This is a genomic window from Cytophagaceae bacterium (assembly GCA_016722655.1).
GTDB lineage: Bacteria > Bacteroidota > Bacteroidia > Cytophagales > Spirosomataceae > Leadbetterella.
The window spans coordinates 461,372-576,714 of sequence record JADKIR010000005.1 but is presented as its reverse complement, the minus strand read 5'-3'; the positions used below and the strand labels follow the sequence as shown (position 1 = coordinate 576,714).

At 35.8% G+C, this 115,343-nt stretch carries 100 protein-coding genes and 6 pseudogenes (2 of these 106 running past the window's edge); 46 read left to right on the top strand and 60 right to left on the bottom strand.

Features of this window, described 5'->3' with window-relative positions; translation table 11 throughout:
- From IPP61_18395 to IPP61_18380, 4 genes and pseudogenes are all read left to right on the top strand, one after another.
- A pseudogene (locus IPP61_18395) lies at positions 1-409 on the top strand (RsmB/NOP family class I SAM-dependent RNA methyltransferase); it begins 815 nt to the left of the window's first position.
- A 12-nt stretch (positions 410-421) separates the two neighbouring features.
- Positions 422-1,357, top strand: coding sequence for a phosphoglycerate dehydrogenase (locus IPP61_18390; GenBank protein ID MBL0327102.1), 936 nt, complete (start codon positions 422-424; stop codon positions 1,355-1,357).
- A 388-nt stretch (positions 1,358-1,745) separates the two neighbouring features.
- Positions 1,746-2,090 (top strand): type II toxin-antitoxin system RelE/ParE family toxin, encoded by a 345-nt coding sequence (locus IPP61_18385; protein MBL0327101.1) that lies wholly within the window; start codon positions 1,746-1,748, stop codon positions 2,088-2,090.
- The gene (locus tag IPP61_18380) at positions 2,087-2,398 is read left to right on the top strand and encodes a helix-turn-helix transcriptional regulator (GenBank protein ID MBL0327100.1); all 312 of its coding nucleotides are present in this window, start codon (positions 2,087-2,089) and stop codon (positions 2,396-2,398) included. Before IPP61_18385 ends, IPP61_18380 begins: the two co-directional genes overlap by 4 nt.
- A gap of 4 nt (positions 2,399-2,402) precedes the next feature.
- Here the strand turns inward: IPP61_18380 and IPP61_18375 are convergent, their stop codons facing one another.
- From IPP61_18375 to IPP61_18315, 13 genes and pseudogenes are all read right to left on the bottom strand, one after another.
- A complete protein-coding gene (locus tag IPP61_18375) occupies positions 2,403-2,897 on the bottom strand; it encodes a GNAT family N-acetyltransferase (GenBank protein ID MBL0327099.1) in 495 nt (164 codons plus the stop codon).
- 59 nt (positions 2,898-2,956) lie between these two features.
- On the bottom strand, positions 2,957-5,704 hold the full coding sequence (locus tag IPP61_18370; protein MBL0327098.1) for a pyruvate, phosphate dikinase: 2,748 nt from the start codon (positions 5,702-5,704) through the stop codon (positions 2,957-2,959).
- A 171-nt stretch (positions 5,705-5,875) separates the two neighbouring features.
- A pseudogene (locus IPP61_18365) lies at positions 5,876-6,750 on the bottom strand (IS982 family transposase).
- A gap of 106 nt (positions 6,751-6,856) precedes the next feature.
- A complete protein-coding gene (locus IPP61_18360) occupies positions 6,857-7,270 on the bottom strand; it encodes a PIN domain-containing protein (GenBank protein MBL0327097.1) in 414 nt (137 codons plus the stop codon).
- Complete coding sequence (locus IPP61_18355; protein ID MBL0327096.1) at positions 7,267-7,509, bottom strand: hypothetical protein; 243 nt, start codon at positions 7,507-7,509, stop codon at positions 7,267-7,269. The genes IPP61_18360 and IPP61_18355 overlap by 4 nt, the downstream gene beginning before the upstream one ends.
- A 69-nt stretch (positions 7,510-7,578) precedes the next feature.
- On the bottom strand, positions 7,579-8,058 hold the full coding sequence (locus tag IPP61_18350) for a nucleoside deaminase (GenBank protein ID MBL0327095.1): 480 nt from the start codon (positions 8,056-8,058) through the stop codon (positions 7,579-7,581).
- Positions 8,055-8,534 (bottom strand): cytidine deaminase, encoded by a 480-nt coding sequence (gene cdd / locus IPP61_18345; GenBank protein ID MBL0327094.1) that lies wholly within the window; start codon positions 8,532-8,534, stop codon positions 8,055-8,057. Before cdd ends, IPP61_18350 begins: the two co-directional genes overlap by 4 nt.
- A gap of 20 nt (positions 8,535-8,554) precedes the next feature.
- Positions 8,555-9,256 carry a purine-nucleoside phosphorylase gene (deoD, locus tag IPP61_18340; GenBank protein ID MBL0327093.1) on the bottom strand — a complete coding sequence of 234 codons (702 nt, stop codon included), beginning with the start codon at positions 9,254-9,256 and terminating at the stop codon, positions 8,555-8,557.
- A 70-nt stretch (positions 9,257-9,326) separates the two neighbouring features.
- Positions 9,327-11,705 (bottom strand): aldehyde dehydrogenase family protein, encoded by a 2,379-nt coding sequence (locus IPP61_18335; protein MBL0327092.1) that lies wholly within the window; start codon positions 11,703-11,705, stop codon positions 9,327-9,329.
- Positions 11,706-11,784: 79 nt separating this feature from the next.
- Positions 11,785-12,762 carry a deoxyribose-phosphate aldolase gene (gene deoC / locus IPP61_18330; protein ID MBL0327091.1) on the bottom strand — a complete coding sequence of 326 codons (978 nt, stop codon included), beginning with the start codon at positions 12,760-12,762 and terminating at the stop codon, positions 11,785-11,787.
- Positions 12,763-12,772: 10 nt separating this feature from the next.
- Positions 12,773-13,657 (bottom strand): nucleoside phosphorylase, encoded by an 885-nt coding sequence (locus tag IPP61_18325; protein ID MBL0327090.1) that lies wholly within the window; start codon positions 13,655-13,657, stop codon positions 12,773-12,775.
- 4 nt (positions 13,658-13,661) lie between these two features.
- Positions 13,662-14,831, bottom strand: a complete 1,170-nt coding sequence (locus IPP61_18320; protein MBL0327089.1) for a phosphopentomutase — start codon at positions 14,829-14,831, stop codon at positions 13,662-13,664.
- Positions 14,832-14,926: 95 nt separating this feature from the next.
- Positions 14,927-15,508: a 7-carboxy-7-deazaguanine synthase QueE gene (locus tag IPP61_18315; protein ID MBL0327088.1), complete on the bottom strand. Its 582-nt coding sequence runs from the start codon at positions 15,506-15,508 to the stop codon at positions 14,927-14,929.
- Positions 15,509-15,732: 224 nt separating this feature from the next.
- Between IPP61_18315 and IPP61_18310 the strand changes: the two genes are divergently transcribed.
- The 7 genes from IPP61_18310 to IPP61_18280 all read left to right on the top strand — a co-directional run bounded on the left by IPP61_18310 (position 15,733) and on the right by IPP61_18280 (position 20,235).
- On the top strand, positions 15,733-15,951 hold the full coding sequence (locus IPP61_18310; protein MBL0327087.1) for a hypothetical protein: 219 nt from the start codon (positions 15,733-15,735) through the stop codon (positions 15,949-15,951).
- Between the two features lie 2 nt (positions 15,952-15,953).
- The gene (locus IPP61_18305; protein ID MBL0327086.1) at positions 15,954-16,235 is read left to right on the top strand and encodes a type II toxin-antitoxin system RelE/ParE family toxin; all 282 of its coding nucleotides are present in this window, start codon (positions 15,954-15,956) and stop codon (positions 16,233-16,235) included.
- Positions 16,236-16,338: 103 nt separating this feature from the next.
- Positions 16,339-18,276 (top strand): (E)-4-hydroxy-3-methylbut-2-enyl-diphosphate synthase, encoded by a 1,938-nt coding sequence (ispG, locus tag IPP61_18300; protein ID MBL0327085.1) that lies wholly within the window; start codon positions 16,339-16,341, stop codon positions 18,274-18,276.
- Positions 18,277-18,278: 2 nt separating this feature from the next.
- Positions 18,279-18,470, top strand: coding sequence for a hypothetical protein (locus tag IPP61_18295; GenBank protein MBL0327084.1), 192 nt, complete (start codon positions 18,279-18,281; stop codon positions 18,468-18,470).
- Entirely contained in the window at positions 18,467-18,823 is a 357-nt protein-coding gene (locus IPP61_18290) for an MmcQ/YjbR family DNA-binding protein (protein MBL0327083.1), read from the top strand. Before IPP61_18295 ends, IPP61_18290 begins: the two co-directional genes overlap by 4 nt.
- A gap of 9 nt (positions 18,824-18,832) precedes the next feature.
- Positions 18,833-19,246 carry a gamma-glutamylcyclotransferase gene (locus IPP61_18285; protein MBL0327082.1) on the top strand — a complete coding sequence of 138 codons (414 nt, stop codon included), beginning with the start codon at positions 18,833-18,835 and terminating at the stop codon, positions 19,244-19,246.
- 77 nt (positions 19,247-19,323) lie between these two features.
- Positions 19,324-20,235 carry an OmpA family protein gene (locus IPP61_18280; GenBank protein MBL0327081.1) on the top strand — a complete coding sequence of 304 codons (912 nt, stop codon included), beginning with the start codon at positions 19,324-19,326 and terminating at the stop codon, positions 20,233-20,235.
- Between the two features lie 47 nt (positions 20,236-20,282).
- Here the strand turns inward: IPP61_18280 and IPP61_18275 are convergent, their stop codons facing one another.
- On the bottom strand, positions 20,283-21,038 hold the full coding sequence (locus IPP61_18275) for a hypothetical protein (protein ID MBL0327080.1): 756 nt from the start codon (positions 21,036-21,038) through the stop codon (positions 20,283-20,285).
- 165 nt (positions 21,039-21,203) lie between these two features.
- Between IPP61_18275 and trxA the strand changes: the two genes are divergently transcribed.
- Positions 21,204-21,524, top strand: coding sequence for a thioredoxin (gene trxA / locus IPP61_18270; GenBank protein ID MBL0327079.1), 321 nt, complete (start codon positions 21,204-21,206; stop codon positions 21,522-21,524).
- Between the two features lie 50 nt (positions 21,525-21,574).
- Here trxA and IPP61_18265 read toward each other — a convergent pair whose 3' ends face one another.
- Genes IPP61_18265 through IPP61_18240 form a run of 6 tightly spaced genes read right to left on the bottom strand, consistent with a single transcriptional unit; the run spans position 21,575 to position 27,667 of the window.
- Complete coding sequence (locus tag IPP61_18265; GenBank protein ID MBL0327078.1) at positions 21,575-22,765, bottom strand: aspartate aminotransferase family protein; 1,191 nt, start codon at positions 22,763-22,765, stop codon at positions 21,575-21,577.
- Positions 22,766-22,771: 6 nt separating this feature from the next.
- Positions 22,772-23,971, bottom strand: a complete 1,200-nt coding sequence (locus tag IPP61_18260; protein ID MBL0327077.1) for a hypothetical protein — start codon at positions 23,969-23,971, stop codon at positions 22,772-22,774.
- Positions 23,972-24,805 carry a GMP synthase gene (locus IPP61_18255; GenBank protein ID MBL0327076.1) on the bottom strand — a complete coding sequence of 278 codons (834 nt, stop codon included), beginning with the start codon at positions 24,803-24,805 and terminating at the stop codon, positions 23,972-23,974.
- 36 nt (positions 24,806-24,841) lie between these two features.
- Complete coding sequence (locus tag IPP61_18250; GenBank protein MBL0327075.1) at positions 24,842-25,939, bottom strand: carboxylate-amine ligase; 1,098 nt, start codon at positions 25,937-25,939, stop codon at positions 24,842-24,844.
- A 3-nt stretch (positions 25,940-25,942) separates the two neighbouring features.
- The gene (locus IPP61_18245; GenBank protein MBL0327074.1) at positions 25,943-26,932 is read right to left on the bottom strand and encodes a hypothetical protein; all 990 of its coding nucleotides are present in this window, start codon (positions 26,930-26,932) and stop codon (positions 25,943-25,945) included.
- Between the two features lie 24 nt (positions 26,933-26,956).
- The gene (locus tag IPP61_18240; GenBank protein ID MBL0327073.1) at positions 26,957-27,667 is read right to left on the bottom strand and encodes an esterase; all 711 of its coding nucleotides are present in this window, start codon (positions 27,665-27,667) and stop codon (positions 26,957-26,959) included.
- A gap of 101 nt (positions 27,668-27,768) precedes the next feature.
- Here IPP61_18240 and IPP61_18235 point away from each other — a divergent pair, with 101 nt between their 5' ends.
- Positions 27,769-28,572, top strand: coding sequence for an esterase family protein (locus tag IPP61_18235; protein ID MBL0327072.1), 804 nt, complete (start codon positions 27,769-27,771; stop codon positions 28,570-28,572).
- Here the strand turns inward: IPP61_18235 and IPP61_18230 are convergent.
- The gene (locus IPP61_18230) at positions 28,569-29,594 is read right to left on the bottom strand and encodes an acyl-CoA reductase (protein MBL0327071.1); all 1,026 of its coding nucleotides are present in this window, start codon (positions 29,592-29,594) and stop codon (positions 28,569-28,571) included. The two genes, IPP61_18235 and IPP61_18230, sit on opposite strands and share 4 nt — an antisense overlap.
- 103 nt (positions 29,595-29,697) lie before the next feature.
- Here IPP61_18230 and IPP61_18225 point away from each other — a divergent pair, with 103 nt between their 5' ends.
- From IPP61_18225 to IPP61_18215, 3 genes are all read left to right on the top strand, one after another.
- On the top strand, positions 29,698-30,045 hold the full coding sequence (locus tag IPP61_18225) for a 4Fe-4S dicluster domain-containing protein (protein ID MBL0327070.1): 348 nt from the start codon (positions 29,698-29,700) through the stop codon (positions 30,043-30,045).
- A gap of 424 nt (positions 30,046-30,469) precedes the next feature.
- Positions 30,470-31,630, top strand: coding sequence for a porin (locus tag IPP61_18220; protein MBL0327069.1), 1,161 nt, complete (start codon positions 30,470-30,472; stop codon positions 31,628-31,630).
- Positions 31,631-31,668: 38 nt separating this feature from the next.
- Positions 31,669-33,000, top strand: coding sequence for an ammonium transporter (locus IPP61_18215; protein ID MBL0327068.1), 1,332 nt, complete (start codon positions 31,669-31,671; stop codon positions 32,998-33,000).
- A gap of 107 nt (positions 33,001-33,107) precedes the next feature.
- Here IPP61_18215 and mtaB read toward each other — a convergent pair whose 3' ends face one another.
- The 3 genes from mtaB to IPP61_18200 all read right to left on the bottom strand — a co-directional run bounded on the left by mtaB (position 33,108) and on the right by IPP61_18200 (position 37,817).
- Positions 33,108-34,448: a tRNA (N(6)-L-threonylcarbamoyladenosine(37)-C(2))-methylthiotransferase MtaB gene (gene mtaB, locus IPP61_18210; GenBank protein ID MBL0327067.1), complete on the bottom strand. Its 1,341-nt coding sequence runs from the start codon at positions 34,446-34,448 to the stop codon at positions 33,108-33,110.
- An 86-nt stretch (positions 34,449-34,534) separates the two neighbouring features.
- Positions 34,535-35,548: a glutamine synthetase beta-grasp domain-containing protein gene (locus tag IPP61_18205; GenBank protein MBL0327066.1), complete on the bottom strand. Its 1,014-nt coding sequence runs from the start codon at positions 35,546-35,548 to the stop codon at positions 34,535-34,537.
- Positions 35,549-35,978: 430 nt separating this feature from the next.
- On the bottom strand, positions 35,979-37,817 hold the full coding sequence (locus IPP61_18200; GenBank protein MBL0327065.1) for a sulfatase-like hydrolase/transferase: 1,839 nt from the start codon (positions 37,815-37,817) through the stop codon (positions 35,979-35,981).
- Between the two features lie 84 nt (positions 37,818-37,901).
- On the opposite strand from IPP61_18200, the gene IPP61_18195 reads away from it, so the two are divergent.
- The 4 genes from IPP61_18195 to IPP61_18180 are packed head-to-tail and all read left to right on the top strand — an operon-like array spanning position 37,902 to position 42,018.
- Positions 37,902-40,094 carry a glutamine synthetase III gene (locus IPP61_18195; protein ID MBL0327064.1) on the top strand — a complete coding sequence of 731 codons (2,193 nt, stop codon included), beginning with the start codon at positions 37,902-37,904 and terminating at the stop codon, positions 40,092-40,094.
- Complete coding sequence (locus IPP61_18190) at positions 40,094-40,627, top strand: hypothetical protein (protein MBL0327063.1); 534 nt, start codon at positions 40,094-40,096, stop codon at positions 40,625-40,627. Before IPP61_18195 ends, IPP61_18190 begins: the two co-directional genes overlap by 1 nt.
- Positions 40,611-41,318: a 16S rRNA (uracil(1498)-N(3))-methyltransferase gene (locus tag IPP61_18185; protein ID MBL0327062.1), complete on the top strand. Its 708-nt coding sequence runs from the start codon at positions 40,611-40,613 to the stop codon at positions 41,316-41,318. Before IPP61_18190 ends, IPP61_18185 begins: the two co-directional genes overlap by 17 nt.
- Before the next feature lie 40 nt (positions 41,319-41,358).
- The gene (locus tag IPP61_18180) at positions 41,359-42,018 is read left to right on the top strand and encodes a DUF4159 domain-containing protein (GenBank protein ID MBL0327061.1); all 660 of its coding nucleotides are present in this window, start codon (positions 41,359-41,361) and stop codon (positions 42,016-42,018) included.
- On the opposite strand, the gene IPP61_18175 is transcribed toward IPP61_18180, so the two are convergent.
- From IPP61_18175 to IPP61_18160, 4 genes and pseudogenes are all read right to left on the bottom strand, one after another.
- A complete protein-coding gene (locus IPP61_18175) occupies positions 41,994-43,007 on the bottom strand; it encodes a hypothetical protein (protein MBL0327060.1) in 1,014 nt (337 codons plus the stop codon). The genes IPP61_18180 and IPP61_18175 overlap by 25 nt on opposite strands.
- Positions 43,008-43,010: 3 nt before the next feature.
- A complete protein-coding gene (locus IPP61_18170) occupies positions 43,011-44,447 on the bottom strand; it encodes an MBOAT family protein (GenBank protein ID MBL0327059.1) in 1,437 nt (478 codons plus the stop codon).
- Between the two features lie 6 nt (positions 44,448-44,453).
- Complete coding sequence (locus IPP61_18165; GenBank protein MBL0327058.1) at positions 44,454-45,716, bottom strand: 2-oxo acid dehydrogenase subunit E2; 1,263 nt, start codon at positions 45,714-45,716, stop codon at positions 44,454-44,456.
- Positions 45,717-45,723: 7 nt separating this feature from the next.
- Positions 45,724-46,981: pseudogene (locus tag IPP61_18160) on the bottom strand (competence/damage-inducible protein A).
- Between the two features lie 108 nt (positions 46,982-47,089).
- Here IPP61_18160 and IPP61_18155 point away from each other — a divergent pair.
- Together IPP61_18155 and gldC are read left to right on the top strand one after the other, a co-directional pair.
- Positions 47,090-47,809, top strand: a complete 720-nt coding sequence (locus IPP61_18155) for a DUF4197 domain-containing protein (GenBank protein ID MBL0327057.1) — start codon at positions 47,090-47,092, stop codon at positions 47,807-47,809.
- Between the two features lie 35 nt (positions 47,810-47,844).
- On the top strand, positions 47,845-48,186 hold the full coding sequence (gene gldC, locus IPP61_18150) for a gliding motility protein GldC (GenBank protein ID MBL0327056.1): 342 nt from the start codon (positions 47,845-47,847) through the stop codon (positions 48,184-48,186).
- Between the two features lie 50 nt (positions 48,187-48,236).
- Here gldC and IPP61_18145 read toward each other — a convergent pair whose 3' ends face one another.
- A complete protein-coding gene (locus tag IPP61_18145) occupies positions 48,237-49,856 on the bottom strand; it encodes a S8 family peptidase (GenBank protein ID MBL0327055.1) in 1,620 nt (539 codons plus the stop codon).
- A 337-nt stretch (positions 49,857-50,193) separates the two neighbouring features.
- On the opposite strand from IPP61_18145, the gene IPP61_18140 reads away from it, so the two are divergent.
- Both IPP61_18140 and hisD read left to right on the top strand, forming a co-directional pair.
- Positions 50,194-51,054: an ATP phosphoribosyltransferase gene (locus IPP61_18140; protein ID MBL0327054.1), complete on the top strand. Its 861-nt coding sequence runs from the start codon at positions 50,194-50,196 to the stop codon at positions 51,052-51,054.
- Positions 51,055-51,086: 32 nt separating this feature from the next.
- Entirely contained in the window at positions 51,087-52,358 is a 1,272-nt protein-coding gene (gene hisD / locus IPP61_18135; GenBank protein ID MBL0327053.1) for a histidinol dehydrogenase, read from the top strand.
- On the opposite strand, the gene IPP61_18130 is transcribed toward hisD, so the two are convergent.
- The 3 genes from IPP61_18130 to IPP61_18120 form a co-directional block, all read right to left on the bottom strand.
- Positions 52,342-53,520, bottom strand: a complete 1,179-nt coding sequence (locus tag IPP61_18130) for an acetyl-CoA C-acyltransferase (GenBank protein ID MBL0327052.1) — start codon at positions 53,518-53,520, stop codon at positions 52,342-52,344. The two genes, hisD and IPP61_18130, sit on opposite strands and share 17 nt — an antisense overlap.
- 362 nt (positions 53,521-53,882) lie before the next feature.
- Complete coding sequence (locus IPP61_18125) at positions 53,883-54,308, bottom strand: thioredoxin family protein (protein ID MBL0327051.1); 426 nt, start codon at positions 54,306-54,308, stop codon at positions 53,883-53,885.
- An 86-nt stretch (positions 54,309-54,394) separates the two neighbouring features.
- Positions 54,395-54,748, bottom strand: coding sequence for a hypothetical protein (locus tag IPP61_18120; GenBank protein ID MBL0327050.1), 354 nt, complete (start codon positions 54,746-54,748; stop codon positions 54,395-54,397).
- 215 nt (positions 54,749-54,963) lie between these two features.
- Between IPP61_18120 and IPP61_18115 the strand changes: the two genes are divergently transcribed.
- On the top strand, positions 54,964-55,584 hold the full coding sequence (locus IPP61_18115) for an inorganic pyrophosphatase (GenBank protein ID MBL0327049.1): 621 nt from the start codon (positions 54,964-54,966) through the stop codon (positions 55,582-55,584).
- Between the two features lie 79 nt (positions 55,585-55,663).
- Here IPP61_18115 and IPP61_18110 read toward each other — a convergent pair whose 3' ends face one another.
- A complete protein-coding gene (locus tag IPP61_18110; GenBank protein ID MBL0327048.1) occupies positions 55,664-56,647 on the bottom strand; it encodes a pyruvate dehydrogenase complex E1 component subunit beta in 984 nt (327 codons plus the stop codon).
- A gap of 178 nt (positions 56,648-56,825) precedes the next feature.
- On the opposite strand from IPP61_18110, the gene IPP61_18105 reads away from it, so the two are divergent.
- Entirely contained in the window at positions 56,826-57,638 is an 813-nt protein-coding gene (locus tag IPP61_18105; GenBank protein ID MBL0327047.1) for an MOSC domain-containing protein, read from the top strand.
- Positions 57,639-57,842: 204 nt separating this feature from the next.
- Here IPP61_18105 and IPP61_18100 read toward each other — a convergent pair whose 3' ends face one another.
- The gene (locus tag IPP61_18100; protein ID MBL0327046.1) at positions 57,843-59,168 is read right to left on the bottom strand and encodes a T9SS C-terminal target domain-containing protein; all 1,326 of its coding nucleotides are present in this window, start codon (positions 59,166-59,168) and stop codon (positions 57,843-57,845) included.
- Between the two features lie 35 nt (positions 59,169-59,203).
- A complete protein-coding gene (locus IPP61_18095; GenBank protein ID MBL0327045.1) occupies positions 59,204-61,960 on the bottom strand; it encodes a carboxypeptidase-like regulatory domain-containing protein in 2,757 nt (918 codons plus the stop codon).
- A gap of 638 nt (positions 61,961-62,598) precedes the next feature.
- Here IPP61_18095 and IPP61_18090 point away from each other — a divergent pair.
- The gene (locus IPP61_18090) at positions 62,599-63,195 is read left to right on the top strand and encodes a LysE family transporter (GenBank protein MBL0327044.1); all 597 of its coding nucleotides are present in this window, start codon (positions 62,599-62,601) and stop codon (positions 63,193-63,195) included.
- Here the strand turns inward: IPP61_18090 and IPP61_18085 are convergent.
- Positions 63,172-64,731, bottom strand: a complete 1,560-nt coding sequence (locus IPP61_18085; GenBank protein MBL0327043.1) for a GH3 auxin-responsive promoter family protein — start codon at positions 64,729-64,731, stop codon at positions 63,172-63,174. The genes IPP61_18090 and IPP61_18085 overlap by 24 nt on opposite strands.
- Before the next feature lie 190 nt (positions 64,732-64,921).
- Here IPP61_18085 and IPP61_18080 point away from each other — a divergent pair, with 190 nt between their 5' ends.
- Together IPP61_18080 and IPP61_18075 are read left to right on the top strand one after the other, a co-directional pair.
- Entirely contained in the window at positions 64,922-65,704 is a 783-nt protein-coding gene (locus IPP61_18080; protein ID MBL0327042.1) for a UDP-2,3-diacylglucosamine diphosphatase, read from the top strand.
- 1 nt (position 65,705) lies between these two features.
- Complete coding sequence (locus IPP61_18075) at positions 65,706-66,803, top strand: glycosyl transferase (protein ID MBL0327041.1); 1,098 nt, start codon at positions 65,706-65,708, stop codon at positions 66,801-66,803.
- 285 nt (positions 66,804-67,088) lie between these two features.
- Here IPP61_18075 and IPP61_18070 read toward each other — a convergent pair whose 3' ends face one another.
- Together IPP61_18070 and IPP61_18065 are read right to left on the bottom strand one after the other, a co-directional pair.
- Complete coding sequence (locus IPP61_18070; GenBank protein MBL0327040.1) at positions 67,089-68,183, bottom strand: phosphoglyceromutase; 1,095 nt, start codon at positions 68,181-68,183, stop codon at positions 67,089-67,091.
- Positions 68,184-68,235: 52 nt separating this feature from the next.
- The gene (locus tag IPP61_18065; GenBank protein MBL0327039.1) at positions 68,236-69,150 is read right to left on the bottom strand and encodes a metallophosphoesterase; all 915 of its coding nucleotides are present in this window, start codon (positions 69,148-69,150) and stop codon (positions 68,236-68,238) included.
- Positions 69,151-69,308: 158 nt separating this feature from the next.
- Here IPP61_18065 and IPP61_18060 point away from each other — a divergent pair, with 158 nt between their 5' ends.
- Positions 69,309-70,022: an HAD hydrolase-like protein gene (locus IPP61_18060; GenBank protein ID MBL0327038.1), complete on the top strand. Its 714-nt coding sequence runs from the start codon at positions 69,309-69,311 to the stop codon at positions 70,020-70,022.
- 1 nt (position 70,023) lies between these two features.
- Positions 70,024-71,172: a TIGR03364 family FAD-dependent oxidoreductase gene (locus tag IPP61_18055; protein MBL0327037.1), complete on the top strand. Its 1,149-nt coding sequence runs from the start codon at positions 70,024-70,026 to the stop codon at positions 71,170-71,172.
- On the opposite strand, the gene IPP61_18050 is transcribed toward IPP61_18055, so the two are convergent.
- The 4 genes from IPP61_18050 to IPP61_18035 form a co-directional block, all read right to left on the bottom strand.
- Entirely contained in the window at positions 71,150-72,451 is a 1,302-nt protein-coding gene (locus IPP61_18050) for a hypothetical protein (GenBank protein MBL0327036.1), read from the bottom strand. The two genes, IPP61_18055 and IPP61_18050, sit on opposite strands and share 23 nt — an antisense overlap.
- A gap of 129 nt (positions 72,452-72,580) precedes the next feature.
- Complete coding sequence (locus IPP61_18045; protein MBL0327035.1) at positions 72,581-73,141, bottom strand: phosphohydrolase; 561 nt, start codon at positions 73,139-73,141, stop codon at positions 72,581-72,583.
- 82 nt (positions 73,142-73,223) lie between these two features.
- Entirely contained in the window at positions 73,224-74,807 is a 1,584-nt protein-coding gene (locus IPP61_18040) for a SusD/RagB family nutrient-binding outer membrane lipoprotein (protein ID MBL0327034.1), read from the bottom strand.
- Between the two features lie 31 nt (positions 74,808-74,838).
- A complete protein-coding gene (locus tag IPP61_18035) occupies positions 74,839-78,042 on the bottom strand; it encodes a SusC/RagA family TonB-linked outer membrane protein (GenBank protein ID MBL0327033.1) in 3,204 nt (1,067 codons plus the stop codon).
- A gap of 201 nt (positions 78,043-78,243) precedes the next feature.
- Here IPP61_18035 and IPP61_18030 point away from each other — a divergent pair, with 201 nt between their 5' ends.
- Positions 78,244-78,657 (top strand): rhodanese-like domain-containing protein, encoded by a 414-nt coding sequence (locus tag IPP61_18030; GenBank protein ID MBL0327032.1) that lies wholly within the window; start codon positions 78,244-78,246, stop codon positions 78,655-78,657.
- Here IPP61_18030 and IPP61_18025 read toward each other — a convergent pair.
- Both IPP61_18025 and IPP61_18020 read right to left on the bottom strand, forming a co-directional pair.
- A complete protein-coding gene (locus IPP61_18025; GenBank protein MBL0327031.1) occupies positions 78,641-79,492 on the bottom strand; it encodes a hypothetical protein in 852 nt (283 codons plus the stop codon). The two genes, IPP61_18030 and IPP61_18025, sit on opposite strands and share 17 nt — an antisense overlap.
- Before the next feature lie 84 nt (positions 79,493-79,576).
- Entirely contained in the window at positions 79,577-79,843 is a 267-nt protein-coding gene (locus tag IPP61_18020) for a hypothetical protein (GenBank protein ID MBL0327030.1), read from the bottom strand.
- A gap of 14 nt (positions 79,844-79,857) precedes the next feature.
- Between IPP61_18020 and IPP61_18015 the strand changes: the two genes are divergently transcribed.
- The 13 genes from IPP61_18015 (at position 79,858) to IPP61_17955 (ending at position 95,174) form a co-directional block, all read left to right on the top strand.
- Complete coding sequence (locus IPP61_18015; GenBank protein MBL0327029.1) at positions 79,858-81,438, top strand: glycosyltransferase family 39 protein; 1,581 nt, start codon at positions 79,858-79,860, stop codon at positions 81,436-81,438.
- Between the two features lie 259 nt (positions 81,439-81,697).
- A complete protein-coding gene (locus IPP61_18010; protein MBL0327028.1) occupies positions 81,698-82,789 on the top strand; it encodes a glycosyltransferase family 4 protein in 1,092 nt (363 codons plus the stop codon).
- The gene (locus tag IPP61_18005) at positions 82,786-83,769 is read left to right on the top strand and encodes a flippase-like domain-containing protein (GenBank protein ID MBL0327027.1); all 984 of its coding nucleotides are present in this window, start codon (positions 82,786-82,788) and stop codon (positions 83,767-83,769) included. Before IPP61_18010 ends, IPP61_18005 begins: the two co-directional genes overlap by 4 nt.
- Positions 83,770-84,533: 764 nt before the next feature.
- Entirely contained in the window at positions 84,534-85,856 is a 1,323-nt protein-coding gene (locus IPP61_18000; protein MBL0327026.1) for a hypothetical protein, read from the top strand.
- A 192-nt stretch (positions 85,857-86,048) separates the two neighbouring features.
- Positions 86,049-86,921 (top strand): hypothetical protein, encoded by an 873-nt coding sequence (locus IPP61_17995; protein MBL0327025.1) that lies wholly within the window; start codon positions 86,049-86,051, stop codon positions 86,919-86,921.
- 62 nt (positions 86,922-86,983) lie between these two features.
- A complete protein-coding gene (locus IPP61_17990) occupies positions 86,984-87,808 on the top strand; it encodes an N-6 DNA methylase (GenBank protein ID MBL0327024.1) in 825 nt (274 codons plus the stop codon).
- The gene (locus IPP61_17985; GenBank protein MBL0327023.1) at positions 87,745-88,224 is read left to right on the top strand and encodes a hypothetical protein; all 480 of its coding nucleotides are present in this window, start codon (positions 87,745-87,747) and stop codon (positions 88,222-88,224) included. Before IPP61_17990 ends, IPP61_17985 begins: the two co-directional genes overlap by 64 nt.
- A gap of 41 nt (positions 88,225-88,265) precedes the next feature.
- Positions 88,266-89,072 (top strand): three-Cys-motif partner protein TcmP, encoded by an 807-nt coding sequence (gene tcmP / locus IPP61_17980; protein ID MBL0327022.1) that lies wholly within the window; start codon positions 88,266-88,268, stop codon positions 89,070-89,072.
- Positions 89,073-89,196: 124 nt separating this feature from the next.
- A complete protein-coding gene (locus IPP61_17975; protein MBL0327021.1) occupies positions 89,197-89,382 on the top strand; it encodes a hypothetical protein in 186 nt (61 codons plus the stop codon).
- Between the two features lie 5 nt (positions 89,383-89,387).
- Positions 89,388-90,101: a phage Gp37/Gp68 family protein gene (locus IPP61_17970; protein ID MBL0327020.1), complete on the top strand. Its 714-nt coding sequence runs from the start codon at positions 89,388-89,390 to the stop codon at positions 90,099-90,101.
- Between the two features lie 124 nt (positions 90,102-90,225).
- The gene (locus tag IPP61_17965; GenBank protein MBL0327019.1) at positions 90,226-90,972 is read left to right on the top strand and encodes a hypothetical protein; all 747 of its coding nucleotides are present in this window, start codon (positions 90,226-90,228) and stop codon (positions 90,970-90,972) included.
- A 442-nt stretch (positions 90,973-91,414) separates the two neighbouring features.
- Positions 91,415-93,112 (top strand): DEAD/DEAH box helicase, encoded by a 1,698-nt coding sequence (locus IPP61_17960; protein MBL0327018.1) that lies wholly within the window; start codon positions 91,415-91,417, stop codon positions 93,110-93,112.
- Complete coding sequence (locus IPP61_17955; protein MBL0327017.1) at positions 93,102-95,174, top strand: hypothetical protein; 2,073 nt, start codon at positions 93,102-93,104, stop codon at positions 95,172-95,174. Before IPP61_17960 ends, IPP61_17955 begins: the two co-directional genes overlap by 11 nt.
- 203 nt (positions 95,175-95,377) lie before the next feature.
- On the opposite strand, the gene IPP61_17950 is transcribed toward IPP61_17955, so the two are convergent.
- Entirely contained in the window at positions 95,378-95,788 is a 411-nt protein-coding gene (locus IPP61_17950; GenBank protein ID MBL0327016.1) for a thermonuclease family protein, read from the bottom strand.
- Positions 95,789-95,878: 90 nt separating this feature from the next.
- Here IPP61_17950 and IPP61_17945 point away from each other — a divergent pair.
- Positions 95,879-96,684: pseudogene (locus IPP61_17945) on the top strand (hypothetical protein).
- A gap of 593 nt (positions 96,685-97,277) precedes the next feature.
- On the opposite strand, the gene IPP61_17940 reads toward IPP61_17945, so the two are convergent.
- The 15 genes and pseudogenes from IPP61_17940 to IPP61_17870 form a co-directional block, all read right to left on the bottom strand.
- Positions 97,278-97,700: a hypothetical protein gene (locus IPP61_17940; protein ID MBL0327015.1), complete on the bottom strand. Its 423-nt coding sequence runs from the start codon at positions 97,698-97,700 to the stop codon at positions 97,278-97,280.
- 705 nt (positions 97,701-98,405) lie between these two features.
- Positions 98,406-98,618 carry a hypothetical protein gene (locus IPP61_17935; protein MBL0327014.1) on the bottom strand — a complete coding sequence of 71 codons (213 nt, stop codon included), beginning with the start codon at positions 98,616-98,618 and terminating at the stop codon, positions 98,406-98,408.
- 104 nt (positions 98,619-98,722) lie between these two features.
- Positions 98,723-99,253: a hypothetical protein gene (locus tag IPP61_17930; GenBank protein ID MBL0327013.1), complete on the bottom strand. Its 531-nt coding sequence runs from the start codon at positions 99,251-99,253 to the stop codon at positions 98,723-98,725.
- A gap of 2 nt (positions 99,254-99,255) precedes the next feature.
- Complete coding sequence (locus IPP61_17925; GenBank protein ID MBL0327012.1) at positions 99,256-99,633, bottom strand: hypothetical protein; 378 nt, start codon at positions 99,631-99,633, stop codon at positions 99,256-99,258.
- The gene (locus tag IPP61_17920; protein MBL0327011.1) at positions 99,620-100,912 is read right to left on the bottom strand and encodes a hypothetical protein; all 1,293 of its coding nucleotides are present in this window, start codon (positions 100,910-100,912) and stop codon (positions 99,620-99,622) included. Before IPP61_17920 ends, IPP61_17925 begins: the two co-directional genes overlap by 14 nt.
- A 248-nt stretch (positions 100,913-101,160) precedes the next feature.
- Positions 101,161-104,060, bottom strand: a pseudogene (locus IPP61_17915) (DEAD/DEAH box helicase family protein).
- Between the two features lie 4 nt (positions 104,061-104,064).
- Complete coding sequence (locus IPP61_17910; protein MBL0327010.1) at positions 104,065-104,961, bottom strand: KilA-N domain-containing protein; 897 nt, start codon at positions 104,959-104,961, stop codon at positions 104,065-104,067.
- A gap of 34 nt (positions 104,962-104,995) precedes the next feature.
- Positions 104,996-106,243 carry a hypothetical protein gene (locus IPP61_17905; GenBank protein ID MBL0327009.1) on the bottom strand — a complete coding sequence of 416 codons (1,248 nt, stop codon included), beginning with the start codon at positions 106,241-106,243 and terminating at the stop codon, positions 104,996-104,998.
- A 30-nt stretch (positions 106,244-106,273) separates the two neighbouring features.
- A pseudogene (locus tag IPP61_17900) lies at positions 106,274-106,968 on the bottom strand (site-specific DNA-methyltransferase).
- Positions 106,969-106,980: 12 nt separating this feature from the next.
- Positions 106,981-109,863, bottom strand: a complete 2,883-nt coding sequence (locus tag IPP61_17895) for a DEAD/DEAH box helicase (protein ID MBL0327008.1) — start codon at positions 109,861-109,863, stop codon at positions 106,981-106,983.
- Positions 109,860-110,144, bottom strand: coding sequence for a helix-turn-helix transcriptional regulator (locus IPP61_17890; protein MBL0327007.1), 285 nt, complete (start codon positions 110,142-110,144; stop codon positions 109,860-109,862). The genes IPP61_17895 and IPP61_17890 overlap by 4 nt, the downstream gene beginning before the upstream one ends.
- 144 nt (positions 110,145-110,288) lie before the next feature.
- Positions 110,289-112,343: an AAA family ATPase gene (locus IPP61_17885; GenBank protein MBL0327006.1), complete on the bottom strand. Its 2,055-nt coding sequence runs from the start codon at positions 112,341-112,343 to the stop codon at positions 110,289-110,291.
- Between the two features lie 25 nt (positions 112,344-112,368).
- The gene (locus tag IPP61_17880; GenBank protein MBL0327005.1) at positions 112,369-112,653 is read right to left on the bottom strand and encodes a helix-turn-helix domain-containing protein; all 285 of its coding nucleotides are present in this window, start codon (positions 112,651-112,653) and stop codon (positions 112,369-112,371) included.
- Between the two features lie 200 nt (positions 112,654-112,853).
- Entirely contained in the window at positions 112,854-114,752 is a 1,899-nt protein-coding gene (locus IPP61_17875) for a hypothetical protein (protein MBL0327004.1), read from the bottom strand.
- 23 nt (positions 114,753-114,775) lie between these two features.
- On the bottom strand, positions 114,776-115,343 hold the 3' end of the coding sequence (locus tag IPP61_17870; protein ID MBL0327003.1) for a site-specific integrase. 650 nt of this gene lie beyond the right edge of the window; 568 of the gene's 1,218 nt are visible here — the last part of the coding sequence; its start codon lies beyond the right edge, outside the window; the stop codon is at positions 114,776-114,778.

Genomic DNA, 115,343 nt, shown 5'->3' with positions numbered 1-115,343 from the left:
AAGAGCCAAAAGGAATGGGATTTCGAACATTGAAACCCGGTTGATTGAAGGCAAAACCATCAAAAGACAAAAAGAATCGGCAGATAAGTTGCTGCTTGATGTGCCATGTACCGGTTTAGGAGTGATTCGCCGGAATCCTGATGCAAAGTGGAAGTTAAAGCCGGAGTTTATGGAAGAAGTGAAGCTTACGCAGCAAAAGATATTGCAGGAATATTCCAAAATGCTGAAAATTGGAGGCAAAATGGTTTATGCCACCTGCTCGATTCTACCCTCAGAAAATGAAAAGCAAGTAGAAAAATTTCTGGCCGAAAACAAAGATTTCGAATTATTGAAAGATCAGCACATCTGGCCTTCAGAATACGGTTTTGATGGTTTTTATATGGCACTTTTTGAAAGAAAAAATTCATAATATTTTCGGGAGATGAAAGTACTGATTGTTGACGAAATGCATGAGTCGATTGTTCAGATGCCCTCAGAGTTGGGCCTGGAGGTTGATTATTTTCCAAACATTTCGATAGAAGAAGTAAAAAGCAGGGTGGCTGATTATGAGGGATTAATCATAAGAAGTAAGTTTTTTATTGATGAAAGTTTTCTCGAAAATGCCCCTAATTTGCGATTTATTGGCAGAGCAGGTGCAGGCCTTGATCTGATAGACGTGGAAGCATGTAAACGTAGAAATATCGAGATTTTTGCTGCCAATGAAGGAAACAGGGTGGCTGTTGCCGAGCATTTGATTGGAATGATTTTGAGTTTATTTAATAAAATCGGAAAATCATACGAAGAAGTAAAAATTGGCCAATGGTTGAGAGAGGAAAACCGTGGCGAAGAATTGTTTGGCAAAACTGTAGGTTTGATTGGCTATGGTAACAATGGAGAAGCCACAGCTACCAGGCTGACGGCTTTTGGTTGTAAGGTACTTGCTTATGATAAATATCGGTATGGTTTTGGAAATCAATATGTTGTAGAGTCAACTTTGGGCCAGATATTTAGAGAAGCTGATATTTTAAGTCTTCATATTCCCCTGACCATCGAGACCCAGTCCTGGGTTGATGCAGCGTTTTTTGAGAAGTTTTCCAAACCGATTTATTTCTGCAATATTGCCAGAGGCGAAATAGTTGTATTAAAAGACCTTGTGGATGCTTTGAAATCAGGAAAAGTAAAAGGTGCTTGTCTGGATGTGTTGGAAAACGAAAAATTGAGTAAGCTTTCCGAGGCTCAGAGGCAGGATTTTGAATATCTGATTAATCATAAAGGTGTGATTATCACCCCACATATCGCTGGCTGGACTTTTGAATCTTATAAACGCATCAATCAGGTCTTGAAAGATAAAATTGCCAGGTTTTTGAATATTGGGTAGATAAATTATTACTGTCAAACGGTTAAATATTTTTAAACCAAAAACTGGCTTATATTCTACTATTAAATGGTATTTTGTTTTAAAATAGAATAACACCCAATACCATTCTTTGTGTCGGCTGCCGCCTGGGCCTTCATTTTTTTTCGAAAAAAAACGAAGCAAAAACTGCACCCTGAAACTCACACACTCAAAATTCTCAATATAATTTATTTATTAAATTTAACTTTCTCCTTTTGAGAATTTTGATTGTGTTCAAACAGTGCAGGCTGTTATAAGGTCACATTTGATTTAATTTGTCCTTTTGATTGTAATTAATTATTAAAAAAAAACTAAAAAAAGTTTCGTTATGATGAAACTTTTAATTAGTTTTGAAAAAATCTCGCAATAAATGCCAAAACAATTTGAAATTGTCTTTCTTGAAGAGGCTTATGATTATTTAAAAAGTATTGAAAGGAAACATTATGAAAAAATACTTTTTAATTTACGTAAAGCTCAGGAAGGCATTGATTCAGAGCTGTTTAAGAAATTAAGTAATGATATTTGGGAATTTAGAACATTATTTCAGGGAATTCAACACAGAATTTTGGCATTTTGGGAAAAGAAAAATGGATTGGAAACTTTGGTTATTTGCACTCACGGTTTTGTAAAAAAAAGAAGTAAAGTTCCTGAAAATGAGATTTTAAAGGCTGAAAAAATCAGAAAAAAATATTTAGAAAATAAAAACTTAAGATGAAAGTATTTACACTGGAAGAAGTGCAGGATGAACTGGTTGGGCACGCTGGGACACCATCGAGAGATTTATTTGAATATGAACTTCAAATGGAAATTATAGGTCAGGCTATTAAAAATTCAAGATTAGAAAGAAATCTTACTCAGGAGGAACTAGGGAAACTAATTGGAGTTCAAAAGGCTCAGATTTCAAGACTGGAAAATAATCCTAACAACGTTACTATAGATACTTTAATTCGGGTTTTTACGGCATTAAAAGCTAAAGTAAAATTTCAAATCGAACTTTCTGGCATTAAATTAAATGTTGGATAGAATATTATATTTTTTTTTCCATTATATAATCATCCATTAAAAAGCCATTTCCAATATCAATTACCTTCTCCCTGGCTTTTATGAAACCAATTTTTTCATAAAAATTCAAAGAAGGATTTTTCTTGTTTACATTCAGAATCAATGATTTCTGATTTTCGGTATTTATTTCTGATATAGCTTTATCAATCAATTTTTTACCAAATCCTTTTCCCTGGCATTCCGGCAAAACATATAGCTTATGGATTTTTGTAGAATCAGAGCCATCATAGTTTTTTTCAAAAGCTACAAATCCCATATCCTTTCCATCTTCTTTCAGGACAATAAAAATATGACCGGCCAGGAATTGCACCTCTAAAGGTTGGCTGTCGTACATCATTTTGAGCATATAGGAAATTTGCTCAGGAGTAATCACATTTTTATAAGCTTCAGGCCAGGTTTGATAAGCTATTTCTCTGATTCGTCCCAGACTAGCTTTTTCGATAATTTCAAATTCAATCATAAAAAAATACCCCGAAAAAATTAATTTCCGGGGCAAAGATAGGTTATTTTCGGGGTTTTTTAATTTCCTCTTGGGAATTCCAAAGCTGCCTGAGCTGCGGCCAATCTTGCAATAGGCACGCGGAATGGAGAGCAACTTACGTAGTTCATTCCAACCTGATGGCAGAATTTCACACTTTCAGGATCTCCACCATGCTCACCACAAATACCCACTTTCAGATTTGGTTTGGTTTTCCGGCCTCTTTCAGTACCGAATTTGATCAACTCACCAATACCTTCCTGATCGATAGTTACGAATGGATCATCGTTCAACAGTTTGAGATCAAGATATTTAGGCAAGAAACCACCGATATCATCACGGCTAAAACCGAAGCCCATTTGAGTCAAGTCATTGGTACCAAAGCTAAAGAAGTCAGCCTCTGTAGCCATTTTCTCAGCCAAAAGTGCTGCTCTTGGTATTTCGATCATGGTTCCGTACAGGTAAGGTATTTCTCTCATTGACAAACGGGTACAAACTTCATCATAAACTTTCTCAACGATAGCTTTTTGATGGGTAAGCTCATTTACGGTACAAGTTACCGGAATCATAATTTCCGGCATTACTTTTTTACCTTCGTTGGTAAGCTCGGCTGCTGATTCCAAAATGGCTTTTATTTGCATTTCGGTGATTTCGGGATAACTAACACCCAAACGAACTCCACGGTGACCCAACATTGGGTTGTTTTCATGAAGAGCCAAAACTCTGCGGTTCAAAACACTAATTCTGATACCCAGGTCTTTTCCTAATTGCTGTAGTTTCTCTCTATCATGAGGAACGAATTCATGAAGTGGTGGATCAAGCAAACGGAAGGTAACCGGATACCCTTTCATCACATCAAGGGTTGCTTTTACGTCTTTTTTAACATAAATAAACAACTCATCCAAAGCTTCTCTTCTTTCCTCTTCAGTTGTACTCAAGATCATTTTACGAAGCAAGAACAATGGTTGCTCACTTCCTTCACCATAGAACATGTGCTCTGTACGGAATAAACCTATACCTTCTGCACCAAATTTGAATCCTGCTGTAGCATCATTTGGAGTTTCAGCATTGGCTCTTACACCAATAACTTTATATTTATCAACCAGCTCCATTAAGTCGCGATATGACTCATTTTTGTCAATATCAATATCTACCAATGGCATGCTTCCTTCGTACACATTTCCTTTAGTACCATTAAGACTGATCCAATCACCTTCTTTGATAGTCTCACCATTTTTTGATTTGAAAAATTTGGAATGGCTATGAATCTCTATATCAGCACAACCTACAATACAACATTTACCCCAACCACGTGCTACCAATGCAGCATGAGAAGTCATACCACCTTTAGTAGTAAGGATGGCCTGTGCTTTGTGCATACCGTCCACATCTTCCGGAGAAGTTTCTTCTCTTACCAGGATTACCTGTTCGCCTTTTGATGCCCAGGCAACTGCATCTTCTGATGAAAATACAACTCTACCTTTGGCACCACCAGGACCTGCAGGTAAACCTTTGGCAATTGTAGGAGTTACTTTTTCGATATTAGGATCAAGCATTGGTAGTAACAATTCAACCAATTGATTAGGTCCAACACGCATAATTGCAGTTTTTCCGTCAATTTGTCCTGATTTGTACATTTCAGTTGCCATTCTTACGGCAGCTACACCATTTCTTTTACCCACACGACATTGCAACATATACAATTTACCTCTTTCGATGGTAAACTCGATGTCCTGCATATCGTGGTAGTGGCCTTCAAGACGACTTTGGATTTCGTAAAGCTCAGCATATTGAACAGGCATAAGTTTTTCCAAAGATTCGAATTGCTCACTTTGGCTGTTTTTTGAGTATTCGTTCACCGGAGCCGGAGTACGGATACCTGCTACTACGTCTTCACCCTGAGCATTCACCAGGAACTCACCGTAGAATTTGTTTTCACCAGAACCCGGATTACGTGTAAAGGCAACACCAGTACAAGAATCATTTCCAAGGTTACCAAAAACCATGGCCTGCACGTTTACAGCAGTACCCCATTCTTCAGGTATTCTTTCAATTTTACGGTATTCGATGGCTCTTTTACCCATCCAGCTACTGAATACGGCACCAACACCACCCCAAAGTTGTTCTTCGGCATTATCCGGAAATTCAACACCCAATATTTTTTTGACTGTTTTTTTGTAATCAGCCACCAGGCCTTTCAATTCATCTACTGTAAGTTCGGTATCCGAAGTATATCCCTGAGTTTCTTTGATATGTTCCAGTTTTTCATCCAATACTTTTCTGATACCTTTTCCACTTTTCACTTCAATACCGCCAGCTTTTTCCATTACTACGTCGGCGTACATCATGATAAGCCTGCGATAAGCATCATAAGCAAAACGTTCGTCGCCACTCTGGGCAATCAATCCTTTAATTGTTTTTTCGGTAAGACCTACGTTCAAAACGGTCTCCATCATACCTGGCATACTTTTACGAGCACCCGAACGTACCGAAACCAGAAGTGGGTTTTTGTCGTCACCGAATGTTTTGCCGGTGATTTGCTCCATTTGAGCAATTGCATCGGCAACCTGAGATTTTAATGTTGTAGGATATTGTTTTCCGTTGGCATAAAAATACGTACATACTTCGGTAGTGACTGTGAAGCCCGGAGGCACTGGCAATTTTAGGTTAGGGTGACCCGCCATTTCGGCAAGGTTAGCTCCTTTACCTCCCAGCAGGTTCTTCATTGATTCGTTTCCGTCGGCTTTTCCGCCACCGAAGGAATACACATACTTTTTTGAATCTGACATAATACTGTGATTTTTAATCTTTTGGTTTAAATCTCCCTAAAGGAATATTCATTATTAAATTATATCACAAGATTACGGCTGTTTCGAGGAGGTTGCCAAAACCTTCATCACAAGAAAAACTGATTTTGGTCAGGTAGAATATTGAAAAGGTTATATTAACCCGTAGTGCATTTAGGAGATAGAGATTTTGATTTTATTAATATTTCTTCCATTTAAGTGGTTTATAAATTGAATAACGGTTAAAGATGTTAATTTCGTCAACAGTCTTGTTTTGAAACCTTGGAATGTTTTTGCGTAATTTCTTCTTATCATGAACTGGTCACAAAGTTGCGATAAAAGGGTTTCAATTCTCTTTCTTGATTTTTTAAAATATAACTTTGGGGCTTATAATTTTCTTGGTTTTGCCTCATTGGTACCTCCAATGTAATATTTCTTGTTTCAAACAAATCCAATTGATAATCAGCACTTAAGTATCCTTTATCACCTATTATTGTACAATTTTCAAACTCTTGTTTTATGTTTTTCATATAATGTATATCATGCACTGAGGCTTTAGTAATTTCGAAGCTTTTCAAGACTCCCTTAAGTGTAGAAACGGCATGTAATTTATATCCATAAAAATGCATTTTTTGAGAAGCACAATAACCTTTATCCGGTGCCGATTCGTAATTTTCCGTACAAATCTTAGATCTGGTAGCCCTACTCAGTTTGCAAACTTCCAATGGCATCGAATCTACAATCATATAATTTTCAAAAGGAACAAGTTCATTGGCAATGCTATTTCTTATCCTATCAATTATTCCAAACAAATTTCTTTTTCTTCTGGTAAAAACAGACCTCTCAATTTTTATAAAAATATCATCTGGCAACATTCTAAATAATTGATATTCAGAATCTATACTCAAATATTCAGCTGTTAAAACCAACGCAATAAGCTCAATATCAGATAGTTTTGGCCTCCTAATTTGATTTAAAAAATTATCTTGAACTTCAAATTTTCTTAAAACTGTTAAAATTACTTCGTAACTTTGCTTAAGGTTATTCATTTATATTTAATCGATTGGTAGTCAGTTAAATATACGACTTTTTTGTCAAAATGAATAGCCTTTTTTTATTTTTCCTCTAAATGCACTACAGGTTATATTAATATTTTTAAATGAATTCAATTGCTTGTTCCGGAGGTAGTGCTGTTATTTCCGAATCTTTAAAATCTTTTATATTTCTGGTAACTATAAAACTTATGTCTTTAATATTATTTGCACAATATATCTGAATTGAATCTTCAAAATCTTTGTACTTTGAATTTAGCCCACTTCTTAAAATCTCTAAATCAACTGGTACTATATTAACTAAATCTATTAAGTCATTGAGAATTTCACGTAATTTTTTTTCATCGATATATTTTTTCAGAATATAGTGTGTTGTTGCAATAGAATGGGAAGAAGTGTATAAAACTATTGATTGTTCTTCTGCTTTTTTGAAAATTTGAATAGCGTATTTACTAAAAGGTACTCTTTCAATTAATAAATCAATTATAATGTTGGTATCAAGATAGATTTTTTTCATAAATGTTTTTTCTCAAAATAATCCCTCAAATCCTGGTCTAAATTAGCATCTTTCGGAATTTTAACCGAACCAACTAATCTTTTTAATTTTGGAGACAAATTTTCTTCTTTTGTTTCTGCTGTAATATTTTCAAAATAATTTTCAACTATTTCAGACAAACTTCTACCAGTGTCTTTTGCGTAAGACTTAGCTTTCTCAATAATTGATTTTTCTAATGATAATGTTAACTTTGTAAGCATTGTACGTATTGTTTTTTCAAATATACGTATTCGTTATTTTTTTTCAAAATATTTCTAATTTTTTCGAATTCAATACTCCACCTTATCTCCTTTATTTTCCCAAAGTTTGAAAAGTTCCTGAGCTTCGGTGATATCGATTTGAGAAGTAGAAATTCTGCGGTTTTCGAAGGGAAGGTTTATTTCCTGATAAATAAAATCGTCGTCAAAACCGATTTTGGCAGCATCTTTTTTGGTTGAAGCAAAAACCAATCTTTGGGGTCGGGCCCAATAAATGGCTCCCAGACACATAGGGCAGGGTTCACAGGTGGAATAAATGGTGCAATCGGTCAACTGAAAACTTTTCAGTTTTTCACATGCATTTCTAATGGCCGTGATTTCGGCATGTGCGGTAGGGTCATTGGATGAGCTTACACAATTACATCCTGAAGAGATTATTTCTCCGTTTTTTACAACGATTGCCCCAAATGGCCCCCCTTTATTTTCCTTTACATTTTGGATGGCCAGATTTGCAGCAATTTTTAGAAAATGTTTGTCTTCCTCAGCGTTCATTTCTTTAATTTATCTTCAAAAGCTAAGGGCAATAATTGGCTGGCGGTTGAGAATTCAATGGTGCTGCCACCCGGTTTGTGTAATAAAACCCTATAGTCGGTTTGCTGTTCGCGTTCCATTTCTACCATCACCTGCCTGCAAACCCCACATGGCGTTACGGGGCCTACAGAATGGCTATTTGTAGCGGTAATAGCCATTGTAACTATATTTTTATCAGGGAAATTGGCATGAATAAAGTTAAGCACGGTTCTTTCTGCACAAGTTCCTGCCGGGAATGAGATATTTTCCTGATTGTTACCAATGAAAATTTCACCGCTATCCAACAGAACCGCTGCCCCAACCGGGAAATTGGAATACGGAGCATAGGCAGTTTTGCAGGCATCCAGGGCTTTCTGAATAAGGATTTGGTCCGAATTTTCCAATTCTTTTAAATCCTCAAAATACTTGTAGCCTATTTCTATTTTTTTATTTTGCATCAATTTTTTTTTGAAAATGATTAAACCACCTCCAGAGCGATTTTCATCATGTTGTTATAAGTTTGTTCTCTTTCCAGCTGACTGGCGGTTTCGCCTGTAATGATATTATCAGAAACTGTCAAAAGTGCCAGGGCTTTTGCACCAAATCGTTTTGCAATGGTGAAAAGTATCTGAGATTCCATGTCTATTCCCAATATTCCGTGTCTTTGCCATACTTCCCAGCGGTTGGGTTCTTCATCATAAAAAGTATTGGTACTAAAAACCTGGCCGGGATTAATAGAAATATTGTTTTGGTGGGCAAATTCCACCGCCTTACTCAATAAACCATAATCAGCAGTGGCAGCATAGTGCATTCCTTTGAAAATGTGATAATTGGCATCGCTATCGCCGGAGGCACTCATGGCAGCAATCACATCTCCCAAACCCAAACATGGTTGGATAGCACCACATGTACCTACTCTAATGATGTTTTTTACGCCGTAATGGTTGATAAGTTCGTGGGTGTAAATACCACAACTCCCCATTCCCATGCCGGAGCCCTGGATAGAGACCCTTTTACCTTTATAAGTGCCGGTGTAGCCATACATTCCACGGGTCTGAGAATAGCATACGGCATTTTCTAAAAAGTTTTCGGCCACAAATTTGGCTCTGAGAGGATCGCCGGGTAATAATACCGATTCAGCTATTTCGCCTTTTTTGGCTCCAATATGTAAACTTGTCATAATTTCTAAAATAGTATCTTGTTTAAAAAAGTCCACTCTTAAATCAATGCCAGAGTGATATATTTAAATTTTAGGCACCGTATGGTATCCAGATATTTTTGATTTGAGTGGCGTTTCTCAGAAATTGATCACCAAAACCTTGTCGGGAATCCAACCAGATACGATGTTTTCCGTAGTTGACCCAGGTGCGTTTCATACTTTCAGTAGCCAATGCTTCCACTTTTTCACTGCCTTCTTTGGTGCCAAAATACCAAAGTCCGTCTATATTGAAATGTTTGGCCATTTCAGAGGCGAGTTCATCTTTTCTACCCGTGATAATATTTACTGTTCCGGCGGGTACATCTGAGGTTTCGAGAATTTGGTAAAAATCTGTTGCAGAAAAAGGATGTTTTTCGGATGGAACAATTACCACATTGTTTCCCATTGCCAACGCAGGCAACAATAATGATAAAAAGCCCAAAAGTGGGTTTTCATCTGAACATACAATGCCTAAAACGCCCAATGCTTCCGGCATGGCCAGGGTAACGTTTTTTGAGGTGGTGCTATGCACCTGACCATCGTATTTGTCGGCATAAGCTGCGTAGGCAAAAATCCTTTGGATCGAGACTTCAACTTCCTTTTCAGCGTCATTTAAAGTTTGACCCGTCATAAGTGAAATCTTTTCAGCAAATTCTTTGGCTCTGGAAGATAGGTTTTCAGCAATAAAATATAAAACCTGAGCACGGGCGTGACCCGTCATACTTCCCCATGATGTGCTTCCGGCAGCCGCTTCAACTGCATTCCGGATATCTTTTCTGGTTCCTTCGGGCATTTCACCAATGTAATCACCCCAGGGATTGGTGATGTTTATAGAATATCCACTATCGGGTCTCACTTGTTTACCCCCAATATAATGTTTGGCGGTTTTGTCAATTCCTGATGGGTTAAAGTCTATTTTGGTTTTTGAAATTTTTACTTTGGGTGCATTTTCCGGGAATTCCTTTTCAACTTTCGGTTTTACATATTCAAAAAGTCCTTCCTTGCCACCTTCTCTGCCAAATCCTGATTCCCGATAACCACCAAAACCTGATGCCGCATCAAAAACATTGGAGGAGTTAATCCAAATAGTTCCGGCTTTGATTTGAGGTGCAATATCCAGAGCAAGATTGATATTCTCCGTCCAAATACTTGCCGCCAATCCATAACGGGTATTGTTGGCCAGAATTACAGCCTCTTTATGGTGACGGAAAGTCATGGCCACTAAAACTGGTCCAAATATTTCTTCCTGAGCTATAATTGAAGCTGCTGGTACATCAGTAAATAGGGTGGGAAGGTAGAATTGCCCTCCTTTTGGACATTCCCAGGTGGGCTGCCAAATTTGGTTTCCTTCTTCAATACCTTTTTTTACATAACCGTCTATGGTATTCCATTGGGTTTGGTCCACCACAGCCCCAATATCGATACATTTATCAAGAGAATTGCCCATTCTGAGCTTTTCCATGCGTTTTTTGATCTTTGAATATAATTTTTCTGCTACACTTTCCTGTACCAAAAGCCGGGAACCCGCACAACAAACCTGCCCCTGATTAAACCAGATGGCATCCACTATTCCTTCTACAACTGAGTCGAGGTCAGCATCTTCAAAGACGATGAAAGGGGATTTTCCACCTAATTCCAATGAAAGTTTTTTGCCTGAACCGGCAATAGCCTTTCTAATAATTTTTCCAACTTCGGTTGAGCCTGTGAACGCAATTTTATCAACTCCGGGATGATTTACTATTTCTGCACCAGTTTTTCCGTCACCGGTTAAAATATTGACCACTCCTATTGGCAATCCAACATTTTTACATATTTCAGCAAAAAGTAAGGCTGTCAGAGAGGTAAATTCAGCCGGTTTTAAGACGACTGTATTTCCCATGGCCAGAGCAGGTGCGATTTTCCATGATAACATCAGCATCGGAAAATTCCACGGGATTATTTGCCCAATTACTCCTACCTCCTGATAATCAGGCAATTCTGTTTCCATTAATGAAGCCCAGCCTGCATGATGGTAAAAATGTCGTGCGACCAAAGGAATATCAATGTCGCGGGTTTCCCTTACAGGTTTACCGTTGTCAAGGGATTCCAAAACCGCAAAAAGCCTGGAATGCTTCTGAACCTGACGGGCGATGGCATAAAGATATTTAGCTCTGCCATGGCCACCTAATGCTACCCATGGTTTTAATGCATTTTTGGCAGCTTTTACCGCATCATCCACATCTTTTGGATTGCCCGATGATATTTCTGCCAACTCTGAATTGTCAGAAGGATTAAACGTTTTTATAAATACCCCTGAATCGGACTTTTGCCATTCGCCATTGATAAATAACGGAAACTTCTTTTCAAATTTATCCAAAAACTTGAAAGCCTCAGAAGCGTTTTCGGGTGCCGGTCCGTAAGTCATATTTTCGAAAATTTCACTTATTTTCATATTATTTTAATTTACCTCACCCCCTGCCCCCTCCCCAAATGAGAGGGGAAATTTGAAGGTGGAAATATTTTATTCTAAATTATTGCATTGGATGGCGGAAACTAGCTGAATAAGCACCGGTTACATGGTGCTCGAGCTGTCGCTCAATATCGCCTAAAAGGCTACTGGCTCCAATTCTGAACATATTGCCATTGAGCCATTCGTCTCCCAATTCTTCTTTTATTAAAATCAACCAATCAGTGGCTTGTTTGGCCTTCTGAATGCCACCGGCAGGCTTAAAGCCTACTTTTGTGCCAGTCATTTCGAAATAATCTCTGATTGCACGGCACATTACCAGGCTCACTGCAAGGGTAGCATTTACACTTTCTTTCCCTGTGCTGGTTTTGATAAAATCGCTGCCAGCCATCATGGCCACTATGCTGGCTTTATACACTTTGGTGTAAGTTGGAATTTCTCCCGTTGCCAAAATGGATTTCATGTGAGCATCACCACAGGCTTTTTTAAATTCGGAAATTTCGTGATATAATTCTTCCCATTTATTTTCCAAAACCAAATCACGGCTGATTACGATGTCAATTTCTTTTGCACCTGCAGCCACTGAGTGTTTTATTTCACTTATTTTATCTTCAAATGAATTATTTCCGGCAGGAAAACCAGTCGAAACCGCAACGATTGGCAAATTTGATCCTTGCAGAGCTTCTTTTGCAAATGGAATCAAATTGTGATAAACACAAACTCCACCGACAGTAATTCCGGCATTTTCCATTCCCAATGCTTCCAGAATGTCCTTTCTGATAGGATTTTTTGCTTTGGCACAGAGACGCGTTACATTTCCTTTAGTATCGTCACCCGCTAGTGTAGTCAAATCAATGCAAGTTACCGCTTTGAGTAACCATGCTGCCTGCCAGTTTTTTTTGACTGTACGGCGAGCAGGTAATGTTGCGGCTCTTCTTTCAACAGCACTTTTGTTGATATTTATATGATCAAAAACCGAAGCATCATACGGTATTCCGTGATTAAGATGATCGGTTTCTATAGCTTGTTTTGCAACTGTCATATTTTTAATTTCAAATTTTAGGTAAAAATTCGAATAACATTTTCTCTATTAGCTTATTTATACTGGCATGAGAATCTTTACTAAATTCTCCCGAAAAACGATTGGCTACGATTACATTGACGGTCAATGCCCGGTGATTCATCAATCGTGATAAGCCGTAAATGGCCGAAGTTTCCATTTCAAAATTAGTGATTTTTAAATCATTATATCTGAAATCGGAAAGCCTTTCATTAAGATGTTTCTGACTTATTCCAAGCCTTAAAACACGGCCTTGCGGGCCAAAGAAACCTGTGGCAGTGGTAGTTACTCCTGCGAAAATTCCCAATCCTTTGGCTAACGATACCATATTTTCATCGGCTTTTACCAGATAGGGTTTGGGTAATTCGGGTAACCACCCGGTGTGCTTAATAAATTCACCGACAAATCCTTCATCATTGAGTTCTTTGCCATTTTCATAATAATAAATCAAGCCATCCAGACCTAAACCATACTCTCCGGCCACAAAACTATCTACCGGAATTTCTTTCTGCAAAGCTCCTGATGTGCCCATTCTGATAAATGTAACTTGCTTATGCTCAGGTTTAATAGTTTTGTTTTTTAGGTCAATATTGGCTACTGCATCAAGTTCGCTGAGAACAATATCGATGTTATCTGTTCCCATTCCGGTTGAAACCACAGAAACTCTCCGGCCTTTAACCGTGCCGGTATGGGTCACGATTTCACGTTTTTGGGTTTTAAATTCAATATTATCAAAATATGAACTTACCACCGGCACTCTGTCAGGGTCACCTACCAAAAAAACAATATCTGCAAGGTTTTCCGCATGAAGATTACAATGATAAACACTGCTGTCGGAATTAAGCACTAGTTCTGAAGACGCTAATAAATCAGCCATAATCTTAATTTAATATTTGAGGTAAATAGCTCACTCCATTGGTAGAAAAATCTATGCCAAAAGCATCGGCTATGGTGGCGGCTATATCTGCAAACGTACTCCTTGTACCAATATTTTCACCTTTTTTTACTTTTTCACCTACATTAAGTATCGGAATATACTCCCGAGTGTGGTCTGTGCCATGATGCGTCGGGTCATTTCCGTGGTCCGCCGTGATAATCAACAAATCGTCGGGCTGTAGAGCTGCCATGAGTTTTGGCAGAAATATATCAAATTCTTCGATGGCTTTGGCATATCCTTCCACGTCTCTTCGGTGGCCAAAATGCATATCAAAATCAACCAGATTCGTAAATATCAATCCACTTTCCATTTGTTCGAGTGCCGCCAGGGTTTGTTGCATGCCTTCAGCGTTATTGGCTGTTTTAATATGGGAAGAAATCCCTTTTTCTGCAAAAATATCCCAAATTTTACCTACTGCATGCACCTCAATACCGTTTTCTGTCAAACCATCTAGTATAGTATGTGGCGGCAAAGTGGCGCAGTCTTTTCTTCGTGATGTTCTTTTGAAATTACCCGGAGTGCCTTCAAATGGTCTGGCAATTACCCGACCCACTTCCAGGTCGTCCACCAGCATTTCCCGGGCTATTTTACATATTTCATATTGTCTTTCTATAGGAATAATCCCTTCATGTATAGCAATCTGGAATACACTGTCGGCGGAAGTATAAACAATCGGAAAGCCGGTTTTTATGTGTTCTTCCCCCAGATTATCAATAATTTCTGTGCCTGATGCTGAAATATTTCCGATGGTTTTGGTGCCAATTTTTTCTTCGAATTTTTTGATAAAATTCTCAGGGAAACCTGTTTCAGTAAAAGTCGGAAAAGGTTTTTCTAGTGTAACGCCTGCAATTTCCCAATGTCCTGTGGTAGTGTCTTTACCGGCGGAAACCTCTGCGGCTTTTCCAAAAGCACTTAAAGGATTGTTGGTTTTTGGGATAATGTTTTCAGGAACAATATTTCCAAGTCCTAAAGCAATAAGATTAGGTGTTTTGATTTGTGGATATTTTTCAAAAATATGACCTAAAGTATTTGCTCCCAGATCATTGTAAAGGTTGGCGTCGGGTAATTCTCCAATACCCACACTGTCAAGCACGATTAAAATAACTCTGTTCATTTAATATAGTTTGTCGAAAAAGGGCAGCTAAGTTAGATATTTTTTTGTTTTTAGCTAAAAATATTGCAAAAAATGACATCTGCTTGATTTCCAAATCAGGGGATATCAAGGTATTTATGTGTTTGCAGACTCATGCTCCATTTTGGATTTGCTTTAATATAATCAATTATCAAAGGTGTTATTTTTTCTCTTTTATCCCACTCTGGTTGCAGGAATAGGTTACATTCCGGGTTTACCAGGGTTGCATATTTTTCTGCAAATTCAAAATCAGATTTATTGAAAATGATGATTTTTAGTTCATTGGCTTTGGTGTAGATTTCCGGAAGTGGTTCTTTGAATTTTTTGGGAGAAAAGCATACCCAATCCCAGTTTCCGGTAAATGGATGAGCACCTGAAGTCTCAATATTGGTTCTGAAACCTGCACTTTTTAAGGCCTGAGTGAGTTCATCCAAATTGTACATAAGTGGTTCACCTCCAGTGATTACAGCAATACTTTTGGGGAACTCTGAAGCTTGATTTACAATTTTTTCAACAGAATATTTCGGATGGACCTCGGCATCCCATGACTCTTTTACATCACACCATACACACCCCACATCACAACCACCCAACCTGATAAAATAGGCCGCATGTCCAGAATAATGCCCTTCGCCCTGAAGCGTATAAAAAGCTTCCATCACCGGAAGCATATTTTTTTCTATTATTTCCATATTTAGGTGCAAAATTATGTGTTTTTTCGTTTTTAATTTTAGAATTGAAATATTCCTTTCTGATTTGAAGGTTTTGTAATCATTTTTCCATTTAATAATCAAAAAAAATAATTTGTTTTTGTCAAAAATATATTTCTTTTGTGAAGGAAATAATTTTGTTTTAAATATTTAAAAATCAAGCGGCTATTAAAATGACAGCATCTACAATTAATAAATATAAGACTTATCTGTATGATGAGAATGGGAAGCCGGTTGCACTTCAATTGGATTTGAAAAATAAGAAATTTAAAGATTATATTGAAGAGATGATTGAAGATTATGAAGATACTTTAGTTGCTATGGAAAGGGAAAATGGCGAAACTATTGATGCTTCTGATGTAGAGAGAAGAGTTCTGGCACTTCAGAAATAATTTTGGAATTTATAATAAAATATCACAAAGCTGCTGATAAAGAATTATCTAAACTCCAACCCAGCTTACAACTTGAAATAATAAAGTTGGTAAAAGGTCTCGCTCAGAATCCAAAACCTACAGGATATAAAAAACTCAAAGGGTATAAAAGCCAGAGGACTCCCGGTAAAGAGTGTTTTCGAATTCGATTTAGGAATTATAGAATTATATACACAGTTGATGATGAGATTATTACTATTGAAATAATCAAAATAGCCCACAGAAGAGAAGTTTATACCCATTAATGTTCTTATACACAATTTTTTACAATACTCTTAAAAACAAACTCCTGATTTTTCTGTTTTAAACTTATCCCTTGTTTATTTTTGCACAAAAAAATACTTTTTAATGTCATATTGTGATTCCTTTAGCCAATACTCGCGTAGAAAAACCAATCAGGTAAAAATCGGTGATTTATGGATGGGTTCAGACTACCCGATAAGAGTGCAGTCAATGACTACCATCGATACCATGGATACTGAAGGCTCTATTGCCCAGAGTATCAGGATGATTGAGAGTGGTTGCGAATTGGTGAGAATCACAGCTCCGAGTGTGAAAGAAGCACAAAATCTGGAGAACATTAAGAAAGGGCTTCGTGCTGCCGGTTTTAGTACCCCATTGGTGGCCGACATACACTTTACCCCAAATGCGGCAGAACTGGCAGCCCGGATAGTAGAAAAGGTGAGGGTGAATCCGGGAAACTACGCCGATAAGAAAAGATTTGAAGTAATTGATTATACTGATGCCTCGTATCAGGATGAGCTGAACAGGATTAGAGACCGATTTTTGCCATTGGTAAAAATCTGTAAAGAATACGGCACTGCCATGAGAATTGGTACCAATCACGGCTCACTTTCTGACCGTATTTTGAGCAGATATGGTGATACTCCCAAAGGTATGGTTGAATCTGCCCTGGAATTCCTGAAAATTTGCGAGGATGAGAACTATTTCAATATCGTGATTTCTATGAAATCATCGAACCCGCAGGTGATGGTTCAGGCTTACCGACTTCTTTGTCAACGACTTGAGGAAGAAAAAATGAAACCTTATCCACTTCATTTGGGTGTAACTGAGGCGGGGGAAGGTGAAGATGGCCGGATAAAATCCTCCATGGGAATTGGTACATTATTGGAAGACGGACTGGGTGACACAGTAAGAGTCAGCCTTACCGAAGATCCTGAATTTGAAGCACCGGTTGCCAGAAAATTAATCGACAGATATTCCCCAAATCCCGGGAATTTTGATTTGGAGGAAATTCAGAATTTAAAATATGATTCATTTTCTTACAAGAGAAGAAAGACTACTGAAACGGGCATAATTGGCGGCCATTTGGTACCTCGGGTAATTGCTGATTTTTCTGATAAACAGAATATTAAAATTGAGAATTTGAAGTCTATCGGTCATTTTTATTTGCCATTACCTGATAAATGGGCTATGAATGACCTCGGTGCTGATTTTATTTATTCCGGTAAAAATCAGATTGACTTTATGCTTCCCAATGGATTGAAGGAAATTCTGGATTTTGAGATTTGGTCACATCACCCTGATCAAAAAAATAAAATTTCACTGTTCGATATCGATAATTACAAAAATGCCTCTGAATACGATTTGGGGCAGTTTTTTGTAAAATCTAAAACTAGTGAGGTAAGTGATGAACTGATAGACTTTTTGGAAGTTTCAAAACACGCAATTCTAGTTCTTGAATCAGAAAGACCCAATGCATATCCTGATTTTAGGGTTGTTTATAATAAGATATATGAGCTAAAAACCCCGGTCATTCTTTCAAAAAAATATACAAATTTTTCGGATGAAGATTTGCAGTTGTTTGCCGCTACAGATTTAGGTGGATGTTTTATTGATGGATTTGGAGATGGAATTATGATAAGTGCAGAAAACAAAACCGTTGCAAACAGTCTGGCCTTTGGTATTCTGCAGGCAGCACGTACCCGGATGTCAAAAACTGAGTACATTAGCTGCCCTTCTTGCGGTAGAACACTATTTGACCTACAGGAAACCACGGCAATGATCAGGAAACGCACCGATCACTTAAAAGGAATTAAAATTGGAATCATGGGTTGTATCGTAAATGGTCCGGGCGAGATGGCAGATGCTGATTATGGGTACGTGGGAATAGGAAAAGATAAGATATCGTTATATCGGGGGCAGGAAGTGGTAAAAAGATCAGTAAATTCGCAGAATGCTGTGGAAGAACTGATAGAATTAATCAAAGAAGATGGTAATTGGATTGAGTCTTCGGCAGAAAATGAACTTTTAAAAACATTATAATTATGGCTAGTTGGAAAGAAATGGTAAAAGTTGGACCTGTATTCAATTATTTTGGCAGGGTTTTTAGAAAAGATACCTCCGGAAAATTTCCCTCAAGTGACAACCTCAGAATCATGCATGGCATCAACAAGATTTCTATAGTAATGTTCTTGATTGCAGTTTTGGTGATGTTATACCGGGCCTTTTTGAGATGAATATCGAAGAACTGCGTGATTTTTGCCTTTCATTTAAAGGTGTAACCGAAGAATTGCCCTTTGGACCTGACACACTTGTGTTTAAAGTGATGGGTAAAATGTTTGCGTTGTTGCCTCTAGACCGTGAAGAATTAGTCATAAGTTTAAAAAATACTCCAGACCGAAATGCGGAACTCCGTCAGGAATATCCTTTTATTCAAGGGGCATTCCACATGAACAAAACCCACTGGAACATGGTTTTTATTGATTTTTCAGTAAAAAGCAACCTGGTCAAAGAATTAGTTACAGATTCATACAATCTGGTAGTTGAAAGTTTGACAAAAAAACTAAAGTCTGAACTCCAGAATATCTAATTTTTTAAAGTGGAAAAGGAATATCTTTTTGTTTATGGAACACTCCTAAATTCTTTTCCAAAAAATCCTTTCAAAAATTCTTTTCATAAGAATGCCAGTTATTTAGGTGCCGGTAAAATTTCAGCAAAACTTTATGATTTGGGTAAATATCCGGGTATTGTAAAAAATATTGAAGGTGAGAATTTCTATGTTTTTGGTGAAATATATGAAATTTTAAATCCTAAGTTTCTTCAGGTCCTTGATGAATATGAAAACTATTTTCCAGAAAATTTATCAAAATCGGAATACACAAGAGAAAAAATAAATGTAAACCTGATTAATAATGGGCAAGAATTAATGACTTGGGTATATTGGTACAATAATTTACCCAATGACGCATTATTTATAGAAAGTGGCGATTATATCGGGTATCTTGTGGACTAAATATTTCATTATTATTTTTTACATTATTAACTTTGCACCTTCATTTTAGTGAACCTTAAAACAAACTATATTTCATTATGAATTTATCTAAAAAACTAATCTTGCTTTTCTCAGCTGGTGTTGTTTTTACATCATGCGTTTCCAAGAAAAAATTTGTTGGGCTTCAGTCTGAACTCACTGCTACCAAAGCCGATCTCGAAAGACGTGGCGAAATGGTTAATGATTTCAAAAACAAACTGGTAAGTTGCGAACAAGAAAAAGAAAAAATGGCTGCTGCTTCAAAAGCATCTCAGGAAGCTAAAGAGAGTCAAATGGCTGACTTGAGAGCTCAAATTGCTGATTTGCAGAAAGTTAGAGACACTCAAATGCAACAAGTAGGTGGATTGACAGTATTGAACCAATCAGCCAACGAAAACATAAATCGTACTTTGGCTCAGTTAGAGAAGAAAGACAAGTACATTACTCTTTTGCAAGCAGCCAAATCAAAAGCCGATTCTATGAACCTTGCCTTGGCGGTAAATCTTAAATCTTCATTGGCTGAAGGTCTTGATGATCAGGATGTTGAAGTTAAAGTTGATAAAACTGTCGTGATGGTCAACCTTTCTGATAAAATGTTGTTTACCAGTGGTAGCTACAAAATTTCTCCAAAAGCTTTCGGTGTTTTAGAAAAAGTTGCAAAAATGCTTCAGGCACGCCCTGACCTTGAAATGATGGTAGAAGGTTACACTGATAACGTTGCAATTAATACAGAGTGTTTGGATGACAACTGGGATCTTAGTGTAAAACGTGCAACAGCTGTGGTAAGAACTCTTCAAAAGAAATTTGGAGTTGATCCTAATAAACTGGTTGCTGCCGGCCGTGGAGAGTACAATGCCCTTACATCGAATGATACAGCTGAGGGTCGCTCAATAAATCGTAGAACCCGAATCATTTTGATGCCTAAACTGGATCAATTTTATGATTTGTTAAATCCTGATAATGTAAAATAATCTGGAATAAAGGATAAATAAAAAAGCCCGGCGAACCGGGCTTTTTTTTATGCAGTCAAAACACCGTCGACAATTTTTAACTTTAATTTTTCAAGTTCTTCAAAACTACCTTTTGCAGCAAGATCAGCTTGCATAGGCCAGGTTGAAGGATTTTGAAGTGCGTATCTCGGGCCTTCGTTTTTAAGAATATCCTCCAGTTTTTCTACCGATGAGGAAGCTAAAGATTTAAAGTCAGTAATCCCCGATTTTTTTAATACTTCTACTATTTTTGGCCCAATACCTTCGATTATTCTCAGGTTGTCATAAGAAAGTATTTTGTTTTCAACTTTGGCTGGTTCGGACTCAATCGGTATTTTTTCTTCTGATTTAATTTCCGCTTTAACCTTTTTTTCTTTTACCTTTTTATTAGAAATCTTTTTTGAATTCTCTTTTTTAAGTGCTTTTTTTTCTTCATCAAGATCTCCTCCGGAATAAAATTCTTCAACCACCTTGCCATCTTTCCACTTCCTGGTAATCAACTCATGCCAGCGTTGGGTTACGCCTTCCGAATTGGAAAAAACAAATGAAAATTTAGAGATGGAAGTGTCACCAAAAGCAAAATTTCCATGAAGTTTAATGTCATTTATGAGAGGAAATACCAGGAAGAAGTCATCCAGCATTTTTCTTTTTTCTGATTTTGAATGTGTTTTTCCTCCGGCTTCATCGTGAGTAAGGACATCGTCACTAAAAAATGTTTCAAAAGCCTCAATAATATGGCCTTTTTCAATCATTTTGTCTAGTTTTTCTAATAATTTCGTATCCATATTAAAAAGAATTTTAATAATAACTGACTGTAAATTTGGATATTAATTTGATAAATCCTGATATAAAGGCTATTTTTGTTTGATAAATTATTAGAAAATTTACGGAACTTATTTCGGAAAAACAATTGTTTAGCATTTATAATTTTAATTTTTTATACGACAATAATGGCAAATACAATAGAAGTAACAGATTCAAGTTTTGATGAGCTTATTAAATCTGAAAAACCCGTTTTGATTGATTTTTGGGCAGAATGGTGTGGTCCATGTAAAATGATTGGACCGGCTGTGGAAGAGTTGGCTGGAGAATACAAAGACAGGGCAATCGTGGGCAAAATGGATGTAGATATGCATGGTGTTGCTCCTTCAAAATTAGGAATCCGTTCTATCCCTACACTTATGATTTTCAAAAATGGGGAGATGGTAGATAAAATTGTGGGTGCTGTGCCAAAACACATTCTTTCTCAAAAGCTTGAAGCTGCTCTTTAAAATTTTGAATAAAAAAAGCCTTTCAGAATCACTGAAAGGCTTTTTTGCTTTTAGAGCATTTTGGTTTTTTCTTTCAACCACTCAATTTCCTCCCAGCTTATATTTAATGGCGGGGCTATCCGCATGGCGTTGTCACAATACAAAAACCAATCTGTAATTACTCCTAAATCAATCAGCCTGTCAATATTTTTTTTCAGAATTTCGAAATCATCCATTTGGGCGGCCATCATCATTCCTTTTCCCCGCACCTCTGATACACCTGAAATATTTTGGAAAATTTCTCTGATTTTTCCGGCTTTTTCGTCCATTTCAAAATAATCTATCTCATTCTGAATAACCTTTAAAGTAGCCAAAGATGCAGCACAGCTAACCGGATGCCCTCCAAAAGTAGTAATATGACCCAGGATTGGATTATCTTTTAATACTTGCATTATTTCATTGGGTGCCATAAAAGCCCCCACAGGCATTCCTCCGCCCATTCCTTTGGCCGAAAGCAGGATATCAGGAGCTATGCCATAATGTTCACTTGCCCAAAATTTCCCGGTTCTTCCAAAGCCTGTCTGAATCTCATCAAAAATCAAAAGCGTGCCAGTGGATTTGCACTTTTCGGCTAATAATTTTATAAACTCTTTCGAACTTTCCCTGATTCCTGACTCAGCCCCAATCAACTCAATTATTACTGCGGCGGAGTTTTTATTGATTTTTTCTATATCTGTCAAGTTATTTCTTTCAATTTTCCTAATCCCCGGCAAAAGTGGTCTGAATGCACGCTTAAAATGTTCCTCACCAATCGAAAGAGCCCCGTGAGTAGAGCCATGATAAGAATTATGACAGGAAATGATCTCCGGTTTCCCGGTGTATCTTTTAGCCAGTTTTAAAGCACCTTCTACCGCCTCTGTACCCGAATTGGTGAAGTAAACATTGTCAATTTTGTGTCCGTCTTTGGTGGAAAGATTTTGCAAAGTTTCGGTGAGGGCATGTGCCAATTGTACTTGAGGAGACTGAATATATTCCCCAAACACCATTTGATGTAAATATTTATCAGTCTGTTCTCTGATGGCAGCAACCACTTTAGGATGCCGGTGCCCTACATTGCTGACCGAAATGCCTGAAATCAGGTCAAGATATGGCTTACGTTTTTTATCAAACAAAAATGAGCCCTCGGCATATTCCAACTCCAAGGCCAATGGGAAATCAGATGTTTGAGCCAGGTTATTCAGGAAAAGAGTTCTGTTGTCCATTGATTATCAATTTGTTTCAAAAAATGCCGCACTGCCTCCAACCCAATCAAAATTTTTGTTAAAATCGACTCCTATCATTTTCCCTCTGCTCAGACGAGCTAAATTTGTTACCAATTTGGGGTTTTTTGCCCCATCAGGCCAAATGTATAACATCCTGACCTCACATTTTATTTTTTGTTGGTTAACATCCTCGATGCATGGTTCATAGGATATTTTTCTTTGCAGTAAATAGTTTTCAGGATCTTTAATTATCCTTAAATCGTCTGCGGTAACATCAATTTTTACCCCGGCACCTGCAAAGGAAAACAAAGGCTTCAAAACATAATTTTCCAAATCTTGCGGATATTGCTCAAAATCAGATAAGTATTTGCTTTCAGGAATATATTTTGAACGAAACAAAGGCATACTAAATTTTGAGACTCTGTAAAACCAATTAGGATGAGAAATCCAGGTAGCCGAGTGATCATTTAATAATTCCAATTGAGACAAAAGTTCGGGATAATTTCTTTCGATATCATCAAAAATCAGCCTGTTGTAAATTCGCTCAATGGCTATTTTATTGCCATCTTTCTCGTAATACAGGTCTTTTCCCGATTTTTTAATTTTAGAAATACAAACTGCCTCTATCCCCCAATACCTTTTAGTCAGCTCAAAATCAAGCCTTGTTTTTTGTTTTTCGGGATAAACTTCCAAAAGAATAACGTTCTTAGGATGCGTGCCATTCAATAAGAATTGTTGCATTTCCTGTTGGTAAGTCATCGTGTTGAGTCTGTTAAAAAACTCTGAATAACCTTTCTCAATATTAAAATGCTTTTTGTATTTCGAAGCCAGATAACTTTGATAGGCAAAAAGAGAAGGAAATCCTTGTAATTCAATTAATTGTGGCTCAAAAATACCCTCATCGTTTTTTGTAATTGCGAAATCTATCGCCAGACAATTGGGATTGGTATTTTCATTGTCGATTTTCCTTCCGGCAGGAATTGCCCTGTTGGTCTTAGCAATAAAATCATCCTTTTTTATAGCATCAATAATGTCACTGCATGTATTCAGAATTTTGATTTTCAGTTCTTTATCAATAAAAACCGGTGATTCTGCTATTCTGAAATCTAAAGCTCCCGGAAATTCTTTATTTATATCTTCAATAAGATTCTGATATTTTTCTTCTGAAAAGGAATCATTGAAATATTTCCTTGGTTCTGTTTTCACTTAATTTTTTAGTTCAGGTTCGAAAATTTCTGTAAATGCAGTTTCCAAAAACCTTGGAATTACGACCGATTCAGTAAACATAATTTTGTCGGGATCCTCCAGATGAGCAATCATTTCGTAGTATTTTTTCTCACCGTATGATTCAATTACCGCCTGTTTTTTTTCTTCAGTTTGAAAATAACGGTGCATTCCTTCTGCATCTGCTTCCGGATGAAACTGCGTACCGATAATTTCAGGTGTAAATCTTACTGCCATAATGGCTCTTTCCAAAGGAATATGAGGCCTTTCTTTTTCCAGGCATAAAATTTTAGCTCCCAATCTTTCAAAATTTTCCATGTTGGGTTGCAATGCCTGATAGTCTCTCGAATCTACCGCATGAAATGGGTTTTCAAGTCCTTCAAAAATATTTTCAAATTCTCCGTCCGGAGTTTTATGAACAGGCATTACTCCAAAAGAAGTTGATTTTCTTTTGTTGATTATTCCGAGATCAAAATGCTGAAATAATAATTGAAAAGAATGACAAATAGCTAACAAATGCCTGCTGTTTTCGGGATTCTGCAGGTTATGTGTTAGCAAATTATCAATGAATTCAAAATATTTTTGTTCCCAATCGGCCCCCTCAATTAATGGACTTCCAGGGCCTCCCGTTGAGATATATACCTCAAAATCAGTTGGTTGTGGTAGCGAGTGATTTGCCCTAACATCAAACACCTGAAATGATAATGGTAAATTATTTTTTTGCTGAAATTCCGAAATCAATGCCCTGATACACCTCATACCTTCGTTTGGGGCTCCGTTATACAAATCCAATATGCCTACTCTAAACACTTTCATATTTGTTGATGAGCTGCAAATTTCGGAAAAATTATCTTAAAGACCGAATCGGGTTTCAGTTACCATGTAATCTACCACAGCTTTCAGGTCATGGGTTTGTTCAAAAACTCTGAGTTGCCGATCGGCACCGGTGCCATTTTCAAGCATTTCATATACATAATTGACTTCATGTGTTGAGCCCAATTCTTCAGCAGTATCTTTGATAAAGTCCAGGAGTTCGTCCACCAATTCACGGTAGCTTACTTCTTTTTCTTTTCCAAAATCTATAAGCTTGGCATGAATACCGTATCTTGCTGCCCGCCACTTATTTTCGTTGATCAGGTGTTTTCTGTAGGTTCTGAAACTTAAGTTTTGTTCTCTAAGCTTCCATAATTTAGCCACCAAAGCCTGCATGATGGCCGTGAGACAGATGGTTTCATCTACTCTCAAAGGGACGTCGCAAATCCTGAATTCAATAGTGGGGAAAAATGGGTGTAGCCGCAAATCCCACCAGATTTTCTTTCCGTTGTCAATACAACCCGTTTTTATGAGCAAATTGAGGTAATCGTCGTATTCAGTGGCACTGTTGAAATGTTCCGGAATACCTGTTCTCGGAAACTTGTCGAATATTTTGGCACGATAACTATGAAAACCTGTGTTTCGACCGCACCAAAAAGGAGAATTTACTGAAAGAGCAAAAATATGTGGTAAAAAATACCTTGCCTCGTTCATGATTTCAATGGCAGCATTACGGTCGTCGATTCCTACATGCACATGAAGGCCAAAAATAAGGTTGCCTCTGGCCACATCACGCATTTCATCGATGAGTTTATTGTAACGGTCGTCCTCGGTGATGAGTTGAGTTTGCCAATCTGAAAAAGGGTGTGTACCGCCGGCCGCAACATGAAGGTTTTGTTTTTCAGCCAAATCCAGCAGCATTTTCCTGAGATAACTTACTTCTTCACGGGCTTGTACAATATTTTCACATATATTAGTACCCACCTCGACCACCGCCTGGTGCATTTCCTGCTTGATTCGCTCCTGCAATATCACCTTGCCACCCTCAACGATTTTTGACATATGTGATTTCAGCTCACGAGTTTCAGGGTCTATCGTCTGAAATTCTTCTTCGATTCCAAGTGTAAAAAGAGCCATAAATTAAGCTTTTTTGGTTGCTTTGGTTTTTGGTTTTACTGGGTTGGCTCCATTTTTTACAAATGTACCCCACGTGAGATTATTTCCTTCAGGGCTTAAGTTTTCAGCTTTTTCAATAGCCATCAAAGCCGCATGTTCAACCACCCATTCAAAATTCTCATGTCCTACCGAATTTACATCAGCATCTGGTGCCGGATTGCAAAAATCTATGGCGTAAGGAATACCGTCTCTCACAGCAAATTCTACTGTGTTGAAATCATATCCCAAGGCATGATTAAGTTTCAAAACATAATCAGTGATGGTAGCCATCAGCTTTTTATGAGCTTCACCCTGGGTTTTGGGTTGGGTTGCATATCTCAGATGGTGCGGGTTTCGGGGCTCATATGGCATAATATGAACATATTTTCCACCCAAACAGTAGCATCTGTAATAGTCTGTAAAGGTAATCTCTTCCTGAAGCATCATGACCAACTGACCGGTTTCGCTATGCTTTGCCCAAAGGTCATCCGGGTTTTCTACCCTGTAAACACTTTTCCATCCACCACCGGAATGTGGCTTCATGTAGGCAGGAAAACCCACTCGACTAAACATATATTGCCAGTCCAGAGGCATTCCCAGATTTCTGAATGATTGATCTGAGGTGTCCTCGGGGCGTTCTTTTGAAGGCAATAAAACAGTTTTTGGAACCGGAACACCAAGGTTTACTGCCAGACAATTGTTGAAAAATTTCTCATCGGCACTCCACCAAAAAGGATTATTGAGAACAGAAGTACCGCACATTGCGGCATTTTTGAGAAAGGCTCTGTAAAAAGGCACATCCTGTGAAATACGGTCTATGATTACGGAATAGTCTGTGCCCACACCTTGTTCCACTTTATCAATTAAAACGGGCTCTGCTATAATATTTTTTTTTCCTGTTTTTTGATTTACCCTATCGATAAATGCCCAGGGGAAAGTGTTTTCCATTCCAAAAAGTATTCCTATCTTTTTCATTATATGAGATTAATTATTAGATTTTTAATTGATTACACTATTTAAATATTCAGGAAACATCATATTCCAAAGTGGCCAGTCATGTGTGGCCCATTTTTTTTCATCATACCAATGGTTAATTCCTTTTTTTACCATAATTTGAGATAATCTGAGGGTTTCATTTCTGCAAATATCCCAGTCCGAGGTACCTAAAACTAATTTAATATGATTAAAAATCCAGCTTTCAGCGTTTGAAACAAATTCTACCGGATTGTTAAAATAAACATTTTGGTCATGGTACCCTTCCATAAAAGTACTAATATCGTAGGACCCGCTCATTCCAATTGCAAAATCGAATAGGTCAGGTTTTTTCAGTGCCAGATTTACAGCATGAAAAGCTCCGAAACTGCAACCGGCCAAACCTATTCTGTGCGTATTATTTTCTTTTTGGATTTCCGGAATAAGCTCATCAGTCAGGAAACGGGTATATAATTCATAATTATAAATCCTGTCATGGGGTGAAAGGTGCTTCCCATAAAAAGTTTCTGAGTCAAGTGAGCCAATATTATAAGTTTTGACTATTCCACCTTCGATATAACCTTGAATGCTGTTCAAAAGACCCATATCCCGATTTTGATAAGCATTTCCCATTGAAGTGGGAAACATCAAAATGGGTTTGCCCCAATGCCCCGAAACAAACAGGTCAAGGTTCCGTCCCAAAATATGAGAATAAAATTGTACGTGTCTTTCCTGCATTTGTGCTTAAATTTGCAAATTATTTAATCCGAACCTAATTCTAATAATTTTATTCTAAACAAAAAACCTTTTAAGGCATTTTTGTTAATTTTTTGTAAAAAATGGTATCTAATTCTCCAGTAAAGGTTTTACGAAACAATAAAATCAACTCTGTTTTTTTAAAAAGAGATGTGATTTTTGACCTCATTCTCCCGGCTGTTTTGGATTTAAATCAGAAATATCCGGTATTATATATGAACGACGGTCAGGATTATGACCAATTGGGAATTGAAGAAATCCTCATTGATTTTTATAAGAAAACTAACAAAAACCTTATTTATGTAGGTATTCACACCAACGAATTTAGGTTAAGAGAATATGGTACTTCTTACATTCCGGATTACAAGGGTAGGGGTGATCTCGCAACAAATTATATGCAATTTATGATATCGGAAATGGTGCCGCATATTGTCAAAAAGTTTCCAGCTTATGATTTGCCCACACAAAATACCTATTGCGGGTTTTCATTGGGAGGCTTGTCAGCTCTGGACATTTGCTGGGAAAATCCACATGTGTTTTCTAAAATTGGCGTTTTTAGTGGTTCCTTTTGGTGGCGTGACAAAAGTTATGAAGAAGGCTATACAGATGATCAGGACCGTATCATGCATAATAAAATCAGGAATTCGGAACATAAAAACGGTTTGAAGTTTTGGTTTGAATGTGGTACAAATGACGAAAAAGCCGATAGGAATAACAACGGAATCATTGACGCCATAGAAGATACCCTTGATCTTATCAAAGAGTTAAAATTGAAAGGTTACTCAGAAAATGACATAAAATATGTGGAAGTAGAAGGTGGCGAGCATAACTTCAATACCTGGAAAAAAGTATTTCCGCGGTTTTTGGAATGGTCACAGGGTTTTTAAACAGATTTTAGAAATTCTATAACATCCACATTGTCAGCGTATTCTTCTAGTTTTGGGCATTGCGATTGCCCAAGTTTCACAGTTTCAATGGGTAGTTCCAAATCGGTAACAATTACCTGGATTTCGTTTAGGTTTGAACTTAGTGTTGAGTTTAAATTTTCTAAATTCTCATAATATTCAAAATACAAAACTGAAATCGGGGAAGAAAATGATGCATCTTCTTTCAACAACAGAAATCCATTATCAAGATGCTCCTGCATGTTTACAAGATAAATTGACTTCATGTAGTCGTAATTATTATTGTATTTTGAATGTAACAAAATACCATTCCAATATTCTATAGATTCAAAAAATGTCTTGAAGTCATAGTTTTTTGGAACATATAATTTTGAAACATTTCGGCAACCCAGGCCAAAGTATGAAAAGATGTCACCTGCTAAATCAGCCAGTTGAACTCTGGATTCATTTCCTGAAAGAACCGCAACAGAATTCCGGTTTTTTCTAATTATGTTTGGTCTCTTAGAAAAATAAAATTCAAAATATCTTGAAGTATTCCCGCTACCAGTGGCAATATAGGCATCGGCATCATTTAGTTTGTCCTGAAAAACAAGATATTCTGATATCCGGCTGTCAATTTTGAATAAAGTATTATAAATAAAATTAAGCAGTACTTCATCCTGACTGCTGGGTTTAACCAGGGCTATATGTCCGGCCAATATTACCTGAATAATATCCTGAAAGCCCACCAATGGCAGATTTCCGGCAGTGATAATACCAATTTTTTTTGAAAAAACCGGTGAAAAATAATCTTTTGGGTATCCGTTTGTGAAAGCACTTATTTTGTCATGATCTAAAAATTGGCTTATGATATTTTTCAGAGATTGCTCAATATTGTCTAGCGTAAACCACGGATTTTTTGATTTTGCCAAATAAAAAGTTTCGGATAACTCACTTCTTTTTATACTATTTTCCAAAATTTCGCCAAGTTTAGAAAATAGTACTATTCTTTCTTCTAGTTTCATTTTTTTTATAAATAATTACCCATAAACGTATTTAGCTACAAAAATACTAAGGCTTTAAAACTTTGAATAATTATATTTGTTATTTAAATAAAAAACAGGTCAAATGGCGATAATAATAACAGATGAATGTATAAACTGCGGAGCTTGCGAGCCTGAGTGCCCCAACACAGCAATATATGAAGGTGGTATAGAATGGACTTACGCAGGTGGAACAAAACTTACCGAAGTGGACTTTGGTGACGGTAATATCATTAAGGCCAATGCTCCAATGAAACCCGTAAGTGATGAGTTCTATTATATTGTAAGTGATAAATGTACTGAGTGTACCGGTTTTCATGAAGAACCACAATGTGCCGCAGTTTGTCCGGTAGATTGCTGTGTTCCTGACCCTGACAATGTAGAAGATGCTGACACACTAATGGCGAAAAAAGCCTGGTTACACGCAGAATAAAGAAATATATTTTCTAATTAATATTAAGCAGCTCTTTTAGGGCTGCTTTTTTTGTTTTTAATATCTGGAAAAATATAAAAATTGTTTTAAATCTTACCCTCATTTGATGATATCCCCATTGTAAAATTTAAAGCCTGCATTGAACATTTTTTTATTATTATCAAAATTTTAATTTTAAAGTAAAATCAAATTAATCAGAATATAATTTTAATAAATTATACAAATGCAAAATATATTGTAAGGTTAATAAAATATGCCAAAAATTAAGAATAAGGTAAAAAATATATTAATATTTCAAGAAAGTATATATTTTTTCAAAAAATATTGTAAAATATTAACCTCTAAATTTGATTTGGATAAAAAAAACGTACAGGTTTGTCAAAAATATAACATACCAATTATTTAATTTAAACCAAAGAAAATTATGAAAAGAGTATTTTTTACATTTTTAGGAGCAAGTATCTCATTGGCGGCCCTTGCAACTGAAGATCCGACAAAACCCAATAAAACTGAGAAAAAAGTTGAAAAGACAGAAGAAGTAAAAGTTGTAGTAGAAGAACCCAAAAATCCATTGAGTTTTAGTGGTTATGTTGATACTTATTATTTTGCAAACTTCAATGGCGTTCAGTCAAATCTTGGAGCATCAGGTTTTGAAAGAATTTTTGATCAAAAGGCTAATAATTTTCAAGTTGGTTTAGCTCAATTTAAAACTACCTACACTACTGATAAAGTAACTGGGGTAATTGATTTAACCTTTGGAAATCATGGTGACCTTGGTAATTACGGGAATACCATGAGTCCACTTGGCGAAGGAATTGGAACAACTGGTTTAGCCATCAAACAAGCTTATATTTCATGGAAAATGGGATCTAAAGCAACTCTTACCGGTGGTCAATACGGTACCAATGTGGGTTATGAAGTGATTGATGCACCTGTAAACTTCAACTATTCATTATCTAATCTATTTGGTAATGGTCCATTTTATCACACAGGAATCAAATTGGATATTGCTGCTACTGACAAACTTGGATTGATGGTGGGTTTGGTAAACGGACTTGACAGCAAGGACGACAATAACAAATCTAAAGGAATTCAGGCTCAGATTTCAATTAAGCCAATCGATAAATGGTCAGTTTATCTTAACTATTTTGGCTCAGATGAAGGTGGCGAAAAGAAAGACATGTATTCTTGGTTTGATTTGACTACCTCTATGCAAGCCACAGATAAATTATTGGTGGGCTTGAATGCGGCTTATGGTAAAAACTCAATCGGTTCATGGGCTGGTGCAGCTTTGTATCTTAATGGTAGTGTATCTGAGAAATTCTCTTTAGGTACCAGAATTGAATATTTTGATAACAGCAAAGGAGGAATCTATTTGGTTGATGAAAACGGAGATGGTGTATCAACTACAGGTATTACACTAACAGGTAGTTATAAAGTTTCTGATAACCTGATGTTTAAGCCTGAATATAGATTTGATTCTTACAAAAACGAGAAAGGAACTTCTCAATTATTTGATAAAGATGGAAAATTGACCAAAAAATCTCAATCAACATTGGGTGCTGCATTGATTTTCTATTTCTGAAATAAACTATAATTTTTTACATCTAAATTTTAAACATTATGACCGTTAAAACTGTAAAACCTTCTTACGTACCCTTAGCTATTTTGGCTGCCGTAACAATAATGGCACTGGTTTTCCCTTCAATTCCGAGTGTTATTATCTCTGAAGGAGTAAATAGTGGCGATACCGCCTGGATGCTTGTTGCTTCTGCTTTAGTTTTGATTATGACGCCGGGATTAGCCTATTTTTATGGCGGTATGGTAAACACCAAGAATGTTATCTCTACCATGTTGCAAAGTTTTATCGCTATGGGTGTGATTTCCATCATATGGGTAATTGTGGGCTACAGCCTTGCATTTGGTGAAAGTATAGGAGGATTTGTTGGAAACCCATTTACTCATTTCATGTTTAAAGGTGTTCTGGATGCAAAACCATGGGGTACAATTCCTGCAATTGTATTTGCATTTTTTCAATTAAAATTTGCCGTTATCACTCCAGCTCTTGTAACAGGTTCTTTAGCTGAGCGTATCAATTTCAAGTCTTATGTAGTATTTATGGTACTATTTAGCTTGTTTATTTATGCTCCTTTGGCACATATGACCTGGGCACCCGGTGGTTTCCTTTTCGAAATGGGAGTTTTGGATTTTGCAGGTGGTACTGTTGTTCATATGTCAGCTGGATGGGCTGCTTTGGCAGGTGCTATTTACCTGAAAAGACGTAGATCACATGTTGAAGGTAGCTTCTTACCTCCAGCTAATATACCATATGTATTGTTAGGAACTGGTTTGCTTTGGTTTGGATGGTTTGGATTCAATGCGGGATCAGCTTTAAGTGCAGGTCCTTTGGCAGCTCTTGCTTTCGCAACTACAAATACTTCTGCTGCTGCTGCTGGTATTGCCTGGGTATTGTTTGATGCTGCAAGAGGTAAAAAAGTATCAGCTCTTGGTTTTAGCATCGGTGTTGTTGTAGGTTTGGTGGCTATCACTCCTGCTGCAGGTTTTGTAACAATTCCTCATGCATTAGTGATTGGTGTGGTTGCTTCAATCATCTCAAACTATCTGGCTCACTTCAAAACCAAAACTGCACTTGATGATACTTTAGATGTATTCCCTTGCCATGGTGTTGGTGGTATGGTAGGTATGCTATTTACCGGGATTTTTGCTACCAAAGCAGTGAACAGTGTTGTAACAGATCAGGGATTGTTTTTTGGTGAAACTACACTGTTTATCAAACACCTGGTTGCATTGGCATTGGTATCGGCTTTTGCCTTTATTATGTCATTTGTAATTCTTAAAATTACTGACATTCTTGTGCCACTAAGAGTTTCTGAAGAAGACGAAACAATCGGTTTGGATATTAGTCAGCATGATGAACAATTATTAGAGGCCTAAAACCTATATTTGCAACAAAATCACAATTTATTGTGGTTTTGTTGTACTCCAATAAGTAAAATACCCGCCTTCTGGTGGGTATTTTCTTTGATATTAGAATAAGAATTTTAATTGTGAATCAATGATTCCAGGAATATCTCTGATACATCAACTTCTAAATTGTCATTGATGCTCTCCAGCTTGACTTTTTTGAGGTCATTAACCAATAATGGGTCAAATTTTGCAGTAACTTTAATATAGTTGTCAGTAAAGCCACTCATTTTGCCATCATTAGATTCTTCCGTTTCAAACAATACCAATCTTTCTGTCTTTAAATGCTGTTCATAAAAAAATCTCTTTTTCTTATCTGAGAGTATATGAAGCATTTTAGATCGCTCAGCCCGTTTATTTTGCGGTACAACAGGACGAATGCTTAATGCTGAAGTGTTTTCTCTTTCAGAATAGGTGAAAACATGCAAATAGCTGACATCAAGGTCATTTAGGAAGTTGTAGGTTTCCAAAAATAACTCATCAGTTTCGCCGGGATGCCCAACAATCACATCAACACCGATGCAGCAATCCGGCATAATTTCTTTGATTTTTGTTACTCTTTCCTGATACAATTCACGTTTATAACGTCTTTTCATCAGTCCCAAAACCTTATTTGAGCCTGATTGTAAGGGGATATGAAAATGAGGAACAAATCTTTTTGATTGTGCTACAAATTCAATGATTTCGTTGGTCAGTAAGTTGGGTTCGATGCTCGAAATTCTGAATCTTTCTATACCGTCAACTTCATCAAGAGTCTTAATTAAATCCAGGAATGACTCATTTCTCTCTCCGTTTATCAGTCCAAAATCACCGATATTTACACCTGTTAAAACTATCTCTTTAATGTCATTTGAGGCGATTTCACGGGCTGCTTTTACAATATTTTCAACAGTATCTGATCTGCTTGCTCCTCTTGCCAGCGGTATGGTACAATAAGCACATGGGTAATCACAGCCATCCTGTACTTTCAAGAATGTTCTCGTTCGGTCATTAAGAGAGTAGGAGGTATGATAGTCAAGTTTTTGGTCAATTTCTGATGCAAAAACTTTAGCTTTTGATGTAGTGCTCGATTTTTCTTTTTCAAAAGTACCTAAAAGCTCATGTAATCTGAATTTTTCAGCTGCTCCAAGTACAGCGTCCACTCCATCTATTTCAGCGATTTCTGTGGGCTTTAATTGGGCATAACAACCTACAATGGCTACAAATCCGTCTGGATTGATTTTTTGAGCTTCTTTGACGATTTTTTTACACTTTTTATCAGCATTTTCAGTTACTGAGCAGGTATTGATAACAAAAATATCCGGTGTATCAGTAAAATTTACTTTGCGGAATCCCTTTTCTTCAAAACTCCTTGAAATAGTGGAAGTTTCAGAGAAATTGAGTTTACAACCTAATGTATAAAATGCAACTTTTTTCATATCTGCTCAAAATGGCCTGCAAAAGTACAAACAAAAAGCCCTCTAAACAAAGTTCAGAGGGCTCTAAGTGTTTATTTTTTAAAGAATTATACTTTGGCTGTTTTTACCGTTTTGATAATTCTTGCAGCTACTTTGTAAGGGTCAGCGGCAGAGTTTGGACGTCTGTCTTCCAACCATCCTTTCCATCCTTTATCCACGGCAGCGATTGGAATACGAATCGAAGCACCTCTGTCAGAAACTCCATAAGAGAAAGAATCAATAGAAGCGGTTTCGTGTTTTCCTGTCAAACGAAGGTGATTGTCAGCACCATATACTGCAATGTGCTCTTTTACAAACGGACGGAATGATTCACAAATGATATCATATTTGCTCTTGTCTCCACATGTTCTCAAAGTAGTATTTGAGAAGTTGGCATGCATACCAGAACCGTTCCAGTCTAGCTCGCCAAGTGGTTTACAATGCCAATTGATAGAAACGCCGTATTTTTCACCGATTCTCTCCAAAAGATATCTAGCAACCCAAATCTGGTCACCGGCTTCAGCAGCACCTTTAGCAAAAATCTGGAATTCCCATTGACCAGCAGCTACCTCAGCATTGATACCTTCGATATTTAAACCTGCATCGATACAAGCATCTAAATGCTCTTCAACGATATCACGACCGAAAGCATTTTTTGCACCTACCGAACAATAGTAAGGTCCTTGTGGAGCCGGGAAACCATTGGCCGGGAAACCAAGAGGTTTGTTGGTTTCGTCATTCCAAAGGAAATATTCCTGCTCAAAACCGAACCAGAAATCATTATCGTCATCGTCGATAGTAGATCTGCCGTTAGATACATGAGGAGTACCATCAGCGTTCATTACTTCACACATAACCAGGTAACCATTGCGACGTTGAGGGTCAACACAAATAAACACAGGCTTAAGGTGCAAATCAGATGAACCACCTGAAGCTTGTTCTGTTGACGAGCCATCAAATGACCATACATCACAGTCTTCAAGCTTTCCTGAGAAATTATTTTCAATTTTGGTTTTGCTTCTTAGGCTTTGAGTTGGTTTGTAACCGTCAAGCCAAATGTACTCTAGTTTCGACTTTGCCATATTTGTAATAAATTAATATTGATTCGGTTTTGTTTATAAAATTATGTTACAAATATATAAGTGGAATCAAAATATAATTTCTTCATTTTAAAAAATTCATACTTTTTATTTCATTTTGTTTGAAAAATACAATTATTTATCGGAAAATTAAGATTTTAAGAAAACCTAAAGTATGAATTGAAGTAAAAAATGCGGAAAAATTAAAAATATTTAAATTTTACATTAAAAATTAAGTCTATCAATCCTAAAAATTTAAAATATTTTTAATAAATGATGAAAAATGAATCCTATTTTTGGAAAAATGTGAAATTTGTTAATTAGTACTTTTCCGGTAAACAAAATTTCTTTTTGGAAATACTGAAAAAAAATGTTTTCCAGTTAAAATACATTTTTACTGGAAAACTAAATGGGAAAATCAAGAAACGTTTTCTTATTTGTCTAAAAAATCCTGAAACGATTTTTGCTGAAATGCTTTTCCTTGTTTTAAATCCTTTGGAGTAAAACCTTCATTATTATTTATCGGAATTCTGCCAACATTATCAAAAAGCAACTCTTTACCGCGTTTTATAAATCCAAAGCCATCATTAAAATCAAAAAAGGCCCAGGATTCTTTTCTGGGAGCAAAAAGATTTTTACTCCATACATATTTGCTGGCTTTCAGATTTAGTTGTTGGGTTAAAGTAGTTGCTATATCGATTTGAGAAACAATTTCATTGATTTTAACAGGTGTTGATATCACTCCACCTGTCCACAGCATCGGAATTTTAAAGTTATCAACGCGATTTTTTGTGTCTGGAAGTGGATGCCCATGGTCAGCAACAATAATAATTAGCGTGTTTTTCCACCAATATTGTTTTTTAGCATTTTCAATAAACTTGGCGAGGGTTTTATCTGTATAATGTAGAGAATTCAAATACTGTAATTCAGTAGTTTCGCCTTTGATTACTTTTTCACGAGGAGTCTCAAAGGGTTCATGGCTAGTCAATGTGAGTAATGTTGCGAAAAATGGCTTATTGGTTTGGAATTTATGCTCATCAATAAATTTACCAAATAAATATTCATCATGAACACCCCATTTTGAGGTGGCTAATTCTTCAGGAAAATCGTTCATATCTACGATTTTTCCAAAATTGCCATTAAATAAATAAGATTTAATGTTAGCAAATTCAGTATCTCCACCATAATAAAATTTCGTAGAATAACCATTTTTTTCAAAATCTTTGCTTAAAAATGACAAGGTGGCAGTCTTCTTGGGATGCTTAATTATTGATTCTGTGGGTTGGGCAGGATAGCCTGATAATATGGAGGTTATGGCTTTGTCTGTCCTGTCGCCCATAGCATAGCAGTTTTCAAAATACAAGCCTTCATTTTTTAATTTGTTAAACTCAGGCGTTATTTCAATTCCATCGACTGATTGATCTATTACTTTTTTTGTAAAACTTTCCCAGGCAATAATCAAAACGTTTGGTTTTTCATTGTTTAACTGAACCATTTGTTTTGGATTACCAGTAGTGGCATACAATTCGGCTACAGTTTTGTCCAATTGTTCCTTAGGTAAGTAAGTATAAGGATTTACCTTATTCGAGGTCTTATTGACCATTGAGCTGAAAAAATTCCAGGGTGCATTTATGGCAGCAATATTGGCAAAATTTATGTTTGAAAAATACACCGAACTATGGTTCATAGGGGCTATTCCAAGCCCACCTCTGATCGGGATAATCAAAATAGCTGAAAGTAAGAACCCATAAATAATAAAAGGAAAGTTTTTGATGTTTTTCCAATCGTATATTTTATTCGCAATGATTCGGTAAACTATATAATTTGCAATAAAAATAAGCAGTAAAAAGCTAATAATCAGTGGTATTATGGGTGAATTTTTGACAGATGCCCAGGCTTCCCTAGGACTGGTGAGGTATCGGAGTGGTGTGGCGTCAATTCTAAAAGACCAAATATTATAAACCTCCATATCAGAAACTATAATCAAAGTAATGATTACAACCAGAAAAAAAGTATAGGAGAAAATGGTATTTTGAAAGATACTTTTTTTGATGAAATTAGAAAAACTAACCCATAAAAAAGGGAACATACATAGGTAACCGGCCATGGATAGGTCCATTCGGAAACCATGATAAAGAATCCCGAAAACTGTGGCGAGGGTAAGGTCTTTGGTATCATCAATATGATAAGCGAGAAAGATGATTCTTGCACATACAAAGTATATGGTCCAGAATGCAAAATAGACTAACATAAATCTGATTCTCTCCCTCATTATTTCAATTTTTTATTTAAGAATGATAAAACAAATGCGTAATTTGCCTCAAATATAAAACGACAAAACCATTTTTTTAAAATTATGGCAGAACTTAGATGGAAAGCAATAGAAAAAGCTCAGGATAGGGTTATTCCTCAGATAAATTTGCCGGAAGGTAAAGTGACTGATTACTATGGAATTCATACTTTTACCGATGAGGCAATGAAAACTTTACTGTCACCTGATGCATACAAAAAAGTTTCTCATGCAATCAAAAGCGGAGAAAATATTGAAGGAAATGTGGCAGATGAAGTTGCCTCAGCGATGAAGTCATGGGCGATTTCTAAAGGTGCTACACATTATACACACTGGTTTCAACCTTTGACAGGTGGTACAGCCGAAAAACACGATTCATTTTTCGATATTTCATTTGATGGCAATGCCATTGAGAAATTTAAAGGCTCGGCACTGGTTCAACAGGAATCAGATGCGTCGTCGCTGCCCAATGGTGGCATAAGAGAAACTTTCGAGGCTCGTGGTTATACAGTTTGGGATCCAAATTCGCCTGCATTTATCATCTACAATAGTACAGGTACAGGCACACTTTGTATTCCTTCGATATATTTTTCATATACAGGAGAACTACTGGATGCTAAAACACCCCTTATCAATTCTACAATTGTGCTGGATAAAGCAGCTACTTCTGTGGCTAATATTTTTGATAGAAATGTAGAAAAAGTAACTGCAACTTGTGGTATTGAACAGGAGTATTTTTTAGTAGATAAATCACTTTATAATTCTCGTCCCGACCTTGTTATGTGTGGCCGAACAGTTTTTGGGCATTCACCTGCAAAAGGTCAGCAGTTGGAAGATCATTATTTTGGGTCGATTCCTCCAAGAATCAATGCCTTTATGGTTGATTTTGAGTTAGAAGCATTGAAAATCGGAATTCCTGTCAGGACTCGTCATAACGAAGTGGCTCCGGGTCAGTTTGAGGTTGCACCTACTTTTGAAGAAATCAATCTGGCATGTGACCATAACATCCTTTTGATGGATATTATGAAAAAGACAGCTCAGAAACATAATTTTGAGGTGATTTTTCATGAAAAGCCCTTTGCGGGAATCAATGGTAGCGGAAAGCACAACAACTGGTCAATCAAAACTGATACAGGTGTAAATCTTCTTTCGCCAAGTACCAAACCCAAAGAAAGTCTTCGATTTGTTACGTTCCTTATTAATATCGTAAAAGCGGTTCATGACAACGCTGATATGTTAAGAGCAACGGTGGCTACTGCCGGTAACGAACATAGGTTGGGTGCCAATGAAGCTCCTCCGGCAATAATTTCAGTGTTTTTAGGAACGGCTATGACGAAGGTTCTTGAAGATCTTGAAAATAAGGAGATTATTGAAATAGAAAAAGGGGAAAACGCCTATATAAAATTAGGTTTAAACAGGATTCCATCTGTTTTGCTTGATAATACCGACCGAAATCGTACTTCTCCTTTTGCATTTACCGGTAATAAGTTTGAGTTTAGAGCTGTGGGCTCTTCAGCTAATTCAGCTACTCCAATGATGGTTCTGAATACTATCGTGGCAAAACAACTTGAGAATTTCAGAAAAGAGTATGACGAGGAAAGAGAAAAAGACCCAAGCAAAAAAGAAGGGATTATTCTTAAGATTTTGAAAAAGTATATCAAAGAATCAAAAAATATCCTTTTTGAAGGCAACGGTTACTCTAAGGAATGGGAAGATGAAGCTGCAAAAAGAGGTTTGTCAAATATTAAGGATGTTCCGGATGCTCTCAAAGCCTATATTTCTGAAAAAACTTTTAGTTTATTTGAGGAGATGAAAGTGCTTAATCGCAGAGAGTTACATGCCAGATACGAAATCAGGTTAGAAAACTATATCAAACGGATTCAGATTGAATCACGTGTAATTGGTGATCTTGCACAAAATCATGTGGTTTCTACAGCAGTGAAATATCAGGCGAGATTGGTTCAAACAGCAAAGTCACTTCAGGAACTAGGGCTTTCTGAGGATGCAGCTCCAATCATCGAAATTATTAAGGATATTTCGAATAGGGTTAAAGTCATAAAAACCAATGTGTTGGATATGACTGATGCACGCAAGAAAGCCAATAATTCGGATAATACAATAGAAAAAGCCAGAATATATTCTACGGAAGTAAAACCATTTTTTGATGTGATTCGGAAAAACGTGGATAAGCTTGAACTCATCATTGACGATGAAGATTGGCCTTTAACAAAATATCGTGAACTTTTATATATTAGATAATGAACCCAGGATTTGACAAAAAAGAAATAGAAACACTCAAAGCTGAGTGTTTGGAAGAAGGACAAAATTTTGTACTTGTTGACGACGAGGATGAATTTGAAGATGAAGGCGAATTCTATCATTTTCAGTTTATTGGTCAATACGAAGGTAAAGAAGTGATTTATGATGCCGTACTCAGTACTTTGTCATTGCACCATAGTAGCCTTGTGTATGAGGAAGCTGAAAATAAGGTCATGAAATTGTACAATGATTATGTGCCTTTTGAGGACCGTAACGAAAAAACCAAAGTCAATGAAGATGCAGAACAAATGCTGATGGAGTTGATTGAAGAAATGGAAGAAGAGGAGACCATCAAAGTAAGTGAATTTGTGGATATTGATCCCGAGTTTGATTATGGGATCGGGATAGAAGCCGCCCTAAACATTGATGAGATTAATTTGGAGACTATCGAGAAATTTATTGAGGATTTCAATTCAGGTAAATTGAAACTCGACAAAACCATGTATAGTTTTAAGAATGGCTTCGAAGATTGATTTCCTGTTTTATTGTCCTGATATCAATCAAAAAAAAATACTCGATGCTACTGATTCACAGCATTGTGTAAAGGTTTTGAGAAAAAAGAAAGGTGACGCCATACAGGTTACTGATGGAAAGGGTGGGTGGTATTCATGTAGTATCACCGATCCAAATCCTAAAGCCTGTGCATTTTTGGTATTAGATGAAATCCAGAATTATAATCAACCAAAAAGAAAAATATCGGTAGCAATCTGCCCAACCAAAAATGCTGATCGAATTGAATATTTTGTTGAAAAGGCGGTAGAGATAGGTATCCATGAAATTTTTTTTGTAAAAACAGCACATACATACCCTAAAAAAATCAATCAGGAAAGGATAAAAAAAATAGCTGTTTCTGCAATGAAACAATCACTCAAGGCATATTTGCCGGACATTAGTGAACTGATTGATTTTAAACAATTTATGGAAATAGGTTTTGGTAAAAATCAGATATTTATCGCACATTATGATGAAGTGGCGGAACCTATTTTTACTCAAAACTTAAGCCCTGAGATTTTGATATTTATAGGGCCCGAGGGAGATTACACGAAAGAAGAGATTCTCAAAGCCAATGAAGTTGGCTTTAAAACTGTAACTTTGGGAGCAAACAGACTCAGGACTGAAACCGCCGGGGTAGTTGCATTGAGTTTGTTAAACTTAATGGAATAGATATTGTTATTTAAAATTGAAATTTGATATATTTTAAAGTATGAGATTTTTAAAAATTTCATTTTTGTTGTTTATTCTAACTAACGGAGCTTTCGGACAGAGTAACTCCTTAAAAATTGCCAAACTGAAATATAATGGTGGAGGGGATTGGTACGCCAACAAAACATCTTTGCCCAACCTGATTAGTTTTTGTAATAAAAATCTGAAAACTAATATTTTCCCTGAAGAAGATATTATAGAAGTAGGGGATAAAAAAATCTTTCAATATCCATTTGTTCACATGACAGGTCACGGAAATGTAGTTTTTTCAGATCAGGAGGCAAAAAATCTAAGGAATTACCTGCTTGCAGGTGGTTTTTTGCATGTAGATGACAACTATGGGCTCAATAATTTTATCAGAAGAGAAATGAAAAAAGTATTTCCTGAGCATGAATTTATTGAACTTCCCTTTACGCACCAGATTTATCAACAGAAATATACTTTCAAAAATGGCTTACCCAAAATACATGAACATGATAACAAACCACCTCAAGGTTTTGGGATTGTTCATGAAGGCCGCTTGGTTTGCTTTTTTTCTTATGAATGTGATCTCGGAAATGGTTGGGAAGACCAAACCCTTTACAATGATCCTGAAAGTGTAAGGCAGGAGGCATTAAAAATGGGTGCCAATATTATTCAGTTTGCTTTTACTTCTTTTTGATACATTTCTTTCATCAGAATATTACCCAATTGCGGCTTATAATGCGACATTTCATAATAATTTGCAATGTCGTTTGTATATTTATTAATTCCTGAGAAATTATATACATTTTCTTTGCCAAAATATATATTCAAGACTTCCAAATCAATGGGACTGTAGTCAATTTGATTAAATAAAGGGGAAATTACGATTTTGTATTTGGATTTATTTCTATCTAAAATTTCCTTAATTATTTTCAGTTCTTTCAAATGCTCCTCATTGATAGTTTTATCATAAGGTTCTGGTTTCCAATAGCGTTTTTTGAAGTCTGGATTAGCATAGTATTTTACGGAATCCTTTTGGATACCTTCTTCATTTTCAGGGAAATAGAAGTCATTTCTTGGAGCTTCGTAATAATATTTAAATTTGAAAAACTCCTCCATCCAGGGTCGGTAAGTTTTGTTAATTTTTAGATCAAAAAATGAAATAAAATACTTTTTTTTGAAAAAAGCTTTGAAAAACTCTAAATGATACATCAATGGATTTCTACCCGACCACATGCAATCTTTCATATGAACGATATCGCTTTCATCGTCATATTGTTCACTAAATGTGTCGTTATCAATTACAATAAGGGCATTTTTAATCTTATTTCCTTGGTTTTCAATGAATTGCATTTTTCCTCTTATTCCTGAGATATTGTCATTGAATGCATCGAAATGATAAGGGTTTGAGTCCCCAATATATTTTGACCATGCTGAAGTTCGGAAAGCACTTGATCTGGAGCTTCCAAAAATAAAAGATTCAAAATGATACTTAGGATTATAATTTAGGAATGTCTGAGTGCTGATACGGTTCCTGTTGTAAGTCTTCAAATAGTTGCTTCCATACTCCTGATAATTTCTAAGTACATGAAATGGGTCAAAAACGAAATAGCTGATCGCCAGAAGCCAGAAAGGTATTCCGAAAATCAGGAGAAGTTTTATATATTTTTTAAAATCTTGATTCATTATTTAAAACTGAAAGTATATGAATTGAACTTTTCCAAAATACCCGAATGTAAGCAGAAAAAAAAGGAAGAAATAATAGACAGACCACCTTTGCCATCTGGGGAGCGTTTCTATCCAGGCACCTATGGCTTTGGTATTCTGCATTTTATGAACAATTTCCATAATGAGAATCGCTGATAGCAATACGATTAATTCTTTACTGCCTATCATTTCAGTTATTTGAGAAATGCTATGACTACTCCCTGCAAAAACGTTCTTAATAACATATTTTGCATCGGTGAAATTTTTTGCCCTGAAAAAAATCCAGGCAAATATTACTAAAAAGATAGTAAAACTACCTTCAATAAAATTCGATAGCCTCTTTCCACCAAATAATCCAAAGATTTTTTTCTGAAAACTCTCAGTTAACTGCCCAAAAATAAGATAAATGCCATGTAAAGAACCCCAAATCACAAAATTCCAGCTGGCACCATGCCATAAACCGCTGACCATAAAAACAATGAAAAGATTGAAGTATTTTCTGAATTTTCCTACTCTATTTCCACCAAGTGGAATATAAAGATAGTCCCTGAACCAGGAAGAAAGTGAGATGTGCCATCTACGCCAAAACTCCGAAATACTGGTAGAAAAATAGGGCCGGTCAAAGTTTTTCATGAGTTTAAAACCCATCACTCTGGCAGATCCCAATGCAATATCACTGTATCCTGAGAAATCACAAAAAATCTGAAATGAATAAAAAAGCGTGGCTACCAATATTGGAAGGCCTTGAAAATGAGGTAAATCGCCATAAATTTTGTCAACAAAAATACTGAGGTTGTCGGCAATTACCACTTTTTTAAAGAATCCCCACAGCATCAATCTCATACCAGATTTTACCCGATCGTAGTCAAAATCAAACTTTTCGTAAAATTGATGAATAACATTCTGGGGTCTTTCGATGGGACCTGCCACCAATTGCGGGTAAAACATTACATACAAAGCATAGATTCCAAAGTTTTTTTCGACAGGTTGATGACCTCTATACACTTCAATAGTGTAGCTCATTGCCTGAAAAGTATGAAATGAAAGGCCTATTGGAAGCAAAAAATGCCAAAGTGGATCATAATGCTGATGAATACCAACTTTCCAGATTACTGCATTGAAATTGTCAACAATGAAATAATAATATTTAAACATCCCAAGTACGCCTATGTTTGCTGCCAAACTTAAGCCCAATGCCCATTTCTTTTTTACACCTGTCGAATTTGCAATCCAAAAAGCAGCGTAATAATCAATGACAATTGTAAATACGAGTATAAAAATATAGTACCATTTGAAAAAGGCATAAAAAAAGCAACTAGCCGAAAGTAGCCACAGCCACCGGTGTTTATACGGCAACAAAAAATATAATAGTGTAACTATCGGAAAGAAAAGAAGAAACTCAAATGAATTAAAAAGCATATAAATTTAGCTTATTTCTCTTTTTGAACTATAATTTTCTAAATAATCGGAAACTTCTTTTAAGAACAGTCCGCCCAGAGAGCCATCAATTACTCTATGGTCAAAAGAATGCGAAATTACCATTTTTTGACGAATTCCAATCAAGTCACCCTCGGGGGTTTCGATTACAGCCGGCATTTTTCTGATCACACCAAAAGCCATGATTGCCACTTGTGGTTGTAAAATTATTGGAGTACCCGCTATATTTCCAAAAGACCCAATGTTAGATACAGAATAGGTACCTCCCACCAATTCTTCAGGTTTTAATTGGTTATTGCGGGCTCTTTGTGCCAAATCATTAACTTTTGCTGCCAATTGCGGTAAATTGTATTTGTCCGCCTGATGTATCACCGGCACAATTAGATTGCCATTGGGAAGTGCAACTGCCATTCCCACATTAATATCTTTTTTATATATGATTTTCTCACCATCCACCTGAATATTTATTCCCGGGTACTTTTTAATCGCATGAACCACCGCTTCTATTAAAATGGGCGTGAATGTGAGATTTTCTTTATAAGTATTGAAAAACCTGGTCTTTTCTCTGTTTCTCCAATTGGTAACTACCGTCATGTCTGTTTCAATAAATGACGTAACATGTGGGGAAATTCGTTTTGACTCAACCATACGTTGCGAAATCATTTTTCGCATACGATCCATTTCAACTACCTGATCTTGACCGGAGTTAATTTGTATATCCGGGGTAAGGTCAACCTTTGATTTTTTGGTGGTACGGCTTGATAAATAACTGATTATATCATCTTTGGTTACACGATTCTCAAGGCCTGTACCAATAAGTGCATCTAATTCTTCCTGAGTAACATTCTCTTTTTTTGCAATATTCAACACTAAAGGTGAATAAAATCTACTTGGGCTTGAAACTGGCGGTGCGGTTTGAGTTTTGAGATTTTCAACTTCAGCCTCAAGACTTTCAGCAATATTTATGATTTCATCTGGCTCTGCCGGACTGTTCACATTATCAGCCTCTTGTTCGATCTCAATTTCACAAATTGCCTTGCCTATAAGTGCAATGTCACCTTCGTGAACCAGAAATTTGGTGATTTTACCATAATGAGAACTTCCGATTTCCGTGTCGATTTTATCGGTAGCAACTTCCAGTATCATATCATCGACATCGACTGTGTCGCCTTCGTTTACCAGCCACTTGAGCACTGTACATTCATATATACTTTCGCCCATGTTGGGCATCAGAATTTCAATTTTTGCCATATAAAAATTACCTGCTTTCCTTATTTATCAATGTTCTAAGCAAATTCAAGGCGGCTTTTCCACTATATTGGATGTTTACCAGTCGTTGATTGCCAAGTGTAAGTTTTTTTGTAAGTGTTTCTTTTCCGTTAGTTATTGCCAGCCAAACCGTACCCACAGGTTTGTCAGGAGTTCCTCCATCAGGGCCTGCGATTCCGCTGGTTGATATGGCATAGTTGGTTTTTAAAAGATTCCTTGCACCTTCTGCCATCTCAATAACGGTTTCTTCACTTACTGCCCCAAATTTAGTTAATGTTTCTTGTTTTACATTCAAAACCGCCATTTTTGCTTCGTTGGAATAGCTCACTATTCCACCCATAAAATAAGCTGAGCTACCCGGAATAGATGTGAACAGATGCGATAAATAGCCTCCGGTACAACTTTCAGCTACTCCAACTGTCATATTTTTATTTTTCAATACTTCACCAATAGCCTCTTCAATGTTTTCATTTTCAAGGCTGTAGATATATTCGCTAATGATGGGTGATAATTTTTTTACTTCCGCATCAATTTGTTTTTTGAGTTTTTCTCTGTCAAAATCAACCCCTGGTAATCCTTAGTTTAACTTCACCAAAGCTGGGCAAATAGGCAAGTTTCAGGTTTTCTGGCAAATTATCTTCCCAATCTGAGATTTTTTCAGCCAAAAATGACTCTCCCAAGCCAATGGTCCTTATTACCTGATGGATGATTTCAGGTAATTCAAATCTTTTTTTGAGTCTTGGCAAAACTTCATATTCCATCAAATAGTGCATCTCGACAGTTACTCCTGGCATAGAAACGATTATTTTCCCATCTTTTTCAAACCACATACCGGGGGCAGTGCCGGTTGCATTGTGCAGATAAATACATTTTGAGGGAAGTGCAGCTTGTTGACGGTTGATTTCAGTAAATTCACGACCTCTTTTTTCGAAAAAATTCTTTACAAAAGCCTCAGCATGTGTGTTGATTACGAGGTGGTCGCCGAAAAAATCTGCAAGTGTTTTTTTTGTGATGTCATCTTTGGTAGGTCCTAATCCACCTGTAATCAGCACAATATCAGCTCTTTTTAAGCTTTCATTTAGAATATTAAGGATTTCCTTTTTAACATCACCAACCGAAGATTTTCGAATGGTTTTTATCCCAATTTTATCCAGATTTTCACTGATCCATTTGGTGTTTGTGTCGGTAATTTGCCCGTAAAGTATTTCATCTCCAATCGTAATTACCTCAGCAAAAATCAATTTCATTAAAAAATATCCGGTTATATTTGTTACTTATTACAGGTATTTGTTGTTTAAATATTCGACGTTCGAAGTTCTCTAAATATTCGGACAATTCCAATTTTAATTAATTTTATGAAAATGAAAAAAATCTTTTTTATCTCTTTTATTTTATCCATTGGCTTGGTTTCATGCGGTCAAAAAATCAATTTGGGAAATGTTGTAAATGCGGTTCTATCAGGAGCACCACTCTCTGAGCAGGAGATATCTGCAGGTTTGAAAGAGGCTTTGAGTGTAGGAATTAATCTGGGTGCTGACAAAGCTTCGGCAACCGATGGTTTTTTTCTTAATCCAGCCATTAAAATATTACTGCCACCGGAGGTACAAAAAGTGGAATCGACCCTAAGAAATATTGGTTTGGGAGGTGAAGTTGACAAATTTATGCTTTCGCTCAATCGCGGAGCAGAGCAAGCAGCTCAGGAGGCAAAGCCGATATTTATTTCGGCGATTAAGCAGTTGACTATCACTGATGCTATTAATATTTTGAAAGGTGAAAAAGACGCTGCAACTCAATTTTTGAGAAGAACCACTTCTCCGCAACTCGTCCAGGCATTTGAGCCAATAATGGTCAATTCACTCAATAAAACCAATGCCACTAAATATTACGGAGAAATCGCAGGTAAATACAATAAAATTCCTTTTGTAAAGCAAATTAACCCTGATTTGAAAGGCTATGCAACTCAGAAAGCAATTGACGGATTGTTTATATTAGTGGCACAGGAAGAAGCTAAAATCAGAGAAAACCCGTTGGCCCGTACTTCTGAACTTCTGAAAAGAGTATTTGGTAGCCTATAATTTATAAATGATATTTGCAGAAAAAACTAAAATTAATGGCCAAATCAGAAATAAATTTTACAATTGAACTGGATGCCGACCGTGTTCCTGAAAAGATTTTTTGGGATGCTACCGAAAATCCTAATGAAGGTATCAACGAAAGCAAAGCGATTTCTATAAGTGTGTGGGATCATTATCATAAAGGACTTTTGGGTATAAATCTTTGGACCAAAGATATGCCGGTAGATGAAATGAATCATTTTGCAGTAGATGTAGTGGGAAATTTAGCCCAGATGCTCAAAGACTCAACACAAGACCCAAAGATGCTTGAAATCTTGGAAGAAGCAGGGAAAAAAATGACGGAACATCTGAAAGAGGAAGCACAAAAAGAAAAATAAAAAAATCCCGGTGAGAGCCGGGATTTTTTTTTAAATGTTTTTCTTGAATTTCAATCCCCCTTAACCACTTTTCCTGAATACACCCTTTCACCACTTTTTAATTTCAAAATATAATTGCCTGGCTGAAGTTTTTGGAGTGCCTCATTGAGTTTTATAATACCATTTTTTGTGAAAACTGTTTTGCCGGAATAATCAATAACAAAATATTCAGCGTCTGGTTTTGGTTCTATTCCCGAAAGTTTGATTTCAGAATTATTAAAAAACGGATTTGGACTTATGCTAAAATCAAATTCCTGATTTTCAATCGCCAATGGCCTGGCAATCAATTCCTCAGCAAGCTTTGCGGCTTTCTCATAATTCGGGATTCCGTAACCTATTCTGGTATCCGGGGTTTCAAATTTTGAAGCAGATTCGATGATGACTTTCCTCATTTGCATGGCTGTAATGGTCGGGAATGCTTGCTTTAATGAAGCACAAAAACCCGCCATAATAGGAGAGGAGAAAGATGTGCCGCTTGAAGTTCCAATGGTATTGTTGGGATAGGCAAGAGCAGTTTGCGAACCTCTTGCTGCCACTTCTGGCTTCACAAGACCAGTTGCTCCGGGCCCAAAGGAGGAAAAACCTGCAGGATTGCCGTTGACATCTACCGCCCCAACTGATATTACCGAATCTGCATCAGCAGGAGTTGAAATATATTTCCAGGCGGTGTTTCCTTCGTTACCTGCAGAAACAACCACAATTATTCCGACTCCGGCGGCGAAATCGGCGGCTTTGGCACAAATGGTATTTTTCCCGTTCATGTCGGCATATGTATAATCCTGTTTGGGATTGTCAAATTCGTAATATCCTAAAGAAGAATTGATTACATCGGCTCCCAAACTATCAGCCTTTTCGGCAGCAATCAACCAGTTGACTTCTTCTATTTTGGTTTCTGATGATACATCTTCTGTTCGGAATAGTGCCACTGTGGCATCGGGGGCTGTGCCATAAAGCTTTCCGGGTGATTTGGCTGCAATACAACTCAAAACCGAAGTGCCATGATTGTGATCATCATAAACGTCAGTTTCCTGATCCACAAAATCGTATGTCATCAATATTTTTTTCTCCGAAACCAGATGCTTAAACACATCGAGATTGATGGCATTTTCAAAACCGGAATCAAGAATTGCTATCAGGATTCCTTTCCCCGTATAACCGGCTTTGTGCATTTTATCTGCTCCCAATTGCTGAATCTGATTGAGGGAGTTGCCGTAATTGTATTCTTCCTGAACTCCAAATTTGTTATTAAAATCTGATTTTTGACCAATTCTAGCACCTCTGATATCTCCGTTTCCTTCTACGGAGCTCACAAAACTTAGTTTTTTAATTTCATTGAGTTGCGTTTCTGAAGCAGAAATCAATACCGCATTGAGCCATTTTGATTTTCCAATGATTTTTGCACCTTTTGCACTTATTTGTGTTAAATAAGATTGATTAACAGGGATATCTCTAGGTGTAATCTGTATATTCTGGGTTTTTCGTCTGTCTATACTTCTTGCAGACAGAAATTCTTCGGGTTTATTCGTAGTATAAGCCGTACCAGATTTGTCTTTTAAATAAATAAAATATTTGTTTTGACCGGAAACGGCAAAGCAGAAAAGGCTAAAAAAAATGATATAAATTTTCTTCAATTTGGAATGGCTTTTCCCAAAATTAAAGATTTTTTTTCATTCAATTTTTAATACTAAGTCTAAAAACTTATTAATCCCAATATTCCAATAATCAAAAGGATAATGAGATTCAAGATTCTAAACCATCTGTAACTTAGGAAAGTGTTATTGTTTTTTGCACTTTTATAGTTCAATTCTTTCATGGAAAGGCTTTTATAGGTTCTTATGATAACGGCATAAATTTAAATCAATATTTTTGAATTTTCAAAATATTTTGAAAATAAAATAAATATTAAAACAAAATAACCTTTGATTTTGGTGTCATGGGGCTTAATTTTGCAAAAAAAAACGTTTAGGAATGAGCCAAAGAATAAAGATTGCCATACAAAAATCAGGCAGATTAAGTGAAGATTCGATAGCATTGTTTAAAGAATGTGGTATAAAGCTCGACATGGGAAAAGGTCGTTTGAAATCTGAATCTTCCAATTTTCCGGCCGAATTTCTTTTTTTGCGTGATGATGACATTCCCGGTTATGTGGAAGATGGTGTGGCTGATTTAGGTATAGTAGGGGAGAATGTACTCATAGAAAGTGAAAAGGATGTAGATACTGTCAAAAAGTTAGGCTTTTCGAAATGCAGATTATCTATCGCCATTCCCAGAGAGATAGAATACACAGGACCAGAGTTTTTAAATGGCAAAAGTATAGCTACTTCCTATCCAAGATTGCTTTCAGCATATCTAAAAGACAATAATCTTGAGTCAGAAATTCATGAAATTAGCGGCTCGGTTGAAATAGCCCCTTCTATCGGCCTGGCTGATGCCGTTTGTGATATAGTGAGCTCTGGTAGTACGCTTTTGAGTAATGGTTTGAAAGAAGTTCAGAAGATATTTAAGTCAGAAGCAGTATTAATTGGAAATAAAAATCTGAATCCTGAGCTAACCGGGATTCTTGAAAAGATTTTATTCAGAATCAATGCCGTTCAGAAAGCCCAGGACAATAAATATATTTTGCTCAACGCTCCCAATGATAAACTGGACAAAATAATAAATATCATTTCAGGAATGAAAAGTCCAACAGTGATGCCACTGGCGATTGATGGCTGGAGTTCAGTTCATTCTGTTTTGGAAGAAAGTGAATTTTGGGAAAAAATTGAAGCTCTAAGAGAAGCCGGAGCACAGGGGATTTTGGTGATACCGATTGAAAAAATGATATTGTAAAACCTAATAATTGGTTTTAAATTAATGATTTAATGAAAATATTTGAATTTCCTGATAAGGAATTATTGAAAGAAATACTTCAAAGACCAACTCAGGATTTTGAGGAAATCAGCCTTAGGGTAAAGCCGGTTTTGGATGCTGTAAAACATGAAGGAGATCAGGCACTGAGGAGATTTGCTCTGGAATTTGACAATATTTTACTGGATAATTTCAAAGTAGATGATTTTGAGATAAAAAACGCTGAAAATCAGATTTCTCCCGAATTAAAATCAGCGATAGATCAGGCATTTCAAAATATTTATAAATTCCATGAAGCTCAGGTCTCTGCTCCGGAAATCATTGAAACCATTCCGGGTGTGGAGTGCTGGAGAAAAAGCGTAGGGATTGAAAAAGTAGGTATTTATATTCCAGGAGGTACAGCTCCATTATTTTCAACGGTTTTGATGTTGGCAATTCCTGCGGCCATAGCAGGTTGTAAACAGATAGTCCTGTGCTCTCCAAGTAACCATCCTGCAATTTATTATACCGCAAAAATTTCAGGCGTAACTGATATTTTTAGAATTGGAGGTGCTCAGGCCATTGCAGCAATGGCTTTTGGTACTGAACAGGTGCCACAAGTGTATAAAATTTTTGGTCCGGGTAATCAATATGTAACGGCTGCCAAACAAATGGTAAATCAATATGGGATTGCGATTGATATGCCGGCTGGACCTTCTGAGGTTGCCGTTTTGGCTGATTTTAGGGCAAATCCGGAATTTATTGCCTCCGATTTGCTTTCACAAGCTGAGCATGGAGCCGATAGTCAGGTGATTTTGGTCGCTGATGATAAGAATATTATTGAAAAATCAATAGAAGCTGTTTATCGCCAATTAGAAAATCTGCCTCGTAAGGATTTGGCGGCAAAATCTTTGGAAAACTCAAAAGGTATTTTGGTAAAAGATTTAAATGATGCTATAGAAATTTTAAATCAATATGCACCAGAGCATTTGATACTTGCAATTGATAAACCCGAGGAAATTCTGGATAAAATAATTAATGCAGGATCAGTTTTTATCGGTGATTATACACCCGAATCTTGCGGTGATTATGCTTCCGGCACCAATCATACCTTGCCAACCAACGGCTTTGCAAAAGCTTACAGTGGAGTTTCGGTGGATAGTTTTGTGAAGAAAATAACTTTCCAGCGTATTTCGAGAAAGGGTTTGGAGCAATTAGGCCCGGTTGTTGAAACCATGGCCGAAGCCGAAAGCCTGATTGCTCACAAAAATGCGGTGAGTATCAGGTTGGTTACTGATTCTCAATAATTATTGCACTTGCACCCCCGCCGCCATTACAGATGGCTGCCATTCCGTATTTTCCGGATTTTGATTTCAGTACATTAATCAAAGTAACGATTATTCTTGCTCCTGAACATCCCAGTGGGTGTCCTAATGCCACCGCTCCACCAAAAGCATTGAGTTTTTCATGTGAAATATTGAAGTGTTTGGCAAACGCCATTGCCACTACTGCAAAAGCCTCATTTACTTCGAAGTAATCAATATCTGAAATTGATAAATTGGCTGATTTTAAGGCTTTTTCAGCCGCTATTACCGGTGAAGTGGTAAACCATTCGGGTGCCTGTGAAGCATCGGCATAGGAGATGATTTTTGCTAATGGTGTAAGATTATTCGCTTTCAAATATTCTCCTGATACCAATATTAAACTGGCGGCTCCATCGTTTATCGTCGAAGAATTGGCTGCTGTAACAGTGCCTTCTTTGGTAAATGCAGGTTTTAAACCGGGAATTTTATCAAAATTTACTTTTTTGTATTCTTCATCTTCCGAAATCAGACTTACATTTCCCTTACGATCTTTGATTTCTACTGATGCAATTTCTTTGGCAAAATTGCCATTTTGAGTATTTTCCGCTATTTTTTTGTAACAGTTTATCGCATATTCATCTTGTTCTTCTCTGCTAATTTCAAATTTTTCGGCAGTAGCATCAGCAAAACAACCCATGGCTTTTTGCTGGTAAACATCTGTAAGGCCATCTTTTGCCAAACCGTCAATCAATTGTCCGTTTCCATATCCGTAACCGTACCTGGCTTTTTCAAGATAAAACGGAATCTGCGACATGTTTTCCATTCCACCGGAAATCACGACCTGATTTTGTCCCAACTGAATACTTTGGGCGGCCAGCATAGTGGCTTTCATGCCCGATGCACACACTTTATTGATCAATGTAGTTGGGATTTTCTCTGACAAACCTGCACCCAAAGTTACCTGTGTAGCTGGTGCCTGACCAAGATTAGCTTGTACTACCGAACCATAAAAAAACTCGTCAATATGCTCCGGATTTATTTTTGACTCTTCGACTACTGATTTGGTAACGCTGCTTCCTAATTGTACCGCAGAAGTGCCCGAAAACATACCTCCAAAGCTACCAATAGGGGTTCTTTTTGCCGCAACTATATAAACTTCTTTCATTTATTATTTAAAATTGATAGATGTAAAGTTATTATAAAATATGAAAATTGATTATAATCGAAAAACAATTATTCGACTTGACTTTAAGTTGTTTTTTATTTGAATCGAAAAATTTGAAAAGGGTTACAGAAATGCTAATAGTTTGTAAATGCCTATAAAATAGGTACTTAAATTAAGAAGCTAAACATTTATGCGATTTTGAAAAAGAAAAAAATGGAGGTTGACTTAATGAAATTTTGTTTGTTTAGACAATTTGCTATTTCAATATCTGATTTTTAAAATTTTGTTTAGATATTTAAACAAAAAAAAACAGTGAATCTTTCTGAATTTCACTGTTTTCTTAGAAAAATATCGGGGTTGATTTAGATACTCTTTTTCTCTTTTTTTGTCTCTTCCCCTAATTTATACAATTGCTCCACACTTCTATAGCCCAGGACTTCTTTTACTACTTTTCCCGAAACAGGATCAATAAATAATAAGGTCGGATAGCCTCTTACAGGATATTTCATTCCAATGGCAGGACCTTCCCCTTGTTCCATGTCGATTTTAGCATTCACAAAATTTGCGTTGAAATATTCCCCCAATTTTTTATCAGGAAATACATTGGCCTGCATTTTTTTACATGGACCGCACCAACTGGTATAAGCGTCCAGGAAGATAAGTTTTTTCTCGGCCTTGGCTTTTTTCAAAATGTTGAACCAATTTCCTTTTTCAAATGAAATCCCCTCTGTTTGAGCATTCGCATTTATTGAACCCAGAATTAAAAAGAATAAAATAATTTTTTTCATGAATCAAATTAAAAATAAAATATATAGCCACTACAAAAAATGGCTCTGTTAAATTTCAAAAAAAGACCTGTTTAACAAACCTTTAACTAATCGTAATCTTCATCTTCATCAGATTTCCGGCCACTTCCTACCCGCATGCTGTCCAGATCGGTGTAGGTATCGTCGTATCCGTCTTTTTCATCATCTTTGGTTGAGTCTTCTTCCTCATCATTTACCGCCTCGTCTTTTGCCAGTTTGATGGCTTCAGAATTGGTCATTCTAATTAAATAATATTTATCCTCAGTCTCAAACGGCAATGCAGATACGTACTTACCTTCCCGGTCAGTAAAACGTATCAAATGATCAGCGTATCCGCCGGGATAAAACTCTCGGATGCTTTCCTGCATCTCTTCGGTTAGCTTGTCGTAATCCTTGATTACTTTAGGTTTAGTAATGTTCATTTCAATAAATATTAAAGAAAGACTTATTGATTAAAGTGTTTATTCCAATAATCGTGCAAAAAAAATTAATTTTTAAAACAAATATAAAAATATATTGAATTACGAAAAGAACAGAAGAAATGTTGTTTTAGTTTTCATGAAAATTATTTTTATATACTTAAAGAAATTAAAGAAAGTAGTATGTGGTTATATTTGTAAATAAATAGAGAAAAAAAATGAAACCAGTATATAAAGCACATCCCTGGCATGGAATTCCGATTGGAAGTGAAGCACCTGAAATTGTAACTACTTTTATCGAAATAGTACCTTCGGATACCATCAAATATGAAATTGACAAGAATTCAGGTTTTTTGAAAATAGACAGGCCTCAAAAATACAGTAATATCGTACCCTCCCTTTATGGTTTTCTTCCTCAAACCTATTGTGGAGAAAAGGTGTCAGAGTATGCCCGTAAAAATGGAGCCGAAAAAGTGGAATTTGGTGATGGTGACCCGCTTGATATCTGTGTACTTTCCAGTCATCATATTTCCCATGGTGATATTTTACTTCAGGCGAGGCCTATAGGTGGTTTTTGTTTTATTGACAAAGGCGAAGCCGACGATAAAATAATTGCCGTTCTTTTAGGAGATCAGATTTATGGAAAATATAACGACATTACCGAATTGCCGGAAGGAATAGTTGAGCGTTTAAAACATTACTTTCTAACTTATAAAAATCTTCCGGGCGAACCACAACATTGTGAAATCGCTTATGAGTATGGCAAAGCCGGAGCTTCTGATGTTATTAAACATTCGATGGAAGATTACAGGGATTTGATTTTTAATCCTTTGAAATAAAAGCTTTTAATTTAATACATAATAAAAAAAGCGATGAGGTTGTCATCGCTTTTTTTTATAAATATCCTTTTTCAAAATATTATTTTCTGTTCATTACTTTTTTTACAGCATCAACTGTACGAGCAACGTTAGGTAAAGTAGCCTCAATCAAAGATGGTGCATAATGTAAAGGGATATCCATGTTGTTGACTCTGATAACCGGAGCATCAAGATAGTCAAATGCATATCTTTGAAGATGATAAGTGATTTCAGAAGAAATAGCTGCCAAAGGCCATGCTTCTTCTACAACCACACAACGGTTTGTCTTTTTTACTGAGTTAACCACTGTTTCGTAATCAATAGGACGTACGGTACGTAAATCAATTAACTCAACACTGATACCTTCTTTTTTCAGGCCTTCAATTGCCGGTAATACTACACGAGGAATCATTTTTCCAAATGAAACAATGGTAACATCGGTACCTTCCTGCACAATGTTGGCTTTCCCAATAGGAAGAATATACTCGCCATCTGGAATCATGCCTTTATCGCCATACATCTGTTCTGACTCCATGAAAATTACAGGATCATTGTCTCTGATTGAAGCTTTTAAAAGCCCTTTGGCATCGTAAGGATTGGAAGGAACCACAACTTTAAGACCAGGAGTATTGGCAAACCAGTTTTCAAAGTTTTGTGAGTGTTGAGCACCCAACTGTCCAGCATTTCCGGTTGGTCCACGAAATACTATCGGGCAAGAGTATTGACCTGCAGACATGGCCATGATTTTGGCAGCACTGTTGATAATCTGGTCGATGGCTACCAAAGAAAAGTTAAAGGTCATGAACTCAATAATAGGTCGGGTACCATTGATAGCTGCTCCTACACCAATACCTGCAAAGCCTAATTCGGCGATTGGGGTATCAATTACTCTTTTGGGACCAAACTCATCTAACATCCCTTGACTGGCCTTGTAAGCACCGTTATATTCGGCAACTTCCTCACCCATTAAAAATATAGTTTCATCGCGACGCATTTCTTCTGACATCGCCTCTTTTATCGCATCTCTGAATTGTATTTCTCTCATTTTGGCTTAAAAAAGTAATTTTAGAGCTGATATTGGCTCATTTGGTTTGCAAAAATACGACTACAATGTCAAAAACTAAAATACTATCTTATTGTTCCGGAAAAATATTCAAAGAAATTAACCAAAATCACCTCATTATGACAATTTAAGGCTATTTTCGAACATTAAAATATTAAAATTGAGAGTAAGTGGTTTGTTTATTTATCCCGTGAAATCATTAAAAGGCATTAGTCTGGAGGTTTCAGAAGTAGGATTTAAAGGTTTGAAATGGGATCGGAGATGGATGTTGGTTGATCAAAATAATCGTTTTTTGTCGCAAAGGGAATTCCCAGTTTTGGCAAAACTCAAAACTGAAATTTCGGATAACTATTTAAAAATTAGTGTTGAAAAGAAAAATAAGAGTATAAAAATAAAAATCGGAGAATTTCCTGTTGAAAAAATAACAGTTACTGTTTGGGATGATAAACTGGAGGCTTTGGTTTATGGAAGTGATATTAATGATTGGTTTAAGGAAATACTAGGAATGGAAGTCAGACTTGTATTTCAGCCGGAAGATTCTATTCGTGCAATCGATGGAAAATATGCAGTGACCGGCGAAGAAGAAACAAGCATGTCAGATGGTTACCCGATTCTGATTATTGGAGAAAAATCACTCGAATTTCTCAATTCAAAATGTCCTGAAAAAATAGATTTAGAGAGATTCAGACCTAACATTTTATTTGAAGGAGGAGAAGCCCATATTGAGGATAATTTCAAATCTTTTCAAATCGGTAGTGTAAAATTGTACGGCGTGAAGCCTTGTGCCAGATGTGTGATAACTACTATAAATCCTGTTACTTTGGAAAAAGGTAAAGAACCACTGGCAACACTTTCAACTTATCGAAAAGTCGGAAATAAAATTCTTTTTGGTCAAAATGTGGTTGTGCATAAGACGGGTGAAATCAGGGTAGGGGATATTTTGGTAATTAATAATGTGGTAATTACTAATTAATAATGGGGTAATTAATAATGTGGTAATTAATAATTGGTTTTAGAATAGATTAGAGGTTTTTGATGTTTAAGTTAAAATTTTTTTTTAAACACCTTTCTTTTGAGAAGATAAGGGTAAGTGAAAACAAAAAACCGGAACATAGTCCCGGTTTTTATGTAGCATTACCAATATGAATCAAGTCTTAAACTTGACTATATATTTTTATTAATAGTCGGCGTTTTGTGGGTCAAAATTTGCCCAGCCGGCAGTCCAGTCTGTACCGCCAAATGCACCAACGATAGTATTTGATTCAAATCCTGAAGGAAGCGTAGCTCCAGCAGTCAATAGTAATGATCCGGCTGATGGTAAGAAAGAAGGTTTTCCAGTGGCTGCATTGTAACCTGATGGAAGTCCTAAAGTTGAAATTTCAAGACCGAATTGATTTTTTCTTGAAGCATCTTTTAGTTTAGCTTCATCAGCACCAGACACAATAGGCTTGCTCATTCCTGCGAATATCAAACCTTTAAAGTCGTTTTTGCCATCCACGAAGTTCTTTTGTGTAGCAGCATCACCCAATTCAAATCCACCTTTTGGGAATGCACCCACTACCAAAGAGTTATAGATAGATATAGCTGAGTTACGTCTGATTCTGTAACCTGAACGGAATTTAGCATCAGGAGTTCCTTCCGCAATAAAGATGGAAACATTGGCAAATTTTGCACTGGTTTGTGGTGCTGCATCTGATCCGGAAGCATCGTTGTCAGATTCAAAACCATTGGAATCAGAACATGAACATTGGTCAGCTACTTTTGGATCTCTGAAAATATACCCATATTGAACGTTTCCGCTAAAGCCCCAGTCTGTATCGAAGTCATCATCAAGATTTTTGAATGAAATTAGGTGTTTTGGATTAACTGTTCCACCAAAGAATTCAAATCCGTCATCACCGTTACTTGAAACCTGAACATAGTCAATAGTAGTTCCACTACCTACACCACCCATAGTTAGACCGTTGATCTCTTTGTCGGTTTCGAAAGCAATTCCTCCAAATTCAATTCTAACATACTTTAAAATACCTGAGTTATCTGCGGCATTGCTACCACCAAAAGTCGAGATATTTTCTCCTTCAATTGTTGCCGGAGTTTTGTTAACCGGAGCATTTCCTAGGATGATGATTCCACCCCAGTCACCAAGGTTTCTTGAACCTTTAGCTTGGTTTGAAGTAAATACAATTGGCTTAGCCACTGTTCCTTCAGCCATAATTTTAGCACCTGGCTTAATAATAAGTGTGGCTTTAGTGGATTTGTCTCCTTTGATAATTGTACCTGGCTCTATGGTCAAAGTTGCACCTGATTCTACATATACAAAGCCTTCCAAAAGGTATTTGTTAGCGGCTTTCCAGGTTGTATTGGTGGTGATAGAACCTTTTATGGTAAGGTTTTCACCCACAGGCGTAGTGTCCTCATCTTCGTCATCTGTTCTATCACAGGCAGTAAAAGTAAGGCCAATGCTTAAAAGTAGTAAAAACAGAACTCTGAAATTGTTTTTCATAATTTTCGTAATTAATTAGTAAAAAGGAGTTTATATTAAAATTTGTAATTTACTGAAATGGTATAATTTGATCCTCTTTTATATTCCTGAAATATGCCATCGGTATCAGTTATGTTGTTGTCACGATTAGTATCCTGAATCAATCTGAAAGTTTGGTTGAGTAAATCCTGAACACCCGCTTTAAATTCTACTTTACCCAAAGTTTTGGTTAGGTTCAAATCAATGGTATGTCTAGGCATTTCAAATACATTTGAACTCAAAACATTGTCGCCAATTACATAAATTCTTTTTCCAACTGTATTGTAAAGGGCATTGGCTTGTAAACCATATTTTGGCAAAGTATAAAACAATCCGGCATTTACGAGATAAGGCGATTGTCCCTGCAAATAGCGGCTTTGATCAGAAACACCACTCACTGTCACACTTGATTGAATGAGTGAACCGTTTAATACTGCCATCAGGTTTTTGTTGATTTCCTTTCTGATTTCCATTTCAACTCCTGTAGAGTAGGCCGATTTGGCATTGGAAACTGTAAAAGCAAGAGCACTACCGTTATAGAATATTGAGGCCTCAATTGGGTTTTTGAAATCTTTGTAGAATACTCCAAATGTGATCAATTCAGTTTCAGAAGGATAGAAGTCATATCTTAAATCTAAATTTTGAACCGATGCAGTTTTGAGGTTTTTATTTCCTCTTCTTGATACATCAAATGCAAAGTCATAATAAGTAAATGGGGCTAACTCTCTGAATTCAGGACGGTTTACCGTACTTCCAAATCCAAATCTCAGGATATTTTTTGCATTGAATTTATAGAAAGTATTCAATGACGGTAAAGTGCTGAAAATAGGGTTGTTTACATCGATTTTTGCACCACCACCTCTTTCTCTACTCTGAAGGGTTTGTTGGTTAAACTCTTCGCGTAATCCAAGATTTAGGTTAAATTTCTCAGAAATTGGAAGAGCAAAATTTATGTATCCAGCTGTCAAAAGATTCTGGGCTGTATATTTATCATCATTGTTTGTTCCTTCAGAATAAAATACTCTGGTGGGGCTTAAGTTTTCTGAATTAAAAAACTTTTCAGGACTTAAAGAAAGCAATTCTGAAGTGATACGGTTAGGGTTTACAATTCCAAACCAACGTGCAGCAAACAGACGATCCTTATATTCGGAATAAACACCTACTTTCAATACTTTATTGAGTTGTTCGTCCTGATTCTTTTTGATTATTCTGTCATAGTTTACAGTTCCGGTAACTACGAATTCATCCATGCTTGAATAAAATCTTGCCGCTTGAGTAAGGGTTGGCGACTCAAACTGTTGAAGGTCCATTTTATAGTCATCATTGCTGCCCATAACTCTTGAAGAAGTAAACCTTCTAAAATCAGGCTCATTTCTTACCGTATAACCAAAACCGCCAATCCATTTTAATTTCGAAATTTCACTTAATTCATGAGTTCCGTTTAACTGACTGGAGATAATGCTCTTCTGTTCGTATCTGAATGACTGGTTAAAAATTTCCAGGTTGTTTTCATACAAATTACCATTCCTGGTTACGGTCTCTTTTGAAGCCAGCTGGTTAAACAGGTTTCTGAATTCAATTTTATTTTTTGGATTTAAGATCAAGGCCCAGTTGCTCATTGCACCTAATCTGATATTGTTGGAATAACTATTGTCAGAGAAGTCGTTCTGAACGTTTCCATCGTAGAAAAATCTGTTTTGTTTGATATCGAAATTGGTGTGTGTATTAGAATAATTGATATAGCTAAAATTGGTCAACTCTTTTCTTCCAAAGAAAAATCTTCTTGAGTAATTGATATTGGCTCTTATATCAGGATTTACATTCTTGGTCTGCAAATCATAATAATTATTCAGACCTTTAAATTCATTGATGATGTCTGAAGTAGAGGCATAATTGATAACTTTTTTGGTGGAAGGGAAGCCATCAGGAAGACTTCTGAAAGCACTGCCAAATCCTATTCCGTCAAGCCCTGAGCCACTATGATCCTGCACTTTCATACCTGTGGTATTAGTTCTGTATCCCAAACCAAAACCTACTGATAGATTGTTGCCATCAGGAACAGTTTTTGTGAATATTTTTATAGCACCACCAGCGATATCTCCTGGTAACTCAGCGGAAGGTGATTTAAACACCAACATTCTGTCAATGGCAGTACTTGGAATCAGGTCAAAAGAGAAAGATTTTATATCTACTTCGGTAGATGGGGTTACAATATCATTTAATAATACTGTGTTATATCTTTCATTTAAACCACGAATCACGATGAATCTTTCATCAAAAATCGAAACACCTGGTACTCTTCTTACCACCTGAGATGCATCACGATCCTGAGTTTTGGTGATTTGCTGTGAAGAAACACCCACAGCAATGGTTTGCATTTGTTTCAGTTCTGAGATTACAGCCACTTCGGTGCCTGTCATTCTTTGACCTTTAACGACCAATGCATCCAATACTTTCGAATCTTCTACTAATTCTGCATTGATGATGGTTGATTTATCGGCCTCGACTCTCACATTTTCAATTGTGATGGGTGTAAAACCGATACTGGAAATAAGTATTTTATAGATACCCGGATTTACCTTGGAAAATGAAAAATCGCCATCTACGCCTGTTACTGCTGCTAATGGTGTACCATCAATTTTTACTGTGGCACCTATTGCGGCTTCATTGATAGCTTTTTCAATAATTTTACCTTTGATACTTCCTGATTGGGCGAATGAAAAAGAAAAGGAGAATGATAGTGTAAATAATAATAATAGTCTGAACTTGTTCATTAATATTGGTAGTTTTGATTCTGATGCAAAACTACAGGGCCAATGTTAAGTGAATGTTAAGCCAATGTTATGTTTGTGTTGTCAGTGTTAAATGCTCCATTTTTTTAAGAATTTATTTGTGTTTCATTTCAATAAGATTTCTGGGATTTTAAAATTTTCGGATTAAAATTTATAAAAAATAGGTTATGTCCACAATGTTAAGTTTTTTTAAAAATATACAATTGTTAATATTTTTTTAATCTAAAAGTATCATTTTTGATTGATATATATCAAGTAATATTTAACAAAGTTTCGCTTTTTATTTATATAATAAATGCTTAAATATATATATTATGTTAATTTTGAGTAATTTCGAATATATTTTTCTTATTTTAATTCTAAATATTTTACGAATTAGTAATTGAAGTGAAAAAAAATAAAAAAATATTGATTTTTTTTGGCCAAAAATTTTTCAATTCAAAATTATGTATTACATTTGCAGTGTCAATATGACAAAACGACAAGAGAAATAAGAAATTAAAGATAAAAGTTGTGTGGATTTAGTAGCGGGAAAGGCTGGAACGTTTTGTTCCAGTCCTTTTTTTTTATACCTACCCTAAAAATTTATCCTATATATTCGCTTCAATTATTAAAAATTTATGTTTTACATTTATTCAGGATTGAGTTCAGGGCTTGTTTTGGGTGCTGGAGTAGGTAATGTGAAAATTACTTTGATTAAAAATACACTCGAATCAGGGATAAAATCGGGAATGGTACTTTTGGCAGGAGTGGCTTTGTCTGATATGGTGCTAATTACACTCGTAAATATCAGCGACAGACTTTTTAAAATCAGAGAGAATTGGCAACAGATTATTTTTTCCGGGACAGGGGTAGTTTTTATAATCCTTGGGCTTTTCCTTTTTATAAAAACATTATTTTGGACAAATGCGGAGGACGATACCAGATTTAAGAATTTTAGAAACTTAAATCCATTTATTATTGGATTTTTAATCAATACCTTAAATCCGTATAATTACCTGACCTGGATGGGATTTCTTGTTTTCTTAAATAAACTGAAAGCAGGTTTTGAAGACAAACTTCTCTTTTTCTTTTTTGCTCTATTGGGAATGATGATTATTGATGGACTGATTGTACTAAATATCAAAAAAGCCAACTGGTTATTGAAATACAAAAAACAGCTGTCTATTCTTAATGCTTTGATATTTATTGGTTTAGGCTTGAAGTTGCTTTTGTGATTCCAAAAACTCCAGCCAGTTATCTTTGGTTTTGCCTTTTAATACTCTCGGGAATTTATTTTGGCCTCCCATTTTGTTGTTGGCTTTCATCCAATCAATAAAGTGATTATTAGGTAAAATAGAGACTTTAATTTCGTCCAATGCATGATTCCGCTCAACTGCATAATCATCATTCAGAATTTTAAGAAAATTATCAATTTGTGTCCCCACGGTTTCTGGTTCAATCACCGTTGAATCAGATCCAATAAACCAATGATGACCAAAGCTTTTTTGGGTTTTAAATGACATTACCCCAAATTCCTTGATTTCTATATTACTTTCAACTGATAAAAGTTTGATGGCTTTGTTGAGGTTTTCGACAGATAGGTGTTCACCACAAACGCTCAAAAAATGTTTTGTGCGACCGGTAATCTGTATCAAAGCTTCTTGGGTATCCATAAATTTGATAGTGTCGCCAATCAAATATCGCCAGGCACCTGAGCAGGTTGTAAGGAGTAAAGCATAGTTTTTGTTTGGTTCAACATCTTTTAATGTAAGTGCTTTGGCATCGAAAAGAATATTTCCTTCCTCATCAAAATTATCATCATTAAATTCTACAAACTCGAAATAGATGCCTCCATTGGTGACCAGTTTTAAACTTTCTTTGGGTTTATTCTGATAAGCGATAAATCCCTCTGAAGCAAGATAAGTCTCTATAAAATGAAATGGCTTTTCGGGATTTAGTAATTTTTTGAAACTGTCAAGATATGGTTCGATTGAAACACCACCCCAACCAAAGGAAATGAGATTGGGCCAAATTTCCTGTATGTTGTTTACTTTATAATGTGAGATGATTCTTTCGAATAAAAGTAAAATCCATGCGGGAACTCCAGCTACAAATGAAATGTCCCAATGTGGTGCCATTTCCACAATTTTATCGAGTTTGTTTTCCCAATCCCGCTCACTGCTGATTTTTTTACCGGGTTTATAAAAATTCTCAAACCAAAATGGAATCTTGCCAGAGGTGATTCCGCTGAGGTCCCCCTCAAAATGATCATCACAACGGTTAAGCTGAGTGCTGCCTCCAAACAACAAATAACCCTTTGTAAAACTGGAAGCCGGAATGGATGTGAAGTTTGCCAGAGAAATGACCTGGTTGATACTGGTTTTATGTATCGACTTTATCATTTCTTTTGTTACCGGAATGGCTTTGGAGGCTGCTTCTGATGTGCCTGAACTCAAGGCAAAATATTTTACTTTTCCGGGCCAGGTGATGTCAGAGTTTCCATTTCGTGTTTTGAACCACCAGTTATTGTACATGGTTTCGTAGGTGTGAACAGGAATTGTCTGATTAAAATTGAGTAGTAGTTTATTCTTATTTTTTCTTTTCAGAATTTTCTTAAAATCATAATATCGGCCAAATTCGGTATCCTGAGCTTTTTTCAGGAGTTTCCGTAATGCAATTTCCTGTTGTTTATGAATTGTCCTGATTTTTTTCGACTTGATGATATTGGCGATTTTCAGGCCAGTTTTAATGGTAATTCCGGTAAAATCCATATTTAAATGTTACTTAAATGCAAAAATAGCATTTGGAATATTAAGCAATTGTTAATTTTTACCTATGCCATTTTAAATTAGAAATTAAAATTTAACTATTTGATAATAAATAGGATATATTGAGTTAACATGATAAAGTGATTTTTGTAAAAAAAACTTACGTTTGAACTTTAAGCATAAAACCGTAGTCATGTCTGACCTGCATTTGGGCTCAAGTGGTGCCAAAGCAGTAGAAGCGACTGAATTTTTGAAGTTAAATACCTGCGAAAGATTAATTCTCAACGGCGATATCATTGATGCCTGGCAGCTAAAGAAATACGGGTCATGGAAGAAAACCCACACAGGATTTTTCAGGGTAGTATTAAAGATGATGGAGAAAATGAACACCAAAGTCTATTATATCAGGGGTAACCACGACGATTTTCTTGACCAGGTGTTGCCTCTTGTGGTGGGAAAAAACTTCCAGATCAGACGTGATATGATTCTGAAATCTAAAAACCGGAAATTTTTGATTACCCATGGTGATATTTTTGACTCGGTGACTTCGCATATGAAATGGCTGGCTCATCTTGGAGACTATGGCTATACTTTTTTGCTTTGGCTCAATAAGTTTTACAATAAATACCGCACTTTAAGAGGCCTGCCTTATTATTCTCTTTCGCAGGCAATCAAACAAAAAGTAAAGGCAGCCGTAAATTTTATCTCTGATTTTGAAATTAAATTAACAGAATTGGCACGCTCTAAAGGCTGTGACGGAGTAATATGCGGACACATACACAAGCCCGCGATGAAAGAGATTGATGGAATCTGGTATTTTAACTCCGGTGATTGGGTCGAAACGCTTTCCGCCCTGGTTGAGGATCATAATGGCAACTGGGACGTAGTGTATTTTCATAAAGTAGAAAAATTAGAAATCATTTCCGAAAAACTAGTGGTAGAGTTTCCCTTAGGTTCAACCGTAATCGCATCATAATATGGAAATTGGATTTATAATTCAGGGAGAAGGCCGCGGGCACCAAACTCAGGCGGTGGCTTTGTCAGAAATTTTAGTTAAAAATGGCCACAAGGTAGTTTTTGCCCTGGCCGGGACTGCAGATATTAAAAAGCAATCGGTGTTGTTGAAAAATTGCCCCAATTTTGAGGTTTTACCCTTTTTGAGTCCCTCACTTGCTTATAATCAAAAAACCAAAGAGCTTAGCATTCTGAAAACCGTTACAGATTCACTTCCTCGTTTGCCTCAGTATTTTAAAAGCCTGAAGGTGATAAAAAATATGGTGGAGACCTATCAGCCAGATGTAATCGTAAATTTCTATGATTTTTTGGGAGGAATATTTTCTGGTTTTTTAAACCGTTTTGATGTGCCGGTTGTATGTATAGGTCACCAATATCTATTGCTCAACAGTGTGTTTGAATATCCTCAAAATCAAAGATTAGATCGCTTCTTTGTAAACTTCAATACAAAAATTACCTCTTTGAAAGCTGATAAAATGCTGGCTTTGTCTTTCAGGAAGTTTTGGTCAGAGAAAAATATTCATACTGTGCCGCCGCTGCTAAGGTCTGAATTAAAACTACAAGAGGTTTACAATGAGAACTTTATTCTGGTTTATGTTACTCAACCCGAATTGATTACCGATGTTATAACTCAATGCAAACTTTACCCGGAAGAGAATTTTGAGATGTTTGTGGATTTGAAAGATGATATAATGCTACCGGCCAATCTGAAAATAAACCCTATCTCCAATTCTCTATTTTTGGAACGTATGGCTGCTTGTAAGGGGCTGATCAGTACAGCAGGCTTTGAGTCTGTTTGTGAGGCCATGTATTTAAGTAAGCCCGTAATGATGGTGCCGGTAAAGAACCATTATGAGCAAAAATGCAATGCCTTCGATGGAGAAATGTCTGGAGCCGGAATATTCTCTGAAAATATAGATTTTGGAAAGTTTCTTAACTATTTGAAATCTGACAAATATCAAAGTAAAAATCACCGTAAATGGTTTGATCAAACTGAAAACATGTTTTTGAATGAACTTGAGAGTTTGGTTAAAGGTGAAAACCTGGCTATTCAAAAATAGATCCAGAATCAGCTGATATAAGAATAGGATAAGAGTCTTTTATCCTAACAAACTAGGTTTAATTTTTTGGGTTAAAAATTTATAAACACCCTAAAAATTTTGAAAGATAATTTTTCAGAATTAATAGTAAACAGAGCAAAAGTATTGAAATTGATATTTCCAGAGATTTGATAATAGTTGGGTAATTATCTGATTTTATTGTTAAAATTGTTTAGAAATAAGGGTTAAATCAAGTGATTTAACCCTATTTTACTCATCATTAACAAATAAAAATTACCCTATGAATTAGTGGAATATTGTCAGGTTGTCTGAAATAGATTTTTGGGGTATATCTTTGGTTTTTATAAAATCGATGCCCAGAGTTTTGGCTACTGTTGCGGCTATTTGAGATTGAAAAGTATTTCCACCTTTTTGTACTTCACCTTTTTTGGCAATATTTGGCCCTATTGCTGCTGCCCATATCTGCGATGCACCTTTGATTCTTATGCCATGGCTCGTCCATTCCGATTTGGTTTTGTCACCCCGACCATGGTCAGTAGTAAGTATAAAAGTGGTTTTGTCTTTGTATTGAGGCATTGACTTGCACAGCTCCCAAAGGTCTTTCAGGTAGTTGTCATAAGCATGTGCAGCCTCCAGATAATCATCATATTTGCCTGCATGAGCCAAACCATCAGTATCATCAAGTGAAATATAAAGCACTTTAGGTTGATTACTTTTCAGATATTCTCTTGCCTGGAAATAAGTAATAAAATCATGCCGTTCTGCATGTCCTTTGGGTGCCAGCATTTGAATATCGTTGAGAAGATTTTGTGTGGGACCCGGATTTTGAGTTACAAGGTCATGACCGGCGTTAACCGGAATTTTATTTCTTTCAGTATTTATGATATAAGGAAATACGTCCCAGGTAGAAAAGGCAGCAATTTTTCCCTCAAATTCCTTTTTTTGATTTAGAAACTCAAAAACGGTTATGTTTTGGTTTGGCTTTTTGTCGTTGGAATTCACCAGGCTGTCGGCATAACCGGTGAGCATTTCATTGTAACCCGGGTAGCTAAACCAATAATTGTTTTCAACATCCATAAAATTGCCTTTCCAGCGGTTGCCAAGTACCGTACCATCTATTGCAATTTTGGACCAGAAAAAGGGCATTAATTTTTGTCTTCTAAGGTTTATATCTGCATCGTAGTATTTCTTCATCAGACCGCTTTTGTCTGAAGAAAATTGTTGGTTTGAGGCAATAAGGGTGTCGATTCCGCCAAATACTTCCTGCCAACGCAGCCCGTCTGTTGTAAATAGAATTACATTTTCGGCGTTTTGGGCTATTGAAATATTTTTTAATAAAAATAGAAAACTAAAAATTATAAATCGGCAAAGAGTTTTCATGAAAAAGGCTAAATGATTAAAAAAAATAAGGGAGTGTTATTTCACTCAAAATTCAGGAATATTTTAAGTATTGATTTGAAAAAGTACCATCAGGAAACAGATCTATCAAAGCATAACCCGGAGCAGTCTTTTTGTAATTCCCCATCCACCAGTTTCCACTTACGGCACCATTGCAAAAGTAGGTCACCGAATTATAGTCTATGCGGTCATTGAGATGTATGTGCCCGCTAATCGCCAACTTGATGTTGGGGTAGTTGTCAAATAGTTCAATCAATTCTTCAGCATCACCATGCATCCAGGTTTCCGGAACTCTCCATTCTCCGTTTTTAAAATTTTTGCCATCTAAAAAAACACAAGCAGACAAAATCGGTATATGCGACACTATCATCACAAATTTTTGTTCAACCTGGCTTTGCTCAAGTCTGGATTTGAGCCAGTTAAACTGTTTTTCGTCTATTTTTCCCTGATATCCTTTTCCTTCTGTTTTGCTTTGAATACTGTCTAAAACCAATATTTTCCAGTTTTCTTTGTTGATTTCGTAATATGATTTATCAATTTCAAGCTGGTTCATTGCTTCCAGCTTCCCAGATTCAAAATTATCTTTATTGTTGTCTTTCCTGAAAATATCATGATTCCCAACGCAATGATGAATAGGCAAGCCATTTTCACTTTTCAATACTTTCCCAAACAAATCCCACTGTCGATCAATACTGTTTTCGCTGGCACCATGTAAACCCATGATAGCATCCCCACCATTGATGAGCATATCGGGTACGTGGTCGAGAGATTGAATATGATGTAGGCATTTTTCAAATCCTTTTGCTGCACCGATATGAGGTTGAATATGCGTGTCAGTAATATGGGCAATCCTGATCGGGCGGTTTGATAATTGGGCTTTTAAAGCAGACGGCACACTCAGGCCACCGGTAATTAATGCCAGATTTTTGATTAGACTACGTCTCTGCATTAGTTTTTTTTACAAAATTGGTAATTCAATATCAACCAAAGATTATGGTAATGTTATGAAATTATTGTGATTGTTTAAATGATTGAAATTTAATGTTTTGTTAATATCTGAGAATTGAGTTGTGATAAAATGAGGGGTATTTTTGGTAAAAAAAATATATGTCAAATATAAAGATGGTGGCCTTTGACATGGCCGGAACTACTGTAAGAGATCAAAAAGAAGTGGAAACCTGTTTTGCAATGGCATGTGTGAAAATGGGTTTAAAGACTTCTGTTGAAAGAATTTTGTCTCTTCAGGGTTACGCCAAAAGAGAGGTTTTTAATTTACTGTGGTCTGAGCAAATTGGTCGTAGCGACCCAAATCTGAAACATATTGTAGATGAATCCTATCTGACTTTTTGTGAAATCCTGGAAGATCATTATTATCATTCTGAAATAGTTCCAACTGACTATACGCTTGAGGTTTTTGAATATTTAAAATCAAAAGATATAAAAATCGCTTTAACCACCGGATTCTACCGAAAAGTGGCCAACATAATACTTGAAAAACTGGGCTGGCTACAGGATTTGGATAATCAATATATTGCACAAAACAAAAATGCTATTATTGATATTTCAGTCACACCCGATGAAGTAATTGCCGGAAGGCCTAATCCCGCAATGTTAATCAGAGCAATGCAGGTTTTTGGCATAAAAGATCCTTTTGAGGTAATTAATATCGGAGATACGCCTGTTGATATACTTTTTGGAAAAAATGCCAGTGTGAAATATGCCTTTGCAGTTACCAATGGTACTCATTCCGAATCACAATTGACAGGCCTGGGTGCCGATGCTCTTTTGAAAAATATTGGAGAACTTAAAATGTACATTTAATATTATGAAATACGATTTAATAATAGTTGGTGCCGGAGTGATGGGGACATTCCACGCTTTTCATGCCGCAAAAAAAGGTAAAAAAGTGCTTTTGCTTGAAAAAAATGCCAGGCCTGTCGGGTCAACCATTCAAAATTTTGGTCAGGTGGTTCCTTCCGGTTTAGATCCTTTCTGGCAGAAATACGGTCGTAGAAGCCTGGAAATCTACAACGAACTGCAAAATACTGAAGACTTAACTTTGGTAAAAAATGGCAGTGTTTATATTGCTTCTGATGAAGATGAATTGCTTTTAATCAAAGAGCTGCAACAAATTAATGACAATTTGGTTTATAAAAGCGAGTTGCTTGATGCTAACCAAACGGCCCTGAAATTTCCGGATATAAATAAAGAATACATCAGAGGGTCTATTTTTTTTGCCGACGAATTCAGTGTAGATTCTTCTAAATTTATTTACAAAGTGCTATCATTTTGTCAAAAATATTATGAAGTAGATTACAGACCCAATAGTACCGTAACAGATATAAAAGAAACTCAGGGTGAGGTATATATCAAAACTGCAGCAGGGAAAATATTTTGTGGAAGGGAAGTTATTGTTTGCGGAGGTTACGAGACTTCCATTTTGTATCCTGAAATATTTGAAGACAGTGGCCTTGAAATGGTAAAACTTCAAATGCTAAAAACTATACCACTTCATCATATTGATTTGAAATCTAATATTCTCACCGGACTTACAATCAGAAGATATGAGGCATTTGAAAGTTGCCCTTCATTTCACCAGATTACAACCCCACAAAAATATCAGGATTTAAAAGCCGAAGGAATCCATATTCTTTTCAAGCAATTGCCCGACAAAAGTATCATTATTGGAGATTCACACCATTATGCTCCTGTCACCGATACTGAAAGCCTGGGTTTGGGTGTAAATGAAAGGGTAAACAAACTTATGAAAGAGGAAGCCCGTAAAATTATTAATGTTAAAGATGAAGAATATGCTCAATCCTGGGCGGGTTATTATGTGCAGCACCCCGATGGAATATTTGAATTCCAGGTTTCAGAACATGTTTCCATCAGGACCGGAATCGGTGGCAAGGGAATGACGAGTTGTGCAGGATATACTGAAGAAAAAATCAATGAACTATTTCCAGATTGATGTTTTCAGAAATATTTTGTCTTTTTCTCTTTACTTCAAAAAACAGAAATTGACCCACCACTACCAATATTCCAATAATGGCAACCCCGTTGCTGAGCTCAATGAGTATTATTTTGGGGTCTTTCATGGGATCCCAAAATTCTTTTAAAATCATTAATACTACAGAGCCTAAATATCCGAAACTATCGCAGATATAAATGAAGAATCCTGCGTTTCCACGAATGTTGAGTAGCGGAATCAAGCGGTCAAAAAATGCAATCTGGATAATCAGATAAGGCAAATAAAAGGCAAAACCTTGCAGGATCATCCATGTACTGCCGGTAATTTTGTCTAATGCCATTTGATTGTTGGCAAAAGAAATCAATATCAGGCATAGGATAAAAATCAGATTGATAGCAATAAGTGCTTTTTTGTTATTCTTAAAAATATTGAGAAATAAAATTGATAAAAATACCCAAACCGAGATCCAAATTTCAGTTTTTGCAAAAACTGAAATCTCGTGGTTTGCCTGAACGGAGTGCCATATTTCAATGCTGAAATTATCTCGAAAATCGCGGATGGTAGTCAAAAAAGCATAGAATATTACAATCAAAGTCACCCCTAAGCCATAATTTTTCAAAATCTCATTTTTATCTCTGCGGTTCATGGCTTCTCTCTTTTTCTTCAGATTTTGCTCTGTTTGGGAGGGACGGGGAATGTTGCCCAGCATCCATAGGAAAAACAATAAAAGCGGTAGGAAAATCAAACCGATAAATGCTGGCATACCAAATTCAGACATATTGGTGAAGCTTTGTATCCACAAGTACAGGCTTTTGAAGATTCCGGAAGTCATAATCATATTTATACTCAAACCCAAACCCAGGAATTCTGTAAATCTGCGTCCTTCCAAAAAACTAAAAATTACCCCATAAACCATTCCTAGCGGTAGGCCATTGATAAACATCCCGATGAATTTGTATTTTAAGGGCAAAATTCCAAAAAGAAATAAGGCAACTTCTGAGATTACTATTAAGGCGATTATAAGTTTAATTCGTGTTCCTGAGGTCAACTCTGAGATTACTTTTATACCGATAAATTTGGACAGCATATAGCCAATTACCTGAGATAAAATAAAAACGGTTTTTGCGTTAATACTGTAAATTTCGATGCCTTCAAATACCCCTGTGGAAAAAGGTTTTCTAAATGCATAGGTGCAAAAATAAGCTCCAAATGCAGCAATAAATGCCCAAATGTGAAGTTTCAAAGAGCTGTTTTTCAGTTGGTTTTGTAATGATTCCAATTGGCTTTTTTTTGTGCAAATTGGAAATCTAATATTACCGGAAAGTAACCTGATTTTTATGAAATAATTAAGTTCGCAAGGAATATTAAAAAACCTCACGAACTTTAAGAAAAGCCAAAAGGATTATTTTCAGATTGTCCTTAGGTATCTCCTGATTATTTCAAGTATATCTTCGAGGTCGGGTAGGGGAGTATTGGGGATTTTTCCGAGATCATCCCATTTCCTAAGCAAAATACTTTCTTCAAAATAGGGTGCTTCTTTAAATGAAATTGCTTCATTTTCTGTCATAATACCTCCCTGAAATTCCAGCGTTTTTTTACTGGCATCTGAAAGGCTGTCATAATATTCTTTATCTGCAAAGCACAGATATCTTTTGGCTTCTACATGGTTATATACAACCGTCTGTATTTTTTCAGAAAAACCTCGTTCTTTTAACCAGTTTTTGGCAATTAACTCATGATCTTTATTTCCAAAACCATCCATATCCTGACCTTGCATTAATGGATCTTCGATCATATGCCCGATATCGTGCAGAAATGCTGCCACCTGCATATCAATGGCCTGATCTTCACTCAGTGCCAACAAGAGGCATTGGGCTCCATGCTCATATTGTGAGATTTTCTCACCATAGTAGGCTTCCCCTCCTTTTAGGGTAAAGATTTTTTTTATCTCCCGAATTGTCTTTTCCATTTTATTTAGAATGAAGAAAAGCGGGATAAAATATCCCGCTTTTGAAACTGGTTTTTTTTAACCTAAACTTTAACTATGATCTTTATTTTAACAACCACATTTTGTCATTGATGTCATCTTTGCCCCCAAACTGGCGATCAATGGCAGCTTTGTAATTAGTGGTATTTGTAGTTCTTTCGCTCAAAGGATATTGCCATCTCACTGCGATGCGGTTGGAGTTACCGTTACCCACACCCTGATACAAAGTAGGGAATCCGGTGCGTCTCCAGTTGAAATAGGCTTCCATTCCTGAGTTCATGAAAAATGCCAGATATTTTTGAGTCAGGATATTCTCCAAACCTTTTTCAGCAGAATATTTCACATTGGGCTGCGATAAATAATCAGCCGTATTGAAATTATAGCTGAATGTGGCAAAATCAGTTGCATTTTTACCACCTGTTTTTGAATATGTAAAGGTGTTGTTGCCTTCTTTGATACCATAAAATCCTAAAGATGCTTTTACTCCTTTTTCATACCAATCAGCAGCTGCTCCTGTAGCCCAACTACGGTGCAATCCTTCAGCAATATTGAAACACATTTCAGGGTAACCCACGATAAATGTAGCTTCACCTACGTAGTTGGTGTAATATCTGTTACGATTTTGAAAAGAATATTGACCAGGTGCAAAGTCAGCACCATTGCTGGTACCCGCTTTAAATGACATATCAGCAAGGTCTTCGGCAGAACTGGCACCTTTATAGGCACTAAAATCACTTGGTTTTTTTCCTGATTTAAGTTCAGAACCTGCCGGCTCGCAAGTTAAAAATACCCGAGGGTCATTACGTTCTGTCAATCTTTCCACATAAGCTTGTGACATATTTTGACGTGTAGCATCAAAACCGAAGTTATCAGGGTTTGATGGATATTTATTATTTTGGTTACTGTTAAATAATAAACTCTCATCATTTGAGGCTAATAATGGGTATTTCGAAGGATTATTGATTATGCTGCTAAACCTTCCTTTTATGTTTAAATCCGAATCAGACTCTTTTGAACTAAGCGTAGTAAGTATTCTTAATTGAAATGCATTTACCGCTTTTTGCCATTTTTTCAGATCGCCACCAAAATAAATATCACCGGTTACATTTGATTTTCCACTTGCAATCAATTCTGCCATTTCTGTATTTGACTCATCCAACCAGGTCAGGATTTGCTTGTAAACTGCTTTTTGATCATCGTATTTCGGTGCAAAGTTTTCTGTACCTGCAAGAGCTTCAGTTAAAGGTAAATCCCCCACTCTTTTGCTCATTTGGTCATAATAAAACGCTCTGAAGAATTTACCAAGGGCGGAATAAGGATTTTTAGCGGCTTCTCCAGACCTGATGGCTTCTTCTTCCATTTTAATAACATTTTTCAATGTGTAAAAATGGTTAGGCATTTCTGACCATGTATATTCATTGGTAGCATAATAGTTATAATTGGAGCAATAAAATTGATTCCAACGCATTTCTGCCGAAAATGGCCTGCCAGTGCTGTTGTACAAAGCATATTCTACTTCTTTCAAAATCAATGAAGCAGGTACATTTACTGGTCTGTTGGGGTCTTTTTCAAGTGCTGAAAAATCTGTTTCGCAGCTTGAAATAGTCAAGCCCAATATTCCGATTATTATTAATGATAATTTTTTCATTTTTTTTCAATAATTTTTTAAATGAGAAATCTTAGAATGTAAGATTTAAGTTAACACCATATCTTCTTGTTGAAGGTGTCTGTAAACCTGAAGAACCGCCATCCAGATATTGGTTAAGGTCAATGTCTTTTTTCTCAGCGAAATACAACAAATTACGACCCACTACAGAAACACTGATTTGTTGAATTCCTGATTTACTGAACAATTTCTTAGGAATCTGATACCCAATAACCACTTCTCTTAGCATTCCGAATGATCTTGACATCAAGTTACCTTCATCAGAGTTGTAATATCGGCTCACCCAGTCCTGCAAATATTGCTTGGTGGTATTTGGAGTATAAGTCAATTCCGCATAGTTTGTAACATTTCCATCTGCATCATATTTGATGGTGGCACCGTTAGCTACCTGCACTCCCTCTCCTACATAAGATTTAACACCCAAATAGTCCTGATATCTGGCATCACCCATAGCACCTGTAACCAGGTCAATATGACGACCACCACGGAAGGTTTGTTTCTGAACATAGTTTGAGATTACCCCACCAATACGTCCATCAAACTGGAAACTAAGATTTACACCTTTATATTCAAACTGGTTGTTGATTCCAAAAACAAATTTCGGAAGCATGTTACCCAGATACTGAGAAACAGGAGCATATATTGGTCTTCCTGAAGCATCATTGATGATTTGACCGTCCGGAGTTTTTACGAAAGCTCTTCCATAAAACTTATCCATTCTGTCACCTATTTTAAGAAAAGTATTTAAGCTTTCTACGCCAGGATATATTTCCTTCAGTGTTTCCACATAAGTTGAATAATTGGCTACAACATTCCAGTTTAGACCTTCAGCGTTTTTGATTGGACTTCCTGTCAATGACACTTCAACACCTTTTTTCTGAGTTTTGATACCGTTAACAAGAGCAGAAGAGTAACCAGATGTGCTCGAGATTGGGAGGTTGAAGATTTTTGGACCTTCATCAGAGATAAAATAGGTGGCTTCCAAACCAATTCTGTTTTGAAGGAATTTTAAATCTAAACCAAGTTCTGTTTGTGAAGTAGAACTTGGAATTAGATTGGGGTTATTTAGGGAGTTGGTATAAGAGGCAGAAGGAGTATTGTTATAAGAATATAAAACCGAATAAACTGCTGAATTTTGGTAAGTAGGGCCATCATAAGGTGAAGAATAAGATTCCCCATAAACCAGACCAGGTGCAGATGCAATAGATCCGGTTGTCAAACCATCCTTAACGTTGGCATAAGAACCTCTGATTTTTAAGAATGAAATAAATTCAGGAATGGGCAAATAATCAGTCAAAGCGGTGGATACAGAAACTGAAGGGTAAAAGAATGTATTGTTCCCTTTTGGTAATGTAGAAAGTTGATCTACACGGCCTGTTGTTGAAAGGTTGATATAATCTTTATAACTAAGGTCAGCCGAATAGTAGCCTGAATTAACCTGCATATTTGAATTAAAGTTAAATACTTTTACAGGATTGGCTGAATTTATAAAATTATAAAATCCCGGAACGATGAGATAATCAGTGGAAGCAAAGTTAGAATTGAATTTGAAAGACCTTACATTTCCACCAGCCCATATTTTAGCATTAAAACCTTCGAAAAGATTTTTGTCATACTTGAAAAGGATATCGGTATTGTTTTCAAATAAACTTCTTCTGTCTTCGCGGTAATCACCTCTTCTCTCATCTCTTCCATATGTTCCGGCAGAATAAGGGAATTTCTCACTTCTGAACAGATCCCAGGTAGTAACCTGAGTTCTCAACATTACATCTAAAGAAGGAGCGATCTGATAAGTCATAGAAGCCTGTCCTATGATATCTGTTTTATAATGGCCTCTCAACCACTCGTAACTCATGAAATAAGGGTTGTTATATCTTTGATATTCCGCATATATTTGTTGGATACCTTCTTTTCCTTCCTGCCAGTAATCTTTCATGTCGTCCACATCCCAGTCGGCACCTGCCCACAATACCATGTTGTAAATGATAGAGTTAGGTCCGTAGTTGACATCAGGGAAATTAGGTGACATCTGACGATTGTATTGCAGGCCACTCGAAAATTTCAATTTTTTGTTGAATTGATAATCAGTGGTCATATTGAAGTTCAAAATGTCCAGTTTTGTGTTGGGTACAATACCTTTTTGGAAAGTATTTGAGCCGGAAAATCTTACATTGTATTTTTCACCTGAAGCAGAAAGAGAAACGTTATTTGTTGATAAAACACCTGTTTGAAGAAAACGGGCTAAGTTATCTTTTCCTCTTGCTATATAGGGAGTCCCCTGACGTACACCGGTTACAGGATCAATCGGTGAATCGTATTGTGGAATAAGTTGGCCTTCAAATTTAGGACCCCAACCTCCATCATAGTCACCGTCATTCAAACCACCGCCTTTACCATCCACAAAGGCATATTTTCCGTGGTCACCAGGACCATATTCATCCTGAGTTTTAGGGAAAGCATAAAAACTATTGTCAAACATGGTGCTTGAGTTGAAATCAACCTGGTAACCTCTTTTGTCTTTGGTACCTCTTTTGGTTGTAATCAAAATCGCTCCGTTTTTACCTCTAAATCCATAAAGGGCTGAGGCCGATGCACCTTTTAAAACTGAGTAAGTCTCAATATCATCAGGGCTGATGTTCCAGGTGTCTGAGTTAACAGGCACACCATCAACAACATAGAGGATTTCGCTGTTTCCGCGAAGCTGAATGTTTGGTTTACGCAAAAGCTCAGGTTGAGATCCCACAGTTAGTCCGGCAACTTTACCTGTTAAGGCATTGATTGCATTTGGCTCTCTGGCTTTGATCACAGCATTTCCATCAACAGACTGAATAGAAACACCTAATCTTTTAGATTCTTTTTTGATACCAAGTGCCGTAACCACCACTTCTGATAGTGCCTTTGCATCTTCCTCCAATGAAATGTTGATCACAGTTTGATTTCCAACCGTAATTTCTTTGGCTTTATAACCAATAGAAGATATCGTAAGGACGCTTTTTTCTGATTCTACATTGATTTTAAAATCTCCGTTTACATCCGAAGTTGTACCAAATGAAGTGCCTTTTTGAAGAATACTTGCACCAGGAATAGGGCTGTTTTTGGCGTCAGTTACTTTTCCTGTAACAGATCTTTGAGCCAATAAATTACCGGAAAACAAGACCATAAACAGGCATGTTGCTAAAAATCCGGATTTTAGTTTGGGTAAAGTTTTGATTGTCATAAACTTTTTGAGGTTAATAAATAGTTTAAAATTCCACTGCAAAAGTCTATGTATTGTGTGAACTGAAAATTACCGGAATGTGAAGTTTAAGCAAAGAAAAAGGCGTAATTATTAAGAAAATTTAAAATAGATTTAACATTGAATCTTAAATATTAAAAAAAATAAAGCTTAAGTTTGAAATTGCAAATTATATGTTAAAAAATGGGAAAAAGGTATTTTATATATCTATGGGTTTGGATTTTAAGTTTGGCTGGTAGTTCCTGTGAAAAAGAAGCACCGGAGGTTTTTTATGAAACTGAAATTTACAACCTCCATGCTGAGGAGTTTATGGGTAAATTTAAAGAAAGCAAAGAGAATCAATTGGTTGATATTCGTACTCTGGATGAATATAAAAGCGGGCACATTCAATATGCCAGACAAATCGATTATTACGGTGAAGATTTTAAGGAGCAATTGTTGAAACAACTGGATAAATCAAAACCCGTATTTATTTATTGTCGTTCCGGAAACCGTACCAGCAAGACAGTAGATATCATGAAAGGACTTGGTTTTAAAGAAGTCAACAATCTGGTAGGAGGTTACAATGAGTTGGTGCCCTTTACCGACGAGTGTTAAGGTTTTTCTGAATGATACCGGGCAATACACTAAGCGGTCTTCTCAAAAATAGCAAGATAAATACGGCTGAAAACAATGCGAGTGGCCAAAGTCTGAAGTAAAACGTTTTGGGTAAATTAATTTCAGCGTAAATAGAACCTGTTTCCACAAAATCCGGATTATTGCTTTTAAGAATTGGATTGGTATAAAGTGATGATTTTTCTCCGATTACTTCAAAACGAATAAACTTTGGGTTATTTTTCAAAGAAATGATACCATTTGAAGCGATGATTTGTGGTATTCCATCTTCAATCAAAAATACACTTTTTATATTTCCTTTAAAACTATATCGAACTTCATTTTTTTCAAATCTTATACTGTCTATTTCAATATCAGTGATACCATCGTTGGATTTGTAAGCTACATGCTGTCCACTTTTCAAGGCATTTAATACCTCCGTTTTGTTATTAGCTTCAGTGTTTATACCTACGAAATAACTTCCGGCAGGCTGTTTTTTTAAATCGTGGGTATCGTCGCTGGCTAAAATCCAGGAAGTATGACCGTTCATAATGGCATGATCGTAAAGGTCAAAAGAAGTAGCATACGGACTCAAAACTTCAAAAAGATGGTAACCTGAAAGTTTTTCCACATCTTCTTTTGTGATTGCGTTTCTGAGATTGGGATGGCAAATTGAAACCAATGTGGCATTTTCACGGATGTTAATGATTCGTTGCTGTTTTTGAGATAAACCCTGTTTTAGGGGGAAATCGAGACCATCGGTATGGGTACTGTTGATTCCCAAAAAATGCACTTTATCAATATTGAAACCATGTTCGTAACAAGGGATTTCCAGCAAATCAGAGATGTTTTTTTTATTGATTTTATGATAATTAGACAGTCCGGCTACTTTAAATCCCAGTTTTTTATAAGTTTCAAGTATTTACTGATCTGAATTATGCCCGTTGGTCAAGCCGCCCCATTCTTTGGAATGAGCATGAAAATTGGCTTTGGTCAAAACTCCTTTTTGCCAGTTTTGATAGGGGTTATAATAGTGATTCTGAGGTTTTCCGGGATCGGAGAAATCATATATTTCGGTCTGATAATAATAGAAAGCATAAATAGATAATGGCAACATTATCAAAAATTTAATGAAAACTTTACCTACAAAAACCCATTTGTCATGTAATGACCTCACATCTTTGGACATAATTAAATCAAATAATGCCCAAACTTAAACTCCCCGTATTACCTGAGTCTTTACCTAAAGTTATTTCATTGTTAAATCTCAGCCGTAATGAAATGTGGTTTTTAGTGGCGTATATTTCATTTAGTATTCTGGGAATGACATTGACCCCGCTTTTTGATGAGGATGAAGGTTTTTTTGCTGAAGCCGCCAGAAATATGCTTGCAACAGGAGATTGGATCAGCATAAAAGTAAATGGCCAATACCGATATGATAAGCCCGCATTGTTTTTTTGGTTTGAGGTATTATTTCTTAAAATTATCGGGAATACGGAAATCGCTGTAAGGTTCCCTTCTTTTATTGCATTTATCGTTAATGTTTTGGTAATGCGACAGTGGGCACGACAACTATTTTCCAATCAGGCAGGATATAAAATACTCATCGTACTATCCACTTTTTTGCAATTTCAGATTCTGGCAAGAGCAGCGGTTTCAGATAATTTCCTCAATCTATTTGTAAGTCTTGCTTTGTTTTCATTCTGGAAAAGGTATCAAAAGCACACATTAAGTATGTTGCCTGTTTTTGTTTACGCGGGTTTGGGATTCTTCATAAAAGGCCCCATCGCATTTGTACTCATATTTGGGATTATTTTCAGTTTTTTAATTTTAAAAAAAGAATGGAGATTAATTAGAAGTTATCTCAATCCATTGTATTGGCTGGTGGCGATTTTGATTCCTGCCCCCTGGTTTTATTTTGCTTTTCAAAAATCCGGAGAATTTTTATTTACAGATTTTTTCCTAAAACATAATTTTGGAAGATTTGCTCAAACCATGGAGTCACATGGTGGATCTTTATTTTATTATATTCCGGTGCTGATCCTTTTTATAATTCCCTTTACACATACTTTGATTTTTGTTGCCATAAAAACCCTCAAATACTTTGTTTCAAATAAAGGTTTTAACCTTTTAAAAATTAATGATTTAGAGCCTCACAAGCTTCTGTTTTTATTATGGTTTATGATTCCATTTATATTATTTTCAATCTCTAAGACACAGCTTCCACATTATATATCAATCTCTTATTTCCCTCTGGCTCTAATTTTTTCGAACCAAAAACAGTTATTCGACAAGTTTTTCTTTTTTCAAATCATAGGATTGATCCTGGTGTTGATTTTTGTTCCGGTTGTTTATGAAAGTTTTAAAATTGAAGACCGTTTTGTGAATGAAATGCTTATTCAGACCAAAGATGTTTTTGGAAGCCGGTATTTGTCCGTGATGATCAGTATTATTTCTGGTCTGGCATTTTTATTTTTTTACAAAAAAAGCAGTCCTTTTATTCCGGCATTGGTTTTTGGTTTGGGATTAAGTTGGTTTATTTTTCATTTTGGAATTTTACAGCAAGGCTTCGTAAAAGCTTTGGGACAAAAATTATTGAAATCAAATATCAATGTAAAAATGAAAGATCACTATAATCCCAGCCTTTCATTTTATGCCCAAAAAGGATTCCCAATTGCCGGCCCGGCCAAAACCGGAGATTTGATTTTTAGTAAATCGTCCCAATCAGATACTTCAGATATTATTGGGGCTTTTGGTGGATATAGGGTGGTGAGGGTGAGATGAGAGAATTAATGAATGAATTAAGAATGAATGAATTATTGAATGAATGAATGAGTGATAGTTTTGAGAATTTATTGATTGAAAGATTAAAAAAAATGGGAAATGAAATTAATATTTTCAAGCTTATTTTTTAATATTAACCCAATGTTTTTTTAGTGTTAAATTTATGTAAAGTATTGAATATTAAATAATTATTAAGCCTTTGTGTTTTTGAAATATTTGTAAAACTATTGATGTTATTTTGATAAGTTTAATAGAATTTATGAAAATACATCTGGTTTCATCTACAGAATTTATGACACAAGGCACCGGGGTGCATTCGGCTTTTATGGGAATGCAGAGCCTTTTAAAAGAGAAAAACGACATTGAGGTGATCACCAACGGGCAGGGCAAAGGAGATATTTTTCATTCACATTCTTATGGTTTGTATTATTTTCTAAAATCAGCAAGTTATAAAGGCAGGCGAATACACACGGTACACACTACTCCTGATACGGTAAAAGGCTCGGTGATTTTTTCCGGCATGATTTTGCCTTTTGCCAATCTATACTTTAAAATGGTTTTCAATCATGCCGATGTCTGTATTGCCATTTCGCCTATGGTCGAGTCACGATTGAGAAAATTGAAGGTTAAATCCAGGATTTTCAGACTTGATAATCCAATAGATTTTTCAAAATGGCGTCCGGAATCTGATTACAGAGAAAAAGGCAGAAATATGCTGGGAATTTTGCCTCATAAAAAAGTGATTTTGGGCGTAGGACAACTTCAAAAACGAAAAGGCGTAGAAGACTTTTTGGAAATAGCTGAAAAAAATCCGGAATTCGAATTTGTTTGGGTAGGTGGCAGACCTTTCGGTTTGGTGACCGAGGGCGTGGCCCGGATCAATCAAAAGATTGAAAATGCTCCGGGCAATGTTCATTTTGCAGGTATGATTTCACAGGAAAACATGCCATTGGTCTATGCTGCAGCCGATGTTTTATTGTTTCCTTCTTATCAGGAAAACTCCCCACTGGTACCTCTTGAAGCCGCTTCTGCCGGCTTACCGGTGATTTTCCGTGATTTGAAAGAATATGAGCTTCTGTATGAGAATGAATATTTGAAAGCCAGAACCAACGAAGAGTTTTCACTGATCCTGAAAATGCTTTGTTCAGATGCTGAGTTTTATAAGATTGGCACATCCATTTCATCAAAATTAATAAAGCAATTTGATAAGGATTTTATTCGTGAAAAATTACTAAAACTTTATACTGAGGTTTACAGTGGGGTTTATGCAAGAAAATCCCGGTCCTCGTTTGTCAAAAGGATAAAACTGAAAGCGGCTTTCTCTTCCGGAACATTTGCCAATCAAATATGAAAAAAAAGATTCTGATTCTGGCATTTTCCACGATTAGTATCGGGATATTTTTAAGTATAAATCCGTTTTCAGAAATCCTGCCGAAACTCAGGCAGGTAAAGCTTAGTTATATTTATATCTTCGTTGTGTTTGTTCTGATTGAGCATATCTTCAGGGCATTAAGATGGCAGATACTGTTGAAGAATTCTCATCCGGGTGTCAAACTGTTTCCTACTTTCCTGGTCCTCTTGATGAGTTTTTTTTCAAATATATTTATACCTCACTCCGGAATTGTTACGCGACTAAGCTACCTTAAGAAGTTTTACAAGTTTCCTCCCACAGTCAATTTGGGAACCTTTATCGCCGAAAAGACAGGGGATTCGCTCATGGTTGTTTTATTGCTTAGTCTTACATTTTTTTATTCCGGTTTTTCGATAAATAAGGTTGTTGATATTACTCATTCATCTCAAAATTTCCTTCTCATTTTAACGTTGGTAATTTTTACCGGGTTTTTAGTATTTGTTTTGGTAAAAACCGTTTTGAAAAAGCAATTTTTAAAGCTTCAAACCCGTGCAAAAGAATATGCCCGGTCGGTTTGGTCGGGTTTTCATGGTCTTAAAGACCGGAAAAGTTTAATGCTGTTTTCGGTATATACATTGATTATCTGGTTTTTATATTTGTTTACTTTTAATATCATGTTTTTGTCGGTGGATATTGTTCCTGGCAAAACTTGTTTGATCAATACTGCCTGTATTGGTAATCTCAGCTGGATTTTTCCTAGTCAGGCGGGTATTGGTGCGTATCATGTGGCAGTTTCCACCTCATTACGGTTTCATGGTTATTCGGCTTTAGACAGCTCATTTCTTTCGGTATTGACCCACTCCGGTATTTTGTTTACAGATTTCATTTTTGGTCTCTCTTCTTTATTAATTACTACATTTTGGTCTTTCCGTTTTTCAAAACCAGCCATGCAGGAAACTATTATTGCAGTTGCTGAATAAATATCAGACTTCGATTTTCTAATGAGTTTTTAGCTCGAAGGGCAAAATTGGTGGTCACCATTCAGAAAAAAGCATACCATTAATATTTCATTAGGCAAAAGTCCTTGCAAAGATCAATAAGAATTAACCGTTCATACACTTAGACATTGCTTCGGAACCCAATATTTTGAAATTGGGACCGGTTTGAGAAATATCCAGGCATTGCCTGGGCAAAACAGTTTAAAACGACTGAAATTTATACGCATATTAATACAAAAGGAATTGGCTGGATTGTTATTCCAATGGATAAACTAAAACTGAAATAAAAATTTGGATTTCAGTACTTTAGACAATATATTTGAATACGAAAAAAATAAAATTCAAAACACAAATAATCTCATGAAAATATTACCGAAACTCAGCGAGACTCACAATGGCTTCATTATTAGAACATTAATTTCAAAATCAATAAAAAATTAATAAAGATATTACCGAAACTATGAAAATGAGTTTCGGAAACATACTCGTTACCGCCAAGGTTAAAAAAACAACGACAACGGTGATAACAAATGACTGAAAAACAAAAAAAAGAAATCCCACCCACATTCAGGCACATTTGCAAGCCCCACCCACGAGCGACGCTTCGCTTGCAAAAGAGCCTTCATTTTGCCGACGCACCCGAGCCCACCCACCACCCTTGATAACTAGTTGACAAAATCTCAGGAAAACCCACAAGAAAACAAATCAAATACAGTATTTTAGCCTGATAATATAAGAATTACGAAATGAAGTTTTTAATACAATCACCGAAAAAAGCACTAAAAGCATTTCTGAAGCAAAGACCTTCAGAAAGTGAAAGAGACAAGTTCAAAAAGAACTTGATTTCTCTTTTGGATAAGATTAGTATTATTGAAAAACAACCAAAAGACGAGAGCGAAGAGCATCTTAAAAACAATATTCGTGATTTCTTACGTGATACTTTTTACGTTGAAACGAATGCCATAAACACCAAAGACAAAAAAGACTTAGTTATACATACGGGCAAGACAACGGACACCGATGTTGCTGTTATTATTGAAGCAAAAAGACCCTCGAATGTTAAAGAAATGGTTACTGCCGACAATGCGAACAAAAAAGCATTGCACGAATTGATACTTTACTATTTAACTGAGAGAAATGGAAACGAAAACATTCAACTAAAACAATTAATTATTACCGATGTAAATCAGTGGTATATTGTTGATGCTAATTACTTCGATAAACACATTTACAGAAACACTCAGATACGTAAACTATACGAAACCAAAGTAAATGATAAGAAAGACAATCCTTGGTTTTATGAAGAAATTGCAAAAATTATTACAAAACTAGAATTGGAAATTCCTTGCGTTCATTTTGATATTCGCAAGTATGATTCAATTCTTCGCAACGACCAAACCGATGACGACAAAGAACTAGTTGCATTATACAAAATATTATCGCCACAGCATTTATTAAAAATTGCGACTCCCAATGACAGCAATACACTAAATAGCGGTTTTTATAAGGAATTGCTTCATATTATCGGGTTGGAAGAAGCAAAAGAAGGAACAAAAAATGTAATCCGTCGGAAAAAAGAAAACAGAAATGTCGCTTCTCTTATTGAATTGACAATCGAATCCCTCAAAACCGAAGATACATTTCACCGCATACCCGACATAAAAATATATGGTGAGAACAAAGAAGAACAAACCTTTAACATTGCATTAGAACTTTGTATTACATGGATTAACAGAATACTTTTCTTAAAGTTGCTCGAAGGACAACTCATTTCATATCACGGAGGCAACAAAGATTTTCGCTTTCTGTATTCGGAGAAAATCCACGATTTCGACGAACTTTTTAAACTATTTCATAAAGTTTTAGCGGTAAACATTCCCGACCGCACCGATGCAAACCAAAAGAAATATAGTCTTGTCCCATATCTAAACAGTTCCCTTTTCGAGATTAGCCCGTTAGAAGACCAAACAATTAAAATTAATACGCTCGAAAACGACGGTGAATTAGAGATTATTGGTTCAACAATTCTAAAAGAAATCAAAAGAAGGCAGACAAGCTGCCTACGTTAGCTTACTTATTTCAATTTCTTAGATGCCTACGACTTTGCAAGTGAAGGCACAGAGGATTGGCAAAAAGACAACAAACAACTTATAAATGCTTCGGTACTTGGTAAAGTATTTGAGAAAATTAATGGATATAAAGATGGTTCTATTTTCACTCCTGCATTTATTACCATGTACATGTGTCGCCAGTCTATACGGTTGGCAATTGTAGACAAGTTCAACGAAGCACTTTCGGGCAAAGACGATAAATTATTTGACAAGTTCGACGATGTTAAAAACTACACTTCTCGTCATTTCAAAACAGACGAAGTTCTTAAAGCTAATGAAATTGTAAACTCACTCCATATTTGCGACCCTGCCGTTGGTTCGGGTCACTTCTTAGTTTCTGCACTTAATGAAATTATAGCTATAAAATCGGAACTGGGAATTTTAGCCGACGAAAAAGGGAATAATCTAAGCGGATATGAAATCGATATTGTAAACGATGAATTAATTATTACCGACCAGCAAGGCAATCTTGTAGAATATAAAATAAACAACGGAAAACCAATAAATAAAGAAATTCAACGATTGCAAAAAACGCTTTTCCACGAAAAGCAAACCATTATCGAAAACTGCTTGTTCGGTGTCGATATAAACCCAAAATCAGTTCTTATTTGCCGTTTACGTTTGTGGATTGAACTTTTGAAAAACGCCTATTACAAAGAATCCGATTACAAGGAACTTGAAACACTACCAAATATTGACATAAACATAAAGTGCGGTAATAGTTTATTAAGCCGTTTCCCATTAGATGCCGATTTAAGCAAAGCCCTTAAAAGCATTAAATACGACATTAAGGCTTATCGAGGATTTGTAAACGATTACAAAAACGAGAAAAACCGAGAGGTAAAACGAGGCTTGCAACAGATTATAGATGCCATAAAAACCGATTTTAAAACGGAAATCATTAAAACAGGTAAAGATTTCATGAATTGGTATAATGCAAAGGGAGAACTCGATAATCTTACCATGCAAACCAATATGTTTGAAAAACACCTGCCGAAAAGAAAAAATTTAATGAAGACGTAAAGGCTATTACCGAAAAAATAAAAAAATACGAAGCGGTATTAGATGAAATTAAAAACAATGTTTTGTATAAAAATGCTTTTGAATGGCGTTTTGAATTCCCGGAAATCTTAAATAATAAAGGTGACTTTGAAGGGTTTGATGTAATTATTGGAAATCCACCATACATTGACATAAAAGGGCTAGAACCAAAATTTGTTGATTTATTATTTTCTAACTATGTGACTACTGAAAATAGAATGAATCTGTATTCTTTGTTTATAGAATTAGGGAGTCGGATTCTAAAAGATTGTGGTCAGTTCAGTTTTATTAATCCAAATTCAATACTAATGAATTCCTCTTATTCAAAAATCAGGAATTTAATATATAGCAATGTTAGTGAAATAATCAAACTCCCCGATAATGTATTTAGTGAATCTGATGTTAAGGTTGAAACTATTATTTTATCATTTGTTAAAAATAAAAAAAATGAAAATCTTAATGTTATTCAATATAAACATGATGAAAATGTAGATTTTATAAATTCAAATCTTACTCAAGTTCTATCAAAAGAAATATGGAACGCTTCCGAAATAAAATTCAATATTTACTTAACAAACGAAATTCAAAAAGTTCTAACTAAAGCCTTAAAAAACACTATTCAATTAGTTGAAATTGCTGATTTTACTCTAGGAATAACTCCTTATGATAAATATAAAGGTCATACGGAAAAACAAATAAAAGAAAGAGCGTTTCATTCTCAAACTAAAATAAATAATGAGTATAAACCAGTTATAACAGGTGAAAATATTCAACGATTTTATATTGATTCTACCCCAAAGAATATATCCGTTACGGTAAATGGCTTGGAGCACCTAGAGACGAAAAATTCTTTACGAAACCTCGTGTAATAATTCGTCAAATTGTTTCCGGTAATCCGCTTAGAATATATGCTGGCTATACAGAAAATAGTTTATATTTTTCGCAAATAGGTTTTGCTGTAATACCTAAAAATTGTGAAAAAAATAGTCCAAAATATCTTACAGCTATTCTAAACTCAACTTTGCTAAATTTTATTCATAAGTTCTTATATCTTGATATTGAAAAAGAATTGTTTCAAAAAATTCTTATTGAAAATTGCAAAAAACTCCCAATAAAAAACATAGATGCAAAAGCACAAAAACCATTCATCGATTTAGTTGACAAAATAATAGCCCTCAAAAAAGACGGTAAAGACAGCATTAAACAAGAAACCCAAATTGATGAATTAGTATACAAACTATATGATTTAACAGAAGAAGAAATAAGAATAGTTGAAAATAATTGAAATTATTTTCAACTTCAATATTAAGATTAAAAACGAAGTATATGGCAAAAAACATTAACAAAAAACCTTTTGATGAGGCTACAAAATTAAAACTCGACATTTTTAGAGAGTGTTTTCGTGAATGGTTGCCCGTATTTATACATAACCCTTATATTGATAGAATTTTTATTTACGACTTCTTTGCCGGAAGTGGTTCTGACATTGAAGGTACACCCGGTAGTCCCATAATACTACTTGAAGAAGCAAAAGGCGAAAATTGCAAGGTTTGTAATTCAGTAAAAAACAAACAAATAGTTTTTGGTTTCAACGAATTATTAGACGATAAGAACAAAGAACTCGAAACCTCAATAAAAACATTTGTTGAAAAGTGTATAAGTCAAAATTGTAAAGAAAAGGATTGTCAATATAAACAGCATATCGCTAAATTGGAGTTTAAAGATGCTTTCAATAGCGATAACTTCAAAAAAATATTGAAGAATGATAAAATTGCAAAGTTCATTTTATTAGATCAATACGGCTTTAGTCAAGTTGACGAAAACATATTTAAAGAGTTGGTCGATTCCCCTAAAACCGATTTTATTTTCTTCATTTCATCGTCTTTTATTCAACGTTTTCGAGAGCATGAAAACACAAAGAAACACATAGATACTTCAAAAATCGACTTCGAGAAATGCACACCCAAAGAGCGACATAGGGTAATTGCAAATTACTTTAGAGGCTTAATTAATAAATCCGAATATTATATTCATCACTTCTCAATAAAAAAAGGTGCTAATCATTACGGTTTAATTTTCGGTTCAAGTCATTCCTTAGGGATGGAAAAATTTTTAAAAAGTCTGTTGGGATAAAGATATTTATGCTGGAGAATCGAGCGACAATATTAATAATGACTATGTAAAAGGTTCATTATTTCATAATCCCGACGAATCATTTAAAAAAGAAGAGATTCGAGCAAAAATTAGAGAAATGATATTGAACAAAGAAATTACAGACAATATTTCTGGTTTCAAATTTACCCTTTCTCAATTATGTCAACCAAAGTTATTTACAGAAGTTGTAAAATCATTAGAAAAGGATAAACTAATAAAAAGAGTTGGCGATTTGAATTATCAAAGCGTTAATATTCATGATTGTAAGTTATATAAAATTGAAACATAAAATAAATGGCATCAACAAAAATAGAATGGACAGAAAGTACTTGGAATCCAATTACAGGTTGCGATAAGATAACATCGGGATGTAAATTTTGCTATGCCGAAATTATGACACGCCGTTTACAGGCAATGGGGCAAGAAAAATACAAAAACGGTTTCGAAGTAACATTGCATCCCGACACATTACAAGAGCCATATAACTGGAAAAAGCCTAAGATGATATTTGTAAACTCAATGAGCGACCTTTTTCACAAAGATGTCCCCATTGAATATATACAAAAGATTTTCAAGGTAATGAAAGAAAATCCCCAACACGTTTTTCAAATACTTACTAAACGTGCCGACATACTTAATTACTACGATAGTGAGGGTTGGCTCGATTGGAGTCACAATATTTGGATGGGTGTAACGGTCGAAGATGCAAACGTAATGAAACGCATCGACCAATTGCGAACTACAGGAGCAAAAGTTAAATTCCTCAGTTGCGAACCCCTTATTACCGATTTACCTAATATGAATCTCCAAAATATTGATTGGGTTATTGTTGGGGGTGAAAGCGGTAGAACACCACGCCCGATAAAAGAAGAATGGGTTTTGAATATCAAAGAGCAATGTAACGCACAAAAAACAGCATTCTATTTCAAGCAATGGGGCGGTACAAATAAAAAGAAAAACGGTCGCTTACTCGAAGGTAAATCGTATAGCGAAATGCCAACAATATAGATACGGTTGTGTGCTTGTTGAAATAATGTTTAAAAGATTGATACACAATATTTCGTATTCTCAGCGTTATAATTGACTTTTGATTAATAAACAACACAATTTTATAACCTTAAACCTAAACATTATGGCAAGTACATCTGAAACAGGACACGCAAAAAACGTAGCAAACCTCGACCAGCTAATTTCATTTGTAACAGGATACGGAGCAACCTACAATCCCTCGAAAGCATCTATCAAATTAACTGCATTGCAAACCCTTTCAACCAATGCAAAAACAGCACTTAATGCAGTAAATGCCGCACTTCCTGCATACAGCAACGCAGTAGCTGCACGAGAAGTAGCATTCGAGCCATTGAGCAAACTCTCTACTCGTATTTTAAATGCACTTAAAGCAACCGATACAACAACACAAGTTGATGAATCGGCAACAACCTTAGTTCGCAAAATACAAGGTAAACGTGCTACCCCAAAACTTACAGAAGCTGAAAAAGCAACTGCAAAAGCCGAAGGAACAGAAACGAAAGAAGTTTCATCATCGCAAATGAGTTACGATAGCCGTTTAGACAGCTTCGACAAACTGATAAAATTATTGACAAGTATCACATTGTACGCTCCCAACGAAGCAGATTTGAAAGTTACAGCGTTGACAACCTTATACAACGATTTGAAAACGAAAAACACCGCAGTACTTACGGCAACCACACCGTTGAGCAACGCCCGAATTTCTCGTAACGACATTCTTTACAAAGAAAACGTAGGCTTAATTGATATTGCTTTTGATACCAAAACATACATCAAGTCGATTTACGGAGCAACAAGTCCACAATATAAACAAGTATCGAAGTTACAATTTAAAGCAGCGAAACTATAAATAGAAACAGACATCATCGGAAAGGAAGTAACGTCCCACTTTTTAGAAAAAGCCTTTAGCATTTAGGAAGTAACGACCCGCAAAAGGAAACAAGCGTACGCAAAAGAATAAACCTTCCGCATTTAGGAAGAAACGATACGCAAAAAGGAAAATATCTTCCGCCGATAGGAAAAAGCAAGCCGAAAAGAAGAATAAGCGGTCTGATAAATGGTAGCAGGCCTCCGCACAAGGTCAAGCACATTTGCAATTCGCACAAATCCTTCCCGCAATCCAAAAATTGCAAAAGAGCTTGCCCTTTTCCCCTCGCACGGTGATAAGTACTGCTAACTTGATACGATAAAAAGACAGAATGAAAAGAAACCCAGGCGGTAACAAGCGGTCATAAAACAGAGCGGGGGCAGTGGTAAAGTGAGCGTTACAGCTCGTTGCAAACGTCGTCTCGGTGGATAAGATACAGCTTCGAAATCCGCTCCGTTTCATACCGCCAGCCGTTGGGCGACATTATAAAAAAAACTGCAAACAAAAAGACTATATGACATTTTCAGAATTCTACTCTAATAAAACAATTAATATTTTAACTGACCAAAGTGCAGGAAGGACAAATCAAATATTTGTGCTTCTCGGACAAACAGAGTTAGTTGACAAATTCAATCTTATAGACAACATAACGGACGTTGATACTTTTCATTTGAATGGAAATGAGGATTTATTTGACAGAAATTGGTTTACAAACGTTTTTACAAAACTTAATTCTGAAAAACAATTTCATCTGCTTTCTTATGCTCAATTTAGTTACTTGATAAACTATATTGACAGTTCTTTTTTTAAAGACAGAGTAATTATTATCCAAGATAATTTAAGACAACTCTTTCCGATAAGCAAAAATGAATATTTGGAAGAAAGTAGTGATGAAAATATCGAAGCAAGACCCGAAAAAATCCCTATTTATCAAGCAGAACAGATACAAATTAAAGATTATTACTTTTATTCTGTAAAGACATTGAACGATGACTTTACTACTATAAATCTTTTTGAAGAAAAGACAGAACTAATTGAATCTGACAATTCCGATTTTGAAAATATTGATATTAGTTCGGATCAAACTGCATTAGACTTCTTTTTAAATTCTTGCATTTTAGAAAACAATCTTCAAAAAAATGCTATTGTAAAAATCTATCCCAAGCAGCCAATTAATAGATCAATAATTAAAAATGTTGAAAAGGTAAATTACGTTTTAAATCTTTTCGGAGGTTCTTTATTCCTTCTAAAAGAAGAAATAATAAAAGAGGACTATCAAGTTAATCAATCTACAAATGATTTGCTTTTAAAATATTGGGGAGAAAAAGCAGAATTCAGAGGTTTAAAAGTTTATCGAAATCCCGATATAGGAAATCAAGTTTCTGAAATTTCACAAGGCTTAATTGTTGAAACAATAATTAAGGAATACGAGAATTCAAAAAGAAATAAAAAAACAAGAGATTTATTTTTAACTGCACCTACCGGTGCAGGTAAATCTCTTCTTTTTCAATTGCCAGCATTTTACGTTTCTCAAAGTGGCGACATTACTATTGTTATTTCGCCATTAATTGCATTAATGAAAGATCAAGTAAATGCAATTATTACAGATCGTAATTTTGATAAAGTTGCCTATTTGAATAGTGAATTAAGTTTAATAGATCGTGAAAGAGTTATAGAAAATTGCCAAAGCGGAGAAATTGACATTTTGTATATGTCGCCTGAACTTTTTATGTCTTACGACATTAAACATTTTATTGGCGAAAGAAAACTTGGCTTATTAGTAATTGATGAGGCTCACTTAATCACAACTTGGGGAAGAGATTTTCGTGTTGATTATTGGTTTTTAGGAAATCACGTTAGAAAAGTAAGGAAATATCACAATTTAAGTTTTCCAATGGTTGCAGTAACTGCAACAGCAATTTATGGCGGTGCGAACGATATGGTTTTTGATAGTATGACTAGTTTAGAAATGCACAATCCATACATTTTTATTGGACAAGTTAAAAGAAGTGATATAACATTTGCTGTAAATAATTATGATGGTTTTTCAAAAAATTATTTAACAGAAAAATTAAAACAAACGGCAGAATTTATAATTGAGGCAAATAATCTTGGCTTTTAAAACTCTTGTATATACACCTTATTCAAAACATATTGAAGAATTACTCTCAAAAGTGAACATCAACAATGAAATTATTGCTGTTGGTTATCACGGAAAAATGACTGCCGAACAGAAAAATTATTCATTTCTACAATTCAAAAGTGGTCAGAAAAAAATAATGATTTCTACTAAAGCATTTGGAATGGGGGTAGATATTTCCGACATCGAATTGGTTTATCATCACGCACCTTCTGGTTTATTGCCTGATTATGTTCAAGAAATTGGTAGAGTTGCAAGAAAACCAGAAATTAAAGGATTTGCAGCTTTAAATTATTCTTCTCAAGATCAAAGATTTACAAAAGCACTTCACGGTATGTCTGCTTTGAGGCAATATCAAATAAAAGAAGTACTTAAAAAAATACACAAAGCATACATAAAAAACAATAAAAGCAGAAACTTGCTTTTATCAGTAGATGACTTTGGACATATTTTTGAAAATGCTCTTGATCTTGACCAAAAAGTTTTAACGGCTTTGATGATGATCGAAAAAGATTATTTAGCAAAAACTCGATTTAACGTAATTATTGCAAGACCAAAAAAATTATTTGTTCGAGTTTTTGCAAGGATTTCCGATCAACACTTATCAATTTATAGGGTAAAATACACTGAAACTTTTACACATATAAGCTCTTTAGAAAATGGAAATAATATCATAGAAATTGATTTAGACAAATTGTGGTATCAAAACTTTAATGATAAAAGTTTCCCAATCGTAAAACGTGATTTCTATACAGGTTATTTATTCAGAAACGATGGAATTGAAGTTATTCCACAACTTAAAATGTCATTTGAAAGATTAAATACATTCAACAATTTGTATCAAAGCCTACAATCATTATTTGCAAACATTCAAACCATATTTGCAAATTTTGGAGGTTCGTTTTTCAATCAAAAAGAATTGGAAACAGAATTAAATAAATTTTTAAATGACGAAGTTAAATCGGAAAAAATTAGCAAATTCATTCTTTCGTCATATTCAGGAAGACTAATTCAAACAGGTGTAATAGAAGCAAATGCTTTTTTACAACAACGCAGAGAAATTGATGGTTATAAATACAGAATTTTCAATAACCAATATTTAGCAAGTTTTACAGCACTTACAAAAAGGCTAAATAACTTGTTCGGAAATACCGAAGAATACATTGTAAATCGATATGTAACAAATAAAGAATCTAATTCGATAAATTATGTACGACTTGGATACTTTTTAGAAATGCTAGAACTCGGAACTTTTGAAATTAAAGGTGGAGAAAATCCAATGGTTTTCATTCGTATAAATGATCCATTAAGAATAGAAAGAGATTCAAATAATAACAACTATACAAATACCTTATTGTCAAAAACTTTGGAAAGACATCATTTGAGTAATCAAATCTTTGATCATTTCTTTTTACGCAGTTTTTCCAACGATGAGCGTTGGGATTTTGTAGAGGATTTTTTCCTTGGATCAGATGTTGATATTTTATTGGATAAACATAAAGGTGGCGAAGCAAATAATTTAAACATAATAGAATTTTTAAAAAATAATTCCACACCAATTAAAGCTGAAGCAACTGAATTAGATGAAAAAAACAACATTCACATTTTTCATCCAAATTCAGAATCGTTTTACAATAGCACAAATTTATTGACAATTGAAAACGAACAAGGAATAAAAACGATGAAAATTTCAGAATGGTTAGTTGAAGATCCTGTTTCCTTTCATACAGTCTTCCAAAAACACAAATTGAAAATTGACGGAGAAACATTTGAAATTTTGGTTTCAAAACTTAAAGCAAACCATTTTGAACATTTTCGTGATAGCCTTGGACTAAATATGCGAATTAACTTTAAAGGTTATGACAAACAAGTAAAAGCAAGCATTCCTTACAAGGAAAAACCTGTTGAATTTTACAAATGGTGGTGCGACAACAAAGATCAAGTGACAATGAAATTTCAAGAAAAATTAATTCTATTTGACAAAGTATTTATGCAAAAACCGAACGTATTAAAAGCCGAACATAGAAAAATAATAAACAAATAAAAAATAACGATCGCCCAACAGCACCTTGTCACAAGTAGCTTTATAATGTATTGAAATACAATACTTTGTAAATGTTATACCAAATTAGGTACAACATAGGTACAACATTTCAGAACTTAATTTTTTACCAGTTTTGGACTATCGAAAATAGCCCTTTTTGCTTGATTTTAGCGGTGTTGCTCAATTCTTGATACTTTGGTAGTTCAGAGCAAAAAAAGCGATTGTAGGGCTTCAAAGCCTTCTGCAATCATTATTTCATTTAAGCATCTGCCATCAGGCAAATATACATAAGCCAATGTTCTGCCATAAGCATCAATTTGGCTCTGCTCCTCCTGGACTAATGTGATATTTGTTTCGGGTGGTACAACACTAATCATAAATTTTTGAGCCTTTCTTCCAAGCTCCATTAATAACTGCCCTGCAATATGGGTTTCTCTTTCATCCTGTTTCAATTTATTGCACATTCTTAATTCCGGTGCATCAATCCCCAAAAGCCTTATTTCCTCTTCTTGCTTGTTGAATAAATTGGTTACAATTATTCCATCACCATCTACCACTTTGGCAACTTTTAGGTGTGTTTTAATAATTGCCTGTTCTTTTACGTTTAAATACATTGTTTTGCACTACATTAATAGTTGATAGTCAGTAAGTTATGGCGTAAATTTACACTAAATTTATTTAGTAAAAAATTAAAAAATAACATTATGGCACGTCAATCAGGACCATTAAAGTACAAAGGTACTTTAGGCGATATTCGCCACTTTAAAATCAAAGGTTTACAAGGCCACTTCGCTGGCTTAGTTGGGGACGAAATGGTGAACAAGTAAAAACTGCACCTGAGTTTGAAAGAAAAAGGGAAAACATGAAGGAGTTTGGAGGCTGTGCAGCAGCTGGAAAATCAGTTCGTGTTGGATTGGCTCAATTGATGAAACAAATGAGTGACCCGCAGCTTACAGGCCGTTTAACGGCTATCATGAAAAAAATCAACTTGGAGGATTTAACCGAAGCAAGGGGTTACAGAGCCATTTTGATTTCAACTCAATCACAGTATTTAAAAGGGTTGAATTTTGATAAGAATGTGAGTTTTGATAGTATTTTCTTTTCTCCTTTCACTCTTACAAATACTCCTGCTCGTGATAGTGCAACTTTAACTGTACCTGCTTTCAATCCAGTTAATTTTGTAAATGCTCCTGCTGGTGCAACACATTTCAAATTGATTAGTGCAATTTCAGTTATTTCTGATTTTGAGTACAATGATACTTCTGGAATTTATGAGCCTATTGATCCTTCATTAAATGAGCTTTCAAATGTTGCTTATTCAAATTACATTGATTTAGGTGCTCCAGTAGCATTGCCAACCACCATCACAAGTACACTTCCAGGTTCTCCTGTGTTGACTGCTGATGTGAGTGTTTTGAATTGCATTGGTATTGAGTTCTATCAACAAGTTGGTGTAAATTATTACTTGTTCAATTCAGGTAATGCATTGAAAGTACAAGACATTTTCTAATAACTTTACAGGGTTATCGAAAAAAGGAAGCCTCACCAAATCGGTGGGGTTTTTCTTTTTGCATCAATTTTCACTATGATGGCAATCATATTGCCTTTACCCTATCCTTATGGTGGGTTTATGGTCGAAATGAGAGCAGCAAAGCCCTAAAAGGGCAATGCTGAAAGCTCACGAACACCTGATGGATAGCACCAAACGAAACAACCACATGGAAGCCGATAAACCTTGATGCCAAAAACTGGCTGATGGGCTAACGATGACCTGCGGATATAACGCTGATAGGCAAAAGGTGAAAGCTGCAAGTGCTGATGGATGACCTGCTGAGAGAAATGGCAACCTGCCTAACTGGCTGCCTGCTGAAATACGTGGATGATTTTGCATAATGAAATAATTTATATGCTTCTCTCTGCAAGGGCGATAAAAAACCAAAAGGAAACGGAATAAATGAAAGCCTTGTGCGGTGGGTCTGTGTTTATGCCGTAGTCTTTTGGGTTTTTTAATGTTGGCTTTGTGCGTCTGCCCCCCTTGCTATCTTTGCATATAAATTTTTTATGGTGCAAAAGCATTTCCCCAGTTTATGGCAGCCATTACGGCTACCGTTTGAAGTACCGGTGCATCATTGCTCTTTTTACATCGGCTAATAATGCTAATGTTTCGTACATCTGTTTTTCTTTGCGTTCAATCAGCTTCACTTTTTGCACATCGGTAGCAAAAGCCAATTTATTTTTACTGACTTCTTCCGCTTGGGTTTTGATGGTGCTTTTAAAATCATCAATACGGATAAAAGGAATAACAGAACCAACAAGGAACTGATGAAAGTGCTTTGCCTTCCATAATCCGAAAGAAAGGGTTTTGTAAAAATCCATTTCATCGGAATTTTTGCAGGAAATTACAAAGCAATTTGGGCAAGGTTTTTCAAGTGGTTTGCCACTGTTTAATCCTTTGCATAAAATGAATACATCAAAATCGCTTGTTTGATTTTTTGGGTTGAATGTGTGAATTTTTGGACTGTGCATAATACTTGCTTTTCGTTTCGTTATTTCAAAATGTATTCAGTATTTCAAATTCTAATCAATAATTGTATTCAAAATGGTTGTAGTATTTTCTTATTCTTATAGTGATAATCAAGATGTATTCAGTGCGTTGGATTGGGGCTAACAAGTCGCAGGAAAAATAAAGCATACCAAAATTGAAGTGCGGTAGGAAAAAGCAAGTGTGGCGATTGAACGAAACGGACCCATAGCGTTGGGTATGGAATGGAGCAACATTCGGCTACTTATTGCGTGGGCTGAACTTTGCGAAAATTGCAAACCTTGCAAAGTTGCATTTGTGTAATGGCAAGTAGCCGGAGTTGCGGAATGGAATATTGCATGGGGATTGTGTAGTGTGGCGAATGAGCCACTCTTGCTGTGGGGGTGCTGAGGTGGGTGAAATGAATGGAAGCGTAATGTAGTGGAAGATCGTGAAGCGATAGCGAAACGCTGTAACGAAATGGAGCTGTAATGAATGAACCTACCGCAAGCACATTGGCAATAGATAAACTTATGCTTTACTTATCCCCTGCACCGCTAAAAGGGTGGTGGGGAATTGTGGTTTTCGGGCAGTGAAGCAGGGTTGCGGAATGGCTTTGTGCGGCTACTTAACATAATGTTATTATGGGACTTAGGCTTGTCCCGTAGCGTAGCGAAGCCCTGTGGTATGTACCATAATGCCACATTATGTTAATGTAGCTTTGGGTTGTTTTTTCTGGCACAAGTGGGTACGGTGGTGGTGGTTGGAGTACCTACGTCTTTTTGCTTTGAGGGTTGGCAAGGCTCTAAGCCACCGCAGGCACGAGGATGGCTTTGTGCCTTATGTGCGTTGGGTTGCAAAAGTGTGACAGAAAAAACAACAGAAGGGTTGGCTGTGCGGAAGCCTAAAAAAAGACCGTGCAAGCCCTGAACGCTTCATTTTAAGTGAAGGGCGGGGATTTTTTTAGGCTGGGGGAAAATCCCTGCGGAACTGCCCGTTATTAAACTCGTGGCTCTGCCACACCGCTTTATTGTATTGGTTCGTATAAGGTATTTAACCAAAGTGCTTTAGCTGAGGAAACTTTTACTTGAAAATCTTCAATGTCGGTTTGAGTAAATTTTTTTTCGTCCAGACTACTTGAAAATAAATCTTCTAAATCTAAAAGAGAATTTTGGAGTTTATTACCTGTATCAGGATAACGATGGATAATAGGTGTTACAATGTCGCTATCAAAAGTTCTTTTTATTTTTTGAAAGTTGCCAATTTCTGAACTCTTCATAGAAATATAAGAGTTATGAGGAATTTCCTGCGAAGCAGCTAATAACTTGCAAGATGATATATACAAATCAACTGTATACAAAAAGAATGTATCTATTTTTTCCAATGATGGGTCAAGCAATACTTTATAGTACCAAGTTCTTTCAATTTCACGCTTACGAATAAAATAACTTAATATACGCTCAATACCAAATAACAGGACGACAACTACAGGGCTAATTAATGGAATATATTCTTTCCAATTGATAGAATTAACTTCTTGAATACAACAGGTCTCCATCTTTATTTCTTTTTAGAAAACAATGATTTAAAACTTGACACTGGATTTAATGAGTTTACAGCATAACGCTTACCATCTTCCAAATTACTTATCAAAACTTTCTTGGTTGCATCATCTTTTGTTACAAACTCAAAACTGTATTTTGAATCAAAACTATCAACCCCTAATGTTTGATAACTTTTAAAAAGAAGCCCTAAATAAAAAGAAGGATTGAATGAAGTTGTATCATCAGGTAAAGAAAATACAACTATTGAATCTTTATTTGAATCAACACTATCAAGTTTTAACTTTTCACGAACAGCTTCCCCTTGAGGACGTCCTGTAAAAATGGTTGATTTACCACTTTTGTAGTTGCTTAAATCTATTTTAATTATTTCCATTACTTTCTAACTTTTTTTGAATATGAGCTTCGTTTAAACAAAATTTGACGGAAAGAATTGTGCCAGGGAATTTGTATTTCAAAGGCAAAACGTGCTTGCTATCTGGCGGTTTTGTAAGATCATTTTCAGAGTTCAAAGATAGTAAAAAACTACCATCTTCTGATTGAAAAGGCCTGTATCTATTATTGCATAAAAGCTGAGTTGAACCACTTAGGATTGAAAGTTGAGGTGATAGAGCACGTTCAGTATTTTCATAATCACCTATTGAATAAAACAATTTATGAATGTCATAGTGCCTGTACCTTCTTTCATCTTGAAATTTTAAACGACTAACCCCATCTTGTAATGCATAAAGGGTAAATAAATTTTCTTTTGAAAAAGGTATTTTCCCCAAATTATTATAATTGTCATTAAGAAATGAATAAACGTCTTTGTTGTTTATTTTAGTCTGCTCCAAACCTTCATAAATTGAAAAGCCAAAATTCATAAAGCATAAATTTAGAATGCCTACATTCTCGTCTGACTCACTATTATCAATGTAATAATTTGCAGTTACGTAATAAGTATTCATAGGACTATGGTCTTCGGCATTGTTTAAAATCTCACCAATCATACTTCCTAATGTGCCCTTGCCATCTGGAGTTAAACTGTAACCATTATACATCAAACATTTATCAATATAGCTGACAATATTTGTGCCTATAATTCCTTTTCTGTTTTCTAAATAATGCTTTTGTGATTTAGAACCTTTTATGTAGCCTAAAGTATCTATTGGTTGCAGGCCTTTCTTAACTGAAACTTGCGTTATGTATCCACAAAGAAACAAATCAAGATTAACTGACTGTAGTTTAGATTTTGTAATTTTAAATTTAGCTTTTGATGAAAGTACAGATAACCGCTTATCCAAGCCCAATAAGTCATTGCTTAATTCAAGGCGTAAAATTTGTAGCAAGAACAATGCAGACTGGTCAACTACTTGACAATTTGTGAAATCAATTTCAATTTCTTTACCAACATTTTTCCAAAGCGAGTATATAATATCCTTTACTGTTTCAATAGTCTTGTCATAATTATCACTCAGGCTAAATTCTTTAGGTATTGGTATTGACAATTTGCTTTTTTCACTCCCTGTAATGAAATTATTATCAACAAGATAACTATATAACGGAGATTTAAAAGCTGTTACAATTTTTTTATCTACAGAGACTCTGAAATTTTGCTCTTTATTAAAAACTGAGCCCAAACCAAAATATGTCCGTGGTTTTCTCAGGCGTTTCAATCTCTTTTTTCTCGTTTACGATGAAGCAAACGTTCTCTGTAAATATTAGGTTTTTTCATCTACAGATTAACTTGAAATTGATACCATATACCCCATAAAACAAATAAAACCCAATAGACCGATAATTTGCCACCAAGGGTAAATCTTTGTGTGGTTGGGTGAAAACATCAAGCATATCATACAGGAGAACGAATACCGAAGGTTTCGTTCAATACGCTGTATGGGTGTATATCTTGATGCTCTTTTCATTATACTTCTATTGAACTTGTTACTACATCAAAGTTTGCTCCGATGGCTTCAAAATGCTTTCTGCCACATTTGATTTTATCTGCTTCGGAATTGCGGAGCTTCTCAAAGTTTTTGGTGCTCTTGGTTTCTCTCACTAAATAGATTGTATCATCATTGTGCTTTACTATTGCCCAATCGGGATTGTATGTGCCTATTGGGGTTTCTACTTTAAAGAATGATGGTAGTTTTACAAATAGCTTTATATCTTCTCTTTTGTCTAAATCTTCTGCAAACTTTCTTTCTATTTCACTATCATAAATTACTCTGTCAAATACCGAATTTTTAACTGCCAAACATTGTTCAAAGTAGTCTTTTAATTCTTCTTCTCTGAATAGCTGCATACTCCATTCTGTTTGCCCTGTTGTCAATTTTTCATACTTTATACCATCAATCATAAGCCTGTGCAATTCTCGGTTAATAATGGCTGCTATTGCATCCATAAACTTTGAGGATTGATGGCAAATTCTGCAATACGATTGCTTTCAGAAAGAATTTTAACCAATGTGGAACGTGTTAATTCTGTTTCCTTTTGCAGATAAGCTAAAATATCTGGTAGATTGCCTGAGTATTCTAATTTTATTTCGTTTGCTTTTGTATTGGTTGTTGTAATACCTTTCTTTTCTACTCCAATAATATCTTCACGGTAAGCAACTTTTACTGGTTCTATTTTTTCCATTTCCTTGATGGTTTTAGTTGCGTTAGCAATTAAAACATCTGTGGAATAATCTACTTGGTAGGTTGTTCTGTGCTTAATTTTATTCCAAAGGTTTTCAAATTCAGGGTCAAGGAAAATCTGTTTATTAATTTTTAAACGCTTGGGTTCTTCGTCTTTTTTGATGTGTCTTTCTAACTGATAGGATTGAAGTACCGTAATAATATCACTTTCTTTTTCTGCAAACTTTTCTGATAAACCTAATGAAAATCCTTCTTTAGAAGGATTGAATGTAGTTTGTATTTTACCGTTGTTATCAATAAAACCTTTGCTTACTAATTCTGCCCAAATATTTTCGCTTGATGTTCTGCCTAAGGCAACTTCTTCTTCACCAACTGTTGCTGTAATCTTTGCAAAGGCTATTTTTGGCACTTTACCAAAGGTAACGCCACAATCTTCTTCATATTCTTTTTGTAAGCCATTTGCAAAATCAGCATAGCTTTCTCTTGCTATTACAGTAAGTTTATTTATACTATCGTCTTTTACTCTTTCTCCTTCGCTGTTTACTGGTAATCGTAAGCCTCTACCTAATGTTTGCCTTCTTTCTTTGGTGCTGCCTACTTCTCTCAAAACACAAATCTGAAACACATTTGGGTTGTCCCAACCTTCACGAAGTGCAGAGTGTGAAAAGATGAATTTCAATGGCTCGTCCATTGAAAGTAATTGCTCTTTGTTACGCATAATTTTAGCGTAGGTATCATCATCTGCCTGAGTGCTTCCGTTGGTGTCTTTAAGCACTCCTTTTTTGTCTGCTGAAAAATACCCATCGTGTAGCTTGTCAACAGCAAAAACAGCTAACTCTTGGTATTGTGGCAACTTGATTAACTCGTTGTAATGATGTTCAAATAATTCAGCATACTTGCCTTTGGCAGGTTTGCCTTCTGCATCATAAATACGGTAATTAGCAACCTTATCTACAAAGAACAAACTCAATACTTTTATCCCTTTTCCTTTAAGCTGTAATTCTTTGTCAAGGTGCTTTTTGATGGTATTTTTGATTTGTACTTCTATCAGATCATCTGTAATACCACCCCTTTCTTGACCTAAATATAAACGACCTGATGTAAAGTCTATAAATTCATTACCCGGTTCGCAACTGATGTCTAATACTTCAAAACCATTTCTGTATGCTTCTCTCTCATTGGATAAGGTGTATAAATCTGCGTTTTGCTTTACCCAAAAATCTTTCTCTTTTACGCTACCCCTGTCTTGTACTTGTACTTTTATTTTTGCCTTGATACCGCTTCTATTATCAACTTCCAACAGTTTTATGTAAGCATCATTTTGAGCATTAGTGCCAATAACAGAAGCAACTACAATTTGTTTTACCAAACGTAATTCATACGCCTTGATAGGGTCGAGTTTGTAAATAAGGTTGTATAAGTTTTTGTGCGTAGCAGAAAAACGAAAAATACACAATGGGTTCAAAGATTTGATGGCTTCCTGTGCTTTTGGCGTATTGTCAACACTTTGAGGTTCATCTATCAATACAATGGGGCGAACTGAATGGATAAAGTCTCTTGGGCTAAAACCGCTTAATTGGTTGCGTTCCTGATTGAAGATATTTGTTTCCTTATTGAAAGCATCAATATTGATAATCATTATCTGCAACTGGTTGCTTGTGGCAAATTGCCGAAGGCGATTTGCTTTCTTACTATCATACACAAAATGCTCAAACTCGATATTGTTGTAAAGAGCCTTGAAATGGTCTGCTGTAATTTCAATGTTTTTTAGTGTGCCTTCTCTGATGGCCACACTTGGCACTACTATGATAAACTTTTTGAAACCATACTTTTGGCTTAACTCAAAAATGGTACGCAGGTAAACGTAAGTTTTACCTGTGCCTGTTTCCATTTCTACTGAGAAATTATTGCCATAGTTTTTAAATTCTTGTTCGGAAATGGGGTCTAAATCGTTTCTCTCCTGAATGTTGTGCAGGTTTTTCAGAATAGTATCTTCATCAATAGCCAAATGGTTACCAATACCTAATTCTGTTTGAATGGTGCTTAACTGCTGACCTATTTCGGCTTTTGCGTTGATTTCTATGGTATAATCGCCTTGGTTTAATGGTTGACCATCAAACAAATCAATAAAGCTGTTTACAGCTTGTATTTGATACTCTTGGGTGCTGTCGAACTTTAACTTCATAAGGCTATTCAGGTAATTGGTTTTGAGAGCCATCTTCCAAATAAATATCTGGAGATGATTTTTTGATTGATTTCAAAAAATCTTGTTTGTTCAAGATTTCCAATTGATACCTTGCTATTTCGTACAACTTTTGAAAACGGATATTTCTCGCTATACCGTTTCGCATCATATCGGCATTTGCCGATTCTAAATTAGACATCACAGCTAACTCGTTTATACTGGCAATATCTCTGATATTCATACCCTGCAAGGCTAATTGTGGATTGGCTTCTCGCCATTGTTTTGCCGTACACTTAAAAAGGGCAAGATTGAGCACATCTGCTTCTTCGGCATACTCTAAACTTTTTTTAGCTTCGGGCAAAGTGGAATGGGGAATGATGTAGTCTTTTACGGCATCTGTTTGGATGGTGTAGTTTACCTTACTCAAAATCCTTTTTACGTTCCATTCTAAATTATATTGATTGCTTTCAACTTCTTTGAGCCTTTGATACTCTTTAATTAAATATAGCTTGAACACAGGGCTTATAGCTGACCCAAACTCAAAGGCAATATCCCTATGGGCATAAGTGCCACCATACTTGCCCAATTTTACAAGTAGTCCAGTGGCATTTGTGGCTTCTATCCAAGCCCCAGGGCTTAAAACAAAACTGGGCAAACCTGCCTGAGATTTAAAGTGGTCAAATTCGACCACTTTAAAATTTGGGTTGTTCATTTGCTCCCAAACGCCTAAAAACTCTAATGTGGAACGTGTTCTAATCCAGTTCTTTATGATGTCTGCTGCTCTTGCTTCTCCTTCTTTGGCGTTTGCCATATCGGTTAAGGAGATGTAGTCCATTTCATTAATCTGTGAAATGGTAATGTCTATATTTTGAACCTGTATTATTTTGTTTTGCTTGCTCATACTGTTTATTTTAATTATGGCGATTTCGCCCTATTTAAACCGTTCTAAAGTTTACAACGCCTTTGCTTTTCATTATTTGAACTGCATTGGTTTTTAGTGCATCTGCATTTTCTCCTTTGAAGCCTTCATCTAAGCAAATAACCCTTGTAGGCTGCATTTCTGCCATTGCCTTGATACAATCGTGGGTAAGTTCTTTTTCTAAACAGATAAGCAATTGCCCTTCGGCAATGCTGAACACTGATAACCCTGCCAAAGTAAGTTTTTCTATTGGGGTGGTAAGTTGGAAACCTGATTTTAGCAATAACTCATACAAAATAGCTTCTTGCTCTGCTTCGGGAGAAATGTGCTGAATATGCTCAAACAATTTGGCTTGAATAACTTCCGGCTCTTTTTCTAAGGCACTGTCCCAAATTTTGAAGTTTGATTTTGAGAGTTTGAAAACTTTGAAGCCGAGGTCTGGTTGAACTTCATTTATGTTTTTTGATTCAAAGTTCAGTTGGCTTTCTTTCTTTTTATTTTTTATTTCAATGGCTTCCTTTAACTTTTCAGCAACTCTCTTTAGTCTTTCTTTACCTATGTCAGTAATTGTTTTGAAGCCCTTAGTAAAAGCTTCACTTTTCTCATCATTAAATTCAGGTATTTGAACACATATAAATTTAATCTTAGAGCTATTCTCATAGTTTAAATCCATAACAGCATTGCCAGATGTTCCACTACCAGCAAAAATATCTAAAACAATATCATTTTCTGTAACTCCAGAAATTTTCATTAGATATTTTAGTAAAGAAACAGGTTTAGGAAATGAAAATGGGATTTGAAGTTTTTTTAAATCTTCAGTTCCATTCCTGTTTAAAAACCCTTCAAATATATCTCTTGGTAAATTACCACTTTCTAATTTCTCCTTCAGGTAGCTTTTGGTATAAATATTCCAATTTGCCTGTTTGCCATTCTCGTCAATTAATGGCGACCTATTTGTTTTTTTAAATACAATTAAATTTTCTTTCTCTTTAAAGCTATCATAGTTCCAACGCCATACGCCATCTCCATCAATTGGTCTATCGGGAGGAAAAGTACTTCCAGGCGGAATTACTTTTTGACCATCGGGACAGGTTATAAAATATCTCTGGTTGGGTCGCGTTTCGAGAGTAGTTAGATAAAACGCTATATCATCCCTATAAAATTCTCCTTTTCTTGGGCCTTCTGTCTCAATTTTTTTAAATTGATCAGAATCAACATCATCCTTGAAATTTTCTAATTCAACTCTATTTTTAGCATAACACAAAATGTAATCTTTACTTGGTGCAAAATGATTTCACCTGAAGCTGGTAGTTTTTGCAACTCTTGAGATATTAGCAATAAAATTTTCAGCACCAAAATTTCATCCAATACAGATTTCAAATTGTATAATTCATTATCGTCAATAGAAATAAATAAAACACCGTTGGTGCTGAGTATATTTTTAGCAAGAAAAAGCCTTGGATACATCATATTCAACCACTTGCTGTGAAATCTTCCATCAGTATCCGTGTTTGTTCCAAATTTCTTACCATCAGCATCTACTTGACCTGTATATTCTAAATAAGTATCTAAACTCTCTGAGTAATTATCGGGATATACAAAGTCTTTCCCTGTATTATATGGTGGGTCGAAATACATAAACTTGATTTTCCCCAAGTAGCTTTTTTGCAATAGCTTCAATACTTCCAAATTATCGCCTTCAATGAATAGGTTTTCTGTTTTGTCAAAGTCCACACTTTCATCACGAGCAGGTATAAGGGTAGCAATGCTGGGTTGCTGTATGGTTTTGAAACAGTCGGCTTTGCCTGGCCAATTCATTCCATAGCGTTCTTTACCAACATCAATGCTTTGCCCTAATGTGAGGCGTAGTTTATCCCAATCTACTTTCAGCCCTTCGGTGAATGCTTCAGGAAAAAGTTCCTTTAACTTTCTCAATTGCTCTTCGGCTATATTCATTGAGGTGAGTTCTTGTTTTTGTATTTCTGACATATCTTTTCTATTTTAAATTAGATTCCATTTGATTAGGAATAAATCTGTTTTTATGAGTTCCTGTTCCAACTTTTGTTCAATCTGGTCAATCAAACGGTCTTTACTCTGTTCAATTTCTTTTGCTGCACCATCATATTCACGCCAAGCTGCATCACGTTCATTTTCTAACTTTTTGCGTTCCTTCTCCAGCTTTAGTTTTTCTGGCAGATTTGGTGCAAGCCTTGCTACTTTCTTAATTTCTTTAATTTCTTGGTCGAGTTCTTTTAGGGTTATTTTCAAAGAGTTTCGCCTGTCTTCACCCCATAGATCCAATTTCTCTAATTCAATTTCAAAATAGTTGGCGTTGCGTTGCCCTATTTCATCTATAACCTGCAATTGGTGTGCTTTTAAATGGTTTTCCAATTCATCAGTAACCGTAAAGGGTACGGTGGTTTTATTGTCTGATATAGATGCAGGGAGTGAGAAAAAGCGTTCGCAAATTTCTTTGGATAAAACATTTCCATCTGAAGTGATAGCTGAAAGCTGAACAAATTCTTCTACATCAAAAGAGGTAATACATAGCACCCTGCCAAGCATATAGCCTGATTGACCAATGTAGGGTTCAACAGTTGATATTTTCTTAACTGTGTTGGAGTAGTCAAAGGTTAATTCAACCGATGGCAAATCTTGCTTTTTACATTCTTCAATGATTCGTTGAGCCAAAGGATGACCAATTCTATAAACATTTGAATCATCAATTGCCTTGCCTATTCGGTAAGGACCGGGATGAATTTTAAGGTCGTTGTATGGATTTTTAAGCAAACGGAAAGAATGCTCATTTGCTGAAAAGTTTGCATTGCTGTTAAGGGCAAACTGTGTGATGTTCCACAACCAAGATTCGTACTTTGAAAGATAATCTTTACTCTCTTGTAGGTTTATTCTTAATTTTTCGTGTACTTCTTCATCAAAGTTTTCTAATAACTTCTGCCTTGTCTGTTGCATAGCATCAGAAATATTCACTTCCAAATCAGCTTGCAATTCATTGAAAGCTACTTCAATTTGTGTGGTGGTTCTGCACTCCTGATAAATTCGGGCAATACGTTTTTCAAAATCAACTCCGTTTTCGATACTTCCTAAAACTTCATCAGATGCACCAAATACACCATTGAACAACTGAAACTTATCACGAAGTAATTCATATACTCTCACATCAGCTGCATTGGCTTTATTCAGAAAGTTTACTACTACTACATCATATTTTTGACCGTAACGGTGGCATCTTCCAATACGCTGTTCAATGCGTTGAGGGTTCCAGGGCATATCGTAATTGATAACCATAGAACAAAACTGTAAATTGATACCTTCTGCTGCTGCTTCGGTTGCCACCATTATCACTGCTTCATCACGAAAATAGTCCACTAATGCAGCCCGCATATCAGCTGTTCTTGAACCTGATACTTTATCTGTGTTTTTGTGTTTCGCTACCCAATCAGCATAAATTTTACGTGACTTTTCATCTGTGTTTGAGCCATTAAACAAAACAACTCTATCAGCATAACCCCTTGCTTCGAGTATATTTCTCAAATACAATTGAGTTCGGGTACTCTCAGTAAATATGATAGCTTTTTTGGGAGCACCTAAACGATCCATTTCATTAAACCCTTTTTCAAGGGCTGTAAACAGTTTTTCACCTTTAGAATTTAGTCTTATAGACTTGGCAAGCTTTTCAAATTCCTTTAGTGAATTTATTTCTGTTTTTATGTTTTCAATATCTTCTGAAGTATAGGTCTTTTTCTCTTTCTCCTGTTCTTCATCTTCTTCGCCTTCCCACTCGTCTTTTAGTTCATCATAGGTTTCAAAATCGAGGGCAAAAACTTCATCTGAATTATCTGTTTCGGATTCCTTAACTATGTTTTCCAATTTATTTGCCAAGCCTTCTAAAGTACCTGATATGGCAAAAGTTGAAGAAGCTAAAAGCCTTCTTAAAATAAGTGTCATCAACTTACGCTGACTTGCTGGAAGTGCATAAAGATTATCTGCTTGCAGATAATCTGTAACCATATCATACAACTTCTGTTCTTCATCAGTAGGATAAAATTCTTCAACCAATGCAATTCTGTTTGTATAACGGATATACTCTAAAACTTGTCGTCTTAGTGTTCGTTTACAAATTGGCTTTAGTCTTTCTTTTAACTCTGTAAACGCTTCTGCATCTGCTGTGCTTGTTACTCTGCTGTATTGGGTCTTAAAACTTTTTAAATCGCCAAAAGAATAATCATCAATGATGCTTACCAAACCATACAACTCTAATAATGAGTTTTGTAATGGGGTGGCTGTTAAAAGTATTTTTGGAGCTTCGTTCAGTGCATCCTTAATTGACTTGGCAATTTTGTTACCTGCCTTATATACATTCCTTAATCTGTGGGCTTCATCAATTACTGCTAAATCCCAACCGATTGATTTTATATAAGGTTCTTTAGTTCTTGCAAACTGGTATGAACAAATGATTATTTCCGGCTGGTCGAATGGGTTTAAGTTTCCTTTTTTAACGCAATCATTGAATGATTTTGCTTCAAGAATAATTGATGAAAGGAAGAATTTATCTTGTAGTTCCTGTGACCACTGTTTACGAAGATTTGCAGGAGTAATGATGATTATTTTTCGTTTTCTTTCTGCCCACTTTTGAGAAATTACTAATGCAGCTTCAATTGTTTTACCCAAACCTACTTCATCGGCTAAAATAGCACCTTTAGATAATGGAGAACGAAAGGCAAATAATGCAGCTTCAACCTGATGTGGGTTTAAATCTACTTGTGCATCTACTAAGGTAGAAGCCAGTTTTTGCATACTGTCTGATGAACTACGCTTGGTAAGTTCGTATGCGAAATATTTAGCATGGTAAGATGTAATGCTCATTTCTTCTTATAGGTTTTAAGTACAAGTTTTAAAGCATCTTCGCCCTCCTTGCTATTGTTTATTGTATCTGAAATTTTATCTGCAAGCCAAATTGTAATGAGTGGCTCGGCTGGAGTTTGTAAAAATTCTGCCAATTTAACGACTTGCTCACGGCTTGCATTGCGTTCCCCTCTTTCGAGTTTACTTACAAAAGCTGTGTCAACTTCTAAGAAGGCAGCTGCCTGTCGAAGTAGCAAATTTTTACTTTCTCTTTGTTTTCTTATGGTTTCACCGAAGGACATCTATTCAACTAATTTTGACTTGTCAAAAGTAGTCAAATAAAAGTAAAAAAGTGCAATTTGATGAATGGTAAATATTTTTACCAAATGGTATCAAGTATCAAAGTATCAAAACCCATAGGCAAACGATACCAATGATACCTGATACTAAAAGAGATTTTCGTCTGTTTCATCCTCTGAAAATTCATCTTTACTTGGATTGGCTAAACGATAGCTGCCGTTTGCTTCAACAATAATTTCTAACTTTTTAAGGTTGGTGTGTGCCCTTTTTGCTGTCGGGATGCTTTTGCCTGTTATTTCACAAAACCGTTTCACAAAGTTGCTGTATGATACCAATTGGTCGCCAAATATTTCTTCTGCAATACTTTCTAACTCACTGTACTTTTCTTCCTTTTTATCTTCATTGGGTTGCGTTCCTAATTCTGATGTGGGTATTAATTTACCAGTATTTGAAAATAAAAATGTTTCCTCTGAAAAGTCCAATACAAGGGAATTTTGCTTGTATTCCTTTGGGCAATAATTACCCTTTACCACTGTGAAATATCTTGTGTTATTATCGCCTTCTGAAAGCTGAATACCTAAGCGTACTTTTTGCATTAGCCCTGCACCTCCTTGAATATGCTCTTGCCCTGGTGCTTGGCGGTATGCTCCTTTGTTGATATGGTGAACAAACAAGATTAGGCAGTTGTGTTTTTTGGCAATTTTATCAAAGGTCTTTACTGTGTTTCTCATTGCCATGTTGTTATTGCTGTCGCCTCCTTTGAAAATATCGCCAAAACTATCTACCACCACTAAATCGGCTGCTGCTATTGTTAGTTGGTTGTCCAATTCTTTCAGTATTTCTTCTTGCTCCATAGTATCGGCAAAGATGAACCGCAGGTTGTCTTTTGGACCTTGATTTAAGCCATTCATCTGCCTGCTCATTAAGTAACGTGTGTTTTCTAAATTATCTTCAGTAGCCACATAAATAGAACGGCTGTGAATAGGATTAATGTCAAAATCAATGAATGATTTTAAGCCTAAAGCAACTTGAATACACAATTGCCTTGCAAATTGGCTTTTACCTGTGTCGGGTTTCCCTGCTAAAACTGCTGTGCCTTTTTGTGGCAAAATAGGAGACATGAGGTATTGAGGTTCTAAGTTTCCCATTGCCATTAATTCTACTGCATTAAACACAACCTTATCAGGGTTTAGTGCTTCGGGTGGAGGTACTTGAAGCGAAGCTGAAAGCAACTCGTCAAAAGCCGATAATGAGCCTCTTGAGGCGAAGTAATCGGAAATGTCTTTGCCGTTATTCGGAATAGCAGGTAATGTGATTTTATTAAAGCCATGTGCTACTGCCAAAAGTTCGGATTGTTTTAAGCCTGTTGCATCGTTATCGTAAAGTACAATGATGTGATTGAAACGAAGTTTCAATTCATCAGCAATTGCCTTTTCTAAAGTTGCGGTTTCGCTGTTAAGCGAAATAGCATTAAAACCTTGTGCTGCCAAACTCAATACATCTTTTTCACCACCTGTAATAAATAGCTTTTCGCCTTTGTCGGGTAGTTGCTTCCATCCAAAAATATACCCCTGCTCTTTATTGCCTAAATATTGAAACTTGTACTGTTTTTCATCTAACGGTTTGTAGAGTTTTAACCAAGTGGCGTTATCATAAGCAAAAATGAATTTTTCGGAACTGCTCTTAACTGTGTATGGTTTACCTTCTTTACTGATGTTGCTAAATTCTTCTAAGGCTGCTACATTGAAGCGTTGCAAGGTTTCAATGGAAATATTGTACTTATTCCAAAAGGTTAATTCAGCATCGCTGAATGGCCTTTTCTTTACAGAAAAATTTGCCTTTGTTTGTTCCGGTGCTGTTCGTTGTGGCTGTACAACTTTTTTGTGATCATTTTCCAAGTTAAGGCAATGGTCACGGTTAATTATTTCCAATGCTTCGGGAAATGAAACATTCAAAAGTTTCATTACGCAATCAAAACAACTGCCTTCATCACCAGTTGCAAAATCTTTATATCTCCACTCATGTTGAGGCAAGGCACAAAAAATATTGAAGCTGGGTGATTGTTGCTTTTCTGCTATAAATGGGTTGCTAATATTCTTACCACTTATTAACCTGCCTGTGTTGTGATAGGGTTGTAAATAATGATTTAATATATCATAGCTTGATATTTTAGCCAATATGGCTTCTTTAGTGATAGACATCTTCTAAACTTTACAGGGTTAATACTCATTTTCTCTTTTTGAATGCTTGGTTGTAATTGCTATCTAATAGCTTTTGCACATCACTCATTCGGTAGTAGATTTTGCTTCCTACTTGGGAAAATGAAATGATACCCTCGTCACGCCAAGATTGTGCGGTTCGTTTACTGATGTTCATCAGTTGAAGGAAATCTTGATTGTCAAGAAATACATCTTTAGGTTCTTTCTGTTTTTCGGTTAGTGCGGACTTAATTTCGTCCATTCGCACAACTAATTCCTGATACTGGTCTTTTGTTAGGATTACTGCTTCCATTGCTTTTTAAATTTTGATGTTTATAAATGAATTATGAAGCAAATTTGTGCAGTAAAGAGTGGCTAAAAACCTTTGTTGATAAGGGTTTAGAGTAAGGTGTAGAGTGTAGAGTATGCCAAAAAAAACGCCAAGCTGCTAAGCCTGGCGTTTGATGTGTGCAGAAAGTTTTTTAAAACTTATTGTAAGGTGTAGAGTGCAAATCAGAGAATTTTAACTGCTTTTTCAATGATGGCTGCACTGGCTGGAGTTTGTTGTTGCTTTAATTTCTGATTGGTTAATACTGTACCGTTTGCCATATCAAAACAATTGATAGTTATATCCCATTGTTTTTGTTTGGTATCTTCTACCTTTTTGGCTGTGTTGTGAAGGGTTTTGATGAAATGGGCTAACTCGGAAATGTTGCCTGTCCATATTATTTTTTGTTCTATTTCTTTTGATGAAAATATGCTTCTGAAATTGGCAAGTGATGTGTCTTGATGAATAAAAGCGGAACGCTTTAATGAGTTCATTAGGTCGGTAAGGTTCTGCGAACCTGTTACGTGGTTGATGTACTGGAAAGATAAAGCCGAAGGCTTATTCTTGATGGGTTGCGGAGGTGTATCTTCTTTCTGAATAAAGCCATATTCAATGGCTTGTTCATTTAAAAAGTCAAGTGCTGAAAGAATTATTTTGCCATAATGGAAATTGTAAAAGGTGTGTTGAATGTTCTCTGTATCTGGGTTAAAACCTTCTTCAAAGGTATCTTTGAACTTTGGTGGTTCATCATTAATGGCAATATGCAAAGCGTTGGTGTAAGAACGATTGCGAAGCAATTGTTCTTCTGTGGTTTCGTATTTTGAATAAAGGTTATTTAATTCTTTTTGGCTTGTATGGCAATGCTGCAATGTTTCATTCAGTTCAAACTTTAGGCGGTTGAGGTATGGTTTTCTTGCATCCTGTTCTAAGTGAATGAGGTTGCTCAACACTTCTTTTTTGAGGTAAGAAAGGTTGTCACGCCACTGATAGTAATAACTCAACGGTGCATACTCCAGAGGGTAATTGTATTCTAAAGCTTTTATAAAAATATTGAAATTATCATCCTTGATTTTGGTTGTTGCTGATGGTGCTGCATTTGTTACTAACCCTGTTTTAAAATCATCATAAATTTTTTGAAATGCTTCTTTGAATAAATGAAAATGGTTGCTGTAATGTTTCCAAACGTGGGTGGCGTATTTAGCATCATACTCATTTTCTTTGTACTCCATCACATTCGGGAACCAATAAGTATTATGATAGTTAAGCAAAAAAGCTTTATGTCTTTTGGGTGGTGTATGGGTTTTGAATTGTTGCAGGGATAAATTGAGGTACTGATTTATAACCTGATTATTCAAAGGCTTAATTCTTTCATAAACGGACTTGGTAAACTCATTAAGCAAAGGACCTGAAATAAAGCTGTCGAAATAAGTGGGGTCAAATTTATTTGTTTCCCAAAGTTCATCAACCTTTCGCTTATACTCCACAGCTTCAATTGCCAAACGGTTTTCAAGTTCTTCTACTATCAATATTTCATCCTCACTTGCCGGTGTTTGTTGGTGTGGGTTTGGGGCTTTTGTTAGTAGGTCGGCTTGCTCTTTTGAAAAGGTAATTTCAGCACCTAAAATTTCTTTGAGTTGGTTGTTCCATTCTGGGTCTTTGATGGATTGGATACTATGCTTCTCAAATAGTTCTGCTCGGGTAATGGCTGCCAGGCTTTTTATAAGCCTTGCAGCTTTGAGGGCTGGGTGCAAATTATCTAACTCTTTCAAATGGTTTTCTAATGCTTTTCCTCTTGCCTTTTTTAATGCTGTTTTAAAGCCTTCTATCCACCTTTCAATTTGTGCGGTGTTCTTTATACCATAGGTGGTTTGAACCTCTGTAAAGCGTGGATTTGAAGGATTAGCAAGGTATTCTTCAAGGGTGAAGCTGTTGGCTTCATCATCAAATTGCCAAGTGTCTAAAAAATCCACTAACAATTTTGCTCTGATGTATGCTTTGCCATTATCGCCCATAGGCAAGCCATCAACGAAGTTGAGCAGCTTGTCGATGTATGCGTTTATTTGATTATCTGAAATTATTGCCATTTAAAAAGCGAAAAATAATGATTTTAACCTAAATATTGATCCACTGCTTTATCTAATTCTTCATTGATGATTTTTGCATATACCTGTGTAATTCCAATTCCAGAATGGTCCATCAATTTAGAAACGTGTTCAATTCTCATTCCGTTATTTAATGCTCTGGTTGCAAAAGTATGGCGGCTAAGATGAAAGGACAACGAAAACGAAAGTTTGAGTGTCTTTCCAAAATTATTGAGGTGAAAATTGGTTAGTGCATTGTGGCGTTCTGTTTCTTTTGACCTGAAAAAATTATCCTTGAAATACAAATCGCTGTACTCCATTATTGGAAAAATAAAATCTTCGGGCTGACTGTTTTTGGTTTTGTACTTATCAAGTATTTCAATGGCCACACTTCCCATTTTAAAACTGTGTTGCCTTCCTGTTTTGCGGATAACTTTAGAAATACGATTGTCGGCTGCTAAAAAATGTTTCCATTGCAATTCTATTACATCACCAAATCTCAAACCACCTGCATAAACAGCAAACAAAAACATATCCTTACAAATTTGTGCTTTGCCTAATTGCGAAACTTCTAATGCTTCGAGTGCTGCTAAT

Bases quoted from the DNA above. Each gene is read 5' to 3' on its own strand.
- IPP61_18120 (MBL0327050.1), bottom strand. From the start codon at position 54,748: ATGAACATTACTAAACCTAAAGTAATCAAGGATTACGACAAGCTAACC.
- IPP61_18315 (MBL0327088.1), bottom strand. From the start codon at position 15,508: ATGGAAGCTTTTTATACGCTTCAGGGCGAAGGGCATTATTCTGGACAT.
- IPP61_18250 (MBL0327075.1), bottom strand. From the start codon at position 25,939: ATGGCTCTTTTTACACTTGGAATCGAAGAAGAATTTCAGACGATAGAC.
- IPP61_17940 (MBL0327015.1), bottom strand. From the start codon at position 97,700: ATGCACAGTCCAAAAATTCACACATTCAACCCAAAAAATCAAACAAGC.
- IPP61_17885 (MBL0327006.1), bottom strand. From the start codon at position 112,343: ATGTCTATCACTAAAGAAGCCATATTGGCTAAAATATCAAGCTATGAT.
- IPP61_18385 (MBL0327101.1), top strand. From the start codon at position 1,746: ATGCCAAAACAATTTGAAATTGTCTTTCTTGAAGAGGCTTATGATTAT.
- IPP61_18100 (MBL0327046.1), bottom strand. From the start codon at position 59,168: ATGAAAAACAATTTCAGAGTTCTGTTTTTACTACTTTTAAGCATTGGC.
- IPP61_17875 (MBL0327004.1), bottom strand. From the start codon at position 114,752: ATGGCAATAATTTCAGATAATCAAATAAACGCATACATCGACAAGCTG.
- IPP61_18080 (MBL0327042.1), top strand. From the start codon at position 64,922: ATGTCTGACCTGCATTTGGGCTCAAGTGGTGCCAAAGCAGTAGAAGCG.
- deoC (MBL0327091.1), bottom strand. From the start codon at position 12,762: ATGACAGTTGCAAAACAAGCTATAGAAACCGATCATCTTAATCACGGA.
- IPP61_18295 (MBL0327084.1), top strand. From the start codon at position 18,279: ATGGCTAGTTGGAAAGAAATGGTAAAAGTTGGACCTGTATTCAATTAT.
- IPP61_18005 (MBL0327027.1), top strand. From the start codon at position 82,786: ATGAAAAAAAAGATTCTGATTCTGGCATTTTCCACGATTAGTATCGGG.
- IPP61_17895 (MBL0327008.1), bottom strand. From the start codon at position 109,863: ATGAGCATTACATCTTACCATGCTAAATATTTCGCATACGAACTTACC.
- IPP61_18090 (MBL0327044.1), top strand. From the start codon at position 62,599: ATGTTTTACATTTATTCAGGATTGAGTTCAGGGCTTGTTTTGGGTGCT.
- IPP61_17890 (MBL0327007.1), bottom strand. From the start codon at position 110,144: ATGTCCTTCGGTGAAACCATAAGAAAACAAAGAGAAAGTAAAAATTTG.
- IPP61_18095 (MBL0327045.1), bottom strand. From the start codon at position 61,960: ATGAACAAGTTCAGACTATTATTATTATTTACACTATCATTCTCCTTT.
- IPP61_18350 (MBL0327095.1), bottom strand. From the start codon at position 8,058: ATGAACGCTGAGGAAGACAAACATTTTCTAAAAATTGCTGCAAATCTG.
- IPP61_17910 (MBL0327010.1), bottom strand. From the start codon at position 104,961: ATGAGCAAGCAAAACAAAATAATACAGGTTCAAAATATAGACATTACC.
- IPP61_18165 (MBL0327058.1), bottom strand. From the start codon at position 45,716: ATGGCAAAAATTGAAATTCTGATGCCCAACATGGGCGAAAGTATATAT.
- IPP61_18310 (MBL0327087.1), top strand. From the start codon at position 15,733: ATGACAGCATCTACAATTAATAAATATAAGACTTATCTGTATGATGAG.
- IPP61_18140 (MBL0327054.1), top strand. From the start codon at position 50,194: ATGAGCCAAAGAATAAAGATTGCCATACAAAAATCAGGCAGATTAAGT.
- IPP61_18125 (MBL0327051.1), bottom strand. From the start codon at position 54,308: ATGAAAAAAATTATTTTATTCTTTTTAATTCTGGGTTCAATAAATGCG.
- IPP61_18390 (MBL0327102.1), top strand. From the start codon at position 422: ATGAAAGTACTGATTGTTGACGAAATGCATGAGTCGATTGTTCAGATG.
- gldC (MBL0327056.1), top strand. From the start codon at position 47,845: ATGGCCAAATCAGAAATAAATTTTACAATTGAACTGGATGCCGACCGT.
- IPP61_18065 (MBL0327039.1), bottom strand. From the start codon at position 69,150: ATGCAGAGACGTAGTCTAATCAAAAATCTGGCATTAATTACCGGTGGC.
- IPP61_18360 (MBL0327097.1), bottom strand. From the start codon at position 7,270: ATGAAAAAAATCTATCTTGATACCAACATTATAATTGATTTATTAATT.
- trxA (MBL0327079.1), top strand. From the start codon at position 21,204: ATGGCAAATACAATAGAAGTAACAGATTCAAGTTTTGATGAGCTTATT.
- IPP61_17965 (MBL0327019.1), top strand. From the start codon at position 90,226: ATGGCAAGTACATCTGAAACAGGACACGCAAAAAACGTAGCAAACCTC.
- IPP61_18375 (MBL0327099.1), bottom strand. From the start codon at position 2,897: ATGATTGAATTTGAAATTATCGAAAAAGCTAGTCTGGGACGAATCAGA.
- IPP61_18355 (MBL0327096.1), bottom strand. From the start codon at position 7,509: ATGCTTACAAAGTTAACATTATCATTAGAAAAATCAATTATTGAGAAA.
- hisD (MBL0327053.1), top strand. From the start codon at position 51,087: ATGAAAATATTTGAATTTCCTGATAAGGAATTATTGAAAGAAATACTT.
- IPP61_17925 (MBL0327012.1), bottom strand. From the start codon at position 99,633: ATGGAAATAATTAAAATAGATTTAAGCAACTACAAAAGTGGTAAATCA.
- IPP61_18370 (MBL0327098.1), bottom strand. From the start codon at position 5,704: ATGTCAGATTCAAAAAAGTATGTGTATTCCTTCGGTGGCGGAAAAGCC.
- IPP61_18275 (MBL0327080.1), bottom strand. From the start codon at position 21,038: ATGGATACGAAATTATTAGAAAAACTAGACAAAATGATTGAAAAAGGC.
- IPP61_18185 (MBL0327062.1), top strand. From the start codon at position 40,611: ATGGCTTCGAAGATTGATTTCCTGTTTTATTGTCCTGATATCAATCAA.
- IPP61_17880 (MBL0327005.1), bottom strand. From the start codon at position 112,653: ATGGAAGCAGTAATCCTAACAAAAGACCAGTATCAGGAATTAGTTGTG.
- IPP61_18170 (MBL0327059.1), bottom strand. From the start codon at position 44,447: ATGCTTTTTAATTCATTTGAGTTTCTTCTTTTCTTTCCGATAGTTACA.
- IPP61_17930 (MBL0327013.1), bottom strand. From the start codon at position 99,253: ATGGAGACCTGTTGTATTCAAGAAGTTAATTCTATCAATTGGAAAGAA.
- IPP61_18060 (MBL0327038.1), top strand. From the start codon at position 69,309: ATGTCAAATATAAAGATGGTGGCCTTTGACATGGCCGGAACTACTGTA.
- IPP61_18320 (MBL0327089.1), bottom strand. From the start codon at position 14,831: ATGAACAGAGTTATTTTAATCGTGCTTGACAGTGTGGGTATTGGAGAA.
- IPP61_18030 (MBL0327032.1), top strand. From the start codon at position 78,244: ATGGGAAAAAGGTATTTTATATATCTATGGGTTTGGATTTTAAGTTTG.
- tcmP (MBL0327022.1), top strand. From the start codon at position 88,266: ATGGCAAAAAACATTAACAAAAAACCTTTTGATGAGGCTACAAAATTA.
- cdd (MBL0327094.1), bottom strand. From the start codon at position 8,534: ATGCAAAATAAAAAAATAGAAATAGGCTACAAGTATTTTGAGGATTTA.
- IPP61_18245 (MBL0327074.1), bottom strand. From the start codon at position 26,932: ATGAAAAAGATAGGAATACTTTTTGGAATGGAAAACACTTTCCCCTGG.
- IPP61_18280 (MBL0327081.1), top strand. From the start codon at position 19,324: ATGAATTTATCTAAAAAACTAATCTTGCTTTTCTCAGCTGGTGTTGTT.
- IPP61_17950 (MBL0327016.1), bottom strand. From the start codon at position 95,788: ATGTATTTAAACGTAAAAGAACAGGCAATTATTAAAACACACCTAAAA.
- IPP61_18115 (MBL0327049.1), top strand. From the start codon at position 54,964: ATGAAACCAGTATATAAAGCACATCCCTGGCATGGAATTCCGATTGGA.
- deoD (MBL0327093.1), bottom strand. From the start codon at position 9,256: ATGACAAGTTTACATATTGGAGCCAAAAAAGGCGAAATAGCTGAATCG.
- IPP61_18195 (MBL0327064.1), top strand. From the start codon at position 37,902: ATGGCAGAACTTAGATGGAAAGCAATAGAAAAAGCTCAGGATAGGGTT.
- mtaB (MBL0327067.1), bottom strand. From the start codon at position 34,448: ATGAAAAAAGTTGCATTTTATACATTAGGTTGTAAACTCAATTTCTCT.
- IPP61_18240 (MBL0327073.1), bottom strand. From the start codon at position 27,667: ATGCAGGAAAGACACGTACAATTTTATTCTCATATTTTGGGACGGAAC.
- IPP61_18200 (MBL0327065.1), bottom strand. From the start codon at position 37,817: ATGAGGGAGAGAATCAGATTTATGTTAGTCTATTTTGCATTCTGGACC.
- IPP61_18380 (MBL0327100.1), top strand. From the start codon at position 2,087: ATGAAAGTATTTACACTGGAAGAAGTGCAGGATGAACTGGTTGGGCAC.
- IPP61_18075 (MBL0327041.1), top strand. From the start codon at position 65,706: ATGGAAATTGGATTTATAATTCAGGGAGAAGGCCGCGGGCACCAAACT.
- IPP61_18190 (MBL0327063.1), top strand. From the start codon at position 40,094: ATGAACCCAGGATTTGACAAAAAAGAAATAGAAACACTCAAAGCTGAG.
- IPP61_18230 (MBL0327071.1), bottom strand. From the start codon at position 29,594: ATGAAACTAGAAGAAAGAATAGTACTATTTTCTAAACTTGGCGAAATT.
- IPP61_18015 (MBL0327029.1), top strand. From the start codon at position 79,858: ATGCCCAAACTTAAACTCCCCGTATTACCTGAGTCTTTACCTAAAGTT.
- IPP61_18130 (MBL0327052.1), bottom strand. From the start codon at position 53,520: ATGAAAGAAGTTTATATAGTTGCGGCAAAAAGAACCCCTATTGGTAGC.
- IPP61_18255 (MBL0327076.1), bottom strand. From the start codon at position 24,805: ATGAAAGTGTTTAGAGTAGGCATATTGGATTTGTATAACGGAGCCCCA.
- IPP61_18045 (MBL0327035.1), bottom strand. From the start codon at position 73,141: ATGGAAAAGACAATTCGGGAGATAAAAAAAATCTTTACCCTAAAAGGA.
- IPP61_18010 (MBL0327028.1), top strand. From the start codon at position 81,698: ATGAAAATACATCTGGTTTCATCTACAGAATTTATGACACAAGGCACC.
- IPP61_18180 (MBL0327061.1), top strand. From the start codon at position 41,359: ATGAGATTTTTAAAAATTTCATTTTTGTTGTTTATTCTAACTAACGGA.
- IPP61_18000 (MBL0327026.1), top strand. From the start codon at position 84,534: ATGAAGTTTTTAATACAATCACCGAAAAAAGCACTAAAAGCATTTCTG.
- IPP61_18175 (MBL0327060.1), bottom strand. From the start codon at position 43,007: ATGAATCAAGATTTTAAAAAATATATAAAACTTCTCCTGATTTTCGGA.
- ispG (MBL0327085.1), top strand. From the start codon at position 16,339: ATGTCATATTGTGATTCCTTTAGCCAATACTCGCGTAGAAAAACCAAT.
- IPP61_18205 (MBL0327066.1), bottom strand. From the start codon at position 35,548: ATGGCAAAGTCGAAACTAGAGTACATTTGGCTTGACGGTTACAAACCA.
- IPP61_18040 (MBL0327034.1), bottom strand. From the start codon at position 74,807: ATGAAAAAATTATCATTAATAATAATCGGAATATTGGGCTTGACTATT.
- IPP61_18335 (MBL0327092.1), bottom strand. From the start codon at position 11,705: ATGAAAATAAGTGAAATTTTCGAAAATATGACTTACGGACCGGCACCC.
- IPP61_18220 (MBL0327069.1), top strand. From the start codon at position 30,470: ATGAAAAGAGTATTTTTTACATTTTTAGGAGCAAGTATCTCATTGGCG.
- IPP61_18225 (MBL0327070.1), top strand. From the start codon at position 29,698: ATGGCGATAATAATAACAGATGAATGTATAAACTGCGGAGCTTGCGAG.
- IPP61_18325 (MBL0327090.1), bottom strand. From the start codon at position 13,657: ATGGCTGATTTATTAGCGTCTTCAGAACTAGTGCTTAATTCCGACAGC.
- IPP61_18020 (MBL0327030.1), bottom strand. From the start codon at position 79,843: ATGTCCAAAGATGTGAGGTCATTACATGACAAATGGGTTTTTGTAGGT.
- IPP61_18290 (MBL0327083.1), top strand. From the start codon at position 18,467: ATGAATATCGAAGAACTGCGTGATTTTTGCCTTTCATTTAAAGGTGTA.
- IPP61_18265 (MBL0327078.1), bottom strand. From the start codon at position 22,765: ATGGACAACAGAACTCTTTTCCTGAATAACCTGGCTCAAACATCTGAT.
- IPP61_18235 (MBL0327072.1), top strand. From the start codon at position 27,769: ATGGTATCTAATTCTCCAGTAAAGGTTTTACGAAACAATAAAATCAAC.
- IPP61_18215 (MBL0327068.1), top strand. From the start codon at position 31,669: ATGACCGTTAAAACTGTAAAACCTTCTTACGTACCCTTAGCTATTTTG.
- IPP61_18035 (MBL0327033.1), bottom strand. From the start codon at position 78,042: ATGACAATCAAAACTTTACCCAAACTAAAATCCGGATTTTTAGCAACA.
- IPP61_18085 (MBL0327043.1), bottom strand. From the start codon at position 64,731: ATGGATTTTACCGGAATTACCATTAAAACTGGCCTGAAAATCGCCAAT.
- IPP61_18155 (MBL0327057.1), top strand. From the start codon at position 47,090: ATGAAAATGAAAAAAATCTTTTTTATCTCTTTTATTTTATCCATTGGC.
- IPP61_18070 (MBL0327040.1), bottom strand. From the start codon at position 68,183: ATGAAAACTCTTTGCCGATTTATAATTTTTAGTTTTCTATTTTTATTA.
- IPP61_18110 (MBL0327048.1), bottom strand. From the start codon at position 56,647: ATGAGAGAAATACAATTCAGAGATGCGATAAAAGAGGCGATGTCAGAA.
- IPP61_17970 (MBL0327020.1), top strand. From the start codon at position 89,388: ATGGCATCAACAAAAATAGAATGGACAGAAAGTACTTGGAATCCAATT.